The following is a 109,461-nucleotide window of genomic DNA, read 5'->3' on the forward strand; positions in this document are numbered from 1 at the left end:
AGCACGGTCGGGCGTCGAGTCCGTTGTGGTGTCGGTGTCCGCCGTCGAGGAGGGCGCCGAAAAGATGGCGACGCGGTACGTTTCGTGTTCCTGTAGCGTCCCGAGTTCGACGTCTCGTTTGGGAATCTCAATTCGATAGGTGTCGTCGGTGGCGTCGATTTGGGTGGAAAACAGACTCCGTAGTTGGTCTGGAAGCTCCATGTGAGATGTTACTTTTCGTGGTTTGAGACGGCTGGTTCTTTGTTTCACCGATTCAGCCTTCTCTCCGAGCTGTTCAGTCCCAAAACCCCACGCGTACCCCTTGATGAGATTCTTGTTCCACCATCCACGCATTTGCTCAAACATTCCGACGCTGCTCTGATTTCTAGAAATATCGGTGGACAGCGCCGCGACTATACTGCTTCATCGCTCGCAGCAGGGGCCGGGCGGACACCCGCCGAAGTGATGTGTCCATTATGATTCCGTCCAGTTCGGTTCTGCGTCATCAGCGACCGACCGGCAGTACCGTCTGAGGAACGTTTTGCGGTCGGTTCGACCGGCGTCGGCTGCGACCAGCGTCGTCTCAAGGCCATCGCGGTTCTGGTGACAGCACTCGCGGTGGCAGGGCTTACAGAGGTACTCGAACTCCTTGCCGTCGCGATTCCAGCGGTCGCCGTGTTTGTCGTACTCGCGGGCGTCCTCACGGGCAAGCGTCTCACCACAGGCGATACAAGTCACCTGCCGGTCGGCATCACCGACCCACAGTGTCGAGGAAGTCATGGTCACCGATCGACCTCCCCCATGATGGTGTCGAGACTCCCGAGGGTCGCAACGAGGTCGGCGACGAACTCCCCTTCAGCCATCGCCGGAAGCGCCGAGAGGTTCGAGAACGACGGTCCACGAATTTTGAACCGTGCGGGCGTCTCGGTTCCGTCGGCCCGGATGTAGATACCGAGTTCTCCCTTGGCGCCCTCGACGGCCCTGTAGCACTCGCCGGAGGGCTTCAGCGTCCGTGGCACGTTGGCCTGAAACGTACGCTCCTCTTCGGGCCACGCTTCGAGCAAGTCGATACACTGATCGATGATGGCTGCCGACTCCTCGATTTCCCGCAGTCGGACAAGAACGCGAGCGAGGTTGTCACAGCCGTCCTCGGTGACCACATCCCACTCAAGACGGTCGTAGTAGCCGTAGGGGTCGTCCCGCCGGATGTCGTAGTCGATACCGGAGCCGCGGGCAACCGGCCCGGTGACCCCGTATTGCTTTGCAATGTCAGGTGGCAGCTCGCCGGTGTCAACACAGCGGACTTGGAAGGCTTCGTTGCTCGTCAGCAGGTCATGATACTCGCTGAGCTTCCGCGGGAGGTCGTTGGTGAAGGCGCGCACGTTCTCAAAGAACTCCTTCCGCGGCTCAGGGATGTCCCAGGCCACCCCGCCAACCCGGAAGTAATTGAACATCAGCCGCTGGCCGGTGAGGTCCTCTAGGAGGTCTTGGACGATTTCCCGGTCCCGATACCCGTACATGAAGGCAGCGGTGAACTCCCCACTAACATCCAGCGCATACATCGCAGTGAATAGCAAATGCGAGAGGATACGTGACAGCTCGGCGCTCATCGTCCGAATCACTTGAGCGTACTCGGGGACCTCGATACCTGCCAAATCTTCGATGGTGCGGGCGTACGCCCACTCGTTGAGGAGGCCCGCCCCGCCCCAGTCCCAGCGGTCAGGGTACGGCATGATTTGGTGGCGGTAGGTTCCCTGCTGGCACATCTGCTCCTCACAGCGGTGGATGTAGCCGATGTCGGGGTCCACGTCGGCCACTTGCTCACCGTCCAAGACCACCTCTAGATGGAGCACACCATGGGTCGAAGGGTGGTGTGGGCCGATGTTGAGAAACATCGTATCACCCTGCCTCCTGTCCTCTTTGATGGGGTTTGCATGCTCACGTAGTGGCACGACCTGTGACTGGCTCGGGTCGTAATCCATCGACAGCGGATGGCCTTGCCAGGTTTCTGGTAGCAGGATGCGGCGCAGGTCGGGGTGGCTGTCGTATTCGATGCCGACGAGGTCGTAGGCTTCTCGTTCGTGCCACTCGGCCGTCCGGTAGACCGACGTGGCCGACTCACTGACCGGGTCGTCCTTCGTCGTCGGAACGATTACTGACAGTTCGCGAGTCCGGTCATCGTAGCTGGTGAGATGATACACCGTCTCGAAGCGGTCGTCGTACTCTTGGGCGGTCACACACGAGCAGTGGTCGAATCCCGCCTCCGAGCGGAGCGCCGAGAGGACCTTATGAACACAGTCCGCTCGGATTACGACTGCCAGAGCGTGCTCGTGTGATGTGCGGCCGATGATGGCGTCATCGGGGAGGGCTGTGACCGTCTCATCGACGAGCCGGTCGAGGGTCGAGCGTTGTTGCTGTTGCATCGTCCACAACAAGCCAGTTCCCGGCGTAGTACGGTAGGTACGCTGCCTCACCTGTGGTGGGATTTAAATGCGATTGGGCGTTTTAATCACGCACCCGTTGGGTTATCGTATGCGATATCTCACTGTATTGGTCAAACCGGATGGGAGGAATGGGTTCCATCCACTCGGTGAGAAACTGACAGAGGAGCCGTCTATCAAACGGAGGGCGATTCATCATATCGAGCTACTTGGTGATGACACGGTGTTGCTATTTGCTGAGGCAAGTGGCAGTCAAGAACGGTACAAGGAAATTATGGAGGACTCGCCCCACGTTGTCGATTATCTTACTGCTGGCGAAGATCGGTGGATGGCTGTGAGCCAATTTGAACCGACAGAAGACGTTCGTCGGGCCTTGGAACTGCAACGAGACTCACTTCTGATAATCGAGACACCAATCCACTTCACCCCCGAGGATTACCTGAAAATAACCTACTTAGGAACTGATGAGACGTTCAGAAAACTGTCTGGGTACGCTGAAGAGGTGGACTCTGTGACGTTCGACATTCTCGACATGGGTGACTTTGAGGCGGACGAATCATCGTTTAACAGGATAATCACCCCTCGACAAGAAGAGGTGCTTGAGGCAGCAGTTGATGTGGGGTATTATCGTGAACCTCGCCAGGCATCGCTTGAGGATATCAGCGAGGTTGTCGGAATCGCCCCAGGAACGGTAGGTGAACACCTTCGAAAAGTCGAAGAACGGGTGTTCGCCGAAATCGTTCATTGAGTTCGCCTCGAGAATCTCGTGGTTATACGCGAACTGGGCGACAGTAGCTTTCGCATTCGAGCATCCGCAGTATGCGTACGGTGAACGCCTGCGGTAGTGGTAAGGCTAAGAGAGGCAAATCGAACGGAAGGCGAACAAGCCGAAACCAGCCAAAAAGAGAGAACGTCTAAACAAAAATAGGAGAAGTCGATTGAGCGGACCGACCTCGGTATATCGCATCTCAGAGATTGAAAATCTGCGGGTTCAACCTCTGTGAAAACGGTGCCACCGTATCCAGCGAGCGATGGCCGTTGGCACCTCCTACCTGATTAGGAGACGAAGTAACCGAGGCGCTTTTCTCACCCGCCCGTCAACCCCCGCCCGTGCTGTCGGTCGAGCTCCACTCACACTCCGAGTTGTCGTACGATGGGCGGGATCCCATCGAGTTACTGTTAGAGCAGGCCGAAGCCGTGGGCCTCGACGCGCTCGCGATTACCGACCACGACGAAATCGACGCCTCGCTCGAAGCCGCAGCCAAGGCCCAGAAGTACGGCCTCGTCGGCATCCCGGGGATGGAGGTCTCCAGCGCCGCCGGGCACATCCTCGCGTTGGGTGTCGAGGAGTTGATTCCGGCAGGCAAGAGCTTCGACGAGACCCTCGACCGCATCCACGAGGCCGAGGGTATCGCCGTCGTCCCCCATCCGTTCCAGAAGTCCAGACACGGCGTCGCACCGCACGTCACCCGCGAACAGCTCGCCGAGGCCGACGCCATCGAGGTGTACAACTCTCGGCTGTTCACGGGGCGTTCGAATCGTCAGGCCGAGCAGTTCGCCCGCGAGTACGACCTGCCGATGACCGCCGGCAGCGACGCCCACATCGCCGAGATGGTCGGGCAAGCCGTCACGGAGGTCGACGCCTACCACCAGAGCGTCGACAGCATCCTCGACGCCATCGTCGAGGGGCGCACGAGCGTCGTCGGCAAGCGGACGCCGTGGTTCATCAGCATCCAGCAGTTCAGCGGCGGCGTGAAACGACGCGTCGCCTCGATGCTGCCATGGTGATGGACGGCGCGGACGCCGCCGTCGTCCAGCGCGCACTCGACGCTCGCGACCCCCTGCCGGGAACGCAGGGCTTCGCCGGCGAACTCGACGACGCGCTCGTCCGCGACGTACTCGGACGGTATCCTCTCTTTTCGGAGGCCGACGACCACACGGCGTGGTCGTTCGACCCGACCGACCTCGACGACCCCGACCCGGTCCCGGCGGGCCACCTGCGTGACGGCGACGGCGACACACAGGTGTGGACGCTGCCGAATCCCGACCGCTACGCCGACGACGAGCGGGCGGTCAAGGAGGTCCGAACCGCGGTGACGGAGTCGGTCGATGCAATCGAGTCGACGCCAGCTATCGCCTTCTCGGGCGGCGTCGACTCGGCGATACTCGCCGACCGACTCGACGGCCCACTGTACGTCGGCGGCTTCGAGGGGAGCCACGACATCGAGGCGGCGCGGTCGACCGCCGAGGTGCTCGGCCGTGACCTCACCGTCGTCGAGTTCACCCACGCAGACCTCGAACGTGCCGTCCCCGAACTCGTCGCCGCGACGGGTCGGTCGAACCCGATGGACATCGCTATCGCCTTACCGCTGTATCTCGTCGCCGAGCGCGTCGCCGCCGATGGCCACGACCGCCTCGCGGTCGGGCAAGGCGCCGACGAACTGTTCGGCGGCTACGCGAAGGTGGCGAAAGCGCCTGAGGACCCCCGCGTCGATGCGGATACCGTCCGCGGAGCAACGCGGGAGGTCATCGCCTCGCTGCCGGCACAGTTGGAGCGAGACGTGTTGACCCTCCGTGCGGCGGGCGTCGAACCCATCGCGCCGCTGTTGGACGACCGGGTCGTGGCCGCGGCACTTCGGCTGCCGGGCCATCTCCTTGTCGACGGCGAAGAACGAAAAGTCGCGCTCAGGCGGGCCGCGGACTTCCTGCCGGAGTCGGCCCGGACGCGGGAGAAGAAGGCCGTCCAGTACGGCAGCCTCGTCTCTCGGGAGTTGGACCGCCTCGCTCGACAGGCAGGCTTCAAACGCCGGATGGACGACCACGTCGGACAGTACATCGACTCGCTCGTGGAGTGAGCATAGACCGAACGTTTAGGAAAGTGGGCCATCCACGCCTGATATGCGACGACTCGGCCTACGAGAGAAGCTCGTTATCTCCGTCATCGGACTGCTGTTTCTCGTCATTTTCGGCCTCTTGATGCCATGGTGGCTGTTCGTCGCCTTCGCCGTCGTCCTCGCGCCGATGTTCTACAAACTGCTGCGGTCGTGACGTACTCACTCCTCCTCGAACGGACAGAACAACACCGGAACCTCGCTGTCGAGCATCACCGTCTGTGAGACGCTGCCGAAGACGGCCTTCCCCGCGGGCGAGCGCTTGCGACCGGCGACACAGACGAGGTCGGCGTCGCGTCGCTCGGCGAGACTGATGATTTGGTCGGCGGGGTCGCCGCTGCTCTCTTCGAGCGTCACGTCGATGCCGTTCTCTTCGAGGATGTCGCGGGCGACGCGTGCCGGCGCGAACTGGCTAATCGAGGCGCCCTCGACGTTGTCGGTGAAGACGTGAGCGACGGTCACGGTCGTACTGCCGTCAGCCCAATCGAGGTCCGCGACCGCTTCGGCCTGCAGCTGTGCGCGGCTTTCGTCGTCGTCGACAGCGAGTAGGATATCGGTCATGCAGTCGTCCTACGAAGGCCTCCATCATTATACTCCCCCTGCGAACAGCGCCGGAAAATCAGGTGGCGATGTCCTCTTCGGCTTCGAGCAGTTCGTGATACCGGTTGCGGATGGTGACCTCCGAGATGTCGGCCACTTCGCTGACCTCGTTTTGGGTGACCTTCTCGTTGGTGAGCAACGAGGCGGCGTACACCGCGGCGGCGGCGAGGCCGACCGGCGACTTCCCGGAGTGGATGCCCGCCTTCTGGGCGCTATCGAGCAGTTGGCGCGCGCGTCGTTCGGCCTCGTCGGAGAGTTCGAGGTCGCTTGCGAACCGCGGGACGTAGCTCTTCGGGTCGGCGGGTTCGATTTCGAGACCGAGTTCGCGGGCGACGTAGCGGTACGTGCGAGCGATTTCGTCCTTGCCGACGCGGGAGACGTTCGCCACCTCGTCGAGGCTGCGGGGCGTCCCGGCCTGTCGAGCGGCGGCGTACAACGACGCCGTGGCGACACCCTCGATGGACCGCCCCGGAAGAAGGTCGTCGTCGAGGGCCCGCCGGTAGATGACCGAGGCGGTTTCCCGGACGTTCTCGGGGAGTCCGAGCGCACTCGCCATGCGGTCGATTTCGCCGAGTGCCTGCTTGAGGTTGCGCTCCTTCGAATCCCGCGTGCGGAACCGCTCGTTCCACGTCCGCAGGCGTTGCATCTTCTGGCGCTGGCGACTCGACAGGGAGTTGCCGTAGGCGTCTTTGTCCTGCCAGCCGATGTTCGTCGACAGCCCCTCGTCGTGCATCATCTTCGTCGTCGGGGCGCCGACGCGGGATTTCTCGTCTTTTTCGGCCGAATCGAAGGCGCGCCACTCCGGTCCGCGGTCGATTTCGTCCTCCTCGACGACCAGTCCGCACTCGCTGCAGACTGTCTCGCCGCGTTCGGTGTCGGATTCGAGTCGCCCCCCACACTCCGGACAGACGAGTTCGTCTTCCTCCTCGTCCTCCCGTTCGTTCTCGTCTCGGGCGTTCTCCTCCTGGAAGCGTCTGACGGTGGAATCGGTCATTTTGGGTGTGAAGTCAGCAGTTGCTGAAAGAACCGGCCGTATATTTTGTTGCTGTGGCTACAACTTAAATATTTGGGCAACGGACGGTCTCTCCGGAGGGTCTGCGGTTCTCGCTCCGTTCACTCGGGACCGTCCCACGGGGAGTGTGAGGAGCGAACCATTCGAAACCCTTAGTGACATCCCACGCCCACTCGGGAACATGACTGTCGACGACGAGGAGGTCCGCCACGTCGCTTCGCTGGCCCGGGTCGACCTCGATGACGAGGAAGTCGAACTGTTCACCGAGCAGTTCGGCGACATCCTCGAGTATTTCGAGGCGCTCGACGACGTGCCCGAAGTCGAACGCGAGGCCGAGTTGGCGAACGTGATGCGACCCGACGAGGTCCGAGAGAGCCTCTCACAGGAGGAGGCACTACAGAACGCTCCCGAGACCGAGGACGGCTACTTCAAGGGGCCGAAGGTCTCATGAGCTACAACGCGTTCATCACCGAAGCGACCATCGAACCGACCGACGACGGCCCCCTCGACGGCGTCACCGTCGCCGTCAAGGACAACATTTCCACCGAGGGCGTCCGCACCACCTGTGGCTCGGCGATGCTCGACGACTACGTGCCGCCGTACGACGCCACCGTCGTCGAGCGACTGAAAGCCGCCGGTGCGACCATCGTCGGCAAGACCAACATGGACGAGTTCGGGATGGGGACGACCACCGAAACCTCGGCGTTCGGGGCGACGGAGAACCCCGCCGCCGAGGGGCGCGTCCCGGGTGGGTCCTCGGGGGGCTCTGCCGCGGCCGTCGCCGCCGGCGAGGCCGACGCCGCACTCGGCTCGGACACCGGTGGGTCCGTCCGCTGTCCCGCCGCCTTCTGTGGCGTCGTCGGCATCAAGCCGACCTACGGCCTCGTCTCCCGATACGGACTCGTCGCCTACGCCAACTCGCTCGAACAAATCGGCCCGCTGGCACCGACCGTCGAGGGCGCCGCCGCGGTGCTCGACGCCATCGCCGGTCCCGACCCCAACGACGGGACCACCCGCGAGGAAGGGGCGAACTCGAACTACGTCGACGCTGCCGACGGCGATGTCGGCGGCCTCACTGTCGGCGTTCCCACCGAACTGCTTGAAGGCGCCGACGAGAGAGTCCGTGAGACCTTCGAGGCGGCACTCGATGACCTCCGCGAGCAGGGCGCGACGACCGAGGAGGTGTCACTGCCGTCCGTCGAAACCGCCGTCCAAGCGTACTACGTCATCGCCATGTCCGAAGCGTCGTCGAACCTCGCGCGCTTCGACGGCGTCCGCTACGGGAAGTCGGGCGGCTACGAGGGCAACTGGAACGAATCCTTCGCCAACGCCCGCGAGGAGGGCTTCGGCGAGGAGGTCAAACGGCGCATCCTGCTCGGTACCTACGCCCTCTCTGCGGGGTATCACGACAAGTACTACAAGCAGGCCCAAGACGCCCGTGCGTGGGTGAAACAGGACTTCGACGAGGCCTTCGAGACCGTCGACGTGTTGGCCTCGCCGACGATGCCCGTCCCGCCGTTCGAGTTGGGCGAAAGTCTCGATGACCCCCTCCAGATGTACCTCGCCGACGCCAACACCGTCCCCGTCAACCTCGCGAACCTCCCCGCAATCTCCGTGCCCGCCGGCGAAACCAACGAGGGGCCGGTCGGCCTCCAACTCGTCGGACCAGCCTTCGAGGAGGAGACGCTCATCCGCGCCGGCTCGGCGCTGGCCTGACCACGCTATCGATTCACACGCCCGAGGAAGGCTTATTTTCCCCGCGTCGAACCGCTCGGCGGGGGCTTCGATGACGCGCTATCTGATTTCCGACCACCACTTCGACCACGACAACATCATCGGCTACTGCGACCGCCCGTTCACCTCCGTCGGCGAGATGCACGACGTGCTGCTCTCGCGGTTTCACGAAACCGTCGACCCGGACGACACCCTGTATCACCTCGGCGACGTGGCGATGGCGATGCGGGACGGCGAGAAGACCGGCGAGTGGCTCGGTCGACTGTCGGACTCCGCCGTTCTCGTCCGCGGCAACCACGACGCCGCACTTGACCCCGAATCGGTCGACTACCCGGTCGTCTCGTCCTGCGTGCTCGAAGCCGGCGAGTACCGCTTCTACTGTACCCATCGTCCCGAGGATACTCCAGAGTGGTGGAACGGGTGGGTACTCCACGGCCATCACCACAACAACCACCCCAAGGAGTACCCCTTCGTCCGAACCGACGAAAAGCGCGTCAATGTCGGCGTGGAGTTACTCGACTACCGGCCGGTGGCCCTTCCGTCCATCGTACGGCTGTTGGAGGCCTGTGAGGAACGCGGCCGACGATTCGTTCGCGACCGAGCAGCTGCCGACGAACTGCTAAGGACTGCGACGTAATCCTCACCCCGCAACGGTCGAGATGTACGCCAACGCGAACAGCGTCGCGTTGTACAATCCGTGGATAATCGCCGGGACGACGACGTTGTCGGTCATCTCGTAGGTAATCGCGAAGACGAGACCAGGGAAGAACAAAAGCGTAATCGTGAGCGCGACGCCCGAAGTGGGTCCGCTGAGCGACCCCGCGTGGGCGGCGGCGAAGATGGCCGTCGCCAAAGCGAGACCCACGGGCGCCGAGAACGTCTCTCGGAGGCGACTCTGGATGATACCGCGGAACAGCAACTCCTCGCCAGGACCGATGAGGACGAACGCGAGCACGATGAGCACGAGGAAGATACGGGGGTCCTGCTGGCCGAGTTCACCCGCCCGGTTCTGTGCGGGCGTCAACCCAAGCAGGAACACGACGACGAAAATCATCGTGATGGCGGTGACGAACGCGAGGACGTACCCCGCCCCGACGTAAATCCATCCTTCGAGGTCCGGGGTTCGGACGCCCACGTATTCGAGGTCGAACCCACGATACCGGAGGTAAAACGCCGAGAGGCCGAAGAACGTGAGGCCTTGCAACAACACCGTCGAGAGGACCGTCGACGCGACCAACGGGAGGTCGATGCCGGCGGAGCCGAGCGCCTCCGCAACGGCAAGCCCGATGAGACTTCCACCACCGAGACCCACGACAGCGAGGAGGAGGGCGGTGAGGAGGGCAAGTACGGGCGACGGAATCCGACCGGCGACCGCGTCGATTGGACCCGACGAACTATCGAGTGGAGCCATTGGAGGCCGTAGGGCCGGCGGGGTGAAAAGCCCACACGCTCCCCGTGGGGAGTTCGGAACGGCACCGGAATCAGGTGCAGTACCGATTGACCTCCATCTCGAAGTACAATATAGCTGCCATTTGAATCGCCATCAGGGCAGAAAGAGGCAACAATCGCACCAATATTTAAGTCAAATGCGTCTAAAACCTGATTGGTATGGTATCACAAGAAGTACAACTTCGAAGTACGGTCGCCGGCTTCACCGCGGAGGGACGGCTCCACACGCTCAGCGTCTGGTTCATTCTCGCACTCCGATTGATGATGGGAGTGGCGTTCCTCCAAAGCGGCGCCAGTAAGGTTCTCGCAGGGGATTTCAGCGCCGCAGGCTATCTCCAGAACGCGCCGCCGGCGAACGGCAGCCCCGTCGCGGACCTGTTCGTCGCCATGGGCAACACGCCAGCACTCGTCGAGTTCGCGAACATCGCCGTCCCGTGGGGTGAGGTACTCATCGGGTTGGGGCTCATCGTCGGCGGCCTGACGCGTCTGGCGGCGTTCTGGGGTGCGGTGTTGATGCTCATGTTCTATCTGGGTAACTGGGAAATTAGTCACGGCTACATCAACGGCGACTTCGCCTACATGCTCGTCTTCCTGTCGGTCGCCGCCTTCGGCGCCGGCCGAATTCTCGGACTCGACGCCTACATCGAGCAGTACGAAGTCGACGGCCAACCGCTCGTCGAACGCTACCCGTGGACGGCGTACATCCTCGGATAACGGCTTACCGATTTTTGACCAGCAGGTAGATACCGACAGCGACGACCGGCACCGCGAGAAACGCCGGCAGCGTCACGACACCGCTGGCATTGCCGCCGAACTGCACCAACAGCAGGAGGGCGACGAAGACGACGGCGAACGCCGCGATGACGAGACCGACGATTCGGAACGGGTCGTCGTCCATCGGACTACCGGTCGGCGTCGTGGAGGCTCTCGAGTATCTCGGGGTCGGTGCGGAACTTCAACACGTTCGTCACGACGGAGTTGCGGAGGTTGTGAACGACTTCGCCGTGTCGCTTGTAGAACTCGTGAATCCACTGGGATTGGGCATCTCTAGTCGGGAACATCATCACCGACTTCCACTGGTACTCCCCATCCGAGAGGAAGTAAAACAGCGTGTTCGGCGAATCGCGGATGAACTCCATGGCCGCGCGCCACTCCTCGGCGAAGTTCTCGGGGTTGAACTTGAACTCGAACAGCGCGAAGTGGAAGTACTCCTCGTTGGGGATGATCGCCTCACGGAAGACGCCCTCCTCGCGCATCCCCCGAATCGACTCCGAGACGGTGACGTGCGAGACGTCGATGCCGTACTTCTCGTCGAGAATGCGCGCGAGGTCCCGCGAGGACAGCTGTGGGTCCCGCGAGAGCTCCCGAAGCACCAACACGTCGCGTTCCTTGAACTCCCAATCGGGCGATGTGCGCTCCATACTCACGCCCCATCGCCCGGGCTACTGGGGTTTTCGGTCAGGAACGACCGGAGTTCCGCTCGATACGCCTCGGGAACGTCCTCTACGACCCAGTGGAACGCCTTCGGGAGCCGCGACAGCTCCCCTCCGAGGTCGTCGGCGAGCCGTTCGCCGTACTCGATTGGCTGCATCACGTCGTCTTCGGCCCACAGACACAGCAACTCGGCGTCGATGTCCCCGTAGGGGATTTCGGTCGTGTGGTTGGTGTTGGTCGCCACCGCCGCCCGCGAGATGGCGCGTTTGCCACCCTCACGGAGCCACGGTTCCTTCATCCCCTCGACGAAGGCGGGGTCGGCGTCGCCGTAGGCACCCTCCGCGAAGGCGAAATCCAGTTTCGCTTCGAACTCCTCGTCGTCCAACTCGGCCGTCGCCGGCAGGCCGAGGTTGCTGATGAACTCGACGGGCCAAGAATCATAACAGACGATGTTCGAGGCGACGAGGCGCTCCACGCGGTCGGTGTGGGCGGCGAAGCGAAGCGCCACACCACCGCCGATGTCGTGGGCGACGAGCGTCACGTCACCGAGGCCGAGGTCATCGAGCAGTTCGCCGAGCATGGCCTCCTGGGCGCGAATCGAGCGGTCGAAGCCGTCGTGGGCGTCGGAGTTGCCGTAGCCCAGCATGTCGGGGACGATGACGCGGTAGTCGTCCTCGAAGGCGGGTGCGACGTGGCGCCACAGAAACGACCACGTCGGGATGCCGTGGAGGAAGACGAGCGGGTCGCCGTCCTCGGGGCCTTCGTCACGGTAGGCGACTTCGAGGTCGTGGCCGTCGACGGTGACCGTCGTCGACTCTTGGACCTCGGTCCACTCCTCGTGTCCCGGCCCCGTCATAGAACGCGGTCGGAGATGATGTTCTTCTGGATTTCCGAGGTGCCCTCGTAGATTTTCGTGATGCGAGCGTCACGGTAGATGCGCTCGACGGGGTGGTCGGAGACGTAGCCCGCGCCGCCGTGTACCTGAATCGCCTCGTCGGCGACGTCGACGGCGTGTTCGGAGGCGAACAGTTTCGCCATCGACGCCAGTCGGACGGCGGTGTCGTCTTTGTCGCCCTCGACGTGGCTGGCGGCACGGTAGGTCAACGAGCGAGCGGCCTCCACGTCGGTCGCCATCTCGGCGACCTTGTGCTCGATGGCCTGGAACTCCTTGATCTTCTGGCCGAACTGCTCGCGGTCGTTAGCGTAGTCGACGGCAGCGTCGAGTGCGCCCTGTGCCGCACCGACCGCCTGTGAGGCGACGCTCGTCCGACCGGAGGCGAAGAAGTCCATCAGCTGGTAGAAGCCCTCGTTCTTCTCGCCGATGATGTTCTCCTCGGGAACGCGGACGTCGTCGATGACGACCTCAGCGAGGTCTGAGGCCCGAATACCGAGTTTATTGTCGATTTTCGAGGGCTTGAAGCCGGGGTCGTCGGTGGGGACGAGGAACGCGGTGATGCCGCGGTGGGCCGGGTCGGCGTCGGGGTTGGTTTTCGTCATCACGACCGCCACGTCGGCGACCGTGCCGTTGGTAATCCACATCTTGTTGCCGTTGAGGACGTAGCCGTCGCCGTCTTCCTCGGCGACCGTCTCGATGCCCGCGACGTTCGAGCCGTGGGCCGGCTCGGAGATACAGGAACAGGATGCCGACTCGCCGTTGGCGATTTTCGGCAGCCACTCCTCTTTCATCCACTCGTCGCCGTATTCGAGAATCATCGACGATCCGAAGCCCGCCGACCCCACCGCCGACCCGATGCCGGGGTCGGCCCGCCACAGTTCCTCGGTGACGATACACCGAGAGAGCATGTCCATCCCCGCGCCGTCGTACTCCATCGGAATGTGCGGCGCGACGAAGTCCAACTCCGCCGCCTTCCGGCGGAGTTCTTCGGGGTACTCCCCGTTTTCGTCGTGCTCGCGGGCGACGGGCTTGATTTCTTCCTGTCCGAATTCGCGGACGGCCTCGCGAATCGCTTCGTGCTCGGCCGAAAGTTGGAACGCCATATCCGAACTCTAGGTTCCCGTTGCAAAATAGATTTGCCAAACGGTACAACAGTGTTAAGTTCTTTACCGAGTGACAGACACTCTCTGTCGAGTCGTTACTTGCCCTCGAATTCGGGTTTGCGGCCCTCCATGAACGCGTTGGCTCCCTCGACGTGGTCGTCGGTCGCGAAGACTGCGGCCTGGGCAGCCGCCTCGTTGTCGAGGGCATCCTTCAGGCTGGCGTTGAACCCCTGTTCGATGAGTTTCTTCGAGGTCCGAAGCGCGACCGTCGGCCCGGTTGCGATGGGTTCGATGAACTCCTCGACTTGCTCCTCGAAGTCCTCCTCGTAGACGTGGTTGAACAGCCCGAGTTCGCCGGCCTCCTCGGCGTCGAGCAGTTCGCCGGTGAAGACGAGTTCCTTCGCCTTGCTGGCGCCGACCTGTCGCGGCAGGAGATACGACGTGCCGGTGTCGATTGCGAGACCGACCTGCCGGAAGCCGAAGGAAATCTGGGCGTCGGCGGAGGCGAGCGTCACGTCGGCGGCGATGGCGAGGTTCGCACCCGCGCCGTAGGCCGTGCCGTCGACCTTGGCGATGGTCGGGAGGTGGAACTCGGCGACGCGCTGGATGGCCCGACTCGTGTCGTGTTGGATGCCTTCGACGGCCTCGTGGAGTTCGGCGGTGCCGCTCATCAACTCGACCATGGAGTTCACGTCGCCGCCGGCACAGAACGTCCCCTCCTTGCCGGTGACGACGAGACAGCGGGCCTCATCGGAGTCCTCGACTTCGTCGACGGCGTCGACGATAGCGTTGGACATCTCCTCGGAAAGCGCATTGCGGTTGTCGGGTCGGTTCAGCGTTATCGTCGCGACGCCCTCGTCGATATCGAGGAGCACTGGGTCACTCATGATACGTCTCGACATGCGAGGCCACCGGCTAAAGTGTTGCCACGTGGTTGACCATCGTTTGTCAACCTTGCCCCCCGAGTTAACGGCGAAAATATAAAGTCGCTTTTCAGTTACGATTGCTCACCGAGAGGTCGGTTCCCTACTCGCTGCCGAGGTACGCCTCTTGGACGTCCGGGTTCTCCCGGATTTCCTCGGGCGTCCCCTCCGCGAGCAGTTCGCCGAAGTTGATGACGATGGCCCTGTCGATGAGTTCGAGCAACCCGCGCATGTTGTGGTCGACGACGACGAGCGTCGTTCCCTCCTCGCGGAGTTCGGTCAGCAGACTCGAAATCTGTCCGATTTCGCCCTCCGCCAGCCCCGCGAAGGGTTCGTCGATTAGCATCATGTCGGGGTCGGTCGCCATCGCACGGGCGAGTTCCAACCGGAGCATCCCCGCGTGGGGGAGTTCGTCGGGCATCCGGTGCATCTCCTCGCCCAGACCGACGCGTTCGCACAACTCGATGGCCTGCGCTCGCGTCTCCCCGCGCAGGCCGCTCGTCGAGAACAGTCGGTCGGGAACCAGCGCCGTCTGGACGTTCGCGAGGATGGTCCGGTCCTCGAAGGGCCGGAACTCCTGGAACGTCCGTGCCAGTCCCTTTCCGACCATCTCGTAGGCGGGAAGACCGGTGACGTCCTCGCCGCGGTAGTACACCGTCCCCTCCGTCGGGGGATACCGGCCGGTGATGCAGTTGAACGTCGTCGACTTCCCGGCGCCGTTCGGGCCGATGAAGCCGAGTATCTCCTGTTCTTCGACCGCAAACGAGAGGTCGTCGACCGCGGTCAGTCCACCGAAGCGCTTGGTGAGACCGTCCGCGACCAACACGCCGTCGTCGGGGTCGAAATTGCGGGCGTCGTCGGCCCCCGGCGTCTGCTCGGCGTCGCCCAATTGGGCTTCGCTGCTCATCGGCGCTCACCTCCGAACAACTCACGGAGGTCGTCGGTCCACGACTCGACGATACGTTCGCCGCGGCTCTTGCCGCCGTCTGCGACCGCTTCACCCGCCTGTGGTTCCGAGCGAGCGCGCCACTCGCCGACCACCCGGGGGACGATTCCCTCCGGCAGGTAAAACAGGAATCCGAGAGTCACGATGCCGAACAGCAGGAAGTAGACCTCGCCAACCGGGACGTTGACGACGGGAATCGTAAATTCGAGGTTCCGCAGGAACACCCGAAGTAGATAGAAGAACAGGCCACCGATGGCGGCGCCGGTGATGGTGCCGATGCCGCCGAGGATGGCGGCGACGATGACCTCGATGCTGATGATGAGCGCCAGCAGTTCGGAGACGTTGAAGCCGCCGACACTGTGACCGTACATCGCGCCCGCGAGGCCGCCGATTAGCCCCGAAAGCACGAAGGCGAACAGTTTGAACTTCGCGGGGTTCTTGCCGGTCGCCGCGACGGATATCTCGTCAGCACGGATGGCCGTGAACACCATCCCCGCATCCGAGCGGGTGATGGCGACGAAGACGACCAGTGCGAACAGGAACACGAACAGCGCGAGGTAGTACCCCGAGTAGGGGTCGAACCCGGGCGACGGTATCGGTCCGATGGCGCTGAACTTCTCGACGGTGCCGACGCTCACGAGGCCGAGTTCCCCACCGGTCAAGTCCGGGAAGAACCGGAACACCGAGATGAGGATAATCGGCGTCACGAGCGTGATAAGCGAGAAGTACGGCCCCTTGACGCGCAGCGACGGGAAGCCGATGAGCAACCCGGCGAGGCCCGCCGCGACTGCACCGAGGGGCGCCGCAATCCACGGGTCGAGACCCATATGCAGGTTCAACATCCCCGAGGTGTAGCCGCCGACCCCGAAGAACAGCCCGTGACCGAACGAGATTTCGCCAGTGTAGCCGGAGACGAAGTCCCAGCTCATCACGAACGTCGCGAAGAACAGCGCCGACGAGAGGTAAATCGCGTAAATCGCCGGGATGACGAGCGGCAGGACGAACAGCGACAGGATACCGAGCAGGCCGACCTGCTGGTGGCGCTGCATCTCGACGGGGTTGAGGATGTCGCCCCACGACTTCAAATCGGATTGGGTCTGTCCCGACATCTCACTCCTCCACGAGTTCGCGGCCGAAGAGGCCCTTGGGTCTGATGAGCAACACGAGCACCAACACGACCAGCGCCGAAACCCCAGCGAGCCGTTCGCTGAGGAACTGAATCGTCATCTGATCGAGGAAACTGATGAGGTAGGCGCCGATGACACTCCCGCGGATGCTGCCGAGACCACCCAACACGACGATGGAGAACGACAGCAGCAGCGGATTGCGACCCATCAGTGGGTTCGCCGTCTGGAACGATGCGAGGAACAGCCCCGCGAGACCGGCGAGGGCGCCGGCGAGCACCCACGTGTAGGAGTACACCTGCTCGGAGTCGATGCCGACGAGCGCGGCGCCTTTATCCGACATCGAGGTCGCGAGAATGGCCTTTCCGGTTCGCGTCCGGTTGACGAAGTAAAACAGGCCACCGATGAGCACCCACGACAGCACGAACACGAGGATGCGGTTGAGTTGGATGCTGTCGCTGAGGACGGTAATCGACCCATCGAGGAGTTGCGGCACGAGCAACTCCTCGCCGCCGAAGATGACGAGCATCAGTTGCTCGACAACGATGGCGACGACCAGCGTCAGGATGAGCACGGTGACCGGATTGTGTCGGACTTTACTGATGAGACCCTTGTACAGCGCAAGGGAGAACGCCCCGGAGATGACTGCCGCGGCGATGGCACCGAGAACGATACTTCCCGTGGCGGCGTCGACGGCGTAGGCGCTGTAGGCGCCCACGGTGATTATCGCCCCGTGGGAGAGGTTCAACACCCCGCCCACGCCGAAGATGAGCGTGAAGCCGATGGCTACCAACGAGTACAACGCCCCCAACATGAGGACGTTCGTCGCGATAGTGATGGCACTTACCATCGTGTCTTAGGCCCACGGTGGCGACTGGTACTCTGCTTCCTCCAGGTCGTCGGGCCAGAGGACGCGCTGGTGGCCCTCGCCGCTTTCGTCGGCCTGCCACTGGAAGTAGACGCCTTGTGCGTAGTCGGCGCCGTACCGGACGTCGTGGGGGAACCGGCCGTCGGGACCGAAGAATTCGATATTCCCACCGGTGCCGGTGTAGGACATCCCCTCCAGTTCGGAGACGAGGTCGTCGCTGTTGACGCTCTCGGTCGCCTCGATGGCCTCCTTTATCATGTACACCGCGTCGTACGCCGAGTAGCCGGTGTACACCGGGAGACTGTCGTATTCCTCTTGATAGGCGTCGGCGTACGGTACCGTCTTCTCGGTGACCTCGGAGTTGGCCGTCGCCGTCGTCTGTGAGAACGTCGAGATGGCTGCTCCCTGAGTCGCCTCGTAGAACGACGGCAACTGCGTCGGGACGTGGATACCACCGAAGCCGAACGGCCGCTGCTGTTGGGCCCACTGGACGAGCGCCGTCGTCCCGGTGTGTGCTAGGGCCGTGTAGGCGCCGTCGACCTCGTCGGACTCGAGTTGGTCGTACACCGGTGTGAAGTCCTCGGTGCCCTCCGCAACACGGCGGACCTCGGTTACCTCGACGCCGGCCTCCTCTTCGAGTTGGGACTGAATATCGTTAGTAATCGGCTCCGTCCACTTGTAGTCCTCCGCGAGGAAGGCGATTTTCTCCCAGCCCATCTCCTCGAAGCGGTCCGCAGCGAACTGAACCTGTGACTCACCGAGGAACACGGAGTTGATGGGACCGACACGGAACCAGTACTTGTTCCGGTCGTAGTTCTCCTCGACGAGGGCGGGGGCCTCCGGCGTCGCGGCACCCGCGGTGAGGTGGACGGTGCTCTGCTGGGCGATGTTACCCATAATCGACAGCAGGCTCTCGGAGCCGAAGATGCCGACCGTGGCGTCGACGTTCTCGCCGGTCGTCAGCTCCTGGTAGACCTCACGGGTCGTCCCGGGCTGGTCCTTCGTGTCCTTCGTCGAGACCTCCACGTCGGCGCCGGCGATGCCGCCGTCGTCGTTGATTTCGCTGACGGCGAGTTCGGCGCTTTTCAGAATCGAATCGCCCATCGGCGAGTCGGCGGGCCCGAGAGCGCCGATGGTGACGGTGTCGGGAACGCCACCGCCGCCGTTGCCGTTCCCGTTGCCGCCGCCCAGACAGCCCGCCAAAGCAGTCCCCACGGCCCCTGCACCCGTTGCTCTCAGGAACGAGCGTCGATTGACCCCGAGAGCGCTGTTTGTTCGTGAACCGTTCGACCGTCGGCTGCCATTATTATTGTTAACCATTACCGCTATCCGTCCTTATGGGACAACCATCATAAATGTGCTGCTGGTTTCCAGACGACACGATGTTAGAGAAAAAGCAATTTTCTACTACCGATGGTAATATTTGGTGAAAGCGGTCAAATTCTGTAGTTTTTCATGGGCGAAATTCCATATCCCGGAAAGCGGCATACGTGACAGCTCAGCGAGCAGTCCACCCGCCGTCGACCGCCAGCGTCTCGCCGGTTGCATACGAGGCGAGGTCGCTGGCGAGAAACACCGCCGGCCCGGCGATTTCCTCGGGGTCCGCAAAGCGGTTCAGCGGCGTCCTCGCCTCGATGGAGTCACGCAGGTCGTCGTTTTCCTGAAGGTCGGTCGTGAGGTCCGTCGCGACGTACCCCGGCGCCAGACAGTTCACCCGCACGTCCGGCGCCCAATCGAGGGCGAGACTCTTCGTCAACCCGACCAGTCCGTGTTTGGAGGCGACGTAGGGGTGTTGCCGGGGGAGACCGACGATGCCGCCGACCGACGCGACGTTCAACAGGGTGCCGCCAGCGTCCTTCAGCGACGACTCGGCAGCACGGGCACAGGCGAAGGCCCCACCCAAATTCACGTCCAGCACCGAATCGAACCCCTCCTCGGAGACGGCCTCCGGCGTTCCCAGCGCGTCGTCGGGGTTGATGCCGGCGTTGTTGACGACGATGTCGACGCCGAGGTCGCTGGCGATACGGTCAAAACAGGCCTCGACGGCCTCGGTGTCGGCCACGTCGAGGGTTTCGGTGCGACTCTCGACGCCGCGGTCACGAACCTCCTCGACGACGGCCTCGACGGCGTCTTCTGTCCGTGCCAGCGGAACGACGTTCGCGCCAGCGTCGGCGAACCCCAACGCGATTGCCCGGCCGATACCGCGGGAGCCACCAGTGACGACGGCAGTTCGTCCCGAGAGGTCGAGTTCCATACCGCCTCCGCGGCCGGCGTCTGCAAAAAGCCACCTACCGAAGGGAACGCCTTCGTAACGCTCATACGCCCGATACGTCTAAGGGTACCCAATGGAACTGCGCGTCATCGAGAACTTGGAGAACGAGTTGTCCATCGAGATTCAGGGCGAAGACCACACGTTCATGAACGTGCTGAAGGGTGCCCTGCTCGAAGTCGAGGGCGTCACCGCCGCCACATACGACATGAACCCCGAGCAGTCCGGTGGTCAGACCGACCCCGTCGTCACCATCAAGACCGACGATACGATTGCGCCTCTGGATGCGCTCGAGGAGGCCACCGGCGGTGTCAAAGAGAAGACCACCGCGTTCCGGGACGCCTTCGAATCCGCGGCCTGACGGCTTTTCTCTCCCCGAAACCGCTTTGCGTCTTCCACTCCGAGCGACGTGTATGCACCGACGGAGTTTCCTCGCCTCGACCGGGGCGGCGGCGGCCGCATTCGCCGGTTGTCTCGGCGGCGACGGCGAAAGCGACGACGGGTCGGGAAACGACGGCTACCCACCCGCCTCTGAGGACACCCCCGAACCAATGGGCGTCGACACGGACGGCTTCCAGCGCATCGACGTCGAAGGAACCGCGGTTCCGCTGGCCCCCATCGAGGTGACCTACAACTGGTACCGGCGACGGGAGGCGCGCTTTGCTGACGCCCGCGGCGAGGGCCAATACGAACGCGCCCACATCGAAGGCGCCGCCTGGAGTCCCGCACCGGAGGGCCGAACGAACGACCCCGTCAAGTCGTGGCCACGCGAGGACCGCATCGTCTGTTACTGTGGCTGTCCACACCACCTCTCGTCGCTCCGAGCGGCCACCCTCATCGAAGCCGGCTACGAGAACGTGTACGTCATCGACGAGGGGTTCTTCGAGTGGTTGGAGCGGGAGTACCCGGCGGTCGGGTCGGAGATACAGAACAACGTTGCGTCCTACACCATCGCCGGACGAACCGACCCCGCCCACGCCGAGGCCACCGTCTACGCCGCCCACGAACCCACGGACCAACGGGAGGCCGCCTTCGTCGACGACGACGGCGGCTACGAGATGACGCTGCACTTCGGCGGACTCACCGAAGACAGCGAAATCCGGCTGGAAACCCCGGCGTACGAACTCCTCGCGCCGCTGTCGGAGCTCACCGCCGGCGTAATAACGGGACCGTAATCAGATTCGCATCGGGATGCCCTGCTCGTCGAGGTATCGCTTGACCTCGTCGACGGAGTACTCCTCGAAGTGGAAGATAGAGGCCGCAAGCGCCGCGTCGGCGTTGGCTTCGGTGAACACTTCCTCCATGTGGGCGGGCGAACCACACCCCGAGGAGGCGATGACCGGCGTCGAGACGTTGTCACAGACCGCCTTCGTCAGCGGGATGTCGTAGCCGTCCTTCGTGCCGTCGGCGTCGATGGAGTTGACGAACAACTCGCCGGCACCGCGGTCGGCCGCCTCCCGCGCCCACTCCACCACGTCGATGTCGGTCCCCTCGCGGCCCCCCTTGACGGTACATTCGAACCAGCAGGACTCGCCGTCGACCTCAGCGTAGTACTCGCCGGCCTCGTCGTAGCGCCGCCGGGCGTCGACCGAGATGACGATACACTGACTGCCGAAGGCTTCGGCGCCCTCGCCGACCAACTCGGGACGCTCTAAGGCGCCGGTGTTGATGGATACCTTGTCGGCGCCGGCCCGCAGCGTCTCCTTGATGTCGTCTTTCGTCCGGATGCCGCCGCCGACGGTCAGCGGGATGAAACACTCATCGGCGACCGCCGAGACGGTTTCGAGCATCGTCTCTCGACCCTCAGCCGACGCCGTGATGTCGAGGAAGACGAACTCGTCGGCGCCGGCCTCGTTGTACTTCTTTGCGAGTTCGACGGGGTCACCGGTGTACTCGAGGTCCTCGAAGTTGACGCCGGTGTAGACGGCTGCGTTGCCGTCGTCGTCCAAATCCACGTCGATACAGGGGATAATCCGCTTCGTGAGCGTCATCTGATAGGCGTTTGTACGACGCCCGTTCCTAAAAGGAGTCGGGAACTGATGCCGCCAGTTCGACCATCGAACCCTCAGTCGGCGGCGGTGTCGGGGTCCGCGTCGCTGAACATCGTTCCGACGTCTACGTCCTCGGTTTCGGATGCGGGTGGGTCGTACAGTTCGTGGGCGGTAAATCCGAGCGGCCCGGCCAACACGACGTACGGCACCTGTCGAATCAACTGATTGTGGGCCGTCACCGACTCGTTGTACACCTCCCGTCGGTCCGCGATTTGCTCTTCGATGCGGGCGATTTCGTCCTGAAGCGACTGGAGGTTCTGGACGGCCTGCGGTTCGGGGTGGTCCTCGGCCCGGACGTTCAGCCGGCCGAGCGCCCCTCTGATGGCTTCTCCGGCCGCGGCCTCCTCCTCTGGCGTCTCGGCCCGCTGGGCCTGTTCGCGGGCTTCGACGATGTCCGACAGCAACTCCTCCTCGAAGTCCATCGCCCGCTTGGCCGTGTCGACGAGTTTTTCGAGAGCGTCCTGTCGCTGTTTGAGCAACACGTCGATGTCCGCCCACGCGTTCTTGACCCGTTCGTCTACCCGAACGAGTCGGTTGTACAGCGAGACGACGTACGCCCCGACGACGACGACGGCAAGGATGACCACCACCGCACCGACGATAGTGAGGATATTTACCATACTGTCTGGATGCAACGACCGGCGTTAAGAAACTTACCCGACTCCGGGCGGCGGTCGGCTACAGAACCGGCAGTTCGAGGCCGACCAACGGACCGAACGTGCCAAGCAGCAATCCAACCGCGACGACGATGGCGACGACGGCGGCCGGAACGCGCCACAGCGCCCACCGCCGTTCGGAGATGAGTTCCGACTGCGGTTCGTCGGCAATCATGAACAGCGGTTCCTGTGTCGCGTCCCCCTCGGGCACCTTCCGGATGACGAGGTTTTCGGCGTTCGAGGTTCCACCGTCGGCCTCGGCTCTGGGCTGGACCGTCCCGAAGACGAACACGTCCTCGCCCGGCTTGATGAGGTTCTGTCGGTACTTCCGGTCGCCCTCGGAGGCCCCACCCCCACTCGATGATTCGGAAACCCGACCGACACCGCTCGTGGTGTCGATGAACGACGCTATCGGCCCGGGTGGCGTTTCATCGGCGTCGACCCGTATCGTCGTCTCGCCGTCCGGGTCGATTTCGTAGCGGGCGTCGCCGTGCGGTTCGACCAGCACCGACCCCGTGCCGTCGTCTACGTAGAAGGGGACGCCGTCCAGTCCCGAGGCGACGTGGTTCCACGACCCGCCGTCGTCGTCATCGTCGTCGTACTCTAAGACCTCCCACGTGCAGACGATACACTCCTCGTCGGAAAACGGTGCCGTCGCCGCCTCAGAAGGGCCCGGGCGGGCGATACCTGTGACCTCGGAAGGGCCCATCGACAGCGATTCTGCCTGTTCGGTCGGCGTATCCGCCATCAGTTCCCGCTGTTTGCGCCGCCTGAACCCCTTCCTGATGAGGAAGACGCCGGAGACGAGCAACGCCAACGCGTAACCGACCGTAATGAGCCAGCCATCCGGCCAGCCGTCGTTTCGGATGTACGCCTCACTGGCGTCGTGGGGATTGTACTGGGCCTCGACCGACTGCCCGGCCTGATAGTCTCCGGCGACGGACTGGGCCCACGAGCGGGAGTCGCTCCACCGGCGGAACGACCCCGGGAAGACATTGTCGTGGGCGTACCGCTTTCCCTCGGCCGTGTAGCTGTACTCGACGACGGGCCGGTACTCGTAGTCGTCGGGGCCGTCGTCGTTCTCGATGACTCGGCGGTCGACGCCCGTCGATTCGACGGTAGCGTCGGTCGGTTGGTTCTCCTGTATCGCCAGGTTGTGCTGGAGGACGTGGGTCCCGCCCGCCGCGCCGGCGATGAGGCCGACGACCAGCAGCACGACGACGAACCCCAAATCCTTCTCTGCCCAGAGCCCGTCCGTTGACCCCCGCATACCCACCTCAGGCAGGGGAGAGGCTATAAAGCCTCGCGTCGCTCGAACCCGCCGAGCGGTGGAAAGGCACAAACCGCCCGCCCGACAAGCGCCGGCAATGACTACCGTACGGAACATCGCACAGGGGGTGCGCTCCTTTACGAGCAACGCCTTCCTCGTCGACGGCAAGCGGACCGTCCTCGTCGACGCCGGCAACGACTTCGACGCCGTCGAACGAATCGAGGCCGCCGAGACGGGCCTCGATGCCCTCGTGTTAACCCACACCCACCCTGACCACGTCGGCAACGTCGGGGCCGTCGTCGACGCCTTTGACGTCGATGTGTGGGGGTTCGACCCCGACCACGAACTCGTCGACCACGCCATCGCCGACGGAGACACCGTGGCCATCGGCGACGACGACCATCTCGCGCTTCACACGCCGGGGCACAAGGACGACCATCTCTGTCTGTATTCACGGGAGGGGGGCATTCTGTTCGCCGGCGACCTCGTCTTCGCCAACGGCGGGTTCGGACGAACCGACCTCAAGGAAGGCGACCGCGGGGCGCTCGTCGAGAGCATCGATTACCTGCTTGAGACCGTCGATGACGGCCTCGAAGCGATGTACGTCGGCCACGGGCCGGCCGTCGAAACCGACCCGCTGTACCACATCGAACTCGCCGCCCAATCCGCGCGGATGGGCTAAACCGCCGCCAGCAGTTCGTCGTAGGTATCGGCGTAAGCGTTGGCGACGATACCGGGGTCATCGCGCTCCCGTCCGGACAGCGCCGGCAGCGTCGTCGTCGACAGCGGGTCGAGCAACTCGACGACGTGTTCGACGCGCTCTTCGAGGCGCCCCTCGTGGGCGCTGCCGCTTGCAACGTCGCAGGCCTTCGCGTAGCGCTCGCCGTCGAAGATTCGACAGCGACGCGGTTCGACCACCGCGACGGCGTCGGGGACGAACTCCGAGAGTGGCCGAGCGATGTCGGCGTAGGATTCGACGATTGCAGAGTCGCGTTGGTCGATTTCCTCGCCCAGCGCTGTCAGCGCCGGGGCGTGGAGTTCGGCCATCAGGTCGTTGAGTTCCGGCAACGACTCGACGTGCGGGGCGTCTTCCAGCGGGAGGTGCCGTTTCGCCGCTGGCGGTATCTCGATGGTACCATTGACGACGTAGCGGTCCTCGTCGGATCGGGTGATGCGGTCGACGACGAACGCCCGACCCTCCCGTCCGAGCAGTCCCTTCCCGGAGCCGGGACGTGGAATCCACAGCCGATGGATGGGGTTGATTGCCTCGGGGTCGATATCGCCCGGCGAGGCTGCGGCGAGGCGTTTCGAGTCCTTGCCGTACAGTCGCCCGTCGGCGACGGCACGCCGATAGTCGTCGTGGTCGTACCAGTAGCCGTTGCCCGCTCGCGGTTTGAACCCGCGGGCGCCGGTGCGTTCGATGAGCCCCGTGGTGAACGTCGTCTTCCCAGCGTCGACCTCCGCGGCCCCGGCGACGAGCAGTTTCATTTCAAGCCGTAGTGTCCCGGTTCCTCGTCGCTCTCCGGTTCGGCGAAGACGAACGACTCGCTGTGGTCCAACATCCACGGAATCGCCCAGTTGAGCAAGATGTCCTCGGTTCCGGGGTCGAGGTCACGGTCCGGTTCGACACCCTGCAGCAGGCGGGCGATTTCGTAGACGGTGTAGAGCTGGTCGGGTTCCAGTACCTCCTCGGGGTCGTAGAACTCGAAGTCGCGGATGTCGTCGAACTCCTCGCGCGGTCGTGGCATGGGTGCCGGTAGGTCATCACCCCTTTTATGCGTTGGTTACCGGCGCCGAGGGCACCCAAAATAGGTTTGTCCGTGGCGGAACACTGCAGCATATGACCCCATCGTCGTCAGCGGAAGCCCGCCGTATCAGCGAGGAAGTGTCGTACATCCCCTTCGGGATTCGCGGGCTCGATGGGACACTTCGCGGCATTCCGACGGGAAGTTCAGTGTTACTCGCCGGCGCGCCCGACGCAGGTGGCGACCCTTTCACCTACACGAGTCTCGCGCGATTGATGGCCGCGAAACACGCCCCCGAACAGGTCCCCAGTCAACTGAGCGACCGTGCCGAACACATCCCCGAATCGGTGACGTACCTGACCCTCTCACACGACCGCGAACACGTTTACAGCGCGATGGACGCCGTTCTCTCGGACGACCAGTTCGACGTACTCGCCGACCACACCACGGTTGCGGACTTCTCACAGCGATTCATGGACCTGTTGCCGGTACCCGAGGCCCTGTTCGACGCCAGACGGCGCGACGATGCTATCGAGCAATCCGAGGGGAAACACCACGAGATGGATACGGAGTCGGAACCCCAACCGGAGACGTTTCAGGGGTTCCTCGACGATATCAGTGACCGACTCGCGGAGGCCTCCGATAGCCTCATCGTCGTCGATTCGCTCTCCGATATCGAGCGGGCCACGGAGTTCGGACTCCCAACGGGTCACGAACTCGCCTTCCTGCTGGGGTTGCGTGAGGCGGTCGTCAACTGGGGAACCGTCGCCTACGTCAAGTTAGACCGGCGAGCGGGGTCGGTCCGAGAGGACACGACCATCAACGGACTGTTGCACGGGTCTGTGTACTTCTACTCCAACGACGAGGGGTACACGACCTACCGGACGGTTCGAGTCGGCTCTTTCGGCGGCGCCCTCGACACCGAACGACAGGAGGTGTTCGACTCCATCATCGACGACGGCGGCTTCCGGGCGAAGGCGACGAAGAAGGTCGGACGGAAACACTGGTAGCTGTCGCTACGGACGGTGCCGCTCGAAAAATATCGGTGATGTGACTACGGTTCTACTGCTGGACGGCGTTTTCGTACTGCTCTGCGACGTTGTCCCAGTCGACGACGTCGAAGAAGGCGTCGATGAAGCTTCCGCGGTCCGGACCGTAGTCGTAGTAGTAGGAGTGCTCCCAGACGTCGAGCGCGAGGATGGGGTGGCTGCCCCACAGGGCACCCTGGTCGTGCTTGTCGACGACGAGGTTGCGCAGTTGGTCGGCAACCGGGTCGTAGACGAGCAGCGCCCAGCCGCCTGCGGCGCCCGCAGCAGCCTTGAACTCGCCCTTCCAGCCCTCGTAGGAGCCGAAGTCCTCCTCGATGCGGTCGGCGAGGTCGCCCGAGGGCTCCCCACCGCCGTTGGGGTCCATGTTCTCCCAGAACAGCGTGTGGAGATAGTGACCGCTACCGTTGTGGGTGACGTTGCGGATGGCGCTGCCGGACGAGCCGAAGTCGCCGGCTTCGCGGTTCTCCGCGAGCGTCTCCTCGGCCGACTCGAGACCGTTCACGTAGCCCTGATGGTGGGTGTCGTGATGCCACGTCAGGACCTGCTCGGAGATGGACGGTTCGAGTGCGTCGTAGTCGTACGGGAGCGGCGGCAGTTCGGGATTGGAATGTTCGGGCATTTATATCGACCTCCAAATGTACCAGTCGTCTGGATAGCTGTTAAAACTTCGTGGAGTGGTGGTATCACACCACACGAGAGAGACCGCTTGATAGCGCCGGGGTGGCGTTTCTCGTCAGGGGGTCGTCGCGTACCGCAAACTCGGAGGACCCATCGGAGAAAGTGATTTAACTACAGGGATTAAGTAAGACAGTTGAAAACTAGTTGTATGGCCGAGGATTCTCGAGGGGATAACCACAGCCCGGGGGACAGGGCAGGTGGAGTACCACCCAATGACGACCCCGGGACGAGCATCGATTCGACTGCGTACGAAACCATCTTCAACGCAGTCGAAGATGCCGTCTTCATTTTCGACGTTACCCACGACGATGCCGAGGTGACCTTCAGGTTCCGAGCGAACAACCAGGCCCACGAATCGATTACCGGGATGACGACCGAGGACTACCGCGGCCAAACGCCACAGGACCTTTTCGACGACGAACAGGCTGCGGACGTTCTCGACGAGTATCGCACCTGTGTCGAGCGGAAAGAGACGATAGAATACGAGGAGACACTGGAACATCCCTCCGGAACCATCGAGTGGCAAACGAAACTGACACCCATCACCGAGGACGGGACAGTCACTCGAATCGTCGGTATCGCCCGCGATATCACGGACCGAAAGGAACGGGAGCGTGAACTCGAACGGTATCGAGACGTCCTCGGCAAGGCACAAACCATCGCAAACATCGGTGCGTGGGAGGCCGACCTGCGTCGGGAGGAATCCTGGACGACCGAGCAGATAAACGAAATCTACGGGTTACCCCCCGACGAGGAAATCGGCATCGGCGAGGGTATCGACTACTTCCACCCTGACGACCGTCCAATCATCGAAGAGGCGTTCGAGCGGGCTGTTGAAACGGGAGAGCCGTACGACCTCGAACTTCGTGTCGAGGGTGAGGACGGAGAACGGCGATGGGTTCGCGCTCAGGCCGACCCCTATCTCGAGGATGGCGAGGCGGTTCGCATTCGAGGGACGTTCCAGGACATCACCGAACGAAAAGAGCGAGAGCGGGAACTGGAACGAAGCCGGAGGCGGTTGCAGGCCCTCTTCGAACAAGCCCCGGACGCGATTTTCATTCACAACGAGAGAGGAGAGATTCTGGACGTGAATACACAGGCCGTAGAGTCACTGGGATACGATTATGAGAAGTTGTGTTCGATGGAGGTCACCGATATCGAAGTTACCCACAGGGAGGAACTGGACGAAACCTGGCAGGGGATGGATACGGGCGAAATGGTGAAAAAAGAGGGAATGCAGCGGCGAAAGGACGAATCGACGTTCCCGGTGGACGTGTGGGTAACGAAGTTAGAACTCCCCGAGGGAATCCGGTATCTTGCACTTGCCAGGGACACGAGTGAGCGAAAGCAATACGAACAGCAACTCAAAGAGCAGCGGGATAACCTGCAACTGCTGAACGAGGTCGTCCGGCACGACATTCGGAACGACCTCACCGTCGTCAAGGGGTACGCGGAGTTGCTCGCCGATCACGTCGACGAGGATGCTGAAACGGAGCTTACGACCGTTCAACAGAAGGCCGAAGAAGCAATCGAGTTGACGAAAACGGCCCGGGATTTGGCGAACGTGATGCTCCAATCCGAAGCCGAAAAACAGCAGATGTCCCTCAGTCACGCGCTCGAAAATCAGGTCGAAGAGACCCGAACTGGCGATTCTGTGTCGATTGTAACTATCGATGGGTCGATTCCGGACGTTTCCGTTAGAGCGGACAACATGCTCGACGCGGTTTTTCGAAATCTGCTACAGAACGCGATTCAGCACAACGATAAAGACGTTCCGAGGGTGGCCGTGACCGCCGAAGAGACCGATACGTCGGTACGGGTTCGGATTGCGGACAACGGGCCGGGAGTCCCCGATTCACGGAAAGACGAAATCTTCGCCCGGGGCGAGAAGGGGCTCGAAAGCGCCGGGAGCGGCCTCGGCCTGTATCTCGTCAAGACGCTCGTCGACCGATACGGTGGCGACGTGTGGGTCGAAGACGCCGAACCCGAAGGCGCCGTGTTCGTCGTTGAGTTGCCGATTGCTGACTGAGGACGGTCCGTGTCGGAACGGCCGTCAGTCCGACCGTTCACTGCTCACTCCTCTTCCCCTGCTCGCGTGTCGTCGCTTCGCTCCTCCCGCTCGTCTTTTCGGATGACTCGTTCGACGTTCTCACTCCTCCTCGCCACGCTCCGGGGTTCGTCCGACGTACTCACCGCTCCGCCTCGAGGACTCCTTCGCGATGCTCAGTCGTCCTCGCCCCTCGCCCGCTCGAACATCGCAAGCGCCTGCTCGCGGCGTTCGCTGTGGTCGACTATCGGGTCCGTGTACTCGGGGGCGGCGTTGGCTCGCTGTGTCGGCGAACACTCGTGCCAGGAGTGGACGATTTCGGGGTCGGTGTCCCGCAGTTCGGGCACGTACTCGCGGATGTACTCGGCGTCGGGGTCGTAGCGTTCGCCCTGCGTCATCGGATTGAAGATACGAAAGTACGGTTGAGCGTCGGTCCCCGTCGAGGCGGCCCACTGCCAGCCGCCGTTGTCGTTTGCGGTGTCGTGGTCGACCAACCGCTCCCGGAAGTGGTCGTAGCCGTGCCGCCAGTCGCAGAGGAGGTCCTTCGTCAGGAAGGATGCCACTATCATCCGCACGCGGTTGTGCATGTACGCCTCCTCTCGCAGTTGGCGCATCCCTGCATCGACGATGGGATACCCCGTCTCACCGCGTTTCCACGCCTCGAGGAGGTCCTCGTCGTCGTCCCACTCGATGGCGTTCTCGTAGGACTTGTAGTTCTCTCTCACCACCTCGGGATTGAAGTAGAGGACGTGGGTGTAGAACTCCCGCCAGGCCAACTGCGAGCGGAACTCGGTGACCGACTCGCGCTTTTCGCCGGACATCGAGTCACGAACCTCACGGACCCGTTCGTCGACCTCCCGGATGCCGATGGTCCCGAACTTCAGGTGCGGCGAGAGCCGCGAGGTACAGCCCTCAGCCGGGTAATCGCGGCGGTCGTCGTACCGGAACACGTCGTCCGTGAGGAACTCCTCCAGCAGTTCACGGGCCGCTTCGGTGCTCGCGGGCGGAACGTCGGCGCTCGGTTCCTCGAAGCCCAACTCGGCGAGCGTCGGAATCGGCTCGTCGTCTGTCACCTCGGCGAGTTCCGGCACCGCTCGGGGGTCATCCTTCTCGCGGTCGCGCCACTTCTTCCAGAAGTAGGTGTACACCGAATAGGGGTCGCCAGCGTTGGTCGTGATGGAGCCGGGTTCGTGACAGATGGCGTCGTGGAACTTCTGTGGTGTCACGCCGTCGTCTTTGAGTTCCTCGGAGACGTGGTCGTCGCGCCGCTGTGCCAGCCCGGAGTAATCGCGGTTCCAAGAGACGACATCGACGCCGTAGTCGGCGGCCAGCGCCGGCAGTACCCCCGCCGGGTCGCCGTGGCGGACGAACAGCTCCGACCCGTTCTCGCGATAGGCCTCGCGCAACGATTCGAGGGCGTCCAGCATGAACGCCACTCGTGGGGGTGCGGCGTGGCCCAGCAGTTCGTCGTCGAAGACGAAGACGCCAGCCGCCGGTTCGGCGGGGTCGGCAAGGCCGCGGTTGTCGGCGACCCGGAGGTCCCGCCGATGCCAGTGGAGTCGCATTGTCGAGAAGTCGAACGGTCGAGGTGTAAAGGTCGGGGTCCCGGTGGTTTGCGGGAGTTCGAGGCAGGCCTACTTGTGGGCGTCCAGCAGGTCGTAACTGCGCTCCCACTCGTAGTCGTCGTCGTGGTAGCGTTCGGCCAGCGGCTCGTCGGGCATCTCGCCGACGGAGCGCTTCTCGGAGCCGTAGGAGTGGCGGTTCTCGTCGTGGTAGAACCGGCCAGTCAGCACTTTCCCCTCGTACAGCGCCGACTCGGTCTCGTACATCATCTCGGCGGCCTCCTTGCGGTCCGTGATGTCGAAGTCGTAGTCGTCGTTCTGCTGGACGTCGACGTAGGGGACGTACTGTTTGGCGTCCTTGTTCCAGGTCGGACACTGGGTGAGGAAATCGACGTGGGCGAAGCCGTCGTGTTCGATTGCCTCGGTGAGGATTTCCTGTGCCTGATTCGGATTGACGGCGGCGGTCCGGGCGACGTAGGACGCCCCCGAAGTCAGCGCCAGCGACAGCGGGCGAATCGGGTCCTTCGCCGACCCGTGGGGTTGGGTCTTCGATTTGTGACCCTTCGGGCTGGTGGGCGAGGTCTGGCCCTTCGTCAACCCGAAAATCTCGTTGTTGAACACGATGTAGGTCATGTCGTGGTTCTCCCGGGCGGTGTGCATGAAGTGGTTGCCGCCGATGCCGTAGCCGTCGCCGTCGCCGCCCGCGGCGATGACTTCGAGGTCGGGATTGGCGAGTTTGGCCGCTCGTGCGATGGGCAACGACCGGCCGTGGATGGTGTGGAAGCCGTAGCTCTCGAAGTAGCTGCTCAGTTTGCCCGAACAGCCGATGCCCGTCGCGAGCAGTATCTCGTCGGGGCTCTTCCCGAGGTCCGACATGGCGCCTTTCAGCGACTTCAGGACGGCGAAGTCACCACAGCCGGGACACCACGTCGCCTGTGGCTCGATGCCGGGCGTGAACTCCTCGCGCTCTACTTCTCGGTTCTCTCCGATTGCGTTGAAGGCACTCATGGTCAATCACCTGCCGCGGGGACGAACTCCGTCGTCGGTGCGGGTTCGTCGCCCTCGATAATCGCTTCGGACCCCTCGACGACCTCGTGTGGCTCGAAGGGGTCACCGTTGTACTTCAGCAGACTGTTCAGTTTCGGCCCGAACCGCCCCAACTCCTTCTGTATCAGTCCACGGAACTGCGCCGACCCGTTCATCTCGACGACCATCGCCTCCTCGACCGACTCGAGGAACTCGGTCATCTCGGCGTCCGGGAACGGCATCATGTCCGAGACGCCCAGCGCGCGCACGTCGTGGCCGGCGTCGTTCAGCCGGTCGACGGCTTCGAGGACGGTCCCCTGTTGGCTGCCGAAGGTGATGATGCCGTAGTCGGCGTCGTCGGGGCCGTGATACGTCTGATGACTCGATTCCTCGGCGTCGAGTTCCTCGCGGATGGATTCGAGTTTCCGCCGACGCCGGCTGAGTTGAGCCACCCGATTTTCGGGGTCTTCGCTGATGTGGCCCTCCGGAGTGTGTTCGTTGCCGGTCGCGAGGAATCGGCCGTCCTTCTGGCCCGGAATCGAGCGGGGCGAGACGCCCTTGTCGTTGTCGGGGTCGTGTTGGAACCGCTGGAACTTCCCGGAGGCGTGGTGGGCGGCCTCGGCGATTTCCTCCTCGGACAGCGTCGACCCGAGGTCGGGGTTCGGCTCGCGGTCGAAGAACGACTCGTCGACGTTCCGGAGTTCTCCGGAGAGTTTCTGGTCGTAGAGGACGATAGCCGGCAGTTGGTAGTCGTAGGCGATTCGGAAGGCCGCACGGGTCTGGTCGTAGGCTTCGGCGACGTTGCCGGGCGCGAAGACAACTCGCGAGGAGTCGCCCTGACTCGTGTAGAGGACGTGTTCGAGGTCGGCCTGTTCGGGTTTCGTCGGCATCCCCGTCGAGGGGCCGGCCCGCATCGCCTCGACCAACACGACGGGCGTCTCGGTCATTTCGGCGAGGCCGAGCGGTTCCGACATCAGGGCGAAGCCGCCGCCCGAGGAGCCGGACATGGCCTTCACGCCGGCGTGGGAGGCGCCGAGCGCCAGCGCCGCGGCGGCGATTTCGTCTTCGACCTGCTCGGAGATGCCGCCGATTTCGGGGAGGTGTTGAGTCATCAGCGTAAACACCTCGGTCCACGGCGTCATGGGGTAGCCGGCGATGAACCGACAGCCCTCGTCGATTGCGCCGTAGGCGATGGCGTTGGACCCGGAGAGCAACACCTGCTCTTCGTCGTGGCTCCCCTCCGGCATCCGGAGGTCGTGGGAGAACTCCATCTCCTCGACCTCGTCGTACACCATCTGGAGGATGTCGAGGTTCGCTTGGAGCACCTCGCCGCTCATTCGGTCTTCCATGAGCCCCTGGATGTGCTCCATGTCGTACTCCAGAAGCGCCGCGGTCGCACCGACGCCGGCGGTGTTGCGCATCACTTCCCGACCGTGTTCGCGTGCGATGGCCCGGAGGTCCATCGGGTAAACGTGCCAGCCGTTCTCCTCGACGCGTTGCTCGAAGTCGGGCACGTCGTCGATGTCGACGAGTCCTTCGTCGTAGACGATGACGCCACCTTCGCGGAGTTCGTCGAGGTTCTCGGCGAGCGGTTTCACCTCCTCGTTGCCGTAGTAAGCGTCTTCCTGTGGGTTGCGGGCGAAGGAGTCACCCAGCGCCAACAGGAAGTTGTAGCCGTCCCCGCGGGAGCGTACCGGTTCGGGACCGGCCCGGATTTCGACGTACGTGTGGCCGCCGCGGATGCGCGACGGATAGTGTCGATGGGTGAATACGTCCAGTCCCGACCGCATCAGCGCCTTCGCGAAGTTCTGGCTCGTCGAGTCGATTCCGTCGCCGGAACCTCCCGCGATTCGCCAGACGAGTTCCTGTGTCATATCTATCACCGCGCCCACGTCGGGCGCCTTACTCGGAGTTGGTCGGCCGCGGACTAAAGCGTTTGCTACGTATTAGCATGGATTAATAATGATAAAGGTGTTTAAACACCGCCTGAGTGGTTGGGTTTTGGCCGGTCCGTCGTGCTCGAGAGGAGGCCGAATGCGGGCCGGCCGTGACGACGCGACCACAGGCTTATTACTCGGAATTGCGTGGTATCCCTAGAGCGAATGTCTCTCACCGAGCTTATTACGGGGGTCGAAGATCACGAAAAGCGGCTCACGGTGTACAACGCACCCGATAACGCCGCTTCATCCCTCCGAGAGCAGTTCCGAGACCGGAACCTCTCGGTGTCAGCCGAGCGGACGCCCAGCGGCAAGCCGGCCTCGTTCGTCGTTCTCTCGGAGGACGACACGTTCGTTACGGCTACGAACCTCGAGACGGTTCTGGACCCGGACGACAGCGAAACCGACCCGGGGTTCGATGGGGAGGCGTACCGTCCCATCCTCGACCACCTCGATGAGACGATGTTCACCTCCTACGACATCGAGCAGATGGTCGCCGCCTCCCGGGAAATCGAGGACCGCGCGTGGCGCGTCGGGAAAGGGACGCTTCACTCGGGATTCCAACAGCTCTCCATCCTCGAAGACCAGATGGACATCTACGAGCAACTCGCAGAGAAGGGGAGCCTCGACGTCCACGCCTACGGCGCTCCGGACACCGACGTGCCGGAACACGACACCGACCTCACGATTCACGTCGAGCGTGCCGAGGAAATCGAGCGGTCGTGGTTCGTCGCCTACGACGGCGCCGGCGTCGATGTCAACAAGTGTGCGCTGCTCGCCGAGGAGCGGGAACCGCGTGCGTTCTATGGCTTCTGGACCTACGACCCCGACACGGTCGATTGGATTATCGACCACCTCGAATCGACGTACGGCCTCGTCGAACAGTAGACCCCCAGCGGACTCGGTGAGACGGACCGACAGACGTTCCGGAGATAGCAGCCAGTAGATGGCCATGCCCCACGAACCAGTCGAAATCTTCCCGTCTGACCCGGAGGACACCCGCCAGTCGATAATTACCTACCGAACGGTAGGTAATTCATGAGCCGAATCCGTCGTGGAGACGGCGGCGACAGAAACCGGCAGGAACCGGTGCCGAAGGGGGGAGGAAGCCCCAACGAGCATCGACATGGAGAAGCGTCCGACGCCGACGCTCGGACAGTCTTCTCCCTCGATGGACGGGTAACTAAGTGGACGGCGGGACTGTATCGACGCATGTCCCCACCGGAAGCGTCTCGCATTGCCGCCGTCGTTCTCTCGATTGCCCTTTTTGCTTCGGTTTTCGCGCCGCTTTTCGCCGCACCGGCCGCCGCCAACGTCACTGGCGAACCCAATATTTCGCTCACCGCCGGAGACAACCGCCTCTCTGCCGGTGAGACGACGCAACTGCAGGTGAGCGTCATCAACCGCGGCGAGATACAGTCGGGAAGCAACAATCCGCAGAGAGAACAGCGCGCCACGACGGCCCGTGGGCTGACCATCGAACCCCTCGATAAAGGACCGATTACGGTTCGTTCCGGAGAAGTCGCCGTCGGGGCCGTCCAAGACGGCGCTGCGGTACCAGTGGGAGTTCAACTCACCGTCGCCGAGAACGCCGACCCCGGAACGTACGAGATTCCGGTCCGTGTTCGATACAAGTACTCTGAGTTCGTCGGAGAGCGCGGACAGAACTCCCAGCGCGACGAGACGGAGAACGTTCGCCGCACCGTCAAGGTTGTCGTCGACGAGGAGGCCGACATCGAGATTCGAGACGTGAGCGCCCCCGCCCCGGGCGACACCGGGGCCGTCGAACTCGAATTGACGAACGCCGGCGAGGCGGCGGCCAACGACGCGGTCGTGGGCCTCGAATCGCTCACCGAGGACCTTCAGTTGGGCACCTCGGGGTCGAGTGAGGCCTACGTCGACCGCTGGGAGCCCGGTGAGAACCGAACCGTCACGCTGTCGGGCAGTGTCACCGACGGCGCCGGAATCCGGGCGTTGCCGGCGTCGCTGTCGATCGAGTACACCGACGACGACGACGTGCCGTTCACGAGCCGTTCGACGGTCGTCATCACGCCAGACACCGGTGGCGTACTGGCCGTCGCGGAGGTCGATTCGACAGCCGGCCCCGGCGAACAGGGCGAAATCGGTATCACGCTCGAACACACCGGTGGGGAGTCCCTCGAGGACGTGACCGTCGACCTCACCTCCCGGGAGGCCGGACTCACCTTCGGCGCCGCGAGCGGCTCGGCCAGCGCCTACCTCGGCAGCATCGCACCGGGGGAACAGCGCACCGTGACAGTCGGCGGGCAGTTCGCCGAAAACGCACGCACCCGAGGGTACGCAGTCGACATGGCCATCGGCTACGACACCGACGAGACGACCGGTGCGACCCAGCGTAACACCGTCGGTGTCGTCCCCGACGACGACCAGACGTTCACCTTCGAGAACGTCGACTCTTCGCTCCGGGTCTCACAGGACGGGACGCTCCGCGGGACGTTCACCAACGTGGGCCCCAACGCGGTCGAGAACGTCGTCGTGACCCTTGACCCGCCGAACCGGAACGTCGAAGTGCTCGAACGCGAGGTCGCGTTGGGTGACCTCGATGCAGGCGAATCCGTCGAGGTTGCCTTCGACGTGGAGGTCGCGAGCGCGGCCCGCTCGGGACCACGGCGGTTCTCGCTGCGGACGAACTACGAGACGCTCGACGACGACGAACGGCAGGCCGACCCGATTCAGTTCCGTCAGTCCATCGACCCGCGCCGCGACGTCTTCGGCGTCGAGGCCCAGAACACGAACCTCTCTGCGGGCGGAGAGAACCGAATCGTCCTCGCAGTGACGAACCAGCGGAACGAGACGGTCACCGACGTGTCGGCGAAGTTGTTCGCCTCCTCGCCGCTGTCGACGAGCGACGACGAAGCGTTCATCGCCGAACTCGAACCCGGTGAAACGGTGGAGGTGCCGTTCCGCGTGTCGGCGTCCGGGTCGGCGATGCAGAAGGACTACCCCGTCTCCGTCGACTTCCAGTACGTCGATGCCGCTGGTGAGACGCGGCTCTCGGAGAGCTATCGCGTGCCGGTCTCGGTGCAGGAGTCCAGCGGCGGGCTGTTCGGGTCGGTTGCCCCCACGAGCGCACTCGGATTCGCCCCGCTGTTGCTCGTCCCGCTCGCACCGCTGGCACTGCGGCTCCGTCGGCGGCGATAGATGGCGGTCGACTATCAGCCGTACATCGACCGGCTTGACCACTACATCACCCAGCGCCCGGGAACCGTCATCCTCGCGTTCCTGCTGGTCACGGGGCTGTTCGTGGTCGGCCTCGGTGGCGTTTCGACGAGCGCCGGCACCCAACAGTTCGCCGAGAACACGCCGGCACAGGAAGCGTTCGACGAGGTCAACCAGAAGTTCTCGCCGGCGTTCGGCGCCGACAGCGGCAGCACCCAACTGATACAGGACAGCGAAAACGTCCTCTCGCGGGACGCGATGCTCCGGATGCTGGAGGTCCAAGAGCAGATGGCCGACCGACCGGGGTTGCGCGTCTCGAGTACCTCAAGCGCCGCCGCAATCGTCGCCCAGCAACTCGACCCGCAAGCGACGACGCCCGAACAACAACAGCAGGCCATCGAGGCGGCGACCGACACCGAGATACAGCGTGCGGTGCGACGGGCAGACGAGACGAACACGCGTTTCTCCGGGCTGTTGTCGAACGACTACAATCGCCAGTCGGCGTCGGCGTCAGCGACTATCGGCGTCGTGAGCCACGACATCCCGGCGGGTCTCTCCAGCAGCGCGGGACAGGGCGGCTCCAGTCCGTTGACGCCGATTCAGCAGGAGGCTCGAACTATCGCGAATTCGGTCGGGAGCGACATCACGGTCTTCGGTGCCGGCATCACCGCCGCGGAGTTCGGTGCCGTCATCGGTGATACCCTCGCGCTCGTCATCCCGGCGGCGGTGTTGCTCATCACGCTGTTCCTGTTCGTCTCCTACCGTGACCTCGCGGACCTACTGTTGGGCGTGGTCTCGCTGCTCATCGCCTTGGTTTGGACGTTCGGGTTCATGGGGTTGGTCGGCATCCCCTTCAGCCAGATGCTCATTTCGGTTCCGCCGCTGCTGTTGGCGGTCGGTATCGACTTCGGTATCCACGCAGTGAACCGGTATCGCGAAGAGCAAGTCAAAGGATTCGGCATCGTCGAGTCGATGTCGACGACGACCGACCAGGTGTTGGTCGCCTTCTTCATCGTGACGGGGACGACCGTCATCGGGTTTGCGGCGAACCTCACGAGTAGTCTTCCGCCGATACGCGAGTTCGGGATCGTCGCCGCCGTTGGCATCGTGTTCACCTTCTTGGTGTTCGGGATATTCCTGCCGGCGGCGAAGGTAAAACTCGACCACGCTCGACAGAAGTACCCGATTCCGACGTTCGCCACCACGCCGCTCGGGTCGGAGGGGTCGATACTCGGCGGTTTCCAGACGGCCGGCGTCAAAGTCGCCCGAATCGCACCGATTGCGTTCGTCGTCGTCCTGTTGCTCGTCAGCGGCGTGGCCGCCGGCTACGCAACCGGCATCAGTACCACCTTCGAGGACGAGGACTTCCTCCCACCGGAGGACTCACCGGGGTACTACGACTACGTGCCAGAACCCCTCGCACCGGGCGAGTACACCGTGACGGCGACGATTAACTTCTTAGAGGAGAATTTCGAATCCGGGCAAAGCGACACGGTGACGGTGTACGTCGAAGGACCAATGGAACAGCCAGCGGCGCTGGAATCGATGCGCCGTGCCGGCGAGGACCCACCCGATGCCTTCATTCGAGACGGCCGGTACGCCTCAGAGACGAGCATCATCACCGTCATCGACAGCCACGCCGAGCGCGACCCCGAGTTCCGGCGCCTCGTCGACCGCAACGACATCGACGACGACGGGATTCCCGACCAAAACCTCGGTGACGTCTACGACTACCTGTATGACTCCCCCGCAAGCGGACAGGCCGCCCAGTACATGACCGAAGACCGCCGGAGTGCCCGAATCGTCTACTCGGTGGAATCCGACGCCACCCAACAGGAGATTACGGACGACGCCCGGGACATCGCCGACCGCCAGCGCTTCGATGCGACGGCGACCGGCAACACCGTCGTCTTCCAAGCCGTCTCCGACATCATTCTCCAGTCGGCCGTCGTGAGCCTCGCCGTCGCCCTCGGTGGAACCGCCGTCTTCCTCGTGTTCATCTACTGGCTGTTGCTCGGGCGGGCCTCACTGGGGTTGGCGAACATCACACCCATCGTCGTGACCGTCGCGATGGTCGCCGGGTCGATGCGACTGTTCGGCCTGTCGTTCAACGCCTTCACCGCGACCATTCTCGCTATCACGATAGGTCTCGGCATCGACTACTCGGTCCACATCGTCCACCGCTTCGCCGACGAGTACGAGGAACTCGACCGCGGCGTCTACGAGGCACTCGAAAAGACCGTCCGCGGCACCGGCGGAGCACTGACCGGAAGCATGCTCACGACGGTGTTCGGCATCGGCGTGCTGGTGTTGTCTATCTTCCCCGCCATCGGCCAGTTCGGCATCCTCACCGGGATGTCGGTGTTCTACTCGTATCTCGCCTCGCTGTTCGTGTTGCCGTCGGTGCTCGTCATCTGGGCGCGGGTGTTCGACGACGCCTCGACGTGAGGAAAACACTTTGCGTGGCGTCTCCGTAGGAGAGAACACGTGGCATCTATCTCCGAGTGGCTCGCCGGCGAAGCCAACAGCTACATCCTGTATGCGCCACCAATGGGCGGCGTGTCGGCGTTCAGCAACGCCGTCGGCGACGCCAGAGCCGGCGAGACGCTTCTCGTCTCGGCGACGCACGGCGAGAACGCGACGCCGACCGAGGCGACGGCGTCGCTGTCGTCGGTGCTCTACTGTACGCCGACGAGCGACGAGGTGAGCACGCCGGGAGACCTGACTGGGATTTCGATGCCCGTCTCGGAGTTTCTGAAGCGTTCGTCGTCTCCGGCCGTCTTCATCGACTCCGTGACGACGCTTCTGTACTACGCCGAGGACGCCTCCGTATTCCGGTTTCTCAGCGTGCTGACGGCCCACATCCGACGCAACGACGGCCTCGGCGTGTTCGCGATGACGCCCGACGCCCACCACGAACAGACCGTCCGAACGTTCGAACAGTTGTTCGACGGCCGCATCGAACTCGACGCCGACGGCGAGCGTGCCCGGGTCGACGCACCGGGCGCCCCCGAGGGCTGGCAGCCGCGCTAGAGCCCGTCGCGAATCCGCTCGAACTGCTCGGGGTCGTGGCCGTAGATGACGCGGGCATCGTAGCGCCGTTCGAGGTCCTTCAGGAACTGCCGGCTCTCCTCGTAGGCCCGCGAATCGTACAGCAGACTGGCGCCCATCGAACGGCTCTCCTCGTAGTTCGGCGCGAGGAACGCCTCGTCACCGGCGACGAGGACGTTTTCATCCCCCTCCCGTTCGAACAGCGCACCGAGCAGTCCAGGCGTGTGGCCCGGCAGGTGCAGTAACTCGACGCCGTCGAAGAGTTGGTATCGTGGCTGGTCGACGATTTGCCAGTTCAACTCGTGGTCGAAATCGGAGGCGAGGTAGGCGTCGCCGCCAGCCGTCGACTTTGCGGACAGGTAGGCGTGTTCGAGTTCCCGACGGTGGACGTAGATTGGCACGTCCGTCCCGTCGAAGTGATACAGGCCGCCGGCGTGGTCGAGATGCAGGTGTGACTGAATCACACAGTCGATGTCCTCGACGGAGTACCCGACATCGGCGAGAGCGGTTTCGAGGTCGCGGTCAGCGGCGTCGGGGTGGGCGAAGGCCTCATACAGCGGGGCGGGCCAGTAGCCGTCGGCCGCTTCGGGGTGTGAACCGGTATCCCACAGTATCGTCGCCTCGGGATGGTCGACGACGAGGTTCCAGACGGCGAACTCGGTGTACTGGAGGTCGGGGTTGCGGTCGCTGTGTACTGCGGCGACTTCGCCGTCCAAAGCGAAGTTCAAATCGGCGTGGATACGGCCACGGTCGAGGACGTGAATGTCCATGCCGGTCTTACGTCCGGACCGGCCAAGAGTGTTGTCGCGGCGGTCCGTTCCTCGGGGCGACTACCACTGGGCCTGTCCGTAGATGAGATTACGCTGAATCTCGTTTGCGCCCTCGTAGATGACGGGAATCCGAACGTCGCGGTACACTCGGGAAATGCGGTTCTCGACCAACACCGAGCGGCCGCCGTGGAGCTGCATCCCGCGTTCGGCACACATGTTCGCCGTCTCGGTGGATTTCACCTTCGCCTGTGCGGCCCACAGGCCGGCGTTGTCCTTCTCGGCAACGCGGTCGGCGGCCTGCCAGTTGAGCGTCCGGGCGGCGTTGAACTCCGTCAGCATGTCCGCGAGGATGTGTTGGACCTTCTGGAACTCGCTGACGTTGCGGTCGAAGGCTTTCCGGCCGTGGACGAAGTCGGCGGTCTCTTCGATGGCCGCCGCGGCCAAGCCGAGGCCGTGGCCACCGACGACGACGCGGCCGTAGTTGAAGAACTCCGCGAGCATATAGAAGCCCGTTCCCTCGGCGCCGATGACATTCTCCTCGGGAATGCGTGCGTCGTTGAACTCGATGTGGGCCTGTTTGGAGGCGCGGAACCCCATCTTCTCGGGGATGTGTTCGGCGTCGTAGCCGTCGGTGTCGGTGGGAACGATGAACAGCGAGAAGTTGCTGTAGGGGTCGTCCGAATCGTCGCCCGTCCGTGCGTACACCGTCACCCAGTCGGCTTCGACGCCGTTGCCGACCCAGTACTTCTCGCCGTTCAGTACCCACTCGTCGCCGTCTTTCTCGGCGGTGGTTTCCATGCCCGCGAGGTCCGACCCGGTTTCGGGTTCCGAGACGGCCAACCCCGACAGTTGGTCGTTCTCGGCGACCGGTCGGAGGTACTGCTCTTTCTGTTCGTCGGTGCCGTACTCTTCGGTGATTTTCGTCCCGAAACTCGCCAACTGTAGCGTCAGGGCGATACCGGCGTCCGCGCGGTAGAACTCCTCGGCGATGGCGAGAATCTCGTGGACGTCGAAGCCGCGACCGCCGTACTCCTCGCCGATGTCCTGTGCGACGAGGCCGGCGTCCATCCCGGCCTCCAGTACCTCCCAGGGGTACTCACCGGTCTCGTAGTAGTCGGCCGCGTTCGGCTCGATGTACTCGGCGGCGAACTCCCGGGCCTCCTGTTTGACCGCTCGGGCGTGCTCCGGAACGACCGCTTCGTCTAACAGTTCCATTCTACCTACATAGTACGGTTTCCAGCGTTAAATATAGAGCGCCGGCTATTGCCTGTCGGAAAGAAAATTGAGGAAAGAGTTTCCGGTACTAGTCGTCGTCCGGGGCGGCTTCCTCGGGGACGCTCCCCTCGACAATCGACCCATCGGTGTACTCCTCGCGGATGTCCTTCTTCGAGAACTTGCCCGTGGCGGTTTTCGGCACCTCGTCGATGTACTCGATGGCGTCCGGCAGCCACCACTTGGGGTAGTCCTCACGCAGGAGGTCCATGATTTCCTCGTCGAGGGTGTCCGTGTCGGCATCCTCGCCGGCGACGACGAAGGCGACCGGTCGCTCCTGCCACTTCTCGTGGGGGACGCCGACGACGGCGGCTTCGGCCACGTCGTCGTGGGCCATGATGGCGTTCTCCAACTCGACGGAGGAAATCCACTCCCCGCCGGATTTGATGACGTCTTTCGCGCGGTCGACGATTTGGATGTACCCCTCCTCGTCGACGGTGACCACGTCACCGGTCTTCAGCCAGCCGTCCTCGAAGTCCTCCTCGTTGGCCTCGGGCCGCTTGAAGTACTCCTTGGTGACCCACGGACCGCGGACCCACAGTTCGCCGAACTCCTCGCCGTCCCAGGCGATTTCCTCGTCGTTCTCGTCGATGACCTTGAACTCGACGCCGGGAACCGTGATACCCTGCTTCTTGCGGTGTTTCAGCTGGGTTTCGTAGTCGGCATCCTCCAGACTGCCCTTCAACTGGGAAACGGAGCCCAGCGGCGACATCTCGGTCATCCCCCAGGCATGGAGCAGTTCGACATCGCGGTCGTCGAACCACCGAATCATCGACTCAGGGGCGGCGGAGCCGCCGACGATGACCGTATCCAACTCCGAGAGGTCCACGTCGTTGTCCTCGGCGTAGTCCATCAGGCCGAGCCAGACGGTGGGAACGCCAGCCGAAATCGTGACGCCCTCCTCCTCGATGAGGTGGACGATGTCCTCGGGGTCCGGCGATGGGCCGGGATAGACGTGTTTCGAACCGGCGGCCGTCGCGGTGAAGGGCATCCCCCAGGCGTTGACGTGGAACATCGGCACGACAGGCATTACGACATCGTCGTCGGCCATCGGGATGCCCTGTGGCGTCAGCGACGCCATCGTGTGGCTCCACAGCATCTGATGGGTGTACTCGACGCCCTTGGGGTTGCCCGTCGTCCCGGAGGTGTAACACATGCCGGCGGGCTGGTCCTCGTCGAGGACCGGCCAGTCGAACTCCGTGGAGTGGCCGTCGACGAACTCCTCGTAGGGAGTCGCATCAAGGGCGTCCGTCCCCGTCGAGGACATCACGACGAAGTCGACGCCCTCGAACTCGGGGGCGTCGGCGGCCGCCTGTGCGAGTTTCGGCGCCAGCGACTCGTCGACGAAGACGAGTTCGTCGTCGGCGTTGTCGACGATGTACTGGATGTGCTCGTCGGGCAGAAGCGGATTGATAGTGTGCAGTTGTGCGCCGATGGTCGGCACCGCGAAGTACGTCTCGAAGTGCCGATGGTGGTTCCAACAGAACGTCGCTACGCGGTCTCCCTCCTCGATGCCGTGGGCCTCGAGGGCGTTTGCGAGTTGCGCCGTTCGGTCGTCATAATCGCTGTACGTGTAGCGTTCGATACCCTCGTGTGTCCGTGAGACGATTTCCGTGTCCGGGTACAGGTTCGCCGCACGCCACAAGAAGGGTCGAAGCGTCTGGTCAGTGCCTCCTGGCATGGCCGTCAGTACGAACGACCCCGACTTGGTTCTTGCCACGTCGAATCATGTCAATACCGGCAAAAACAGACGAGAGGTTGCCCCTGACCGCTCAATCGATGCGACGGGACACTGCCAGTCCCTCCCCGAGCGGCAACAGGGTTGTCTCGAAGGCGTCCTCGGAACGGACGTGTTCGAGGTAGGCCGCGACTCCGGTTGCCATATCGTTGACCGAATCGCCACCATCGACGACGAGGCGGTGTATCTCCTCGAAGGAGAAGGGACCGGCGGTCATGTTGTCGGCGACGACGCATCCACCGACCGGCACCTTCGAGCGGACAGCCTCAAAAGCCTCGACGTAGCGGTCCTTCTCGTTGTCGATGAGGACGACATCGATGGGGCCGTCGTACTCCTCGACGATGTCGATGGCATCGCCCAACTCGAAGCGGGCGATGTCCTCGAAGCCGCCCGCCGCGAGGTTCTGGCGGGCATCGTCGAGTTCGTCGGCGTCGATTTCCGTGAGGACGATTTCGCCGTCGTCGGGAAGCGCTCGTGCGAACCAATAGGCCGAGTAGCCGTATCCCGACCCGAACTCGAAGACCCGTTCGGCGCCGACGAAGCCGGCGAGTTGCTGGAGCCACCCGCCGACGGCGGGCCCGACGGTCGGAAAGCCGGTCGCTTCGGCACGTTCGTCCATCTCCCGCAGGACGCCGTCCGGTCGTGGGCCGACCGTGGCGGCGAACGTCTCGACGTCGTCAGGGACGGTCATACCCGCGTCGTCGTCGGGCGCGACGAAAAGCGTACGGGTGGCCGGCGTGTCAGCGACTCCGACTCACCGGGAACGCCACCCGGTCGGGGTTGTCGTTCATCCGCGCGAGGATTCGCTCGTACAGTTCGTTTCGGACCCGAGAGCCCTGCCTCGGGTGGACGAGATACCGCAGTCGCAACTCGACCCACGACTCCTGTTGGACGACGTTCACCGACGGGCGGTCCCGGACTTCGAGTTCGACCGGAGTCTCGGCGAGTCGCTCCCGGTAGGCTTCGATGCGCTCGGCCATTCGGTCACCGAGGTAGTCGTCGGCCTCCTCGACCATCAGTTCGCGTGCGAACTCGAGGTCCGTCTCGAAGGCCACCTGTACGGTCAGTTCGTTCCAGACGAACGGGAACCCCTCCCAGGAGTAGTTGTGGACGTGTGAGGAGAGAACGACGCTGTTCGGGAGCGTGATGATGCGCCCGGAGGGTTGGTGTGAGGAGACCAACTCGCCGTTGATTTCCCACAGCGTCGTCACGAGGAAGTCGACTTCGACGACGTCGCCTTTCGACCCCTCGATGGAGACGCGGTCGCCGACCTGATACGGCCGCTTGACCATGATGTAGAACCAGCCGATGAGCGAGAACAGCGGCTGTTGGAGCGCGAAGGTAACCGCGAAGCCGACGATGCCGAGCGAGAACAGCAATCCGACGTACTGTCGGGTGGCGACCGCCAACACGCCGACGACCGCGGCGGCGATGAACACGAACCGGAGGACGTTCCGAAGGTCGTGCAGACGGCGCTTGTTCGTCGTCCGGGCGGCGACGAAACCGAACACGAGGAGGTACCCGCCGTAGGCGGCGAATCCGACCGCCGCGACGAGCAATCCCTGTGCGATGAGTACGTCCAACGGCACCTCGAAGTACGACCCCGACAGGGGGGCAAAGACGAATCCCCGGACGGCCCCGGAAGCGGCGGTGAGGAGACCGGCGAGCAACAGCAACCCGTAACCGAGACGGCGGTTCACGCCCGAACGTCGGCGGCGGAGTTTAAAAAGATGGCAGCCGTCTCGACGGTATGTACCTCCTCACCGGCTACGAACCGTTCGGCGACCACGACACCAATCCGAGCGCGACCCTCGCGGAGACCTTCGACGGCCGCCGCGTTGCCGGCCACGAAATCGTCGGCGAGGTGCTGCCGGTCGTCTTCGCCGAGGCCGCAGACGAGATGGCCGCGTTGCTTGAGGAGTACGACCCCGACGCAGTCGTCATGAGTGGTCTCGCCGGCGGCCGCAACGGCGTCTGTCTCGAACGAGTCGCCGTCAACGTCGATGACGCGGTGACGGTCCCGGACAACGCCGACGCCGACCCCGAAAACGAACCCATCGACCCCGACGGTCCCGACGCCCGGTTCTCGACGCTTCCAGTCGCCGACTGCGTCAAGGCGCTCGTGACGGAGGACATCCCCGCGCGCCTCTCGAACACCGCGGGGACGCATCTCTGTAACCATCTCACCTACACGACGCTCGGGGCACTCGAAACACGTGACAGCGACGCCCCGACGGGATTCGTCCACCTGCCGTACACGCCGCCGATGGCAGCCGAAAAGGCAGCCGAGAACAACGCCCACCGCGGCGGTGCCGTCCCGCCGAGTCTCTCCATCGAACACCAGCGGCGAGCCGTCGAAACGGTGTTCGAAACGCTCTGATTAGACGCCCGCCAACTCGGCGAGCGCCCCGGCGAGAACGCGCGTCGCGTCAGCACAGTCGGCCTTGCTCGTCCACTCCCGGGGATTGTGCGAGACGCCCTCTCGGGACGGCGCGAACAGCATTCCGGCGTCGGTGACGCCCGCGACGTACATCGAGTCGTGGGCGGCCCCGGAGTGAAGCGACAGCGTCTCGATGCCGGCAGCCTCGCCCGTCTCGTGCAGTGCCGTCCGACACCGCTCGGCCATCGGCGTCGGTTCGAGGTCGAACGGCCGTTCGAGAGCCGTATCGACGCCGCGGTCGGCTTCGAGACGGCCCAGTTCCTCGCGGGCGACGCCGACGAGGTGTTCCATCGAGTCGTAGTCGGTGCTCCGAACGTCGAGGCCCGCCTCGATCTCGCCGGGAACGACGTTCGTCGCGTTCGGGGCCACGTCGAGACTGCCGACGGTCCCGACGGCGGCAGGGTCGGTTTCGGTCCGGGTTTCGGCGGCCCGCTCGACTTCGAGGACGAACTCGCTTGCGGCCGCCAGCGCGTCCGTTCGCTGATCCATCGGCGTCGACCCCGCGTGGTCGGCATCGCCTTCGATAGTGACCTCACAGTGAGTAATGCCGGTGATGTCCGTGACGACGCCCACGGGGACGCCGGCCGATTCGAGTTCGGTGTGCTGTTCGACGTGGAGTTCGAGCCACGCGTCCCACTCGGCGGCGTCGAGACGGCCCTCGCCGGCGAAGCCTATGTCTTCAAGCGCCGCAGCGAGGGTCGTTCCGTCGTCGGCTTCGAGTGCGAGCGCCTCGTCGACGCTACGGACGCCGGCAGCGACCGACGAACCGAGCAACCCGTCGGCGAACCGACCGCCCTCCTCCTCGGTGAAAGAAACGACCTCGATGGGGCGTTGGGGTTCGAACACCCCATCTTGCATCGCCCGAACGGCTTCGAGAGCAGCGTAGATGCCCAGTGGGCCGTCGAAGATGCCACCCTCCGGGACCGAATCGAGGTGACTTCCGGCGGCGATAGGTGCGGCGGATGGGTCGGCGCTCTCGGAGGACCACCGACCGGCGACGTTGCCAACTGCATCGACGCGGACATCGAGGTCGGCCGCCGCCATTCGTTCGAGAAGGTACTCACGCGCCTTTCGGTTGGCGTCGGTACCACAGCGGACGGTTCGACCCCAGCGCTCGGGCGGGTCGCGGACCGTCGCGCCGAAGGCGCCGTTCGCTTCGAGGTCGGCCCACAGTCGGTCGGCGTCGACGGCCGGTCGGTCTGCCACGTCAGTCACGCCACTTGATGGAGCAGCCACGAGAGGGATGGCCCTCGTCCTCGGGCACTTCGCCAGCGAGGACGCTCTCGATTGCATCGCGAATCTCGTAGCCGGGGGTCCCGGAGGGCTCCTCATCGGGGTTCGTCGCGTCGTCGAACCGACCGTGATAGACGAGTCGGAAGTCGTCGTTGTCGTTTCGGAACAGGAAGGGGTCGGGCGTACACACCGCGCCGTAGGCTTTGGCGACGTCCTGTGTGTCGTCGCGGAGGTAAGCGGTGAGGTCGATGTCGCCCGCCCCGACGTACTCCACCATCTTCTCGAAGGAGTCCTCGGGATACTCCTCGGCGTCGTTGGGGTTGATACCGACGACGGCCACGTCCTCGTAGTCGGCGGCGATGGCGTTCATCGCGTCGTATTTCGCCTTCGCGTAGGGACAGTGATTGCAGGTGAACACGACCAACAGGGCGTCGTGGTCGTCGAAATCACCGAGCGTGTACGTCTCGCCGTCGGTTCCCTCCAGTTCGAACTCCGGGGCCAAATCCCCGTGGTCCAGTACGTCCGATTCGGATTCCAGTGCGACCATACCCGTAGTTGGGCGGCCACGCTCCTAAACGCATCCCTACCCCTCGAAGGTCGTCAAAAAGACGGCGTCCGTCACTCGACGAGTCGGGCCAGCAGAACCGACAGTCCCAGCGCGACAGCGGCCGTAGCAGCGACGCCGATGAAGGCGACGCCGACCCCGGACGTTTCGATGAAGTAGCCGAAGATGGGTGGGGCGACTGCGCCACCGCCGGAGATACCGACCGTCATGAGCGCGAAGTTCTTGCCCACGTCGCCGCGCTCGGAGGCGAGGTCGGTGAGCGTCGAGCGGGCGGGCCGCGAGAGGTCGATAGTCGCGGCGAGCACCAACACGAGGCCGACCGCCGCGACGACCGGGACGGCAACCGAAGACAACACGGCAGCGAGAACGACGAGCGAGCCGTATCCGGCGTACAGAAGCGGCATCGGTCCGGTTCGGTCGGCGACGTACCCGCCGCCGAGGAGGACGACCGCGCCGACGACGAGCATGACGCTGGCGACCAGATTCGCGGGTTCCGACGGGAGACCGTAGCCCGAATCCAGAAGCGTCGCAGCGTAGGTTCGAATCCCCCACGCGGCGACGCTGTTGACGAACCACAGCGTCGTCAACAGCAGAATAATCGGGGTGTTGACGACGGTTCGGCCGTAGGCGAGCAGGCGGCCGGTGGCCGAGCGGAGTCGACCGAAAAGCGACGGCGGGCCGGCGAGCGATTCGGGGGGCGAGTCGTCCTCGGCGCGGGCACCGGCACGAGCAATCGAGGCCGGAACACGTCGAACGGCAACGGCGGCGACCCCGGTGTAGACGGCACCGAGGACGGCGATTGCGCCGAAGGCGCCCCGCCAACCGTACCCCAAGGCGACGCTCGCCGGAACGACGGCGAAGGGGACCGCGAGGCCGACGGCGCCGGTGAACCCGTGGGCACTGTAAGCACGCGAGCGGTAGGCGTCCGGAACGGCCGCCGAGAGGAGTGGGTAGTGTGCAGGGTGGTGGCCGGCGATGCCGACACCCATCACCGCGGCGGCGACGAGCAGCCACTCGTAGGTCGGGGCGACAGCAGCCATCGCACAGCCGAGGGTACCGACCGAAAGGGAACCGAGGAGGACTGCGGCGTGACTGTAGCTGTCGGAGACGTAGCCGAGCGGCAGTTGGCCGGCGGTGACGACAAGACTGACGACGCCGACGGCAACCCCGAGTTCTGCCAGCGACGCATCAAGGTCGGCACCCAAGAGCGCGAACGCGGGCGGGAAAAGCAGCAGATAGGCGTGGTTGACGACGTGAGAGCCGGAGACGAGACCGACGACGAGCGGTGCGTGGCTACGCGGCACGCCCGACCGTTGGCGGGCGGGGTATGAAGCCGGTTGGGGTTTCCGTCAGTCGGCGCGAACGGCGACGGGTTCGGGGTCGGCACAGGGCGAGACGCTGACGCCGCCGAAGCGCTCGGCGGCACGGCAGAGGCGGTCGGGGGAGATGCCGGCCTGTCGGGCCGCAGTCTCCAGGTCCAGTGTGCCGTTCTGGTACAGCGTCATCGCCGTTCGAACCGCGTGCTGACTCATACTCGTTCGGATGGTCTTAGGGATAATAATAGTATCGAGAGATAATATACCAAGACATGACCTTATATGCCAGACCACATTATCAATCGTTATATTAACAACACCCTCAGCGTGGGACGGCGTAGCGATGCCTCGCAACGTTTTAGTTCGCAGTAGCGTCGTATTCCGTATGGACCAACCCGACGAACTCCTCGAGTTGCTGTGTGAGAACGCCCGCTACTCCACAGGGGACCTCGCACGCCTGACGGGCCGTACCGAGGCCGAGGTCGAGGCGACCATCGACGAGCTGGAGGCCGAGGGGGTCATCCAGGGGTACACCGCCATCGTCGACTGGGACGAAATCGACGACCAGCGAGTGCAGGCCCACGTCGAGTTGAACGTCACGCTGGACCGGGAGACGAGCTATCGGGACGTGGCCGAACGGCTCGCCGGCTTCCCGGAAGTTCAGGGACTCCGTCTCGTCTCGGGGGATTACGACTTCGCGCTGGAAGTCGAGGGCGACAACATGCGTGAAGTGTCGCGATTCATCAGCGACAAGGTCGCGCCGCTGCCCGAAATCACCCAGACGGTCACACACTACATCATGGAGACCTACAAACAGAGCGGCCACCGCTTCGACGACGGCGGGGACGACGACCGCCTGTCGGTCACGCCATGACGCTGCGACCCTCCGACCGCGTCGCCGAGGTGCCGCCCTCCGGCATCCGTCGGTTCTTCGAACTCGCCGAGGAGATGGACGACGTCATCTCACTCGGCGTGGGCGAACCCGACTTCTCGGCGCCGTGGGGCGCCCGAGAAGCCGCCATCACCTCGCTGGAACGCGGCCAGACCTCCTACACCGCAAACCGCGGGATGCGCGAGTTGCGGGAGGAAATCGCCCGCGACGCCCACCGCTGGAACCTCGAGTACGACCCCGACGACGAAATCCTCGTCACGGCGGGGGCCAGCGAGGCGCTTGACATCGCGTTCCGTGCGCTCGTCAACACCGGCGACAGCGTCGCCGTCGCCCAACCGTGTTACGTCTCCTACAAACCGGGTGTCACCTTCGCCGGCGGGGAGGTAATCGACGTGCCGACCCGCGTCGAAGACGAGTTCAAACTCACCCCCGAGGTACTGTACGAAGCCGGCGCCGACGAGGCCGAGTTGCTCGTCTACTGCTTCCCGAACAACCCCACCGGCGCGACGATGAACCGCGAGGAGTTGGCCGAAATCGCGCAGTTCTGCCGGGAGAACGACGTGGCCGTCCTCTCCGATGAAATCTACGCCGACCTCACCTACGAAGGCGACCACGTCTCCATCGCCGAGTTCGACGGCATGCGCGAGCGAACCATCGTATTCAACGGCTTCTCGAAGGCCTACGCGATGACCGGGCTCCGACTGGGCTATGCGATGGGACCGAGCGAAGTCATCGCCGCGATGAACCGCATCCACCAGTACACGATGCTGTCGGCGCCGACGACCGCCCAGTACGCCGCCATCGAGGCGCTGCGGAACTGTCGGGAAGACGTAGAGGAGATGTGCGCTCAGTACAACCGCCGTCGGAACTTCGTCCTCTCGCGGTTCGAGGAGATGGGCATCGACTGCTTCGAGGCGACCGGCGCGTTCTACGTCTTCCCGGAGTGTCCGGGCGACGATGCCGAACAGTTCGCCGAGGACCTCCTGGAAGCCGAACAGGTCGCGATGGTTCCGGGGACCGCCTTCGGCGCGGGCGCCGACGGACACCTCCGAGCATCGTATGCGACCGGCCTCGAGGAACTGAAAGAAGCGATGGACCGACTCGAACGGTTCATCTCGTAGGGAGACCCCTACTGTCGGAAGCCCCGAGTAAGGGAACCGTACGACTCCGGCCGGTCGCTGCGCCAACGTACGCCCACACACGCGAATCAGGGATTGAGGGGGCCGGAAGCCTTTTTCAAAGGGGCAGCAAAGGGGTGTGGTAATGGCTATCGATGACGCTGACGGCGGAGAGGCCGGTACCGGGGGACCGGCCGTCGACGCCACCGACGCGGAGTCGGCGGAAGTGGAGGCGGACGCCGATTCGGCGTCCGAACCCGAGGAACGCGACCCCGCAGTCGTCGGCGAGTACGACTGGGAGGATTTCAAGGAGGAGTACTTTTACGACGAACGGGGGAACGCACCCGCTGGGGAGGAGTTCGACCCCGCGGAGTACCTCGGCTTCGACCCCGAGGACACCAGCGAAATCGCCGGCGCCGCTGGCCTCGGAGCGACCCAACTCACCGACATCGCAAACGAGCGAACCGTCCGCGTCAACCCCGACCTCGACGAGGACGCCTTCTTCACCGACGCCGACGGTAACACGACCGTCGTCAACCGCTACGACCTCGAAAAGGCCGTCCCACAGGAGAAGAAACACCACTTCCGAGAGGTCGACCGCTACTGGGTGAACGAACCGTACGCCTTCGTCATCATCTTCCACTCCGAGAAGGAAAACGAAAAGAAGTACTACCTCATCGAGCCGCATCTCACCCCCATCGAGTCCGACCTCCGTGAGTTCCTCTCCGGAAAGCTGAAAACCGCTATCAAGTACTCCAGCGACGACGTCGTCGTCGAAGGTGACGAAGACGCCCGCGCCAGCGTCATCGAACGGGAGACCCACGCCTTACTCGACCGATACGACCTCTACGACGATGGTGCGGCCCCCGACGACGAGTCACTCGTCGACAGCGTCAAGGGAGTGTTCGGTCTGGGCGAGGAGACAGCCGAACGGGAAGACGAAGCTACGGAGTTACAGGGCGCCGAGGCCCGACCGGAACCCGCCATCCTCGAAGAGGACTCGAAGACCCTCACCCAGTACCAAATCGAGAAGATACTGTACCTCCTGAAGCGGGACTTCATCGGCTTCGAGCGCATCGACGGCATCAAACACGACATCAACATCGAGGACATCTCCTGTGACGGCTACAACTCCCCCGTCTTCGTGTATCACTCCGACTACGAGCAAATCATCTCGAACATCTACCACGGCGAGGAGGAACTCGACGACTTCGTCGTGAAGATGGCCCAGCGCTCCGGAAAGGGGATTTCGAAGCGAAGTCCGCAGGTCGACGCGACGCTGCCGGACGGCTCCCGGTCACAGTTGACCCTCGGCCGGGAAGTGTCCGACCACGGGACGAACTACACCATCCGGCAGTTCAAGGACGTTCCGTTCACGCCCATCGACCTCATCAACTGGAACACCTTCTCGCTGGAGGAGATGGCCTTCCTGTGGCTCTGTATCGAGAACCACAAGTCGCTCATCTTCGCCGGAGGTACCGCATCCGGGAAGACCACCTCGCTGAACGCGGTGTCGCTTTTCATCCCCTCGAAGGCGAAAATCGTCTCCATCGAGGACACACGCGAGGTCGAACTCCCCCAGCGCAACTGGATTGCAAGCGTCACCCGACCCTCCTTCTCCGACGGCGACAAAGGCGACGTCGACGAGTTCGACCTGCTCGAGGCCGCACTCCGGCAGCGGCCCGAGTACATCGTCATGGGCGAGATTCGGGGCGAGGAAGGTCGGACGCTGTTTCAGGTCATGTCGACCGGTCACACCACGCTGACGACGTTCCACGCCGACTCCGTCGGCGAGGTCATCAAGCGCTTCACCACCGACCCCATCAACGTCTCGAAGACGATGTTCACCGCCCTGGACCTCGTCTCGATTCAGACCTCCACCCGGGTGCAGGGCAACAAGGTCCGCCGGAACAAGTCGCTGACCGAAATCAACCACTACGACCCCGAAAACGACGAAATCAACGTCCAGGACGTCTACCAGTGGCAGGCCGAAAGCGACGAGTTCCTCCAGATGGGCGAGTCGAACACGTTGGACGAAATCATGTTCGACCGCGGGTGGACCCGCGAGGAAGTCGACGAGGAGATTTTCATGCGGAAAATCGTCCTCGCGTACCTCATCGACAATGGCCTGAACACCTACACGCAGGTCGCCGCGACGCTGCAGGCGTTCATCAACGACCCCGAGAGCATCCTCACCATCATCGCCAACGAAGACCTCGAACGCTCCCTAGAGGACCTCCGGGAGATGGAGTCGGTCGAAATCGACATCGACCCCGACAAGGAGGCGATGGTGCCGCGTCCCTCCGCCGACGAGGGGATGCACGAACACTGTCAGGAGATCCTCGACGAGGCGACGGACCTCCTGGATAGCTACCGCGGCAAGGAAGTCGAGGAGGGCATCGCCGGCGTCCTCGACATCGAGGAGGCCGATGACGTCGAGCCTCCGGACGACGATGACGACGGCGAGGACTTCAGCACCGGCGGGTTCTCCTTCGACGCGGCCGGGGGAACCGAGGAGTCGACCGGCGACGGCGAGGCGGCGCCGGACGGCGGGGAAGAGGGCGGAGCAGACCGATGAGCCTGGAGTCGGCGGGCGGAGCCTCCTCGGGCGGGACGGACGTCCTCGCCGACCTGTTTTACCCGCTCTACCAGCGACTGTTCGACGACGACAGCGACTTCGTGGCGAACCTCGAGACGAAACTGGCCGAGGCACGCATCCCGGAGACCGTCGAAATATACCTCTCGAAGTCGCTCGCGCTCGGCGTCATCACCGGGGTCGCGCTGTGGATTGTCGGGACGCTGCTCGGTTACGGCCTCGTCACCTTCGTCATCACCGAACCGCCGACGTTTCTCGCGTTGCCGATGCCCGAGCCGTACCTCTCCATCGTCAACTCCCTGAAAATACCGTTCATCGTCATCGTCTCGGGGCTGTTTTTCGGCTCCATCGGCTTCGGGTCGGCCTTCGGTGGGATGGTCGCCAAGCCGTACCTCGACTCCGACGCCCGGAAACGCGAAATCAACGTTCTGCTGTCCGATTCGGTGTCGTTCATGTATGCGCTGTCGGTCGGCGGCCTCAACCAACTCGAAATCCTCCAGGCGATGGCGAAGGCCGACGACACCTACGGCGAGGTGGCAAAGGAGTTCCAGTCCATCGTCCTCGAAACGGAGTACTTCGACACCGACTACCGGACGGCCGTCAGGAATCAGGCGTTACAGACGCCCTCCGACGAGTTGAGCCAGTTTTTGACCGACATGCTCTCCATCATCAATTCGGGCGGTGACATGGAGAAGTTCCTCGAAGACCAGAAGGAAAAGCACATGCGGACCTCCAAGCAGGAACAGGAGATGGTCTTGGAGACGCTGGAACTCTTCGGAGAGATGTACATGACGCTGTCGCTTTTCCCCCTGCTTCTCATCATCATTCTCGTCATCATGTCGATGCTCGGGGAGGCCCAGGACATGTTGCTGTACGGTACCGTCTACGGGCTGATTCCGCTCATCGGCGTTGGTTTCCTCATCCTCGTCTCGACGGTCGTCCAAGACGAGGTCGGCGACGGCTACCTCTCGGTCGAGGACGGAGAAATCGTCGACGAATCCGAGAAGATGTTCGACCTCGGTATCGCCGAGAGCTACGCCGGTCGATACGGCATCTTCGACCGAATCAAATCCAGAGAGGGAACCTACGTCACGCTGAACCTGCTGAAACAGCCGCACCACTTCTTCCGTGATTACCCGCTTGCGGTGCTCGCGATTACGTTCCCGGCATCGCTCGTGCTGTTGGCGTTTACGGTGATGGCTGGCTTCGCCCCGACGAGTAGGGGCGGACTCGTGAGCGCACCCGTTCGGGGGACGTTCTTCTGGCTGTACCTGCCGCTGTACGTCAACTTCATTCCGCTGACGATATTCCACGAGTGGAACGTCCGCTCGCGGAACTCGATTACGAACAAACTCTCCGACAACCTCCGGAAACTCTCCAGTGCCAACGACACCGGGATGACGCTGTTGGAGTCGCTGAAGGTCGTCGCCGACACCTCCTCGGGTCGTCTGGCCGACGAGTTCCAGACCATGCACGCGAAGGTGAACTACGGGACGAGCCTCAAGACCGCCCTCAGAGAGTTCAACAACAAGTACCACATCCCGCGGCTGGCACGGACGGTAAAACTCATCTCGAAGGCTCAGGAGGCATCGAGTCAGATTACGCAGGTGCTGTCGACGGCCGCACAGGCCTCCGAGAACCAAGACGACATCGAGCGCAACCGCAAGTCCCGAACCCGGATGCAGATGGTCATCATCATCATGACATACGTGACGCTGTTGGGCGTGATGGCGCTACTGAAAGTGGAGTTCCTCGACACGATGGCGGGGCTGACCCAACAGGCCGCCGAAGCCGAAAGCGGCGGCGGCGGTGGCGGTGGCGGACAGTTCGGTGGCGGCCTCGACATCGACATGCTGACGATGCTGTTCTTCCACGCCGTCACGCTACAGGGAGTCATCTCCGGGTTCATCGCCGGCTACATCCGCGACGTGAGCCTCATGGCCGGGCTGAAGTACGTCGTCGTGTTGCCGACGCTCGCACTGCTCGTCTTCATGATGGTGTAATAGAATGGACTCACGAACCCGCGCACAGACGACGCTCGATTTCGCCATCGCGATGGGCATCTTCCTGCTTGCGGTGTCGTTCGTGTTCACGTTCATCCCCTCGCTCACCGCGCCGTTCGTCGACGGCGACCAGGACCAAAGCGTCGCCTCCGACCGGGTGGCGAGTCACCTCTCGGAGGGTGCGTTGGGGTCCCCGGACGAACCGTTCGTCGTCAACCAGACGTGTGCGACAGTGTTCTTCGACGAGTCCAAACAGGATTACACCGCGATTCCTGCCGGCTGTGGGTACAACGGAACGGGCCAAAACGAGCGAGTCGGCCTCAGCGACCGCCTCGATATTCAAATCGAGTTGCTGCACGTCGACCCCGAGAAGACCGGAAGCGCCCGATACCGAGTGGTGTGTGTCGATTCCAGCGGTAACGTAATCCACGAAGGTACCGGTACCTGCGAGACCACGTACCGAATCGGCGAGGAACCGCCCGACACCGAATCAGTCACCGTTGCTCGCCGCGTGATGACGGTCCCGGACTGTTCGTTTGGCGCCGGCGTACAGTCGTGTGACGTAACGCTCCGGGTGAGCGTGTGGTAACATGCGCGGGCAAGCCTACACCTTGGAGTCAGTCATCGCCGCCGTGTTGATAGTGACGAGTCTGGTGTTCGCCCTGCAGGTGACGGCTGTGACGCCGCTGTCGGCGAGTACCTCGAATCAGCACATCGAAAACCAACAGCGGGCCTCTGCGGCGGGCGTGCTCACCGCCGCGGAGGAAGCGGGCGTGCTGAAGGACGCCGTCCTGTACTGGAACGACACCGCCGGCGAGTTCGGCGAGGCCGAGCGGCGAATCTACTACACCAACGGCGAACCCCCCAACGAGTTCGGCAACATCACGGACAGGTCGTTCAGCGGCCGTGGTCTCGCGGTGAACGTCCTCCTGTATCCGGGCAACGGGAACGAGGCGGTCCCGATGGTGTACCGTGGGGAGCCGAGCGACAACGCGGTCAGCGCGAGTCGGACGGTGGTACTGTTCGACGACGACACCCTGACGGCGCCCGGCCACGAGTCGATTACCGTCGAAAACGCCGGAACCTACGGGAAGTACATCCCTGAAGACACCGGGAACAGCGGTTCGGTGTACAATGTCGTCCGCGTCGAGGTGGTCGTATGGCGGATGTGAAAGCGCGAGGACAACTCATTTTGGTCACCGGACTCCTCATCGCCGTCGTCCTCATCGGACTCGCACTCGTGGTCAACGGGGCCATCTACACCGAGAACCTCTCGACGCGGGAGTCCAGCGACGAACCGCGGGAAGCGCTCGAACAGCGTCACGTTACCGAGGGAGACGTTCAATCGCTCATCGACGCCGCGAACCGAAACGCGACGACCGACGACTACGGCATGGTGCGCGGCGACTTCGCCGACGGCTTGACGCAGTGGGCCGACTCCCAGCGCGTCCAGAAGCTCCTGACGGGTCGATTCGTGTCGACCGGACTGAACTCGACGACGGAAGGAACACAGATTCGGCAGGCGAACGCTTCGCGGAACTTCACAGCGGGCGGAAGCCTCGCCGGCGACTCCGACTGGACGCTCGTCGAGAACACCACGGATGTAGGTCCGTTCGTACTCGGTATCGACCGGGCGAGCCTGCTCAATATCACCGACTTCGATACGCTTTCCGACCCCCTCGCCGCCGTCTCCGACAACGCGTTCCACGTCTCGGTCGAAACGCCCAGCGGGACGTGGAAGGTGTACATGTTTCGGGACGGAACCGCCGGGGAAGTGTACCTCTACGTCGTCGACCCCGGCGACGATTTGGGAGCGTTGTCGGGCATCAGTTCGCTCGTCTCGAACTCCTGTGTCGCGGGGGCGACCGGGTCGAGCGCGACCGTCGATTTCCGCGAACCACAGTTCGGCACCGACGCCACCGACTGCCCCGAACTCGGCTTCTACAACACGAGCGTCGTCGGAACGGACCACGACATCCACTACCGGAACGCTCGGACGAGCGCGACCGGACTCGGACTGCTGGGGGAGGCCGACCGTGCTCGGGGAACCTACGAAGTCGTCGTCGACACGCGCGCCGACCGGACGCCGTACTACGGACCGGATGCCGACGCGAGTCCGCGCGCCCGAAGCATCATCCACGCGGTGACGGTCACCGCCGCGTTCAGAAGCGACGGCGTCGTCCACGGGAGCGACGAAATCGAGGCCGAATGGAGCGTGGTGCAATGACCGGAGATGACCGGGCGGTGTCGCCGGTGTTCAGCTACGTGTTGACGCTCGGCATCACGACGATTCTCATCGTCGGCCTGTTGGTGGCCGCGACCGGCTACGTCGACGACCAGCGACGACAGACGACGGAAAACCAACTGCAGGTAATCGGCCAACAACTGTCGGCGGACATCGCGGCCGCCGACCGACTCGCACGGACGGACGGGGCCGAAGACGTTGCCATTCGACGCGACCTTCCGGATAGAATCGTCGGGTCGTCGTACAGCATAAACGTAAAAAGCGACGGCAACGGGCCGACCGAGTACTATCTCGAACTGTCGACTGCCCGCCCCGATGTCACGGTTACGGTCGGCATCGCCTCGGTGACCGACCTCGTGACGACCGGCATCGGGGGCGGCGAGGTGGTCGTCCGCTACGACGCGGCGGCCGACGAACTGGAGGTGGCGAATGCGTAGCGACGGGCGGGCAGTCAGCGAGGTCGTCGGGTTCGTCCTCGTGTTCACGCTCGTCATCGGGACGGTTACCATCGTCTACGCCGGTGGATTCGGCGGGTTGGACGCCACACGTGACGCCGAGCGCGTCAACAACGCCGAGCGCGCCTTCGACGTGATGGCGAACAACTTCGAACAGCTCGCCAGCGGGGACGCACCGAACCGGGCGACCGAAATCAAGCTCTCGGAGGCCTCGCTGTCGACGACATCGAACCGACTGACCACGATTAACGCATCGGGAATCGACACCGCTGCGGGGGCGAATCCGGTTGCGATACGGTACGACTCGGGAGACGGCAGCCAAATCGTCTACGAGTTGGGCGCGGTGATACGAATCGACGACGGGAACGCCGTGATGATTCGTGAGCCGGATTTCCTCTTTGCCGACAATCGAACCGTCGTTCGTTACATTTCGGCGCGTGGGAGCGGTCAAGGGACCGGCGGGTCGACGACGGTTCTGGTTCGGGCCGAGAAACAGAGTACCGCGTTGTTGGCCACCCAAAGTCCCGCAGCGAACGTGACGATACGGATGCAGACTCATCCCGAGCGCGCGGCTGTCTGGGAGGCGTACTTCGAGCGGGAAATAGAGGACACTACCGGAACGTCGAACGATTACTGTGATACGACCAGCGTCGACGTGACGACCGACCGAGTCGTCTGTTATGGGTTCACCGTCGACTCATTGTCAGTCTCACGGGTTCGTGTCGACGTGGAGTTAACCTGACGAGCTCAGCCGAGTTCGACCCGAATCCGGTTGTCGGTGACGTGGAGGAACGTGACGACTTCGCCGTTGCCCTCGTACTGGATGACGCCCTGTGAATCGTCACCCATGTTGGCACTGTTCTGTTCATTGATGCTCATGTCCAAGTCGTCGGACATCGCGAAGTAGTGTTTGACCGGGAGAGCCACTGATTCTTGAGTCCGGTCGTTTGGATACGTGATACTCGCGTCGTCGTCGGAATGTTCGCTGAAGGAGATGGTGGTGTTGAAATCGCCGCTGGGGTCGCTTTGAAGATCGTACTTCCCACCGAGGGTGTCGTAATCCATGTACGTGAAGTTCACACTCGTCGTAGTGAGGTCGACGGTGAGTTCAGGCTCGTCGTTGGCATTACAAGAGATTTCGAAATCACCGTCGCCGTGGCTCTCGTCGTTGACCCACGTGTGGTAGTCCTCCCCGCCGTTTGGGCTGTAATAAAAGATTACACGTGCAGTTCTAGTCTCGCCTGCGGCACAGTCGAATTTACCGCCGCCGCTGGCGCCGACGTATATTTCGATTTCGGTACCCTTGTCGTCCTCGCCGTACATCGACCACCCGAAGTTGTTGAATTCGGAGTTCTGTTTGGTGGAGTCCTTGAATGTGAGTTCGAGTTGGTCCAACGAGTGACCGCTCTCCATGCCGCGGATGTTCAGTTCCTGTCCGTCAAGTACGTTGAACTCCCCCTGCGTCCCGAGCGTGACGAGTTGTGCGGTGACTGTTCCGTCGCTATCACACTCCGAAACCGTGCCGTCGGTCCGGTCTTGGAAGTAGTTTCGCCACCCCTCACAGTATCGACTCGTTATCTCGACGGTCATGTTCCCGTTCTGGACCGGGTTCAGGAGTTTCGTACTGCCGTCGGGGTAGGTCTCGCTTTCGTTGGCGAATATCTGCTCTGCGGTCTCGACACGAGAGATTCCGGCATTTGCGGAGCCGCTGACGCTTCCGTCGCCGGAAACGCGGACGATGGGGAACGTCAGCGTCGCGCGTCGGTAGTGGAACTCCGGCGGGGAGACGAGTTGTGCGTCGCCGTCGTCGTCGGTCCGCCAGACGCCACCGCCCTGATAGGCGAGTTCGCTGTCGTCGGATTCGTAGACGACTGCACCGAGTGAGGCGTTGTAGATTTCGTACTCGTGGTCAGTTGCGTTGCTCTCGTTCCAGTTCTTGTGAATCAGTCGGACGTTTCCGGCGTCCTCGTCGACGGAGTACTGTCCGCTGTTGGTCCCGAACTGCACCCGCTGGGAGTTGGATTCACCCAACGCGACTTGGGCGGCCTGGGAGTCGAACTGCGTCATCGACTGTTCGGCCTGTCCGACGCGGGAGTCCTGTTGGGCGTCGTCGAGTGCGGCGCCGCCGAACACCGCGAGTCCGACCGCACCCGTGAGCGTAATCCCGAGGATGAGCACGATGCCGATGGGCGACGACTGCGCTCTGTCGTCTACACGGGACGGCGGACTGTCCATACACACTTCGGGTGTTACACGACAATAAGCGACGTGGCCGTTTCAGAGCGCGTGTTCGGAGTCTCCGACGTGGGTGCTGCGAACACGCCGTACCGCCCCCACTCCGAGAGTCGACAGTTGCACACATGGTCCGGTGTTCAGACAGTTCTCAGCGATATAAGACATCATAACTGACCGTTCGTTCTAAAATGCACTACTAGACAGAAATGGCCAAAATATTAATATGATATAATGTATTAAACTGAATCCCAATCAATCGTTAAGTGTCTCGGACGTGCTACAGCATGACACGATGGCAGAGAAAGCAACCCTCAAAGAGATCGACCACACACCACCGACGGGCGAGTCGGTGTCGAACGTCTGGGACCGCGGCGTGGAAGACGACGACTGAGTTCCTCGCGTTTATCAGTTCAGTTGTGTTTTCGGAGCCGTGGCTCCCGCGAGATTGAATAGGAACCGGCCGTTTGTCCACGTATGGACATCGATACAGACGAGCTACTCGCCTCGCTGACACCACGAGAAGAGAATCCCGCAATCAAGTCCTACCAGAACACGGTCGCCGTCGCCTGCCCAGCCTGCGAGGAGCCCTTCGACGACCTCGTCGTCTGCAAGCAAAACCCCACGAGCCTCAACCTCTCGAAACAGCTCGACCTCTGTGTCGGCGTCGAGGACGGACAGGCGTTCATCTTCACGCACAAACCCTAGCTCCACGGCCCCACGTCGAAGACGTTGCCGGCCACCCACCCGACGAGAAACGGCGTGACGATGGCCAGACACGCGATTCCCATGTAGCGCGCGGGCGGCGGCTGGAGGGCGAGATAGACGAGATACAGCGTGCCGACGACCGGCAGGGACCGACTGAGAAGCGAACGCACTTTCGAGTACATACGCCCCGTTCCGGGAGCGATGGCCAAGAGCGTGCCGTCTACTGACGGGACCCGTCATGAGAGGCACAACGCTTACCAGAGCGTGACGGCGAGTGACCGGGTATGCGTCGTCGCCAGTATCTCGCCGGCTTGACAATGGCGAGCAGCGTCCTCCTCGCGGGCTGTAGCGGAAACGGTGACACGACGGCAACGCCCGACAGCGAGAACAGCGACATCAGACGGGAGGCGTTCAGGGAGGCCCTGACAGAGAGCGACATCACCGTTCGCGAACTCGCCATCGACGACGAGTCCCACGTCAACCTCGAGTACGAACCCGCCGAACCGACCGAGGAAAGCGTCAGGAACAGCATCGACGCCGCCGCGAGAGCGTTTTTCGACCGCGTGTACGGTGAAAGCGGGTGGGCCGTCGAGCGACTCGACGCTCGCGTCGTCGTCGACGGAACCCTGGTGGCGACGTGGCAGATGAAATCCGAGTGGATAGAGCAGTACCTCGAAGGACGGATTTCCCGCGAGGAGATGGCCGCGAGAGTCGAAGACAGCGTCGAGCGACACGACCAGTAGCACCAATCCGAACCGGGAAATCGCCGCCTTCGATGGCGTCATCGTCACTGACCGAGTAACCGACGACCGACCCGGAAATAAGAACTTTGTCGATTGGGCAATTCTAGCACTCAGGGCGATGGAGGGGATTGGGTGAACAACGAGCGTCCGGGTGAGCGTCTCGGTTCCGACGGCTGATCTCGTGTTGGAGCGGCTGCTCGCCGAACGTTCCATCAGCCACGTCAGAATCGACCGCATCGCTGCCTTCGATGAATCCCTCGTTCCGTATCTGTGGATGACGGAAGCGGACACAGACACCACGACGCAGGCCCTCCGTGCGGACCCCGATGTCGGGTCGTTCGAAGTCATCGATACGTTCGGGTGCGACACCCTCGTCCGCGTCGGATGGGTCCCGGACGCCACCGAGTTCGTCGAGGGACTCACCGAGTCCGATGCGGTCCTCGTCGAGGCGACCAGCGACGCCCGACCGCCGGCCCGTTTTTTAACGCTCCGCGCCCTACCGATTCGTATGACAGTTCCTGACTCCGTGGCGATGGACGACGACGAGCGAGACGCGTTCCTCGGCGACGGCGGAACGGGCGTTATCTCCTTCCCGACCGACGGCGACGAAGCGCCGCACTCGATTCCAGTTTCCTACGGGTACGACACCGCCGAGGAGACGTTCTACTTCCGACTCGCCGCCGGCGAGGGCCGCGAAAAGAGCGACCTCCTCGACCGGTCGGTCTCGTTCGTGACTTACGGCACCACCGATGGCACCTGGCAGAGCGTCGTCGCCGAGGGGCGACTCGAAGAGACGACCGACGCCTCGATTGCGACGGAGACCCTCGAAGGCCTCGAACGCGTCCGGATTCCGCTCGTCGACATCTTCGGACAGCCGCCTGCGGACGTCCCCTTCAAGTTCTACCGACTCGCTCCCGAGTCGTTGACCGCTCGAAAGGAATCCTCGACGAGCGTCTGAGTAATCGAGGACCGCTACACCATAGAACTCGCCGGGACTCCCGCGAGCGAAGCGAGCGGGAGGTCGGCGAGTCCGCTGACTGAGGGAGCGAAGCGACCGAAGGAAGTGGACTCGCCGGGATTTGAACCCGGGGCCTTCCCCGTGCCAGGGGGATGATCTACCACTGATCTACGAGCCCTCGAACGCACCCGTTTCTATCCGGACCGAATTCATAAACCCATCGAAGCGGCGGTCCCTCTGAGGATGCGACACACGTTCATCGGTCGTTCACAACTCCAGTTGGACTAGTGGAAGTGTACCGAGAGTCGCCGTTCGCTCCGTTAGAGTCAAACACCTGCCCGCAGAATCATGTGGTATGAGCACAGAGGGAGAACAGCGAACGATTAGGTGTCTGGTGGCGAAGGTCGGCCTCGACGGCCATGACCGCGGCGCTCACGTCATCGCTCGGGCGTTCCGCGACGCCGGCTTCGAAGTGATTTACTCCGGACTGCACAAATCGCCCGACGAAATCGTCCAGGCGGCGGTTCAGGAGGACGTCGATGTCCTCGGCATCTCGATTCTGTCGGGTGCCCACGACACGCTCGTCCCGAAAATCATCGACGGGCTGAAAGAGTACGACGCCTTCGAGGACACTCTCGTGTTGGTCGGTGGCATCGTCCCCGACGACGACCGAGAGGAACTGTACGAGTTGGGTGTCGCGGAGATATTCGGCCCCGGCTCTTCGATGCAGGACACCATCGATTTCGTCCGCGAGAACGCCCCGGAACGATAGATGACTGAGGAAGCGACGCTCATCGACGACCTGTTGGCGGGAAAACACCGCGCGCTCGCCCGCGTCATCACGAAAATCGAGAACCGCAGTCCGGGGTATCGGGAACTCGTCTCCAAACTGCACGAACACACTGGGAGCGCGGAAGTCGTCGGTATCACCGGCTCTCCGGGTGCCGGAAAGTCGACGCTCGTCGACAAGATGGCATCGACGTACCGCGAGCGCGGCGAGACGGTCGGCGTCATCGCCATCGACCCCTCCTCGCCGTTCACCGGCGGCGCCGTGTTGGGCGACCGCATTCGGATGGCCTCGAACGTCGGCGACATGGACGTGTTCTTCCGGTCGATGTCGGCCCGGGGGTCTCTGGGAGGCCTCTCGACGGCGACGACTGACGCCGTGAAAGCGCTCGACGCCTTCGGCAAGGACAGAATCATCGTCGAGACGGTCGGTGCCGGCCAAAACGAAATCGAAATCGTCAAAACCGCAGACACGGTCGCCGTGTTGGTGCCACCGGGTTCCGGCGACGACGTACAGATGCTGAAGGCAGGCATCCTCGAAATCGCGGACATCTTCGTCGTCAATAAAGCAGACATGGACGGCGCCGACCGCACGGTAAAGGAACTCCGGGAGATGATTCACATGCAGGACGCCGGTCCGATGGCTGGACACCACGGTGCCGACGCCATCGAATCCAGCGACGACACCGAAGACGAGGACACCGGCTGGGAGCCCCAAATCATCGAGACGGTGGCGAAAACCGGCGAAGGCGTCGAGGAGTTCCTCGAAACGCTGGAGAAACACGCCGTGTGGCTCGAAGAGACGGGCGAGTTGGAGGAACAAGCACGCCAGCGGTACGGCGCCGAGATTCGGACGCTGCTTCGGGAAGACACCGCCGACCTCATCGAAACCGAATTAGAGGAGAGAGGCGGTCTGGACGAGTACATCGACGCGGTGTTGGCTCGGGAGACCGACCCCTACACGGTCGCCGACGAGGTCCTCGCACCGCTGGCGGAGTGTGTCGAACGGCAGCGGGACCGGTAGCCGCGAAGGTGGCCGAGGGCGGTAGTTCTAAGCGACGGACGGCCCTGAATCGTCGTATGAACCTGAAGCGACTGCTGGGCGGTACCGCCGTGGGTGTCGGCGCCACCGCCGTCGGCAACCGACTGCTACGCGGGGAGCGTTCGGACCTCGACCCGCCGCTCGGTCGGCCACTGTCGACGTACCGGTGGCGGGGGTTCGACATCGCCTACACCGAGGCCGGCGACCCCGATTCACCAGACCTCGTGTTGTTTCACGGCATCAACGCCGCCGGGTCGAGCCACGAGTTCCGGTACGTGGTCGATGCCTTAGCCGAGGAGTACCACGTCATCGCCCCGGACTTACCGGGGTTCGGCCACTCCGACCGACCACCGCTTCTGTACTCGGGGGCGCTGTACGTCGCGTTCGTCAGGGATTTCCTCCGAGACTGTGCCGACGACCCGACGGTGCTGGCGTCGTCGCTTTCGGCGGCGTACACGGCCGTCGCCGCCGCCGATAGCGACCTCGCGGTCGATTCGTACCTCTTCGTCTGTCCGACCGCCTCGACGATACCGGGCCGGCGAACGTGGCTCCGGTCGCTGCTCCGCTCGCCCGTCGTCGGTGAGGGGTTGTACAACCTCCTCGTCTCGAAGCCCTCTATTCGGTACTTCCTCGTCGACCACGGGTTCGCACGGGAGTCGTCGATTACCGAGGAGTGGGTCGATTACGACTGGACGACGGCCCACCAGCCCGGCGCTCGATTCGCACCTGCCACCTTCGTGAGCGGCTTCATGGACCTCGATGTCGACCTCGGGGCGACGCTCGCGGAACTCGACGTGCCGACGACCATCGTCTGGGGTCGGGACGCCGAGTTGCCGCCGCTGTCGACCGGTCGGACGCTCGCGGAGTCGGCCGAGGCACGCCTCGTGGTCTTCGACGACGCCGACCTCCTGCCACACGCCGAACACCCTGAAGCGTTCGTCGATTTCTTCACCGACTAGGAGAGTTCCACGGACACCGGGACCGCCGACGGTGGGTCCCGCTCCAGCAGTTCTCCGATGGCGTCCAGTTCCGCACGGAGCCCGTCCTCGTCGCCGCTCTCGAGGGCCGCGTGAGCCGCTTCGAGACGGCTTCGAGCCGAGCGAACCGCCTCCTCGCGATCGCGGGCCCACTCGCTGGTGAGTTCGTGGCCGAGCCAGTCGGCGAGCAACTCGACGAACGCCCGTTCCCACCCGGTAAACTCGCCGCGACCGCTACGGCTACAGAAACACAGCGTCCCGTAGCGCTCGTCGCCGACGTAGACGGGCGCTCCGATGTAGCTGTTGAAGCCGTCTTCGGGGGGTTCAGCCGACGCCTCGGCAGTGACGGCGACGGTTCCGCTGTCGTCAAGCGTCGGGTCGCCGATGTCGTCCGCGAACGGTATCTCCCCGTCCGTCGGGAACGGAAGCGCCCCTTCGAGGCTTTCGACGACGACCTCGGTGTCGCCGTCGAAGCCCTGCAGGAACGCCCCGTATTCGAGCTCGAGCGTCTCACGACCCAGCGACAGCAATCCCTCGACGGGCGTCGAGACGCTGTCGATGACGGTTCGGGCGAGGTTTCGAAGCGCCGCTTCCCGGCGGCTGGCTTCGGCCTCGGCCCGGTACCGCGCCGCGGCGTTTTCGATGCGGTTGGCGAGGACGCGCCACTGTTCGCTCCCACGTCGCTTCCGGAAGTAGTCGGTAACGCCCTCGGAGACGGCTTCGCTGGCGATTTCCTCGCTCCCACGGGCGGTGAAGAGGATGAACGGGATGTCGGGTTCCATCTGCCGGACGTACCGGAGGAGTTCGAGACCGGTCATCTCCGGCATGTGATAGTCGCTGACCACGCAGTCGATTCCGCCGTCATCGACTGCCTCGAGTGCCTCGTTGGGGTCCGTCTCGACCCGGATGGAGAACTCCTCGCGAAGTTCGCCGAGTTGATTTGCCATCAGGTCGGCGAGGGAGGGGTCGTCGTCGACGAGGAGAACCCGGATAGAGGCAGCCATGCCAGTTAGGTCGAGATACGCAAAATTAACCTTTCGGTCCAACTCACCGTCCGTGGACCGGTGTCCTATCGTGGCCTGAACGTCACGACGCGCTCGCCCTCGGTGGTCGTCTCCTCGACATCGACGCCGACGACGAACCCCGGGCCGGGTTCTTCGTCGGTGCCGCGGACGACGCCGGTGAGACGGACGGGTCCGAAGTCGACGATAGCGGTGACGTAGGGCGCGTCGTCGGCGAACTGCGGGCCGGGGACGGACACCGTCGTCGCCGCAACGACCTCGCCTGCGTCGGGAAGCGGTTCGTCAGTGAGGTCGCGGCTGCCACACTCGGGACAGACCCGCCGCGGCGGTAGCGAACCGTGTCCCTCCGGGCAGGCGAGGTAGTAGCCTTCGCCGTCCTCGATAGCGTCGAGGAGGTTGTCGTAGCCGTTGTGGCGCATTTCGGGGCTCATGCGTCCACCTCCGTCGTCCGCTCGAGGACGTGAACGGTCGCCGTCGCGACCGTCCCACCGGCGTTGTGGGCGATGCCAACGGACGGGTCGTCGAGAGCGTCCGAGCGGGCGTGGGTACCGGACAGCAGTTTGGTGAGTTCGGCTATCTGTGCGACGCCGGTTGCGCCGACCGGATGGCCTTTCGCCTTCAGTCCGCCCGAGAGGTTCACCGGAATCGAGCCGTCGCGAGTCGTCTCGCCGGCTTTCGCCGCGGCCAGTCCTTCACCGGGTTCGAAGAAGCCCAGCGACTCCGTCGCGAGGACTTCCGCGATGGTGAAACAGTCGTGGACCTCCGCACAGTCGACATCTGCTGCGGTGATGTCCGCCTCGGCGTAGGCCGTCTCGGCGGCGGTTTCCGCGGCCGGCGTCCGATACAGCGACTCCCGGTCCTGTAAGGCGAGGTTGTCCGTCCCCTGTCCGGTTCCCGTCACGGACACCGGCGCGTCGAGGTCGTGGTCGGCCGCGAAGGATTCGCTTGTCAACACGACGGCGGCGGCGCCGTCGGAGATGGGACAGGCGTCGTAGAGTCCGAGCGGCGAGGCGACGCGGGGGGCCTCCACGGCGTCCTCGACGGTGATGGCCGACTGGAAGTGGGCCTTCTCGTTGACGACGGCGTTGTCGTGGTTCTTCACCGCGATGTGTGCGAGGTCGTCGGCGTCGGCGTCGTAAGCGTCGAGATACGCCGATGCCATCAGCGCGTAGGCGCCGGGGAACGTCATCCCGGCTTTGATTTCATAGAGGTCGTCGGCGGCGATGGAGAGGCCGTCGGTCGCCCCGGCGGTCCCCATGTCGGTCATCCGTTCGGTGCCGCCGACCAACACCGCGTCGGCTTCGCCGTTGCGGACGGCTTGCACCGCCGCGCGGACGGCGGTACCGCCGGAGGCACACGCAGCCTCGAAGCGCGTCGCAGGGGCGTCGATGCCGATGGCCTCGGCGAAGAGCGGGGCTTGGTGACCCTGATGTTCCGCTAACTCGCCCATGAAATTGCCGTAGTACAGTTCTTCGATGTCGTCGGGGTCGAGTTGGGCGTCTTCGAGTGCGTCGAGTCCGGCCTCCGCAAAGAGGTCACGACCCGTCCGACCGGCGTGTTCGCCGAACGGCGTCATTCCCGTTCCGGCTATGCGTACGTTCGCCATACCGGAAATCTCTCGGTTTCACTTAACCACCTGCCGAAGCCGGCAACATCGGCAGCGAACCGTTCACATCCCCATATCGGCCGCCGCCTCGGGTATCGGGAGGTCCGCCACGGCCACGCCGAGGAGTTCCGCGGCGTGGTCCAACGCCATATCGAACCCGTAGTAGCGTTCGAGTTCGTCGCCGTCGGCGGTCGGTCGAACCTTCAACATCGCATACCCCTCGACGTTCTGTGCGACGACCGCCGTCCGGCCGTCGGCGTCGAACTCGAGCAGGCGCTCTTCGTCGGTTTCGCGGTACTGGGCGGTAATCCCGTCGGCCTCGGCCGTCGACATATTCGGAGATAAGCGGTCGGCGTATGCGAAACTACCGGTCGAAGTCCAGCGTACTTTTATACAGATTCGGTTCGACTCGGTGAACAATGACGGATGTCGACAACGGGAAAGCGGCGACGGGAGATGCAGTTCTCGACCGAATGCTGCGGGGCGGAATCCCCCGAAATAGAACCGTTCTCGTCCGCGGCGGCCCCGGCACGGGAAAGACGACATTCGGAATGCAGTTTCTGCAGGAGGGACTGGAAAACGACGAGCGGTGTCTGTTCGTCAGCACCGAACAGACGCAGTCGGAGCTTCGTGACTCCTTTAGCGAGTTCGAGTTCGACCTCGACCACGAAGAGCTCGCGGTGACGACCCTCCATGCGGTGCCGGATGACGGCGACGAGGGGCGACGCCTCAAACTCCGGACGCTGGAGGGCAACAGCGCCATCGACGAGCGGGATATCCCGCTCACCGAAAAGAACGTGGCGCGACACTTTCAGGCGGCGGCCGGGTGTGACCGCCTCGTCTTCGACAGCGTCTCGGCGCTTCAGGTCCTCGGTGAAAACCAAGAACTGTTCCGCCGTGAACTGCTGGAACTTATCCAACTGTTCACGAAGGACCTCGGCGCGACCGCGCTTTTCACCGCCGAGGACATCGACGACAGCGTTCTCGATTTTACGACCCACGGCGTCATCGAACTCCGCCGGGAGCGCGTCAACGGCGACCCCCACAGGTTCCTCGAGATAACGAAGATGCGGGGCGTCGACCACGACACCCGCACCGTCGAGGCGGAAATCGAAAGTGGCGGCGTTCGGTGTGCCCCCTCGCGGCGGTCCCAACCGCCCGAACTGAAAACTCACAAACACACCTCCATCGGCATCGACGGCCTCGACAGCCTCTGTGGAGGCGGACTAGCCACCGGCACCGGCGTCCTCTTCGAACACGACGGTCACGCCAACATGACCGCGCTGTTCGGCGCGATGATGCACGCCGCCCTCGATAAGGGGTACAGTATCGTCCTCGTCCCGACGATTCGGATGCGCCCGGACAGCGTCAGAACGATTCTGGATGGCCACGATGAGAGCCTCGACCACCTCCTCGACGAGGACCGACTGTTCGTCATCGACATGATTGGCGCGTGGGACGAAACCGAGGACAACGTCTTCGGCGCCCGCGAATCGGCAACTGGCGTTCGGTCAGTTCTCGACGCGATAGCCGGACGGGCCGGCGACACCCCACGACTCTCGCTAATCAACGCCGACGGGATGGTCAACACCCTCGGCACCGAAGACGCCCGTGCCGTCCGATACGCACAGGAGGCCCACTGGCTCCGTTCGGACGACCTGCTCGTCCACGTCCACAACCCGAACGTCACCGGCGACCGTATCACGGGGTTCTACACGAACGCCGCCGAGCAAGTGCTGCGAACCTGGATTACAGACAACGGGCTGCAGTACGTCTCGCTGAAGAAATCCCCCTGCGGGTTCGTCGGCACCACTTCGCTGGTCGAGTACACCACCGAACACCCCTTCCTCCGTGTCCAAGACCCGCCGGAGGACCGAGAGAACCCCTACGCCGAGTAATCGAGAGGCCTTTTCGTTCCGCCCCGAAGAATCCCCCATGGAGTGGCTCACAAGCGGTCTCCGTCGTGACATCTGCGTGCTGCTGTACGGCGAGGAGCGGCGTGCCCAACAGCTGAAATCCGACCTCGAAACTCACTACGACCGACGGATTCCACCAGAGCGGTTCTACGGAGCACTGGAACAACTGGAGTCGAAGGGGTTCGTCGAAAAGCGCGTCGAGGGACTGGAGGACGTGTATTCGCTGACAGATGGCGGACGAAAGGGCGTCGAACGGCAGTTCAAGTGGATGACCGAACGAGTCGAGTGACCGAACGGGAGTTACTCAGTTCAACAGTTCGTTGGCGATGGTGTTGCGCAGGACTTCGCTGGTGCCCTCGTAAATCTCGTTGAGTTTGGCGTCGCGGTAGAACCGCTCTGCAGGGAAGTCCTTCGTGTAGCCGTAGCCGCCGTGAATCTGGATGCCCTCGTTTGCGACCTCACGGGAAACTTCGGAGGCGTGCAGTTTCGCCTGGGCGGCCTCCTTGACGAAGTTCTCGCCGCGAATCTTCTTGTCGGCCGCCGAGTGCATCAGCAATCGGGCCGCACGGGTCTGTGTGTCCATGTCGGCGAGTTTGTGCTGGATGGACTGGAAGTCGGAAATCGGCTGGTCGAACTGTTCGCGGTCCTGGCTGTATTCCAGTGCCGCATCGAGCGCCGCCTGTGCGATGCCGACAGAGCGGGCAGCGATGGTGATGCGGCCGCCGTTGAGCGTCTTCAGCGCGTGGACGAAACCGCGACCCTCCTCGCCGAGGCGGCGCGATTCGGGGATGGTGAGATTGTCGAAGCGCAACTCGGCGGTTGGACAGCCCTTGTCACCGAGTTTGTCCTCGGTGCCCTCGACGATGAAGCCGTCGTCCTCTTCCGGTCGGACGATGAACGACGAGATACCCTTGTTGCCGGCCTCGGGGTCGGTCTTGGCGAACACCGTGACCGTGTTCGCGACCGAACCGTTGGAAATCCACAGTTTGCCGCCGTTGATGACGTACTCGTCACCGGCTTTCTCGGCGGTGGTCTCCATGGCCGGCACGTCGCTTCCGGCGCCGGGTTCCGACAGCGCGAACGCGCCGATGTCTTCGCCCTCCGCCAGCGGCGTCAGGAACTCCTCCTTCTGGGATTCGTCGCCGAACTCGTAAATCATGTTGCCCGCAAGCGAGATGTGGGCGGCGACGATGGTTCCGAGACCGCCGGAGCCGCGCGAAATCTCCTCCAGAGCGGCGGGGTAGGCGTGATAATCGAGGCCCGCACCGCCGTACTCCTCGGGGAACGGCATCCCCATCAATCCGAGGTCGGCGAGTTCCTCGACGAGTTCCCACGGGAACTCGTCGTCGTGGTCGATTTCGTCGGCGACGGGGACGACTTCCTCGTCGACGAAGTCGGACACCATGTCCGTGACTTGTTTCTGTTCCGCCGTGAAACTGAAGTCCATACACACAGGTACGGCCGTCGGCACTTTATGCTTCCTCTATCGGCGTTCTCACGTGCCGATTTCGTCCGCGAGGCGCCCCGCGACCGCTCAGTCGTACTCGTAGAACCCCTTTCCAGTCTTCTTGCCGAGGTCGCCGGCGTCGACCTTCCGTTTGAGCAGGTAGGCGGGCGTATAGTGGTCGCCCAACTCCTCGTGAAGCGTTTCGGTGGCGTCGAGACAGATGTCGAGGCCGATGTGGTCGGCGAGTTCCAGCGGCCCCATCGGCACGTTCGTCCCGAGTTTCATCCCGCGGTCGATGTCCTCCTTGGTCGCGACGCCCTCGTCGAAGGCGCGAATCCCCTCGTTTATCCACGGCATGAGGATGCGGTTGGAGACGAAGCCGGGTTTGTCGTCGGACTCCCAGGTCTCCTTGCCGAGTGCCTCCGAAAAGTCGTGTGCCAACGCGACGGCATCGCCGAACTCGAGTCCATCGGCTCCCCGTCGTCTACCGGTTCGCCGTCGTCCGTCTCGTCCTGTGCCACGGCGGACCCGCCGAGCACTGCGAGAGCGCTCGCCGCACCTGCTGCCTTGATAGTGTCTTGTCGGTGACATTGCGTCCCAGAGGATGCTCCGGGATGGTGAAGCAGGGACCAATCGTTCAGCGATATTGTTAGGATTATGACTGTATTTTCGCAGAAATGGGTTCCTTTCGCAACACGGAGGCTCATTCGGAAATCGACCCTACTCGACGTTGGTTCGACTTACTGCATTTGCGTCGATTACACGGCGTATAAACGGCCAGTATGGAGTTTAGAACCAAATACGATAGTCCCCGATGCGATATTCGGTAGTGAGGTGGTACGCTATTCTACCATCTTCTGAGCGGCTATCCTGTTCTACTTCACCCGTGTTTACCAACTAACTGTTAATTCCGAATTGTTGCTTCATCCTCCATAATTCAATACATTTATTATTTTCAAATTATTTATATTTCGAATCCCACGGCTCGTTTCGCTCCGCGTTTTCGTACGGAAGTGACGCTGCGTTCGGACCACCCATACCAGAATCTTCTTTGTCCGCCTCATCGGACACTTGACCGTATGATTCCCATCGACGACACCCCGCTGTGCCGGGACGGGAAAGCGCTCATCCTCGCCTACGACCACGGACTCGAACACGGCCCCGTCGACTTCCGTGGCGTCCCCGAGAGCGCGGACCCCGAACGGACCTTCGAGGCGGCGACCCACCCCGCCGTCACGTCCGTCGCAGTCCAGAAGGGCATCGCCGAAGCCTACTACCCCTCCTACTCCAAGGACGTAGACCTGCTGATGAAGCTCAACGGCACGTCGAACCTCTGGATGGGTGAACCGGACTCAGCGGTCAACTGCACCGTCGAGTACGCCGCCGAGGTCGGCGCGTCGTCGGTCGGCTTTACGCTGTACGGCGGCTCGAACAACGAAGTCGAGATGGCCGAGGAGTTCCGCGACGCCCAGGAGGCCGCCCGCGAACACGACCTGCCGGTCGTCATGTGGTCGTACCCGCGCGGGCAAGGCCTGAAGAACGACACAAAGCCCGACACCATCTCGTATGCCGCACGGCTAGCGCTCGAGTTGGGTGCCGACATAGCGAAGGTCAAGCATCCGGGCAGCCAAGAGGCCATGGAAGACGCCGTCCGGATGGCCGGACGGACGAAGGTCGTCATGTCGGGCGGCTCGAAGACGACCGACCGAGAGTTCCTCGCCTCGGTCAAGGAGACCATCGACGCCGGCGGAAAGGGTCTCGCCGTGGGACGCAACGTCTGGCAGCGCGAGGACCCCACCCGCATCCTCGACGCCTTAGAGAAGGTCATCTTCGAGGAGACGAGCGTCGACGAGGCGCTCGCGGCGGCCGAATAGATGGCCGACGCTATCGGGTCGATACTGGATGCCGTCGCCTCGACGGCGCCGGATATACGGGACGGCCTCGTCGGGCGACGAGTGTACGAATCGGGGGCAAACCCCTCTGGCGAGCAGCAGCTCGCCGCCGACATCTACGCCGACGAACTGCTCGAAGAGCGACTGCTGGACATCGACGACGTAGGAAGTTACGCCAGCGAGGAACGGGACTCGGTCGTCGAAAGCGGAACCGGCGAAAGCGAGTACCATGTCGCCTGTGACCCACTCGACGGCTCCTCGAATCTGAAGTCCAACAACACGATGGGAACGCTGTTCGGCGTCTACGACGAGCCGTTGCCGACCTCGGGGCGGAACCTCGTCGCCTCCGGGTTCGTTCTGTACGGCCCCATCACGACAATGGTCGTCGCCCGCGACGGCATCGTCCGAGAGGAACTCATCGACGACGGCGAGCGCGAGGTCGTCACCGAGGACCTCACGCTCCCGGAGGAGCCAGTCGTCTACGGCTTCGGCGGCCGCGTCCCCCAGTGGACCGACGCCTTCGCCGGCTACGTCGATGAGGTGGAAGACGAACTCAAACTCCGCTACGGCGGTGCGATGATAGGGGACGTGAACCAAGTGCTCACCTACGGTGGAATCTTCGGCTACCCCGGACTTCGGGACCGTCCCGAGGGAAAACTCCGACTGCTGTTCGAAGGTCACCCCATCGGCCACATCATCGAATCGGCGGGCGGAGCGTCCTCGAACGGCGAGCGGTCGCTTCTGGACTGCACTCCCACCGACCTCCACGAGCGGACGCCGCTGTTCGTCGGTGACGACGACTACATCGCCCGGTTGGAATCCGCCCTCCCCGAGTGAACTGAGAACAGATTTCTCATTTTTTCGGAGGGAAAACGGTTTAGTGGCAACGCTTGACGATGCACGTATGAAAGTTCGCATCGGGGGCGACGCAAGCATCGAAGAGGCAGAGGCCATCGCACAGGCGATGGCGAACCACGCCGAAACCGACGTTGAGGTGTTCGTCGGCGACGACGACGAACCCGCGGCGACGAGCGAGGCCGACCTCTCGCCCATCGAGGACGACCTCGGGCCGACCGAACGCGAGGAACTGCTCCGCGAACAAATCGAGGACATCGAGTTGGGGGGTCCCGAAAAGTACAAAGAGCGCCTCGACGACCAAGGCAAACTGTTCGTCCGAGACCGCCTCGAGTTGTGGTTCGGGGAGGACGGCCTCGCCTTCGAGGACGGGAAGTTCGCAGCCTTCGACGCCGAGGACAGGCTTCCGGCCGACGGCCTGCTGACCGGCGCCGCGGAGTTCGAGGACCGCGACGTCCACTTCATGGCCAACGACTTCACCGTCAAGGCCGGGTCGATGGCCGCACGGGGCTGTGAGAAGTTCCTCCGCATGCAACAGCGCGCGCTGAAGACCGGCAAGCCGGTGCTGTACCTGATGGACTCCTCGGGCGGCCGCATCGACAAACAGACCGAGTTCTTCGCCAACCGCGAGGGCATCGGGAAGTACTACTACAACCACTCGCGGCTCTCGGGACGCGTCCCACAGATTTGCGTCCTGTACGGCCCCTGTATTGCAGGAGCGGCGTACACGCCCGTCTTCGCCGACTTCACCATCATGGTCGAAGGGATGAGCGCGATGGCCATCGCCAGCCCTCGAATGGTCGAGATGGTCACCGGCGAAGACATCGACATGCAGGACCTCGGCGGCGCGCGGATGCACACCACCGAATCCGGCAGCGCCGACCTCGTCGCACGCGACGAACAACACGCCCGACAACTCGTCTCCCAACTCGTCCAGTATCTCCCGGACAACGCCGACGAGAAGCCGCCGCGGGCGACGCCGAAGCCGCCCAAGCGCTCCCCGGAGGGCATCGACTCGGTCATCCCACAGGAGCCGAACAAGGGCTACGACATCCGCGACCTCATAGAGCGGGTCGTCGACCGGGATTCCTTCTTCGAACTCCAGCCGGAGTACGGCCCCGAAATCGTGACCGGCTTCGCCCACCTCGACGGTCGGTCGGTCGGCATCATCGCAAACCAGCCCGCCGAGCGCGCCGGTGCCATCTTCCCAGACTCCGCCGAGAAGGCCGCTCAGTTCGCCTGGAAGTGCGACGCATACAACGTCCCGCTTCTGTATCTGTGTGACACACCGGGGTTCATGGCCGGTTCACAGGTCGAGAAGGAAGGCATCCTCGAGAAGGGCAAGAAGATGATTTACGCCACCTCGGAGGCGACAGTGCCGAAGCAGTCGGTCGTCGTCCGGAAAGCCTACGGCGCCGGCATCTACGCGATGTCGGGGCCGGCCTACGACCCCGAATCGACCATCGCACTCCCCTCCGGCGAAATCGGCATCATGGGTCCGGAAGCGGCCATCAACGCCGTCTACGCGAACAAACTCGCGGACATCGACGACGAGGAGGAACGCAAGGAGATGGAACAACAACTCCGCGAGGAGTACCGCGAGGACATCGACGTTCGCCGGATGGCCAGCGAAGTCGTCATCGACGAAATCATCCCCCCGTCGACGCTCCGGGAGGAACTCATCAATCGCTTTAGCTTCTACGAGGACGTCGAGAAGGACCGTCCCTCGAAGAAACACGGGACGGTTCTGTAATCTCGTCCGGCCGCCGCTTCCGCAGCCAGCACACCCAAGACGACGCGGCGACCAGACTGCGTATGATACGCGAGGGACAAACGGGGCCGGATTTCGCACTGCCGGGCGTCGAAGGTGGGTCACCCGACGTGTACGAACTGTTCAAAGCCATCGAGGCGGGCGACGCCGTGTTGTTGTGGTTCTTTCCCTCGACGTTTCTGCCGACTGCGACGGCGGAGTTGTGTGCGATTCGCGACGCCGGCTGGCACGGCCACGACGGACTGCAAGTGTGGGGCGTCTCGATGGACAGCATCTACGCATCGGCGGCGTACGCCGATGACTACGACCTCCCTTTGGTCTTACTCGGCGACGGCGGCAGTGCCGCGGAGTACTACGGCGTCCGCTACGAGGAGTGGGAAGGCCACTACGGGCCGCCGAAGCGGGCGGCGTTTCTCCTCGGGAGCGACTGGACCGTCGAGTTCGCGTGGACGACCGACGACGGCTTCGCGCCGAGTGACCCCTCGCCGGTCGAGGCAGTCGCCGAGGTGCTCGGGGAGATGTTTCCGGACTGCGAGACGGACGTGGCCGCCGACTACGACGCCTACTTCAACTGACCGTCGAGTTCCCGGCGGATGGCGCGGAGTTCTTCGCGGACGCTCTGCCACTGTTCGAGCGTGCCCGGAATCTCGTCGCTGCGCCCGGCGAGGCGTTCGATGTCGGCCCGAACGTCGTCGGGATCGTAGATGTCGAACAGCCGGAGGTCGGCGCCGCCAGCGACGTCGACGACGACGCTACCGTAGCCGAACGCCGTTCCGAGGATTCCCTGCGAGGAGGTGCTGTTTTGGACGCGGTCGAGTTCGATGGTCCGAACGTCGATTCCAAGGATGCCGCTCTTGCGGTACAGCGCGCGGTTCGTGAGGACGAATCGCGTGTTGGTGACCCTGAGGTACGCGTAAATTCCGGGAACTGGCGCGACGACTAACAGCGCGAGTGCCAGCCGATCGACGACGATTGCCCCGCCAATGGCCGCGGCCACGAGTACGAGGCTGATGGCGACGGCCGGGGCCGCACGCATCAGCCGCGGGGAAGCCTCCCACTCGACGGCCTCGCCGGCTTCCAGCGACAGCCACGTTTCGGTCATTGCTCTTCGAGGGCGGTGCGGATGGCCCGGAGTTCCTCGAGGACATCGTCGAGGACCTCGTTTTTGTCGTCGCGGGCGGGCTCTTTGGACTTGACGCGCTTGTTGATGCGTTGCTGTACGTCGGCGGGGTCGGGGACCGACCGGAACCGCATCTCGACGCCGCTGCCGCCCGCAGTCGAGATGTCGACGTTGCCGTAGCCGAAGTAGCCGCCGATGGCAGATTGGCTATAAGAGGTGTTCTGGACCTTATCGAAGCCGATTTTCTGTACGTCACGGGAGAGAATACCGGTCTTCTTGTAGAGGCCGGCGTCGGTGACGACGTAGTGGGTGTTCTGGTAGGTGAGATATGCGCTGACGAGGATTGGGATACCGATGAGGACGAACGACAGCGGAATCCCGACGACGAGGGCAGGGACGAGGCTACTGCGGTGTGGGCGACTCGACCACAGGAGTTCCTCGTCGTCGTCCAGCGTCAGCCACTCGAGCGACGGTGAATCGGAGGCGCTGCCGGCGGTGGAGGCGGCGGACATACCCCGCGGTTGTTCGCCCTCCCTGATAAACGCACGCCAGCGCGGATTCCGTCACTCCGGTCGCTTCAGCGACAGCGCCGTCCGGTCGAGTTCACAGACCAGAGTGTCGTCGGGGTCGTCGATTTTGAACACTTCGAGGTGCATCTCGACGATGCCGCGCTCGCCGTCGCTGGTCTCGCGTTTGTCGGTGACCGTCGTTTGGGCGTACACCGTATCGCCGTGGAAGACGGGGTTTGGGTGTTCGACGTTGTCGTAGCCGAGGTTGGCGACGATGGTGCCGTCGGTGGTGTCGGGAACCGACAGCGCGACGGCGAGACTCATCGTGTAGAGCCCGTTGACGAGTCGCTGGCCGAACTGGGTATCGGCCGCGAAGTCGGCATCGAGATGCAGCGGCTGTTGGTTCATCGTCATATCACAGAAGCCCTGATTGTCCGATTCGCTAATCGTCCGCCGCTTGTCGTGTTCGATGGTCTGTCCCACCTCGAACTCCTCGTAGTACAGGCCGGGCATACGCCCGCTGAAGTGGGCCGCCGACTAAACGATACCGACGGGTTCGGTTCCCAGTGCCCGTGCCGTAGCTATATAGGTGCTGACGCCGGAGCGGTCGAATATGCCCCGCAGGAGCGTGCTGTTTTCACCTGCCGACCAGCCCGCACTAATGCACAAAGCGCCCGGTTCGGGCGCCGACACGGTCGTCTTCGACCTCGAAGACGCCGTCGCCCCCGGACGGAAAGCCGAGGCCCGCGAGTCGGTCAACGGCGTGTTGACCGACCCGGGGTTCGACCCCGACTGTGAGGTGTGTCTCCGGGTGAACCCGACGCCGAGCGTCGCCGACGAGGACCTCGCGGTGGCGCTGTCGGGGACTCCCCGTGTCGATTCGGTGATGGTGCCGAAAGCCGACTCGGCCGCCGGCGTTCGAGAGATGGACGAACTGCTCCGCGAACACGGCTACGACCTGCCGGTCATCGCCCTGTGTGAATCCGCCTCGGGTGTTCTCCACGCCGAGGAAATCGCCGCCACGCCGGCCGTCGACGCCGTCGCCTTCGGTGCCGAAGACCTCTCGGCCGACATCGGAGCGACCAGAACCGACGAGGGAACTGAGGTCTCTCACGCCCGCCAACACGTGGTTTTGGCGGCCAGCGCCGCCGGAATCGACGCAATCGACACCGTGTTCACCGACATCGAGGAGACGGACCGACTCGCCGAGGAGACGCGCTTTGCGGGACAACTGGGCTACGACGGGAAGATGGCCATCCACCCGGCACAGGTGTCGGTCATCAACGAGGCGTTCACGCCCGGCGACGAGGAGGTCGAGTGGGCCGAGAGGGTACTGGAGGCCCGCGAAGACGCCGAAGCCGACGGTCGTGGCGTGTTCCGCGTCGACGACGAGATGATAGACGCCCCGCTTATCGCCCGTGCCGAACGCATCATGGAGCGACACCGTGCCTCGACGGAATGAGCGGGTAGTCGGAGCGTTCACCCGACTCGTACCGTTGGACGGTTACGTTCGGTGGCACCTCCAGTAGGTGGTTCGTCACGCTTAAACGGTGACTAACCGAGACATTTGGTATGTCTGAGGATGTCAATCCGTTCGAGAGCTTCCAAGAACAGCTCGACGACGCCGCGGCTTACGTGGACGTCGACGAGGACACGCTCGAACGCCTGCGAAACCCCGAGCGAGTACTGGAGACGAACCTCTCCGTCGAGCTAGACGACGGTTCCATCGGCGTGTTTCGAGCCTACCGCTCGCAGTTCAACGGCGACCGCGGGCCGTACAAGGGCGGCATCCGCTATCATCCGGGCGTCAGCCGCGACGAGGTGAAGGCGCTGTCGGGGTGGATGGTGTACAAGTGTGCGACCGTCGACATCCCCTACGGCGGTGGGAAGGGCGGCATCGTCATCGACCCACGGGAGTACTCGACGGCCGAACTCGAACGCATCACCCGGTCGTACGCGAAGGAGCTCCGACCGCTCATCGGCGAGGACCGCGACATCCCCGCACCCGACGTAAACACCGGCCAACAGGAGATGAACTGGCTGAAAGACACCTACGAGACGCTCGAAAACACGACGGCGCCGGGCGTCGTCACGGGGAAAGCCATCGAATCAGGTGGCTCCCGTGGACGCGTCGAAGCGACCGGCCGCTCGACGATGCTCACCGCTCGTGAGGCGTTCGACTACCTCGGCAAACAGATGACCGGCGCGACCGTCGCCGTCCAAGGGTACGGCAACGCCGGCAGCGTCGCTGCGCGCCTCTTGGAAGCGGACCTCGGCGCCAACGTCGTGGCGGTGTCGGACTCTTCAGGTGCGGTGTACGACCCGACGGGACTCGACGCCGAGGCGGTCAAGGAGCACAAACTCGAAACCGGGTCGGTCACCGGCTACGGCGACGTCGAGGAGTTGACCAACGAGGAACTGTTGACGCTGGACGTGGACCTCTTGGTGCCGGCGGCACTGGAGAACGCTATCGACGCCGACCTCGCCGAGGAGGTCAGCGCGGACGTCATCGTCGAGGCCGCCAACGGTCCGCTGACGCCCGACGCCGACGACGTTCTCACCGAGCGTGGCATCCACGTGCTCCCCGACATTCTCGCCAACGCCGGCGGCGTCACCGTCTCGTACTTCGAGTGGGTCCAGAACCGACAGCGGTTCTACTGGACCGAAGAGAAGGTCAACAACGAACTCGAACGGCACATCGTCGAGGCGTTCGAGGGGCTCATCGACTGTTACGAGGAATTCGAAACCCCGAACTTCCGGACGGCAGCCTACGTCGTCGCGCTCCGTCGCGTGCTGACCGCCTACGAGGAAGGCGGCACGTGGCCGTAGCGATATAACGGCACTCCGTCCGTGTATCGACGGCGGAAACGGCCAATCAAGTTATACGTGTATGACAATAACACACACGTATGAGCATCCTCAACCCGGGTGGGGATGGGCCACAGCACGGCCCGACGCTGACGGAACTCGTCGAATTTCTGCCGGCGCTCGTCAACGACGACCCGGTCGTCGTTGCGGCGGCGCTCCGTGACCGATACGGCGACGTGGTTCGCGTCCCGCCGCTACATCCCGCGCTCGATTCCGGGGTGTACCTGCTTTCGAACCCCGAAGACGTCCAGTCGGTGCTGCAATCCGACCCTTCCGATTTCCGGGCACTCGACGTTCCCGGTTCGCGGGACTTCAGCCGCGTCGTCCGCAACAGCATCGTCAGTCTCCACGCCGACAGCGAGGAAGGGTCGTGGGTCGAACGCCTTCGACTCGTCGGCCCGGAGTTCGCCGAAGAGCAGGCACAGAGCCACGTCCCCGAGTTGGCGGAGACGACGCTTTCGACGCTCGGGGAGTTCGCCGATGGCCTCCCGGGGCAGGTGAGTTCCGGCGACCCGAGTACGGTTCCCGAGCCCGCTCGCATCTGGGCGGCCGGCACCGACGGCGTCCGCCTGCTGCCGGCGATGCGGCGACTCACGTTGCGGCTCCTCGGCGTCTCGCTTTTCGGCCCCGATATGCGCGCCCACGAGGTCGAAGTCATCGACGCCGTGGCGACCCTGCGGGCGCTGTTCAAACGCCGACAACTCCACCTCGTCACCAGTTACGCGACCCGACAACTCCCCGACCGGCTGTCGCTGCCGTCGTGGATTCATCGGCCGCTGGGATTCGACCCACACATCGAGTTGACGGGTCGCCACGAGAGACGGACCGAGGCCGCCGTCGAGACGCTGCAGTCGGCGGCAACCGACGTGGTCGCCCGCCGCCAGCGCACGCCGCTGGTGTTCGACGACGCCCTCGGCGAGTGGCTCCGCCGCCGGGACCCCGTGACCGGCGAGCACATCCCCCCGGAGGCGCTCCGACAGGAGGTGATGGGGTTGCTCATCGCCGGCCACGCGACGATGAGCGCCGGGCTGACGTGGGCGTTGTACCTGCTCGCGGCTCGTCCGGAGGCCCAGCAGCGAATCCACGAGGAGGCACGTGCGACCGCGCTGCTTTCCGGTCCCGACGCACTCGACGACCACGACCTTCCGGACGGTCCCGAAGCGGCCTGCCACCCCGTCAACGGGCCGCGGTTCCTCGAATCGGTCCCGTACACGCGACGGGTCTGGAAGGAAACCTTGCGGCTGTACCCGTCGTTGCCCATCTTCGGACGGACCGCGAAAACGGACGTGACCTTCGGCGACGCCGAGGTCGACGCCGGCAGTCACGTCCTCGTGAGTCCGTACGTCGTCCACCGGGACCCCGAACTGTGGGACGACCCCGAGACGTTCGACCCCTCGCGATTCGAGGACGACGCCGACCGCCACGAGTTCGCGTACTTCCCCTTTTCCGGCGGCCGCCACGCCTGCCTCGGGGAAGCCATCGCGACGACGGAAGCGGCGACCGTCCTCGCGACGACGCTCGCGACCCACCGCGTCGAGTTCGCCGGCCCCGGCGCCGAAAACCCCCACGAGGCACCCGACGTCGGCGTCGACTCCGCAATCAACCTCCAACCCGACCGGGACATCGTCGTCCGGTTCGTTCCGCGAGAGGTCTGACCCTCTCGATGGGGCGTCGAAACCGGCGGAGCGAAACTGCAAAGACGCGGCCCACGGAGTTCCGAACATGAAGGCGACCGCGAAGGCCCACCCGATTCAGGGACTCGTGAAGTACCACGGGATGCGCGACGAGGAGTTGCGACTCCCGTATCACGACTCCATCTCCGTCTGTACCGCGCCGAGTCACTCCAAGACCACCGCCGAGTTCGACCCCTCGCTGTCGGAAGACGTCTACGTCATCGACGGCGAGGAAGTCGACGGCCGTGGCGCCGAACGCATCGAGGCCGTCGTCGACCACGTCCGGGAGTTGGCCGGATTCGACCACCGGGTTCGCTTCGAATCGGTCAACGACTTCCCGACGAACATCGGCTTCGGGTCGTCGTCCTCGGGCTTTGCCGCCGCCGCCGTCGCGCTGTGTACCGCCGCCGACCTCGGGATGACACGGCCGGAGATGTCGACGGTCGCCCGCCGTGGCTCCTCCTCTGCGGCACGGGCGGTCACCGGCGCGTTCTCGCATCTCCGAACGGGACTGGACGACGAGGACTGCCGCTCCGAGCGCATCGAGACCGACCTCGAAGACGACCTCCGCATCATCGCCGCCGAGATTCCGGCGTTCAAACACACCGAGGAGGCCCACAAGGAGGCCGCCGACAGCCACATGTTCGAGGCGCGGATGGCCCACATCCACGGCCAAATCGCGGAGATGCGACACGCCCTCCGCGAGGGGAACTTCGATGACGCCTTCGAGTTGGCCGAACACGACTCGCTGTCGCTTGCGGCGACGACGATGACCGGCCCCGCCGGGTGGGTGTACTGGAAACCCGAGACGCTGGAGGTGTTCGAGACGGTTCGAGAACTCCGGGACGATGGCATCCCCGTCTACTTCTCGACGGACACTGGTGCGTCGGTGTACGTCAACACGACCGCAGCCTACGTCGAGGAGGTCGAAAACGCCATCGAAACGTTGGGCATCGACACCCGTCGATGGGGCGTCGGCGGCCCCGCCCAAGTGCTCGACGAGAGCGAAGCGCTGTTCTGACCTCCGACAGCAAATATTGCAGCAGTCGCTCTATAACGTCGGATTACTCGGAAAAATTTAATTGGGAGAATCGAAGATAGTCGGATATGGACCCGATAGCCACAACCGGTATCGTGATGGGAGGGGTGTTCGCAGTCGTGTTGTGGTTCCTCGTCCGGCCGCTGTTGTTCGGCCCGGCGCCGTGACCTTTTAGCCGGCCCTCCCCGGAGAGGACGTATGGCCAGCGACGGCAACGCCCTCGAACGACTCGGCGAGTACATCCTCGAAAACCGCGGCGGCATCGTCACCGACCTCGTCTTCGCCGTCGTGTGGGTGACGCTCGTGACGGTCATCTTCCGGTTCGTCGACGGCCCCGACTGGGCGTACTACCTCCTGATGGTCGCCGGCGTCGTCGCCTACTACGGCTTCTTTCTCTCGCTGGAAGTCGCCTTGGCATCGGCCGATGAGCGCTGATTCGATCGCCTGAACCCCGAACCGGGGCAGGCCTATTTGTGGGCGAGCGCCGTAGTCGGCGTATGACCCATCGACTCGTCGTTCCCTTCGAGTTGCCGGACCCCCAGCCGGTGTCGTCGGTGTTGGTCGAGGCGCTTGCGTCCCTCGACATCGTCGTGTTCGGCCACTACGGGCTGCCGGAACAGACCCCGCCAGCGGTCGCACGCGAACAGTTCGAAGCGGAGGCCAAAGAGCAACTGGCGGCGGTGGCAGAGCCCTTCGAGGCCGCGGGTGCATCGGTCACGATACGACTCGTCTTCGGGCGGGACCGCGGAAAGGCAATCGACCAAATCGCCATCGAGGAAAACTGCGACGGGGAGTTGGACCCGGCACCGACCGACCGCGTCGAGCGCATCCTCGTACCCATCCCGAATACGGGCAACGTCGACCGACTCACCTCGTTCGTGACGGTGTTCGCCGAGGGACACGACCCGTCGGTGACGCTACTGCACGTCGTCGAGGGCGAGGGAACCGACGCCGACGGCGAAGCCGTAGTCGCGGACGGCCGCGAGCTGATGGTCGACCACGGCATCGACCCCGACACCGTCGACACTCGCGTCGTCACCGATACCGACCACGACGCGGTGATTCTCGATACCGCCGCCGACTACGACGCCGTCGTCATGGGCGAAGCCACCCCGAAGACCGCGGACCGAATCTTCGGGACGCTGGCCGACAAAATCGTAAACCGGGCCGGTAAACCGGTCGTGGTCGTCCGCCGGAACCACGCCGAAGACGACGACGGGTCGGCGTGAGTGCCTGCCAGCGCGGGGGAAGGGCTGAAGTTCGTCGGCCGCGCGGGATAGCATAGACCGATGGGTGGAGATCTCGAACGTGACCTCGGCTTCGTCGCCGTGCTGACTATCAGCATGGGCGCGATGATAGGAAGTGGCGTCTTCGTCCTGCCCGCCCTCGGCTACAAAATCGCCGGCAACGCCGTCGTCGTCGCGTACGTACTGGCTGGACTCGTCGTGTTGCCGGCCGCGCTGTCGAAAGCCGAGATGGCAACCGCGATGCCCGAATCCGGCGGCACCTACATCTTCATCGACCGAGCGATGGGACCGCTCGTCGGCACCGTCGCCGGCATCGGCGCGTGGTTCTCGCTGGTGTTCAAGAGTTCGTTCGCACTGGTCGGCCTCGGCGCGTACCTGCTGCTGTTCGTCGAGATTCCGGCTACGCTCGTCAAACCCATCGCGCTTGCCCTCGGAACGGCCATCGTCGTCCTCAACGTCGTCGGAACGAAACAGAGCAGTCAACTGCAATCGGTCATCGTCACCGCCGTCGTCGCGACCCTCGTCGGATACGTGGTGAACGGTTCCTTCCTCGTCGAAGCCGCCCGGTATCGACCCTTCGACGTGACCGGCGACGGCGGCGTCGTCACGGCCGCCGCGTTCGTGTTCGTCTCCTATGCTGGCGTGACGAAAATCGCCTCTATCGCAGAGGAGGTTGAGAATCCGGGGAAGAACATTCCCCGCGGGATGCTCGCGTCGATGGGCATCATGATGATCGTGTACACGTTCGTCGTCGCGGTCGTCATCGGATTGAACGACCCGGACACACTCATCCACGGCGGGCCGGACGGCGGGCCGTCGCTGACGCCGATGGCCGACGGCGCAGCGGCGCTGTTCGGCGGCGTCGGCGTCACCGTGATTTCGCTCATGGCAGTCCTCGCATTGACCAGCATGGCGAACGCGGGTGTCCTCGCATCGTCGCGGTTCCCGCTGGCGATGGCGCGGGACTCGCTGTTGCCGCGTCGACTCGCGCACGTCGACCGCCGATTCAAGACGCCGAGTACCGCCATCGCCTTCACCGGTGGACTGCTCCTCGTACTCATCGCCTTCGTCCCCGTCGTCGACTTGGCGAAGTTGGCGAGTGCGTTTCAGATACTCGTCTTCTCGCTCGTGAACCTCGCACTCGTGGCCTTCCGCGAAAGCGACGTGCCGTTTTACGATCCGACGTTTCGGGCGCCGGGCTACCCCTACGTGCAAATCGTCGGCCTCGTTGGAGGATTGGTGTTGTTGGGGCAGATGGGAACGATACCGCTGCTCGGCGCCGCTGGCATCGCGATGGGCGGCGTCGTCCTGTATCTGGCCTACGGCCGCTCCCGGACCGAACGCCGCGGTGCGCTCGCGACGCTGTTCGGCGACGACGGTGCCGTCCAACCGACCGGCCGTGAGTGACCCGAACGAGGCTACCGAAAGCACAACGTTGAGTAATCCACGACGGCAACCTTGCGTATGAACGAGTCGGGCCTCCAATCGCTCGTCGACCACGAGACGATGGCCGAACGCGTCGACGCCGAGCGAGTTCCCGAGTGGGTACGAGCGCACTTCACCTCCTTCACCGACGGTCTCACCGGCGAGCGAAACGGGACGCCGTTTCCCTGCTTTTTCGGCACCGAAGCCGTCCGCAACGGCGATTTGCTGTACACCTGCGTGCCGTCGATGAGCGACCGGGGCGCACTCGCGGGACTCGGCGAGGCAATCCTGGAGTATCTCGACTGCTACGAGGACCACGCCGACCGCGCCTCGCTTGTCGCGTTCTTCCGCCCGCCGGAGCGGCCGCTTTCGGAAGCCGACTACCACGACACCCTCTGGCACATCCTCCAGTTCCTCCACGTCCACGATCCCGAACCGTGGCCCACCGACATCCCGACGGACCCCGACGACCCGAAGTGGGAGTTCTCCTTCGGCGGCGAACCGATGTTCCCGACGTGTCGGGCGCCGTTCTACGACACCTACAAGAGCCGCTACTGTCCCATCGGGCTGGAAATCACGTTCCAACCGCGGGCGTTGTTCGAGAACATGCACGTCACCGCCGACTACGAACAGGGCCAACACGCCCGCGAGGTGATTCAAAACCGACTGGAGTCCTACGACGGCGTCTGTCCACACGCCGATTTGGGCGACTGGGGCGTCGAAGGCGACCGCGAGTGGCGGCAGTACCTCTTCCGGGAAGACGACAGCCAAGCGCCCGATGCCTGCCCCATCAGCGTCACTCGCGACCATCCCAAAAGCGACCTGCTCGCCGGGCCCGAGGACTCCGTCGCCGCCGACTGACGTCCGAAAAGCGCACGACGTACGTCGGACATCGGCGACACACCTACGTACGGGCACGCGCAGTTGTACAACGTGAGCGACTACTACGTCGGCAGCGTCGCTCGTGACGGCGTCTGGCTGGCAGTCGCCTACACCGAAGCGGGCTACGACCACACGGCGGTCGTCGGCGGGGTTGGCGAACTCTGGACGCGCTACGAGGACGACGCCGAGCGCATCGCCATCGACGTGCCGGTCGGATTGGAGTCCACGACGGCGCCGCGAGCGAACGAACGCGCCGCCTTCGAGTACCTCGCCGGGACCGACGCCATCGTGCCCGCACCCGTCCGAGAGGCCACCCGCAAACAGCGCTACCGCACCGCCGCTCGGGTCCACGAGCGCAAAACCGACAGCGAACTGTCCCGTGCTGCCTTCGAGCGTGCCCACCTCGTCAACGCCGTCGACGACTTCCTGACGACCATCGACGAAGCCCAGCCGATATTCGTCGAGGCCCACCCCGAACTGTGCTACCGTGCCTTCGCGGGCGAAGCCATGACGGAGCAACCGGGGGTTGCCGCCGGCTACGCCGAACGGATGCGCACCCTCGCGGAGTTCGACCGCGACGCGCCGCCGACCGTCCAGTCGGTCGCCGAGGCCACCGCCGGCCACCGCGTCCCGATTCCGGCCGTCCTCGATGCCGTCGCGCTGGCGCTAACCGTCCGACCCGGCCCCGGCGAACTTCGGTCGCTTCCCGCCGACCCACCGAGGGACGCCGAAGGGCTTCCGATGCGGTACGTCTACCGGAGCGACGCGCCGCTGTCGGTCGGCGAACAGCGATGAACCGCGATTTCCTCAGAACGTGAACTCGTCGTCCGGTTCGTCCGTCATCGCTGCCGGGTCCTGTTGGTCGTCGGTCATCTGTGTGAACAGGTCTCCCTCGACATCGTCGGTGTCTTCGGTCGTCGCGTAGGCAGAGACGCCCATCGAGAGGAGTTCTTCGACCGCCTGCTCGCGGTTCAGGAACTCCCCTTGGCTGACGAGACGGTCGATTTCACTGTCGATTCGGTCCGGCAACGACACTTCCACGTCGGGCATACACGACGATTCGGGAGGTGGGCGTTAAAACCCTGTGTTCGGGTGAACCCACTCAACAGTTAGAGTTGTATTCGGAACGTCGAGAACCGTGATGGGCGCTGCAGGATTTGAACCCGCGGCAGCTTGGTCCGAAGCCAAGTACTCTGTCCAGACTGAGCTAAGCGCCCTCGAAACCACGTAGCGGCCTCGGTGTTTTAACGCTGTCCATTTTGTCGACGGGTGGGTCGGGACGACAAGCCAGTCGCTTCCGCGTCCCTTATGCCGGGGCCGCCGGAGATGGCCCCATGGGAACGGTACGCGGGTACGTCGAGTTGCTCCGGCCGGGCAATGCGATTGCCGCGGGGGTGTTGACGTTCATCGGCGCGTTCGTCGCGGGCGGGCTAGACAGCGCCGCGCCGATGGCGATTGCGATTACGGCGACAGTGCTCGCCACGGGTGCCGGCAACGCCATCAACGACTACTTCGACCGCGAAATCGACGCGATAAACCAGCCGGACCGACCGATTCCGCGCGGTGCCGTCGGCGCACGTGCTGCGCTCGGCTACAGTCTCGTACTGTTCGGAGTCGCCTCGGGAATCACGCTGTTGCTTCCGCCGCTGGCCATCGCCATCGCCGTCGCGGACCTCGCTGCGCTCATCGCGTACACGAAACTGTTCAAGGGGCTTCCGGGCGTGGGAAACCTCGTCGTCGGACTGCTGACGGGCAGTACGTTCGTTTACGGCGGGTCGGCAGTTGGTGGTGACCTCTCGACGGTCGGGGTGCTGTTCGGGTTGGCTGCGTCCGCGACCGTCGCCCGAGAAATCGTCAAGGACGTCGAAGACATCGCCGGCGACCGAGAGGAGGGGCTGAACACACTCCCCATCGCCATCGGCGAGCGGCGGGCGCTGGTCGCCGCGGCGCTGTTCGTCGTCGTCGCCGTCGTCGCCAGCCCACTTCCGTACGTGCTTCGAACCTTCGGCGTCGGATACCTAATCGCACTCGCTCCCGCGGTCGGTCTCTTGCTCGGCGGTGCGTACCGAAGTTTCGACGACCCGACTCGCGGGCAGACGCTCCTGAAAGTTGGGATGTTCGCCGCGGCCGTCGCGTTCGTGCTGGGCAGAGCGACCGTCGTATTATAAGCCGTTTGTATCCGGCGGAACGACTTTTCGGACGAAACGGTTCGAGTCACTCATGAAAGGGGATGGTGGGTTCGAGTGGGTCGAAACGGTCTCCGAAACGACCTACGACCTCGGCGAGCGACTCGACAACCGGACCGTACCGGCCGGAACGAACCTTCTCGTCGTCGGGCCGCCGATGGCGGGCACACGGCGGTTCGGCATGGAGTTACTCGCCGCAGGGGACGAGGACCGACCGATTATCGTCACGAACCGCGAGTCCGCACGGACGATTCGAAGCGACCACGCGGACTGCCTCGACGGTCCCGTGGGCGTTATCGACTGCGTGACGAAGCAGGGAGGCGAACCACGACTGGACTCTCCGTCGGTTCGGTATGCGGCCTCGCCCGACGACCTCACCGGTATCGGGATGGAGCTCACCGACGTACTCACCGAAGGTCCGGACGGTACCTCGGGTGGCAAGCGCGTCCTCTTCGATTCCGTCTCGACGCTGTTGATGTACAGCGACATCGAGCGCACGTCGCGGTTTCTCGACGTCGTGACGGCTCGAATAGAAGAGCAAGACGCAATCGGGCTGTTCGCTCTCAACTCACTCGCCCACGAGGACGCGGTCTACGAACGACTGTGTCGGCTCTTCGACGGCGTCGTTCGATTGGACGACGGTGGCGTCGTCGACGCGGAACTCCCGGAGTCGTGAACTCACACAGTGCTTTTGTCCCCGCCTGACTTTGGTCAGGTATGCCGGTCGAAACCGACGCTGAACTCCGAGAGATACTCGAATGTGACACCATCGCGGTCGTCGGCTGCTCCGGAACCGCGGGAAAAGCCGCCCACGACGTGCCGAATCTCATGCGCGAACGCGGCTACGAAATCATTCCAGTCAATCCCTACGCCGACGAGATATTCGGCGTCGAACCGTACGACTCCCTCGAAGCGGTCGAGGAAGAAATCGACATGGTCGACGTGTTTCGTCCCAGCGAGGAGGTGAGCGGCATCGTCGACGAGGTTCTCGAGCGCGAGGACGTCGACGTGGTCTGGACGCAGTTGGGTATCCGCGACCGCGAGGCCGGCGAGCGAGTCGAGGACTCCGGTCGTCAGTACGTCGAGGACCGCTGTCTCAAAGTCGAGTACCAGCGGTTGATGTAGCTACTCGCCGCTTCCGGTTTTTGTGTCGTTTTCACCGCCGTCTTCGGCGTCGGGAACCGCGGCCGTGTCGTCGCCCTCGGCCTCGGTGACGGCGGGTTCGGCCTCCTCGATTGCGACCTCTGTGAGGAGTTCGTCGACGTCGATGCCCTCCGATTCCGCAATCGCTTCGAGCAACGCCGCCTGTTGGTCGACCTTGTTCTCCAAGGCGGCCACCCGCTCGTGGGTGTCTTGAACCGTCTCGCGGACCTCGACGATTTGCTCGCGGAGTTCGTTCATCCTCGCGTACAGTTCCTCGCCCATGTCCGCGACCTTCTGGAGCTTCTTGGTCGCACCTCCGAGTCCCATAGCCCGGCCTTCGACGCCGATGGCCGTGTGCCTTGCGGTGTTCGATGCGTCCCGGCGGCGTTAAGACGCAGGCGGTCGGAACGCCGGTATGGACAGCCGCCGCGCCGCACCGACGCTCGGTATCGTCGCCTCGCTCGCCGTCGTCGCCGTCCTCACCGTGCCGTACTTCGTCATCGACGACGGGTCGGCCGTCGCCAGCTACTACGGCTCCGGTGCGCTGACGCCGTGGGCCGGCGGCCTGATGGCGCTCGTCGGCGTCATCGTCTTCGCCGCGGGACGGGAGAACCGAACCGATCCCGAGACCGCCGCCGGTGCCGCCGTCGGCCTCAGCGTCGTCGTGTTCCTCATCTCGGTGCTGTGGGCCGTCACGGTGCCCGCGGACCTCGTCCTCCAGTTGACGACCGACGAACCGCTTTTCGGCCCGCTCACGACCGCGACGGTCATCGAATCCCACCGCTGGGTGCTCGCACTCGTCGCCATCGTTCCCGCCGCTGCCGCCGGGTGGTACGCGAAGTCGCTTCGACTGCTGTAGTCGCGGTTCGAAGCGCCTCGTCGATACCCGAACCGTTATCCTCTGCAGTCCCCCGAAGCCCGATATGGACCTCTCTATCGTCGACCTCTCTCCAGTTCCCGATGGCGGTATGGCCCGTGAGGCGTACGCGAACACCGTCGAGGCCGCCCAGCAGGCCGAGCGTCTCGGCTACTCGCGGTTCTGGGTCGCCGAACATCACGGCATGGCCGACACCCTCGCGGGGACGACACCCGAGGTGCTGCTCGGCCACCTCGCCGCCGAGACCGATTCGATTCGCCTCGGCTCCGGCGCCGTGTTGCTCAACCACTACAGTCCGTTCAAGGTCGCGGAAATCTTCGGGGCGCTGGACGGACTCGCGCCGGGACGCATCGACGCCGGACTGGGCCGTGCCAACGGGTCGCCGGCCGTCGACCGCGCGCTCGGGACCGAACGGCACGCCCGCAACCCCGACGAGGACCACGCCGAAAAAATCGAGGCCGTCGTCAGTCACCTCTACGACGACTACCCGGACGATCACCCCTACGGCGACCTAGAGATTCCCCGGTCGGGCGAAGAGCCACCCGCACCGTGGGTACTCGGGTCGAGCCCATCGAGTGCGGCGCTGGCGGGCGAACTCGGCCTCCCGTACTGCTTTGCGGCGTTCATCCGCCCGCAGTTCGCCGTCCACGCCTTCGAGGAGTATCACGAACAGTTCCAGCCCTCACAGTTGGGCGGCGGTATCGACGAGCCACACGGGATGGTCGCGGTGAACGCGGTGTGTGCCGAAACCGACGAAAAGGCGGCACGACTCCGGGCGATGGCCGAGGCGTCTTACAAGCGGATGGAGCGCGGCGTCGTCGGGACGACACCCTCCGTCGAGGAGGCCATCGAGGAACTCGGGGGCGTTCCGGAGCCGACGCCCGCCACTCTCGACGACGGGGAGTGGCCGCGGGCGATTTCCGGCAGTCCGGAGACCCTCGACGGACTGTTGGAGCAGTTGGCCGACCGCGTCGGCGCCGACGAGATGATGATTCAACACGTCGTCGCCGACCACGAGGACGCGCTTCGGTCCCACGAACTGCTGGCCGACGGCGTCGGACTTACTGCTCGGTGACTGAGACCAATCGGAGAACGGAGACAGATACCAAGCATCCGCGAGGGCGGCGAAGCCGCCCGACGCGGTTCTCCGGACGCGACCGAAGGGAGCGTCCGGGCGAGGCGGGTGACCGTAGGGAACCCGCCGCTGCTTTTTCATCGAAGTTTTTCCCGAGCAGCCGTTGGCTGCTCGTGGAAAAAGTTCGGTATGAATGGTTGGACCCGGGCGTTGCCTGGCCCGTCCAATACGGGGAGTCCCGCGTGCCTCCTCCACCCCGCGACCCTACGGGCGACAGCTGTCCACGGGTCCGCTGCTCACTTCCGTGCCTGACGGATTGCCCGTGGTTAACCGCGACCGAACGTCCCTGCAGACGCCGGTCGGCGGACCGCTGCCCTCGTAGGACGAGGCTTCGACGTTGGCTTGCGGGGCCCGCACTGGTTGGGCCAGACGCACCCCGGCTTCGGTCCCCGCTAAAGACCATAGCGCGGGTTGTGAGCGGGGCCTAACCGCCCGACCTAGTCCACTTCACCGTAGTCCGCTGTGACTTAAGGGCCTTTCGGCTGCTGGTCGCAAAATCGAAGCAAAAAACGACCCGAGAGTATCGGGGTTACTCGCCGGCGACAGGACCTTCCGCCATGTCGATACCGCCGGTGAGCGTGCGGTGCGGGTAGGGGATGTCGATGCCTTCCTCGTCGAAGCGGCGCTTGACCGCGGTGACGTACTCGCCGCGGGTCTTCACGAAGTCGGCTCGGGAGGGGTTGGCAATCCAGATGCGCGACTGGAGGCCGACCGAGGAGTCACCGAGTTCGGTCAGCCGGACGGAGGGACCTGGGTCGTCCATGATGCCCTCGTGGGCTTCGGCTTCCTCCATGATGATGTCGGTGGCTTTCTCGATGTCGTCGTCGTAGCCGATGCCGAAGACGAACTTCAGGCGGAGTTTGTTCGCGTCGACGGGGTTCTTGACGACGTTGTCAGTGAGTTGGGAGTTCGGGACGGTGAGCAGTTCGTTGTCGAAGGTCCGCAGGCGCGTGACCCGAAGGCTGATGTCCTCGACGACGCCTGAGTTGCCGTCGAACTCTATCCAATCGCCGATTTTGAACGGCCTCTCGACGAAGATGAACACGCCGGCGACGAAGTTCGCGATAACGTCTTGCATCGCGAACCCGATGGCGAGCGTCGCCGCCGCGGCGACAGTCGCAAGCGAGGTGAGGATGTTCCCGCGGCCGGAGGCGGCGAAAGCCGCACCGAGGGCGACGAAGACTATTATGAAGAAGAGAACCTTGTTCAAGGGCTTTTTCGCATGACTGTCGAGACCGCGACGGTCCATCGCACGGCCGGCAAGCGGCAATACGAACGCCCGTCCGATGATGTAGACGAGGACGAACGCCACGATTCCGAGTACGGCGTAGCCGATAGGGTTGGTGTACACCGGGGCAAGTCCGAACACGTCGGTGAGAACGTCGCTTACGGGATTGGTCTGAGCCGGTATCATCGATGGAACACGGCCGTATGGCCACGTGTCTCGATTACTTCCCCGCTGACTCGCTCGGCGAGCTCCTCGGCCAGTTCCTCGGTCGTGGTGCCGCCACGTGCCGCCCGAAGGAACTTCGCCTTCACGAGGTCGCGCTCCTGCAGTTGGTCCGACAGTTCCTCGACGACGGGGTCGAGGCCACCTTTCCCGACCCAGACGGTCACCTCGACATCGTGGGCACGCTGACGCAAGTCCTTCTCCGACATGCGCCTCCGTACTCGCGCCTTCGTTTTAAAGGATTAGTTTGCCGACGTGTATCGGGGGCGTCGAGGCCGTTTCGCTACTGGTATGGGTACCGCGCCTGGGCCCCACAGTCACAGGTGACCACGACGTGGCCGTCCCGCGTTCGGACCCGGGCGTTTCGACCCGGAATCAGATACGCATCACAGGCGTCGCAGGTGAACCGCTTGAACCGCTTCGGCAGCGGCAGGCGATTGCGTTCGGCGACCCGGCGCGCACGGCGGACGTACCGCTTTGCGAGGTCGTCGTTGCCCTCGCTGGCCGCCTCGCGGGCCAACTCGTGTAACCGCTCGATTCGCTCTGCGGCGACGCTCACGGCCCTGGGTTTTCGCCCGTCGCGTTTAGGCGTTCTGTAACGAGATGGGTCGAATCCCCGAGTAGAAACCGTTTAGTGTCCGAGACGACCACGAACGAACGGGAACCGCACGACCGCAAATCTGACTCGCCGGCCGATTGGTCGGCTCGGGATTGCGGTAGTGCTGGCGGAACGCCACCAGCGCCTTCGGGCCTGACGCGATACCGCCGACTACGAGCGGTCCGTGCAGTTCCAACAGAAACATGGCACGAATGCATTCCCGCCGTCGAGGCTCGTCCGGTTCGGACCGGCCCGCGGCAGACGAACCGCCGGAGTGGAGCGACGTAGACGAAGACGCAATCGAAGAGCGCGTCGTCGAGTTGGCCGAGGAGGGGCACGACCCCAGCCAAATCGGCCTGAAACTGCGCGACGAGGGCGTCCAGGGCGTCCCGGTGCCGGACGTGAAACTCGCGACCGGCAAGAAGGTAACCGAAATCCTCGAGGCTAACGACGTGACCCCCGACTTCCCAGAGGACCTCCGGAACCTCATGGAGCGGGCCGTCCGTCTCCGCGACCACATGGAAGAACACCCCGGCGACGCCCAGAACAAGCGGGCACTCCAGAACACGGAGTCGAAGATTCGCCGGCTCGTCGACTACTACCGCGGCGACGAACTCGACGAGTCGTTCACCTACGAGTACGACGAAGCGAAGGAACTGCTGGAGTAACAGTCACATGTCCGCCGCCGGCCACGAGGAACCCGTCGCCGACCGCGTCGCTTCGAGGCTCCGCGACGCCGACTTCGTTCGGCTCGTCGCGACAGCCGATGGCGACGCGCTCGCGGCGACCGGCCTGCTCGCACGCGCGCTCCGAGAGTGTGACGTGCCGTATCAGGCCAGCCTCGCGGCCGTCCCCCGAACGCCTTCGACCGACGCCGACTGCACGGTCGCAATCGGACACGCCACCGGCGACGTGACGCTGTCCTCGACGCCGCTGTCGGTGCGGGCGGTCGACGTAGCCCGGGTACTCGCCGCGGAATCAGTCGACCCCGAACTCGCCGTCGCGGGCGTGGTGTCCGCCGGGGTCGAGCCCTCGGGGTCGCTGCTCGAAGCCGTGGCCCTCGAACGGCACCTCGGCGTCGCCATCCCGACTGACGACCGCATCGACGGTCTCGCCGGGTCGACGCTGTTTCACGCGCCGTTCTCCGGCGACGAGACAGCCGTCGAGGAGGCGTTGGAGGGCTTCGACGGCGACGACCGCGAACTCGCCTCGCTCGTGGCACTGTCGGCGGTGCAGGACGCACCGCCGCGGGCCGCCGAGGCAGTCGAGCGGGCGCTGTACCCCTACGACTGCGACCGGTTCGAGACGCTCGGCGGCTACGCCGACGTGCTCGATGCGGTCGCCCGGGAGCGACCCGGTACGGGAATCGCGCTCGCACTCGGTAACGGCGTCGAATCCGCGGCGCTGGAGTCCTGGCGAAGCCACGGCCAGCGCGCCCACGAGGCGCTTCGAACGGCCAACACCGGCCGCTACGACGGCGTCTTCGTCGCTCGCTGTGACGCGACCGATGAGGGGGATACCCCCCTCGGAACGGTCGCTCGCCTGCTGTTCGCCTACCGCTCGCCGGAGCCGGTCGCACTCGCCGTCACCGACGGCGAGGCGGCCGTCGTCGCCGAGGCCGACTCGGCGGCAGCCGACGCCCTCGGTGCCGCGGCAGCCGACCTCGACGGCCGGTCGACCGCCCGCGATGGCCACGGCGCAGCGACGTTCGACGGCACGGCGACCGACTACGTCGCGGCGTTCAGGGAGGCACTATGAAGCGAGCGACCATCCGGACGACCCACGACCACCCCGAGTTGGTGGCCGCGGCGCTCGTCCCGGACAACACAGACGAGATGTCGACCCGCGTGACCGACTCGGTGGTCGAGACGACCATCGAACGGGACTCGACGGGCGGCCTCCGAACGACGGCGGACGACTACGTGACGAACCTCACAGTAGCACAGCAGATAATCGACACGACAACCCAATCATGAGCGAACGATCCGTATCCAAGCGTAGAGAGGAGAAGCGATGGTACACCGTGATGGCCCCCGAGATGTTCGACCGGGCCGAACTCGGTGAGACCCCCGCAGACGACCCCGAGCAGGTGTACGACCGCACCATCGAGACGACGCTCGGCGAACTGAACAACGACCCAAGCGAGAACAACACGAAACTGACGTTCCAGATTTCGGACGTGGGCAGCGACGCCGCCTACACCGACTTCATCCAGCACGAACTCACCCGGGACTACCTGCGCAGTCTCACCCGCCGCGGCACCTCGAAGGTCGACGCCTTCGTTACGGTGCTGACGACGGACGACTACCGCGTGCAGGTCCAGCCCGTCGCCTACACGACGAAGTCGGCCGACCGCAGCCAGGAGAAGGCTATCCGGCGTGTGATGATTGACCTCGTCGAGGAGGCCGGCGCGGAGCGAACCTTCGAGGGGCTCGTCGAGAGCATCGTCGAAGGCCGACTCTCCTCGGCCATCTACAACGAGGCCAAGACCATCTACCCGCTTCGACGCGTCGAAATCCAGAAGACCCGCCTCGAAGCGCGACCCTCCGAAGTCGCCGCCGAGGAGGAAGCCAGCGTCGACGTCGACGAAGAGGACGTCGCCGTCGACGACGAGGAGTAATCGGACGCGAATTCGAATTTCTCGTTTCTTCGAGCGTCGAGCGGCCGCGCCGTCGAATCCTATTCTGAGACGACGATGACGCCGACCATGCCTTTCCGCTCGTGGGGGATACAGAAGTAGCCGTGTTCGCCCGCGACCTCGAAGGTGTGTTCGAAGGTGTCGCCGGGTTGGATGTTGCCGCTCCCATCGGATTCCCACGCCGTACGTGCCGCGTCGGTCGACTCGAAGCCACCCGACGCGAAGAACGCCGCGCCCTCCGGAAGCGCCGACTCGTAGGCGGTGACGGTGTGGCCGCGAGAGCCGTTGTTGCCCCAGACGACGGTGTCTCCCACCGATACCTCGTAGCGCTCGGGGACGAAGGCGTTCGACGACATGCCGATGTCGTAGTCGCCATCGGAGAGCGTCGCCTCCAGACAGCCCGCGAGCGGAACCGCCGCCGTTCCCGCCGCCGCGATGAACGACCGTCTGTCCATACATTGAGTGAGGACCGAACGGCAATAGGCGGCCCGGTTCCGGACGGAAGCGAACGTACTAAGACGGGCCTCTTCGACCGGAGATTCATGCAGCCGCGCTTCGTGGGGCGACTCGGCCTCGCCGACGCCATCACGGTCGCCAACGCGGCGCTGGGCTTCGTCGCCGCAGCCGTCGCGATGACCGACCCGGCGCTGGCCGCCCGACTCGTCTTGCTCGCGGCTATCGCGGACGGCCTCGACGGCGTCATCGCCCGCACCCGCGGCGGGACGCCGGTCGGTGACTTTCTCGATTCCCTCGCGGACGTGGCGTCGTTCGGCGTCGCCCCCGCCGTCTTCGTCTACGCCGTCGTCACCGACGGCGGGACGGCCGCCCTCGACACCCCGCTTTTCGTCGCCTCCCTCGCCGTCCCCGCCCTGTTCGTTGCGATGGCGGTCGTCCGACTCGGATTCTACATGCTCGACGACCGCCACAGCCCCGAAACCGAGGGCGTCCAGACGACGCTCGCGGCAACCATCCTCGCGGTGTCGTATCTCGCCGGCATCACGAACCCGACGGTACTCCTCGCCGCCACCGCCGTTTTCGTCTATCTGATGGTCGCCGCGATAACGTACCCCGAACTGTACGCCCGCGATGCGATAATCCTCGGTGGACTGCAGGCACTTGCAGTCCTCTTTCCGACCGCTATCGACCGGATGTTTCCCCGGGCGCTGCTGTTGTTCGCCGTTGCCTACCTCGTGTTAGCGCCGTTCATCTACTGGCGGGAGACGTGACGGGGCAGGAAGGGATAGAGTGAGAGTAGTTGGCTCGCGTGAATCGGTCAGTAGAGGTGTGTATAGCGGCTCTTTTCCCCAAAAGAGTTTATGAAATAAGCATTGAGTGGTGCACATGCCGTCCATGTCGCGCCGTGACGCTCTCAAGGGTGTGGTAGTGAGTATCGGGGGCTTAGTCACTGCTGGCTGCACGGCCTTGGATGGGAGCACAGATGGAAGTCTCGAACTTATCAACTTGTCTTCTGAACCCATCTATTTCACTGTGTCCGCCGAGTCTACAGAGAAGCCAGACAACCAGCAGACACCGATGTTCAGAACGCAGTATTACGCCACTCCAGAGAAAGGCGTCATTCTCCCAAACGCGCTCACAGGAGACGAATACCGTGTCTCTATCCTTGTTCATGAAGAGACTGCTGGTGACCCCGGCTCAACGCTTGCGAGCGGACAAACAACGTTCGCTCCAAGTACGCAAGAACCGACCCTGTACGTTCGCTATGACTTCCAGAGCAACGAATCAGTCACGTTCGATGCTGGCCAGTAACTGGTAGGGAGCGAACAACCCAATGGTTCGTCTGTACCGAGCGAAGAATTCACGAATGATTCTCCCTAAGAATTCAGATGACTAACAGCTGAGTAGCATCCGCGAGGGCGGCGAAGCCGCCCGAAGCGGTTCACGCCGCGCGAGCGGAGTGAGCGCGGCGGCAAGGCGGGTGACCGTAGGGAACCCGCCGCCGCTTTTTCATCGAAGTTTTTGCCGGGCGCCGCAGGCGCCCGTGCAAAAAGTTCGGTGTGAAGGGAAACGCTCTTGGCTTATTCTTTCGGATACCCATACATGAGCAACGGGGACGACGAGAACGCTGACGCCCCCGAGGACGCCGCCGACGAGGAGGCGCCCGCGGACGCCGAAGAACCGACGGACGCATCGGAGCCGTCCGAAGAGACTACGGAGGAACCTGCCGAGGAAGCCCCCGACGAAACCGAGGGCGTGCCGGCGACGGAGGTCACCGTCGAGACCCTCGAAGAGACACTCGACGAGGTGGCCGCCGCCGTCGAAGAAGCCGAGACGGAAGCCGACCTCGACGACGCCGAGGCGAAACTCGACGGGGCCGAATCGGACCTCGAAGCCGCTGATTTCGAGGAACCCGAGGACGAAGACGAGGAGGACCCGACCGAGGCGCTGCAGTCCCGCGTCAACGACCTCCGTGGCGACATCGAGGAAGCCCGCGGTCCCTACGCCGAGGACGTCGAGGAGACCGTCGCCGCGGCGGCGGAGACGGTCCGAGAGACGCGGTGGACCGAGGACGGGGAACCCGACGTTCATGCCGCCGTCGAGACGTTCCTCGCCGATGCAAGCGAGGAGGTCGGCGCGGACTTCAACGCTGGCGATGACCTCGACTCGCAGGCCGACGCGCTCGAACGCGCCGGCACCGCCATCGTGGACGCCGGTCTCGACGCCGACGACGACGCCGACACCATCGCGGCGCTGGTCGAAATCGCCGAAACGCTCGAAGACGACCTCGAGGATGCCGAAGAGTGGAGCGACCTGACGGTCGTCGAGCAACTGACCGCCCAGGGGTTCTACGACCGGATGAACGCCGAGAACCGCAAGGACTTCCCGCCGGAACTCACCGCGATTCGACTCGCGGAGGCCGAAAACGATCCCGAGCGCATCCTGCTCGCCATGGAGAACCTCGAATCGGACTTCATGCAGGAGAACTGTATCGACGCGCTCCGTCGGATGGGCTCGGAGGAGGCCTTCGAGGTCATGCACGAACGCGCCCAGAAGCGCAAGCGACCGGAAATCGAAGTGCTGGGCAAAATCGGCGACGAGCGTGCCGTCGACACCCTCGTCGAGTTCGTCGACGGGGGCAACCCGCCGCTGCAGAAGGTTACGCTCCGTGCGCTCGGCGAAATCGGCAGCGACGAGGCGACCCAAGCCGTCGCTAACGCTCTCGACGACGAGGAGAGCGTCGTCCGCTCACAGGCCGCCCGAGCGTTGGGTCTCATCGGCGACACCCGCGCAATCGACCCCCTCAGCGACACTCTCGGCGACGAGAGCGAGGACGATTCGGTTCGTGCCTCCGCCGCGTGGGCGCTCGTCCAAATCGGCACCGAGCGAGCGCTCGAAGCCGCCGCCGAGTACGACGACGACCGAGCCTACACCGTGCAGGCCGAAGCCGAGAAGGCCCGCGACGCGACCGCGGCCTGAGCCGTCCGACCCTTTTTGTACGAAGCCGGGACCAACCCGGCGCGTGAGGTACCGACCGCTCGCACTCGCTGTCGTACTCGTGGTGTTTCTGTGTAGCGGTGTCGCCGTGACCGCGACGACGGCAGAACCGACGACGACCGCGACAGCCGAGGGGAACGCGACGCTCGTCGGCGCGTATCCGAACCCGGTCGCAGAGGACGACCGCGGGGAGTTCGTCACCGTCCGTTTCGAGCACCCGACGAACACCACCGGGTGGGCGCTCGGAGACGGGACGACGGCCGTCCAGTTGCCGAACCGGACGTTTCGAGGGACGGTCGCCTTCACTTCGACGCCGGAGGCGGCACGAAACCACACCGACACGCACGTCGTCGAACTCGACGGCCGGCTTCGACTCGCCAATGGCGGTGAGGGACTCGTACTTCGAGCGGGCGAGGAAAGGGTCGATACGGCCCGGTACCGCGATGCTCCGGAGTCCCGAATCCGGTCGTTTCAGACGGGCACGTGGCGACCAATCGGCGCAACCGATATCGACCCGATTTCGGCACGTGAAAGCGAAGTGACCGCCTTTACACTCCCCGATTCGCCGACGCAAGTCGTCGAGACTCTCCGTGGCGCCGACGACAGACTGCTGCTCGGCGGCTACACGCTCACCTCCGAACGAGTGACCGACCTGCTGGTGGACGCTCACGAGCGAGGCGTGACGGTCCGCGTGCTGCTCGATGGGTCGCCAGTCGGCGGGATGAGCGAACGACAGGCCGAGCAGTTGACTCGGCTATCCGAGGCGGGCGTGGACGTTCGGCTGCTCGACGGCCCACACACGCGATACGCCCATCACCACCCGAAGTACGCGGTCGTCGACGACCGAGCGCTCGTTTTGACCGAGAACTTCAAGCCCGCCGGAACCGGTGGCATGTCGAGTCGGGGGTGGGGCGTCGTACTCTCGGATGCCGAACTCGCGTCGGCGTTGGCGGACCTCCACGCCGCGGACCGAACGTGGCGTGCGGCGACACCGTGGTCGACCTACCGGCGGGGCCGTGACTTCGTCGCCGCCGATCCCGCAGTCGGCGATTTCGAGACGAGACATCACCCGAAACAAGTCACGGTCGACGCTGCGACGCTCCTCGTCGCTCCGGACAACGCCGCGAGTGCGGTCGAACGACGAATCGACCGCGCCGAAACGAGAGTGCTCGTCCAGCAGGTGGAGATAGATAGCCGCGAGAACCGACTGCTACGTGCCGCCATTCGTGCCGCCGACCGCGGCGTGCGCGTCCGCATCCAACTGTCGAGTGGCTGGTACGTCGAAGAAGAGAACGCGGCGCTCGTGGAGTGGCTGAACCGTCGTGCGGATGCCGAGGGGTGGGACTTAGACGCCCGCGTCGACGACCCGGATGGGTACAGAAAGATACACACCAAGGGTGTAATCGTCGACGATACCGCGATACTCGGAAGCCTCAACTGGGGCCGGACCGCGATGAGCGAAAATCGCGAGGTTGCCGTCGCACTGGACGGAGAATCGGTCGCCGACTACTACGCTGGCGTCTTCGACGACGACTGGTCGGAGTCGAATCGCAGAAAAACACCAGCCGGACTGTTCGGCGTGGCGGCGGTCGCTATCGCCGGCGCATTATTGTTTGCCCGCCGAATCCAGTTCCGCGGTCGGGACGGTGTCGTCACCGACTGGCAGTGGTGATTACTCGCCGCCGTCCCGAAGGAGCGTACTCCGGAGTTCCTCGTCGAGTTCGGCGTTCTCCATCTTCTCGATGAGGGCGTCGATGACGGGTTCACGCATGCCGGAGACGAACTTGATGGACCCGACGACGAGGTGTCCACCGCCGGAGACGCCCGCGCCCGGGATTTCGTCCTGCAGTTCGGTCACCATGTTCGGGATGTCGAGTCGGACGCCGTCCGAGCGGAGGACGGCGAAGTCCGGCCCGTAGCCGATTGTGATGACGGGATCGCCGGTCTCGGTGACCTTCCGGTCGTGGAGTTCGCCGGTCGTCTTCCCGGGTGCGGGGTAGGTGAATCGGCGGGCGTGGTTCTCCACGTCGAGTCGGTAGAGGTGGGCGCCGTTGTCGAGTGCCTCGTGTTCGACGTGAGGTTCGGCGTCGTCGAGTTGTTCGTCGACGTCCCGCTGGGCACGCGTCGAGAGGAACTCGACGAGTTCCTCGTGGCGTTCGGGGTCGTCACAGTCGAGGTTGAGAACGTCGTTGATGAGGTTCTCCCCGGAGTTGTATCGGAGCCAGTGAGCCGCGTAATCCATCGCTTCGCCGATGGCCCGGAGGTCAGCCTCGGAGTAGCCGGCGTCGTCGGCCAACGCGAGGTAGTCGTCCATGGCGTCGGCTTTCGAGCGGTCCGACAGCCCCGCGACCGCCGGAACGTGTTCGAGTTGGTCGGTAATCGTGGGGTCAATCATCCGAGCCAACTCAACGCACATCATCCCGGTCGTGATGCGGTAGTCCTCGTCGTGGAGGTAGGGGTTGACGTGCTCTTCGAGGAGCGGACCGACCGCGTCGGGGTCGGGGTGGTGGTGGTCGACGACGAGAATCGGGATGTCGTACTGCGCCAGCGCGCGGTAGGCGGGCGTGTCCTCCTCGGTCGAGCCGTTGTCGACCATGAACAGTAGCGGAAGCCGCTGGCCGTGGCGCTCCTCGTCTTCCAGCGCGAAGTTGAGGTCCCGTGTCACGTCCTCCATCTCGTAGTACGGTGCTTTCGAGGGGAGCCGTTTGAACAGGTGCTGGGGTGCGTCGCCGTCCTCGTGAACCTCGGCGATGAAGTTCTCCAAGGCGAGTTGGACAGGGACCGAGGCACACATCCCGTCGCCGTCGGCGTGGTGGCGGAGTCGGATGGGTCTGGAGTCGAGGACGGCCAACCGGAGTTGGCGGGCGACGGCCGCGAGGTCCTCACGGAGTTTCTCGAAGGCGGGCCACTCGATGAGGGGTTCGACGTCAGCGGGTTCGGCCCGTTCTTCGAGGGCCGCGTCGACGCGTGCACGAACTTCGTTTTCGGCCGCACCGCGGAGGCGAACGAGGTTGTCGGTCTCGATTTGGACTGACCCCTCGCGCGTCTCGACGTCGCCGGTGATACGAACCGTGTCGTCGAGTTCGATGTCTGGGTAGGCGCGGACGCCCGCTTCCTCGAAGGCAGCACAGGGGACGACGCCGGTGCCGTCCCGAACCGCGAATATCGTCGGGCCGGCGGTCTGTTTGATTTGCACCACGTCGCCTTCCAGGTGGATGGTGTCGCCGACGTGTTCATCGAGGTCCTCAACGCGGGCGTCGTCGCCGTGGACGACCGCCTCAACGTCGACGGCGTCGATGTCGACATCGACTTCTTCGAAGCCGAGATCGCCGTTCTCTCGGATTTCGACGAGGTCGACAACGAGGTCGTCACCGGCGTCATAGTCGCCGACGAGATTCGATTCGTGGACGAGTCCGGAGACATGGTCGGAGATGTCGACGAACACGCCGTACTTGACGACGCCGTTGACAGTTGCGAGATACCGTGCGCCCTCTTCGATGTCCTCCTGAGTACAGTCGGCAGCTAAATCGTAGACGACCCCGTCGGCGGGGTCGGTGCCGGAATCGCCGGCAGCGGAACGAGTCATTGGCGTTTTTCGGCCCCGGGCGGGTTTAAGAGTGTTGTTGTCCGATTCGTCTCGGTTCTCACCTCGTCTCGGCGGGGCGAGTCAGCCGGTCCGGAAGCCTTAGTTGTCACGCGGTCGGATGCATCGACATGGGCCTGTTCGGGTCGATGTTGAAACCGAAACTGTTCCGGTCGAGTGAGATACTCGGCATCGCGGAGGACGCACTCCAGTTCGCCCTGCAGGCGTCCGAGGACTCCCACCCCAACGAGTACATGGGACAACTCCGCGGAACCGACGCGGGCAAACTCGGGTTGGACCGCGACGGGACCGTCATCACCGACGTACTGCTCGCTCCCGGGACGAAGACGAACCCCGTCAGCGCGGAGTTCAATCCATCCTATCTCCCCAACGACCCGAACAGCGTCGGTTCGATACACTCCCACCCCAACGGCGTGTTGCGGCCGAGCGACGCCGACCTCGCCACGTTCTCCCGCGGCAAGATACACATCATCGTCGGCGCCCCCTACGGCCGGACCGACTGGCGGGCCTTCGACCGCGACGGCGAGCCGACGACGCTGGACGTACTCGACGTCGAGTTGCCGGACGACCAGTTCTTCGACTTCACACAGGAAGACATAGACCGGGAGTTACGATGAGACGCGTCGTCGCACAGGGGACGTTCGATTTGTTGCACCCCGGCCACCTCCACTACCTCGAGGAGGCCAAATCGATGGGCGAGGAACTCCACGTCATCATCGCCCGCTCGGAGAACGTCACCCACAAGGCGAAACCCGTCGTTCCCGACCGCCAGCGCCGCGACATGGTCGCTGCGCTCGACCCCGTCGACGAGGCGCGTCTCGGCCACACCGAGGATTTCTTCGTCCCCATCCGCGACATCGACCCCGACGTCATCGTTCTCGGCCACGACCAACACCACGACGAGGCGACGCTCGCGGCGATGCTGGAAGACGAAGGCATCGACTGTGAGGTCGCCCGCGGAACGCCCCGCGAAGCCGACGACCACGAGGTGCTGTCGACCGGCAGCATCATCGAACGAGTCTGCGAGCGTCGCTGTTAACGACGGTATCGTACACGTTTTCGAGGGCGTCGATGGAACGTTCGACGCTGAGTGCGTCGCGTCTGGAGAGACACCGCTCGGAGAGTCGTTGGCGGTCCGCGAGCGCCCTCCGGATGGCCGCGGTGAGTCCGTCGACGTTCCCCGGTTCGAAGTGATAGCCAGTCTCGCCGTCGACGACGGTTTCGGAGAGTGCAGCGCCGTCGGCAGCGACGACCGGCGTACCACAGGCGATAGCCTCCAGTGCGACCAACCCCTGTGTTTCGACCGGACTCGGGAACCCGAAGGCGTCCAACGCCGTATAGAACGTCGGCAACTCCGAACGGTCGAGAAAGCCGAGGAATACCACGTCGTCTCGGGCGGCCGCCGCTCGCTCCAGTTCCGAGCGCGCGGGGCCGTCGCCGCCGACGACGAGCGTCGCCTCGATTCCACGAGTCGCCGTGAGGAGTTCCTCGAGTCGTTTCTCGTGGCCGTGGCGACCGGTGTAGCCGACGAGCGGCCCCTCGGGAATGTCGTGGCGGTCCCGAAACGCCGCGACCGCCGCCTCCGACGACGGTTGAAACAGGTCGGTGTCGACGCCGTTGGAGACGACGTGGACGGGCGTTCCGCCGTCAGGGACCTGCGCTGCGGCCGCTCGCGAGGGGACCACGACGGCATCGGCCTGTCGAAAGAACCACCGCTCGTAGCGTTCTGCGATGCGGCGGAGCGGCCCGGAGAGGTGGTCGCTGATGTATTCAGCGTACTCGCTGGCCGGCGTATGATAGGAGGCGACGAGCGGGAGGTCCGCACGCGTTGCGAGCCGACGACCCGCGAGTCCGAGTGCGAACGGCGTGTGCGTGTGGACGACATCGGGGTCGGCCTCGGAGATTGCCGAGGGAATTCGTGGCCGCCCGAGACGGAATCCCGGATAAAACGGAAACGGAAGACTCGACACCGGATGTTCGTCCGGCGCGGGTCGGTACCCGTCACTTCCCGGGTAGACGACGGGCATCCGCCCGCCGCGGGCACACCAGTAGTCACGCCACGTCTCGATGGTGTAGGTGACACCGTTGACCGTCGGGAGATACGTGTCGGTAAACACCGCGACGGTCTGCATAGTCGCGGTTCGACGAGGCGGCGTTAATCGGTTGTGGATTCCGGACGGCTGCCGACGCGATTCGCGGCGTCATAGGCGTCTCGCAATCCTTCGGCGACTCGGTCGAGTCCGTGTTCAGTCGCCGTCTCGCGGGCGTTTTCACCGAGGCGCTCCCGGAGGTCAGGGTTCTCGGCCAACCGCTGCAGCGCTGTCCGGAACTCGGGGAGCGTCTCACATTTCAGGCAGTCGATACCGTCGGAGCACAGCGGTTCGAACGTCGGGATGTCGCGGACGACGACCGGCTTGCCGCACGCCATCGCCTCCAGCGCCGCGATGCCCTGCGTTTCGTTTTTCGTCGGAAACAGGTACACGTCGCCGGCCGCGTAGGCGCCGCGAACGTCGTCTATCCAGCCGGTGAACGTCGCGTTCGCCGGCGGGTGTCGAACCCGCCGGCGAACGGTCGAGGAAGCCAACGGCCCGGTGTCGTATGGGCCGAACCAGACGAACTCGTAGTCGGTCGATTCGGCGAGTCGGCAGAACGTCGTCAACCCCTTGCGCTCGAAGACGTTGCCGACCGAGAAGACGACCAGTCCCTCGAGGTCGAACCGACGCCGGTAGGGCTCCCGGAGCGCCTCGAACCCCGACAGCGAGTCGATGTCGACGCCGTTCGTGACGACGCGAATCGGGGCATCGACACCCGCCTCCGAGAGCACTCGGCGGGTGTGTTCGCTCGGTGCGACTACGACATCGGCCTGCGAGTAGAACCATCGAAGGTAGCGACCGAACGCAGGAGCGACCGCATTCGACCCGCGAAAACTCTCCTCGAAGTTCTTCGCGGTCGTGTGCGCGTGGATGACGAGCGGAATCCCGTTGCGTCGGGCGTGGGCCGCAATCGCGAGGCTCTCGGGACCCATCAGGTTACAGTGAGCGACGTCGTAGGACTCAAACAGCCCGTCACCGACCGCGCGTTTCAGCGCCGCCGTGGACGGTCGACCGCCGTTCCACGGCGAGGTCACCACCTCGATTGACGTGTCGGCCAGCGCCTTCCGCTGGTGGCGGACGGACGTGCCGATGCCGCTTCGGTCGAGGTGGGATTCGAGTTCGAGGTGGTTCAGAACGCGCACGTACGACGGGGTATCCCCCGGTCGGCCATAAACGCCCCCGAACACCGGCAGACGGGACCGGAAAGCGAAGCGACCATTGGGACGGATGCCGAACGGACGCGTATGTCGACAGTCCGCGGACCGCAGTTCGCACGCGAGCATCCCCGCGTCCTTACGGCCGTTCTCACCGTCGTCGGCTACGTCGTCGTCGTCGGGACGCTGTACGCCGACGTGGGACTGTATCCGACGATAGCCGAGTCGACCGTTGACCTCCTTTCTCACGCCATCTCCGTCGTGAACACGCTGACGGTCGCCTGTCTGGTGGCGGGTGTCTACTGGATTCGAAACGACGAGGTAGAGAAACACCGCGCTGCGATGCTTGCGGCCTTTTCGCTCATCCTGTTGTTCCTCGTCATGTACCTCCTGAAGACGGGCGGCGGTGGCCGCAAGGAGATAATCGCCGGCGCGCCGCTTCGAAGCTTCTATCTCGGTATGTTAGGGATTCACATCGTCTTGTCGGTGCTCGCGGTGCCGTTCGTCCTCTATGCTATCACGCTCGGGCTCACCCACACGCCGGCCGAACTGCGAGAGACCGCCCACGCAAAGGTGGGTCGCCTCGCCGTCTCGACGTGGCTCATCAGCCTCGTGTTGGGCGTCATCGCCTACCTCATGTTGACGTTCTACTACGACCCGACACAAATCGAGTTCGTCCGCGGGATGGCTTGATGTCCGAGAAGGACCCGATTCGACGGCGCGTCTGGGACCGACTGGAAGCCGATGACATCGCGCGGTTTCCTTTCCCGCCGCACGGCCGAATTACGAACTTCGACGGGGCCGACGCCGCCGCCGACCGGGCGGTGTCGCTGCCGGAGTTGGCCGACGCCGACGCGGTGAAGGCCAACCCCGACGCCCCACAACTCCCGCTTCGGCGCAAACTGTTGCACAACGGAACGACGGTGTACATGGCGGTGCCGCGACTGGCCGCCGACCGCCCGTTCGTCGAGTTGGACCCCGAGGAAATCAGCGACCTCGACGCCGCGGCGACCATCTCCCAGATGAGCAACTACGGCCGGAAGGTCGGTCCCGAGGAGGTTCCCCCACTGGACGCCATCGTCGTCGGCAGCGTCGCGGTCACCGAAGACGGCGCCCGAGTCGGGAAGGGCGAGGGGTACAGCGACCTCGAATACGCGGTGTTGCGGGGACTCGAACTGGTCGACGACGATACGCCGGTCGTGACGACGGTCCACGACGTACAACTCCTCGAGGAAGAGGTCGACACCGAGCGCTACGACGTGCCGATTGACGTGGTGTGTACGCCGACCCGAACCGTTCGAACCGAGACGACGCGCCCCCGGCCGACGGGAATTTTCTGGGACGACCTCGATGCCAAGCGCCTCGAAGAGATTCCGGTGTTGGACCGACTCCGCGAGGAGGAGTCGGACGGCTAATCCGTCCGAGGTAGGGCGTACGCGCCGACGGCGAAGAATCCGACCGACAGCAGCACCAAGACGAGGAGGTTAAGATACGGGTCCGCGCCGACGAGTCCCGTCCCGCCGACGGGCGGCAACTCGCCCGTCGGACGATACGTCGCCGCCCGGATACCCCGGGCGAAGTACGTCAGCGGCGAGAGGTCCATCAGCGGAACGAACCACGACGGCAGCATCTCGACGGTGACGAACGTCTCCGAGAGGAACAGAAGCGGCAGCGCGACGCCGTTGGATGCGGCGACGACGCCGTCCTGTGAGTCGGCGACGCGGCCGAGAATCGCGCCGAACCCACAGAACAGCGCTACGGCGAAGGCGAGATACGGCACCACGAGCGGCGAGAACGCGAACGTCGCGTCGGTGACGACGAGGACGAGCGC

120 protein-coding genes, 2 tRNA genes, 1 other RNA gene and 1 pseudogene (2 of these 124 running past the window's edge) are annotated in these 109,461 nt (G+C 64.0%); 66 read left to right on the forward strand and 58 right to left on the reverse strand.

Going from position 1 to position 109,461, the window contains the following annotated elements; genetic code table 11:
- The 3 genes from NMP98_RS06950 to NMP98_RS06960 form a co-directional block, all read right to left on the reverse strand.
- Positions 1-201: the 5' portion of a TRAM domain-containing protein gene (locus tag NMP98_RS06950; RefSeq protein WP_254860803.1), read on the reverse strand. Its footprint begins 213 nt before the window's first position; 201 of the gene's 414 nt are visible here — the first part of the coding sequence; its start codon is at positions 199-201; the stop codon falls past the left edge of the window.
- Between the two features lie 252 nt (positions 202-453).
- Positions 454-759, reverse strand: a complete 306-nt coding sequence (locus tag NMP98_RS06955) for a DUF7562 family protein (RefSeq protein ID WP_254860804.1) — start codon at positions 757-759, stop codon at positions 454-456.
- A 2-nt stretch (positions 760-761) separates the two neighbouring features.
- Entirely contained in the window at positions 762-2,402 is a 1,641-nt protein-coding gene (locus NMP98_RS06960; protein WP_254860805.1) for an NADH-quinone oxidoreductase subunit D, read from the reverse strand.
- 109 nt (positions 2,403-2,511) lie between these two features.
- Here NMP98_RS06960 and NMP98_RS06965 point away from each other — a divergent pair, with 109 nt between their 5' ends.
- The 4 genes from NMP98_RS06965 (at position 2,512) to NMP98_RS06980 (ending at position 5,468) form a co-directional block, all read left to right on the forward strand.
- Positions 2,512-3,168, forward strand: coding sequence for a helix-turn-helix domain-containing protein (locus NMP98_RS06965; RefSeq protein ID WP_254860806.1), 657 nt, complete (start codon positions 2,512-2,514; stop codon positions 3,166-3,168).
- Between the two features lie 362 nt (positions 3,169-3,530).
- The gene (locus NMP98_RS06970; protein WP_254860807.1) at positions 3,531-4,208 is read left to right on the forward strand and encodes a PHP domain-containing protein; all 678 of its coding nucleotides are present in this window, start codon (positions 3,531-3,533) and stop codon (positions 4,206-4,208) included.
- Positions 4,208-5,275, forward strand: a complete 1,068-nt coding sequence (locus NMP98_RS06975) for an asparagine synthase C-terminal domain-containing protein (RefSeq protein WP_254861295.1) — start codon at positions 4,208-4,210, stop codon at positions 5,273-5,275. Before NMP98_RS06970 ends, NMP98_RS06975 begins: the two co-directional genes overlap by 1 nt.
- Positions 5,276-5,318: 43 nt before the next feature.
- Positions 5,319-5,468, forward strand: a complete 150-nt coding sequence (locus NMP98_RS06980) for a hypothetical protein (protein WP_254860808.1) — start codon at positions 5,319-5,321, stop codon at positions 5,466-5,468.
- Positions 5,469-5,473: 5 nt separating this feature from the next.
- Here NMP98_RS06980 and NMP98_RS06985 read toward each other — a convergent pair whose 3' ends face one another.
- The gene (locus NMP98_RS06985) at positions 5,474-5,872 is read right to left on the reverse strand and encodes a universal stress protein (protein ID WP_254860809.1); all 399 of its coding nucleotides are present in this window, start codon (positions 5,870-5,872) and stop codon (positions 5,474-5,476) included.
- 58 nt (positions 5,873-5,930) lie between these two features.
- Complete coding sequence (locus NMP98_RS06990; RefSeq protein WP_254860810.1) at positions 5,931-6,905, reverse strand: transcription initiation factor IIB; 975 nt, start codon at positions 6,903-6,905, stop codon at positions 5,931-5,933.
- Positions 6,906-7,104: 199 nt separating this feature from the next.
- Here NMP98_RS06990 and gatC point away from each other — a divergent pair, with 199 nt between their 5' ends.
- From gatC to NMP98_RS07005, 3 genes are all read left to right on the forward strand, one after another.
- Entirely contained in the window at positions 7,105-7,374 is a 270-nt protein-coding gene (gatC, locus tag NMP98_RS06995) for an Asp-tRNA(Asn)/Glu-tRNA(Gln) amidotransferase subunit GatC (protein WP_254860811.1), read from the forward strand.
- Positions 7,371-8,639, forward strand: a complete 1,269-nt coding sequence (gene gatA, locus NMP98_RS07000; protein WP_254860812.1) for an Asp-tRNA(Asn)/Glu-tRNA(Gln) amidotransferase subunit GatA — start codon at positions 7,371-7,373, stop codon at positions 8,637-8,639. Before gatC ends, gatA begins: the two co-directional genes overlap by 4 nt.
- A gap of 70 nt (positions 8,640-8,709) precedes the next feature.
- On the forward strand, positions 8,710-9,294 hold the full coding sequence (locus NMP98_RS07005; protein WP_254860813.1) for a metallophosphoesterase: 585 nt from the start codon (positions 8,710-8,712) through the stop codon (positions 9,292-9,294).
- Between the two features lie 3 nt (positions 9,295-9,297).
- Here the strand turns inward: NMP98_RS07005 and NMP98_RS07010 are convergent, their stop codons facing one another.
- Positions 9,298-10,068 (reverse strand): CPBP family intramembrane glutamic endopeptidase, encoded by a 771-nt coding sequence (locus NMP98_RS07010; RefSeq protein ID WP_254860814.1) that lies wholly within the window; start codon positions 10,066-10,068, stop codon positions 9,298-9,300.
- Between the two features lie 197 nt (positions 10,069-10,265).
- Between NMP98_RS07010 and NMP98_RS07015 the strand changes: the two genes are divergently transcribed.
- Positions 10,266-10,820, forward strand: a complete 555-nt coding sequence (locus NMP98_RS07015; protein WP_254860815.1) for a DoxX family protein — start codon at positions 10,266-10,268, stop codon at positions 10,818-10,820.
- Between the two features lie 4 nt (positions 10,821-10,824).
- Here NMP98_RS07015 and NMP98_RS07020 read toward each other — a convergent pair whose 3' ends face one another.
- The 10 genes from NMP98_RS07020 to NMP98_RS07065 all read right to left on the reverse strand — a co-directional run bounded on the left by NMP98_RS07020 (position 10,825) and on the right by NMP98_RS07065 (position 19,653).
- Positions 10,825-11,004, reverse strand: coding sequence for a hypothetical protein (locus NMP98_RS07020; RefSeq protein WP_254860816.1), 180 nt, complete (start codon positions 11,002-11,004; stop codon positions 10,825-10,827).
- A gap of 4 nt (positions 11,005-11,008) precedes the next feature.
- Positions 11,009-11,527: an Lrp/AsnC family transcriptional regulator gene (locus tag NMP98_RS07025; RefSeq protein WP_254860817.1), complete on the reverse strand. Its 519-nt coding sequence runs from the start codon at positions 11,525-11,527 to the stop codon at positions 11,009-11,011.
- A gap of 2 nt (positions 11,528-11,529) precedes the next feature.
- Positions 11,530-12,396 (reverse strand): alpha/beta fold hydrolase, encoded by an 867-nt coding sequence (locus NMP98_RS07030; protein WP_254860818.1) that lies wholly within the window; start codon positions 12,394-12,396, stop codon positions 11,530-11,532.
- Positions 12,393-13,538: an acyl-CoA dehydrogenase family protein gene (locus tag NMP98_RS07035; RefSeq protein WP_254860819.1), complete on the reverse strand. Its 1,146-nt coding sequence runs from the start codon at positions 13,536-13,538 to the stop codon at positions 12,393-12,395. Before NMP98_RS07035 ends, NMP98_RS07030 begins: the two co-directional genes overlap by 4 nt.
- A 95-nt stretch (positions 13,539-13,633) precedes the next feature.
- Positions 13,634-14,425, reverse strand: a complete 792-nt coding sequence (locus NMP98_RS07040; protein ID WP_254860820.1) for an enoyl-CoA hydratase/isomerase family protein — start codon at positions 14,423-14,425, stop codon at positions 13,634-13,636.
- A gap of 139 nt (positions 14,426-14,564) precedes the next feature.
- On the reverse strand, positions 14,565-15,368 hold the full coding sequence (locus NMP98_RS07045) for an ABC transporter ATP-binding protein (RefSeq protein ID WP_254860821.1): 804 nt from the start codon (positions 15,366-15,368) through the stop codon (positions 14,565-14,567).
- A complete protein-coding gene (locus NMP98_RS07050) occupies positions 15,365-16,516 on the reverse strand; it encodes a branched-chain amino acid ABC transporter permease (RefSeq protein ID WP_254860822.1) in 1,152 nt (383 codons plus the stop codon). Before NMP98_RS07050 ends, NMP98_RS07045 begins: the two co-directional genes overlap by 4 nt.
- Position 16,517: 1 nt before the next feature.
- A complete protein-coding gene (locus NMP98_RS07055; protein WP_254860823.1) occupies positions 16,518-17,381 on the reverse strand; it encodes a branched-chain amino acid ABC transporter permease in 864 nt (287 codons plus the stop codon).
- A 6-nt stretch (positions 17,382-17,387) separates the two neighbouring features.
- Complete coding sequence (locus NMP98_RS07060; RefSeq protein WP_326494481.1) at positions 17,388-18,614, reverse strand: ABC transporter substrate-binding protein; 1,227 nt, start codon at positions 18,612-18,614, stop codon at positions 17,388-17,390.
- A gap of 283 nt (positions 18,615-18,897) precedes the next feature.
- A complete protein-coding gene (locus NMP98_RS07065; protein WP_254860825.1) occupies positions 18,898-19,653 on the reverse strand; it encodes an SDR family NAD(P)-dependent oxidoreductase in 756 nt (251 codons plus the stop codon).
- A gap of 91 nt (positions 19,654-19,744) precedes the next feature.
- Between NMP98_RS07065 and NMP98_RS07070 the strand changes: the two genes are divergently transcribed.
- Both NMP98_RS07070 and NMP98_RS07075 read left to right on the forward strand, forming a co-directional pair.
- Complete coding sequence (locus tag NMP98_RS07070) at positions 19,745-20,029, forward strand: DNA-directed RNA polymerase subunit L (protein WP_254860826.1); 285 nt, start codon at positions 19,745-19,747, stop codon at positions 20,027-20,029.
- Positions 20,030-20,081: 52 nt separating this feature from the next.
- Positions 20,082-20,843, forward strand: a complete 762-nt coding sequence (locus NMP98_RS07075) for a rhodanese-like domain-containing protein (protein ID WP_254860827.1) — start codon at positions 20,082-20,084, stop codon at positions 20,841-20,843.
- On the opposite strand, the gene hisF is transcribed toward NMP98_RS07075, so the two are convergent.
- From hisF to NMP98_RS07090, 3 genes are all read right to left on the reverse strand, one after another.
- Positions 20,844-21,659 (reverse strand): imidazole glycerol phosphate synthase subunit HisF, encoded by an 816-nt coding sequence (gene hisF, locus NMP98_RS07080; RefSeq protein WP_254860828.1) that lies wholly within the window; start codon positions 21,657-21,659, stop codon positions 20,844-20,846. It lies immediately after the preceding gene.
- Between the two features lie 74 nt (positions 21,660-21,733).
- The gene (locus tag NMP98_RS07085) at positions 21,734-22,339 is read right to left on the reverse strand and encodes a LemA family protein (RefSeq protein ID WP_254860829.1); all 606 of its coding nucleotides are present in this window, start codon (positions 22,337-22,339) and stop codon (positions 21,734-21,736) included.
- A 58-nt stretch (positions 22,340-22,397) separates the two neighbouring features.
- Positions 22,398-23,645 (reverse strand): DUF3592 domain-containing protein, encoded by a 1,248-nt coding sequence (locus tag NMP98_RS07090; protein ID WP_254860830.1) that lies wholly within the window; start codon positions 23,643-23,645, stop codon positions 22,398-22,400.
- A gap of 97 nt (positions 23,646-23,742) precedes the next feature.
- On the opposite strand from NMP98_RS07090, the gene NMP98_RS07095 reads away from it, so the two are divergent.
- Positions 23,743-24,327, forward strand: a complete 585-nt coding sequence (locus tag NMP98_RS07095) for an MBL fold metallo-hydrolase (protein ID WP_254860831.1) — start codon at positions 23,743-23,745, stop codon at positions 24,325-24,327.
- Here NMP98_RS07095 and NMP98_RS07100 read toward each other — a convergent pair.
- The gene (locus NMP98_RS07100) at positions 24,324-25,133 is read right to left on the reverse strand and encodes an ATPase (RefSeq protein WP_254860832.1); all 810 of its coding nucleotides are present in this window, start codon (positions 25,131-25,133) and stop codon (positions 24,324-24,326) included. The two genes, NMP98_RS07095 and NMP98_RS07100, sit on opposite strands and share 4 nt — an antisense overlap.
- Complete coding sequence (locus NMP98_RS07105) at positions 25,130-25,393, reverse strand: DUF5827 family protein (RefSeq protein WP_156708229.1); 264 nt, start codon at positions 25,391-25,393, stop codon at positions 25,130-25,132. The genes NMP98_RS07100 and NMP98_RS07105 overlap by 4 nt, the downstream gene beginning before the upstream one ends.
- A gap of 92 nt (positions 25,394-25,485) precedes the next feature.
- Here NMP98_RS07105 and NMP98_RS07110 point away from each other — a divergent pair, with 92 nt between their 5' ends.
- Positions 25,486-26,400: an RAD55 family ATPase gene (locus tag NMP98_RS07110; protein WP_254860833.1), complete on the forward strand. Its 915-nt coding sequence runs from the start codon at positions 25,486-25,488 to the stop codon at positions 26,398-26,400.
- 52 nt (positions 26,401-26,452) lie between these two features.
- Here the strand turns inward: NMP98_RS07110 and sod are convergent, their stop codons facing one another.
- Positions 26,453-27,058, reverse strand: coding sequence for a superoxide dismutase [Mn] (sod, locus tag NMP98_RS07115; protein WP_156708227.1), 606 nt, complete (start codon positions 27,056-27,058; stop codon positions 26,453-26,455).
- Between the two features lie 207 nt (positions 27,059-27,265).
- On the opposite strand from sod, the gene NMP98_RS07120 reads away from it, so the two are divergent.
- Positions 27,266-29,146: a PAS domain-containing sensor histidine kinase gene (locus tag NMP98_RS07120; RefSeq protein ID WP_254860834.1), complete on the forward strand. Its 1,881-nt coding sequence runs from the start codon at positions 27,266-27,268 to the stop codon at positions 29,144-29,146.
- A 194-nt stretch (positions 29,147-29,340) separates the two neighbouring features.
- On the opposite strand, the gene NMP98_RS07125 is transcribed toward NMP98_RS07120, so the two are convergent.
- The 3 genes from NMP98_RS07125 to NMP98_RS07135 form a co-directional block, all read right to left on the reverse strand.
- Positions 29,341-30,729, reverse strand: coding sequence for a cryptochrome/photolyase family protein (locus tag NMP98_RS07125; protein WP_254860835.1), 1,389 nt, complete (start codon positions 30,727-30,729; stop codon positions 29,341-29,343).
- A 69-nt stretch (positions 30,730-30,798) separates the two neighbouring features.
- Positions 30,799-31,734, reverse strand: a complete 936-nt coding sequence (locus NMP98_RS07130) for a thiamine pyrophosphate-dependent enzyme (RefSeq protein WP_254860836.1) — start codon at positions 31,732-31,734, stop codon at positions 30,799-30,801.
- Between the two features lie 2 nt (positions 31,735-31,736).
- Positions 31,737-33,626 carry a 2-oxoacid:acceptor oxidoreductase subunit alpha gene (locus NMP98_RS07135; RefSeq protein ID WP_254860837.1) on the reverse strand — a complete coding sequence of 630 codons (1,890 nt, stop codon included), beginning with the start codon at positions 33,624-33,626 and terminating at the stop codon, positions 31,737-31,739.
- 228 nt (positions 33,627-33,854) lie between these two features.
- On the opposite strand from NMP98_RS07135, the gene NMP98_RS07140 reads away from it, so the two are divergent.
- The 4 genes from NMP98_RS07140 (at position 33,855) to NMP98_RS07155 (ending at position 39,920) form a co-directional block, all read left to right on the forward strand.
- Entirely contained in the window at positions 33,855-34,577 is a 723-nt protein-coding gene (locus NMP98_RS07140) for a DICT sensory domain-containing protein (RefSeq protein WP_254860838.1), read from the forward strand.
- Positions 34,578-34,727: 150 nt separating this feature from the next.
- Positions 34,728-36,869, forward strand: a complete 2,142-nt coding sequence (locus NMP98_RS07145; protein ID WP_254860839.1) for a COG1361 S-layer family protein — start codon at positions 34,728-34,730, stop codon at positions 36,867-36,869.
- Positions 36,870-39,335 carry an efflux RND transporter permease subunit gene (locus NMP98_RS07150; protein WP_254860840.1) on the forward strand — a complete coding sequence of 822 codons (2,466 nt, stop codon included), beginning with the start codon at positions 36,870-36,872 and terminating at the stop codon, positions 39,333-39,335. It abuts the gene before it with no gap.
- 39 nt (positions 39,336-39,374) lie between these two features.
- Entirely contained in the window at positions 39,375-39,920 is a 546-nt protein-coding gene (locus tag NMP98_RS07155) for a DUF7504 family protein (protein ID WP_254860841.1), read from the forward strand.
- Here the strand turns inward: NMP98_RS07155 and NMP98_RS07160 are convergent.
- The 5 genes from NMP98_RS07160 to NMP98_RS07180 form a co-directional block, all read right to left on the reverse strand.
- On the reverse strand, positions 39,917-40,708 hold the full coding sequence (locus NMP98_RS07160) for an N-acyl homoserine lactonase family protein (RefSeq protein ID WP_254860842.1): 792 nt from the start codon (positions 40,706-40,708) through the stop codon (positions 39,917-39,919). The two genes, NMP98_RS07155 and NMP98_RS07160, sit on opposite strands and share 4 nt — an antisense overlap.
- A gap of 60 nt (positions 40,709-40,768) precedes the next feature.
- Positions 40,769-41,923 carry an acyl-CoA dehydrogenase family protein gene (locus tag NMP98_RS07165; RefSeq protein WP_254860843.1) on the reverse strand — a complete coding sequence of 385 codons (1,155 nt, stop codon included), beginning with the start codon at positions 41,921-41,923 and terminating at the stop codon, positions 40,769-40,771.
- An 88-nt stretch (positions 41,924-42,011) separates the two neighbouring features.
- Entirely contained in the window at positions 42,012-43,661 is a 1,650-nt protein-coding gene (locus NMP98_RS07170) for a long-chain fatty acid--CoA ligase (RefSeq protein ID WP_254860844.1), read from the reverse strand.
- Positions 43,662-43,752: 91 nt separating this feature from the next.
- Complete coding sequence (locus NMP98_RS07175) at positions 43,753-44,409, reverse strand: O-methyltransferase (protein ID WP_254860845.1); 657 nt, start codon at positions 44,407-44,409, stop codon at positions 43,753-43,755.
- Positions 44,410-44,458: 49 nt separating this feature from the next.
- Positions 44,459-45,418: a mechanosensitive ion channel family protein gene (locus NMP98_RS07180; protein WP_254860846.1), complete on the reverse strand. Its 960-nt coding sequence runs from the start codon at positions 45,416-45,418 to the stop codon at positions 44,459-44,461.
- 50 nt (positions 45,419-45,468) lie between these two features.
- On the opposite strand from NMP98_RS07180, the gene NMP98_RS07185 reads away from it, so the two are divergent.
- The gene (locus NMP98_RS07185) at positions 45,469-46,098 is read left to right on the forward strand and encodes a pyroglutamyl-peptidase I (protein ID WP_254860847.1); all 630 of its coding nucleotides are present in this window, start codon (positions 45,469-45,471) and stop codon (positions 46,096-46,098) included.
- Here the strand turns inward: NMP98_RS07185 and NMP98_RS07190 are convergent, their stop codons facing one another.
- The 4 genes from NMP98_RS07190 to NMP98_RS07205 form a co-directional block, all read right to left on the reverse strand.
- Positions 46,099-47,364: a Zn-dependent hydrolase gene (locus tag NMP98_RS07190; protein ID WP_254860848.1), complete on the reverse strand. Its 1,266-nt coding sequence runs from the start codon at positions 47,362-47,364 to the stop codon at positions 46,099-46,101. It abuts the gene before it with no gap.
- Between the two features lies 1 nt (position 47,365).
- Entirely contained in the window at positions 47,366-47,938 is a 573-nt protein-coding gene (locus NMP98_RS07195; RefSeq protein WP_254860849.1) for a thioredoxin family protein, read from the reverse strand.
- A 71-nt stretch (positions 47,939-48,009) separates the two neighbouring features.
- A complete protein-coding gene (locus NMP98_RS07200) occupies positions 48,010-49,260 on the reverse strand; it encodes an MFS transporter (protein WP_254860850.1) in 1,251 nt (416 codons plus the stop codon).
- A 45-nt stretch (positions 49,261-49,305) separates the two neighbouring features.
- On the reverse strand, positions 49,306-49,488 hold the full coding sequence (locus NMP98_RS07205; RefSeq protein ID WP_254860851.1) for a DUF7317 family protein: 183 nt from the start codon (positions 49,486-49,488) through the stop codon (positions 49,306-49,308).
- Between the two features lie 169 nt (positions 49,489-49,657).
- Between NMP98_RS07205 and NMP98_RS07210 the strand changes: the two genes are divergently transcribed.
- The 9 genes from NMP98_RS07210 to NMP98_RS07250 all read left to right on the forward strand — a co-directional run bounded on the left by NMP98_RS07210 (position 49,658) and on the right by NMP98_RS07250 (position 59,323).
- Positions 49,658-50,146: an Lrp/AsnC family transcriptional regulator gene (locus NMP98_RS07210; protein ID WP_156709335.1), complete on the forward strand. Its 489-nt coding sequence runs from the start codon at positions 49,658-49,660 to the stop codon at positions 50,144-50,146.
- On the forward strand, positions 50,143-51,285 hold the full coding sequence (locus NMP98_RS07215) for a pyridoxal phosphate-dependent aminotransferase (RefSeq protein ID WP_254860852.1): 1,143 nt from the start codon (positions 50,143-50,145) through the stop codon (positions 51,283-51,285). The genes NMP98_RS07210 and NMP98_RS07215 overlap by 4 nt, the downstream gene beginning before the upstream one ends.
- 142 nt (positions 51,286-51,427) lie before the next feature.
- Positions 51,428-53,860: a type II/IV secretion system ATPase subunit gene (locus NMP98_RS07220; protein ID WP_254860853.1), complete on the forward strand. Its 2,433-nt coding sequence runs from the start codon at positions 51,428-51,430 to the stop codon at positions 53,858-53,860.
- Positions 53,857-55,881 carry a type II secretion system F family protein gene (locus tag NMP98_RS07225; RefSeq protein ID WP_254860854.1) on the forward strand — a complete coding sequence of 675 codons (2,025 nt, stop codon included), beginning with the start codon at positions 53,857-53,859 and terminating at the stop codon, positions 55,879-55,881. The genes NMP98_RS07220 and NMP98_RS07225 overlap by 4 nt, the downstream gene beginning before the upstream one ends.
- A 4-nt stretch (positions 55,882-55,885) precedes the next feature.
- Positions 55,886-56,470, forward strand: coding sequence for a DUF7287 family protein (locus NMP98_RS07230; RefSeq protein ID WP_254860855.1), 585 nt, complete (start codon positions 55,886-55,888; stop codon positions 56,468-56,470).
- A gap of 1 nt (position 56,471) precedes the next feature.
- Complete coding sequence (locus tag NMP98_RS07235; protein ID WP_254860856.1) at positions 56,472-57,053, forward strand: DUF7288 family protein; 582 nt, start codon at positions 56,472-56,474, stop codon at positions 57,051-57,053.
- Positions 57,041-58,108, forward strand: a complete 1,068-nt coding sequence (locus NMP98_RS07240; protein ID WP_254860857.1) for a DUF7261 family protein — start codon at positions 57,041-57,043, stop codon at positions 58,106-58,108. Before NMP98_RS07235 ends, NMP98_RS07240 begins: the two co-directional genes overlap by 13 nt.
- A complete protein-coding gene (locus tag NMP98_RS07245; protein ID WP_254860858.1) occupies positions 58,105-58,563 on the forward strand; it encodes a DUF7266 family protein in 459 nt (152 codons plus the stop codon). Before NMP98_RS07240 ends, NMP98_RS07245 begins: the two co-directional genes overlap by 4 nt.
- Positions 58,556-59,323, forward strand: a complete 768-nt coding sequence (locus tag NMP98_RS07250) for a DUF7289 family protein (RefSeq protein WP_254860859.1) — start codon at positions 58,556-58,558, stop codon at positions 59,321-59,323. Before NMP98_RS07245 ends, NMP98_RS07250 begins: the two co-directional genes overlap by 8 nt.
- Before the next feature lie 5 nt (positions 59,324-59,328).
- On the opposite strand, the gene NMP98_RS07255 is transcribed toward NMP98_RS07250, so the two are convergent.
- The gene (locus NMP98_RS07255; protein ID WP_254860860.1) at positions 59,329-60,816 is read right to left on the reverse strand and encodes a DUF7289 family protein; all 1,488 of its coding nucleotides are present in this window, start codon (positions 60,814-60,816) and stop codon (positions 59,329-59,331) included.
- A gap of 292 nt (positions 60,817-61,108) precedes the next feature.
- Here NMP98_RS07255 and NMP98_RS19655 point away from each other — a divergent pair, with 292 nt between their 5' ends.
- Together NMP98_RS19655 and NMP98_RS07260 are read left to right on the forward strand one after the other, a co-directional pair.
- A complete protein-coding gene (locus NMP98_RS19655) occupies positions 61,109-61,207 on the forward strand; it encodes a DUF7989 family protein (RefSeq protein WP_497007562.1) in 99 nt (32 codons plus the stop codon).
- A gap of 83 nt (positions 61,208-61,290) precedes the next feature.
- Positions 61,291-61,521 (forward strand): DUF7385 family protein, encoded by a 231-nt coding sequence (locus tag NMP98_RS07260; RefSeq protein ID WP_156709345.1) that lies wholly within the window; start codon positions 61,291-61,293, stop codon positions 61,519-61,521.
- On the opposite strand, the gene NMP98_RS07265 is transcribed toward NMP98_RS07260, so the two are convergent.
- Positions 61,518-61,703 (reverse strand): hypothetical protein, encoded by a 186-nt coding sequence (locus NMP98_RS07265; protein WP_254860861.1) that lies wholly within the window; start codon positions 61,701-61,703, stop codon positions 61,518-61,520. The genes NMP98_RS07260 and NMP98_RS07265 overlap by 4 nt on opposite strands.
- Positions 61,704-61,805: 102 nt before the next feature.
- On the opposite strand from NMP98_RS07265, the gene NMP98_RS07270 reads away from it, so the two are divergent.
- Together NMP98_RS07270 and NMP98_RS07275 are read left to right on the forward strand one after the other, a co-directional pair.
- Complete coding sequence (locus NMP98_RS07270) at positions 61,806-62,264, forward strand: DUF8159 domain-containing protein (RefSeq protein ID WP_254860862.1); 459 nt, start codon at positions 61,806-61,808, stop codon at positions 62,262-62,264.
- A 508-nt stretch (positions 62,265-62,772) separates the two neighbouring features.
- A complete protein-coding gene (locus NMP98_RS07275; RefSeq protein WP_254861296.1) occupies positions 62,773-63,222 on the forward strand; it encodes a pyridoxamine 5'-phosphate oxidase family protein in 450 nt (149 codons plus the stop codon).
- A gap of 106 nt (positions 63,223-63,328) precedes the next feature.
- Here the strand turns inward: NMP98_RS07275 and NMP98_RS07280 are convergent.
- Positions 63,329-63,400 (reverse strand) — tRNA-Ala (locus NMP98_RS07280).
- A 177-nt stretch (positions 63,401-63,577) separates the two neighbouring features.
- Between NMP98_RS07280 and NMP98_RS07285 the strand changes: the two genes are divergently transcribed.
- The 3 genes from NMP98_RS07285 to NMP98_RS07295 are packed head-to-tail and all read left to right on the forward strand — an operon-like array spanning position 63,578 to position 66,009.
- A complete protein-coding gene (locus NMP98_RS07285; protein ID WP_156709351.1) occupies positions 63,578-63,994 on the forward strand; it encodes a cobalamin B12-binding domain-containing protein in 417 nt (138 codons plus the stop codon).
- Entirely contained in the window at positions 63,995-65,032 is a 1,038-nt protein-coding gene (meaB, locus tag NMP98_RS07290; RefSeq protein ID WP_254860863.1) for a methylmalonyl Co-A mutase-associated GTPase MeaB, read from the forward strand.
- 56 nt (positions 65,033-65,088) lie between these two features.
- Positions 65,089-66,009 (forward strand): alpha/beta fold hydrolase, encoded by a 921-nt coding sequence (locus NMP98_RS07295; RefSeq protein WP_254860864.1) that lies wholly within the window; start codon positions 65,089-65,091, stop codon positions 66,007-66,009.
- Here NMP98_RS07295 and NMP98_RS07300 read toward each other — a convergent pair.
- The 4 genes from NMP98_RS07300 to NMP98_RS07315 form a co-directional block, all read right to left on the reverse strand.
- Positions 66,006-67,031 carry a response regulator gene (locus tag NMP98_RS07300; RefSeq protein WP_254860865.1) on the reverse strand — a complete coding sequence of 342 codons (1,026 nt, stop codon included), beginning with the start codon at positions 67,029-67,031 and terminating at the stop codon, positions 66,006-66,008. The two genes, NMP98_RS07295 and NMP98_RS07300, sit on opposite strands and share 4 nt — an antisense overlap.
- 65 nt (positions 67,032-67,096) lie before the next feature.
- Complete coding sequence (locus tag NMP98_RS07305) at positions 67,097-67,468, reverse strand: Zn-ribbon domain-containing OB-fold protein (protein WP_367997265.1); 372 nt, start codon at positions 67,466-67,468, stop codon at positions 67,097-67,099.
- A gap of 8 nt (positions 67,469-67,476) precedes the next feature.
- Positions 67,477-68,655: a thiolase domain-containing protein gene (locus NMP98_RS07310; protein WP_254860867.1), complete on the reverse strand. Its 1,179-nt coding sequence runs from the start codon at positions 68,653-68,655 to the stop codon at positions 67,477-67,479.
- Between the two features lie 63 nt (positions 68,656-68,718).
- Positions 68,719-68,988: a DUF7111 family protein gene (locus NMP98_RS07315; protein ID WP_254860868.1), complete on the reverse strand. Its 270-nt coding sequence runs from the start codon at positions 68,986-68,988 to the stop codon at positions 68,719-68,721.
- 86 nt (positions 68,989-69,074) lie between these two features.
- Between NMP98_RS07315 and NMP98_RS07320 the strand changes: the two genes are divergently transcribed.
- Complete coding sequence (locus NMP98_RS07320) at positions 69,075-70,553, forward strand: ATPase domain-containing protein (protein ID WP_254860869.1); 1,479 nt, start codon at positions 69,075-69,077, stop codon at positions 70,551-70,553.
- Between the two features lie 37 nt (positions 70,554-70,590).
- A complete protein-coding gene (locus NMP98_RS07325) occupies positions 70,591-70,860 on the forward strand; it encodes a PadR family transcriptional regulator (RefSeq protein ID WP_254860870.1) in 270 nt (89 codons plus the stop codon).
- Between the two features lie 15 nt (positions 70,861-70,875).
- Here the strand turns inward: NMP98_RS07325 and NMP98_RS07330 are convergent, their stop codons facing one another.
- Together NMP98_RS07330 and NMP98_RS07335 are read right to left on the reverse strand one after the other, a co-directional pair.
- On the reverse strand, positions 70,876-72,018 hold the full coding sequence (locus NMP98_RS07330; protein WP_254860871.1) for an acyl-CoA dehydrogenase: 1,143 nt from the start codon (positions 72,016-72,018) through the stop codon (positions 70,876-70,878).
- Positions 72,019-72,105: 87 nt separating this feature from the next.
- Positions 72,106-72,471: pseudogene (locus NMP98_RS07335) on the reverse strand (3-hydroxyacyl-CoA dehydrogenase family protein); the annotation flags it as partial.
- Positions 72,472-73,097: 626 nt separating this feature from the next.
- Between NMP98_RS07335 and NMP98_RS07340 the strand changes: the two are divergent.
- The 4 genes from NMP98_RS07340 (at position 73,098) to NMP98_RS07355 (ending at position 77,111) form a co-directional block, all read left to right on the forward strand.
- A complete protein-coding gene (locus NMP98_RS07340) occupies positions 73,098-73,892 on the forward strand; it encodes a class I fructose-bisphosphate aldolase (protein ID WP_254860872.1) in 795 nt (264 codons plus the stop codon).
- A complete protein-coding gene (locus NMP98_RS07345; protein WP_254860873.1) occupies positions 73,893-74,747 on the forward strand; it encodes a class 1 fructose-bisphosphatase in 855 nt (284 codons plus the stop codon).
- A gap of 67 nt (positions 74,748-74,814) precedes the next feature.
- Positions 74,815-76,518 carry an acyl-CoA carboxylase subunit beta gene (locus NMP98_RS07350; RefSeq protein WP_254860874.1) on the forward strand — a complete coding sequence of 568 codons (1,704 nt, stop codon included), beginning with the start codon at positions 74,815-74,817 and terminating at the stop codon, positions 76,516-76,518.
- A 62-nt stretch (positions 76,519-76,580) separates the two neighbouring features.
- Positions 76,581-77,111, forward strand: coding sequence for a redoxin domain-containing protein (locus NMP98_RS07355; protein ID WP_254860875.1), 531 nt, complete (start codon positions 76,581-76,583; stop codon positions 77,109-77,111).
- Here NMP98_RS07355 and NMP98_RS07360 read toward each other — a convergent pair.
- Genes NMP98_RS07360 through NMP98_RS07370 form a run of 3 tightly spaced genes read right to left on the reverse strand, consistent with a single transcriptional unit; the run spans position 77,099 to position 78,678 of the window.
- Positions 77,099-77,638: a PH domain-containing protein gene (locus tag NMP98_RS07360; protein WP_254860876.1), complete on the reverse strand. Its 540-nt coding sequence runs from the start codon at positions 77,636-77,638 to the stop codon at positions 77,099-77,101. The two genes, NMP98_RS07355 and NMP98_RS07360, sit on opposite strands and share 13 nt — an antisense overlap.
- The gene (locus tag NMP98_RS07365; RefSeq protein ID WP_254860877.1) at positions 77,635-78,168 is read right to left on the reverse strand and encodes a PH domain-containing protein; all 534 of its coding nucleotides are present in this window, start codon (positions 78,166-78,168) and stop codon (positions 77,635-77,637) included. The genes NMP98_RS07360 and NMP98_RS07365 overlap by 4 nt, the downstream gene beginning before the upstream one ends.
- A 51-nt stretch (positions 78,169-78,219) precedes the next feature.
- Positions 78,220-78,678, reverse strand: coding sequence for a MaoC family dehydratase (locus NMP98_RS07370; RefSeq protein WP_254860878.1), 459 nt, complete (start codon positions 78,676-78,678; stop codon positions 78,220-78,222).
- A 100-nt stretch (positions 78,679-78,778) separates the two neighbouring features.
- Between NMP98_RS07370 and NMP98_RS07375 the strand changes: the two genes are divergently transcribed.
- The 9 genes from NMP98_RS07375 to NMP98_RS07415 all read left to right on the forward strand — a co-directional run bounded on the left by NMP98_RS07375 (position 78,779) and on the right by NMP98_RS07415 (position 88,094).
- The gene (locus NMP98_RS07375; protein ID WP_254860879.1) at positions 78,779-79,627 is read left to right on the forward strand and encodes an HpcH/HpaI aldolase/citrate lyase family protein; all 849 of its coding nucleotides are present in this window, start codon (positions 78,779-78,781) and stop codon (positions 79,625-79,627) included.
- Between the two features lie 110 nt (positions 79,628-79,737).
- The gene (locus NMP98_RS07380; protein ID WP_254860880.1) at positions 79,738-80,994 is read left to right on the forward strand and encodes a Glu/Leu/Phe/Val family dehydrogenase; all 1,257 of its coding nucleotides are present in this window, start codon (positions 79,738-79,740) and stop codon (positions 80,992-80,994) included.
- Between the two features lie 80 nt (positions 80,995-81,074).
- Entirely contained in the window at positions 81,075-82,688 is a 1,614-nt protein-coding gene (locus tag NMP98_RS07385) for a cytochrome P450 (RefSeq protein ID WP_254860881.1), read from the forward strand.
- Between the two features lie 67 nt (positions 82,689-82,755).
- Positions 82,756-83,727 carry a phosphomevalonate decarboxylase MvaD gene (gene mvaD / locus NMP98_RS07390; protein WP_254860882.1) on the forward strand — a complete coding sequence of 324 codons (972 nt, stop codon included), beginning with the start codon at positions 82,756-82,758 and terminating at the stop codon, positions 83,725-83,727.
- A gap of 216 nt (positions 83,728-83,943) precedes the next feature.
- Positions 83,944-84,180, forward strand: coding sequence for a DUF8119 family protein (locus NMP98_RS07395; protein WP_254860883.1), 237 nt, complete (start codon positions 83,944-83,946; stop codon positions 84,178-84,180).
- Between the two features lie 62 nt (positions 84,181-84,242).
- Positions 84,243-84,974, forward strand: a complete 732-nt coding sequence (locus NMP98_RS07400; RefSeq protein WP_254860884.1) for a universal stress protein — start codon at positions 84,243-84,245, stop codon at positions 84,972-84,974.
- A gap of 60 nt (positions 84,975-85,034) precedes the next feature.
- Positions 85,035-86,399 (forward strand): APC family permease, encoded by a 1,365-nt coding sequence (locus NMP98_RS07405; RefSeq protein WP_254860885.1) that lies wholly within the window; start codon positions 85,035-85,037, stop codon positions 86,397-86,399.
- Positions 86,400-86,456: 57 nt separating this feature from the next.
- Positions 86,457-87,278, forward strand: a complete 822-nt coding sequence (locus NMP98_RS07410) for a YqcI/YcgG family protein (protein ID WP_254860886.1) — start codon at positions 86,457-86,459, stop codon at positions 87,276-87,278.
- 72 nt (positions 87,279-87,350) lie between these two features.
- Positions 87,351-88,094 (forward strand): DUF429 domain-containing protein, encoded by a 744-nt coding sequence (locus NMP98_RS07415; protein ID WP_254860887.1) that lies wholly within the window; start codon positions 87,351-87,353, stop codon positions 88,092-88,094.
- A gap of 12 nt (positions 88,095-88,106) precedes the next feature.
- Here NMP98_RS07415 and NMP98_RS07420 read toward each other — a convergent pair whose 3' ends face one another.
- On the reverse strand, positions 88,107-88,349 hold the full coding sequence (locus NMP98_RS07420; RefSeq protein WP_156710178.1) for a ribbon-helix-helix domain-containing protein: 243 nt from the start codon (positions 88,347-88,349) through the stop codon (positions 88,107-88,109).
- A gap of 92 nt (positions 88,350-88,441) precedes the next feature.
- Positions 88,442-88,516: transfer RNA gene (locus NMP98_RS07425), tRNA-Arg, on the reverse strand.
- A gap of 117 nt (positions 88,517-88,633) precedes the next feature.
- On the opposite strand from NMP98_RS07425, the gene NMP98_RS07430 reads away from it, so the two are divergent.
- Genes NMP98_RS07430 through NMP98_RS07440 form a run of 3 tightly spaced genes read left to right on the forward strand, consistent with a single transcriptional unit; the run spans position 88,634 to position 90,610 of the window.
- Entirely contained in the window at positions 88,634-89,467 is an 834-nt protein-coding gene (locus NMP98_RS07430; protein WP_254860888.1) for a geranylgeranylglycerol-phosphate geranylgeranyltransferase, read from the forward strand.
- Positions 89,468-89,519: 52 nt separating this feature from the next.
- Positions 89,520-90,161: an RAD55 family ATPase gene (locus NMP98_RS07435; protein ID WP_254860889.1), complete on the forward strand. Its 642-nt coding sequence runs from the start codon at positions 89,520-89,522 to the stop codon at positions 90,159-90,161.
- A 41-nt stretch (positions 90,162-90,202) separates the two neighbouring features.
- On the forward strand, positions 90,203-90,610 hold the full coding sequence (locus tag NMP98_RS07440; protein WP_254860890.1) for a CoA-binding protein: 408 nt from the start codon (positions 90,203-90,205) through the stop codon (positions 90,608-90,610).
- On the opposite strand, the gene NMP98_RS07445 is transcribed toward NMP98_RS07440, so the two are convergent.
- The gene (locus NMP98_RS07445; RefSeq protein ID WP_254860891.1) at positions 90,611-90,955 is read right to left on the reverse strand and encodes a DUF5798 family protein; all 345 of its coding nucleotides are present in this window, start codon (positions 90,953-90,955) and stop codon (positions 90,611-90,613) included. It lies immediately after the preceding gene.
- Positions 90,956-91,043: 88 nt separating this feature from the next.
- Here NMP98_RS07445 and NMP98_RS07450 point away from each other — a divergent pair, with 88 nt between their 5' ends.
- Both NMP98_RS07450 and NMP98_RS07455 read left to right on the forward strand, forming a co-directional pair.
- A complete protein-coding gene (locus NMP98_RS07450) occupies positions 91,044-91,487 on the forward strand; it encodes a DUF7548 family protein (protein WP_254860892.1) in 444 nt (147 codons plus the stop codon).
- A gap of 64 nt (positions 91,488-91,551) precedes the next feature.
- Complete coding sequence (locus NMP98_RS07455; protein WP_254860893.1) at positions 91,552-92,580, forward strand: LLM class flavin-dependent oxidoreductase; 1,029 nt, start codon at positions 91,552-91,554, stop codon at positions 92,578-92,580.
- A gap of 191 nt (positions 92,581-92,771) precedes the next feature.
- Here the strand turns inward: NMP98_RS07455 and ffs are convergent.
- From ffs to NMP98_RS07475, 4 genes are all read right to left on the reverse strand, one after another.
- An RNA gene (ffs, locus tag NMP98_RS07460) (signal recognition particle sRNA) lies at positions 92,772-93,088 on the reverse strand.
- An 81-nt stretch (positions 93,089-93,169) separates the two neighbouring features.
- Entirely contained in the window at positions 93,170-94,054 is an 885-nt protein-coding gene (locus NMP98_RS07465) for a mechanosensitive ion channel family protein (RefSeq protein ID WP_254860894.1), read from the reverse strand.
- Positions 94,051-94,299, reverse strand: a complete 249-nt coding sequence (locus NMP98_RS07470; RefSeq protein WP_254860895.1) for a YhbY family RNA-binding protein — start codon at positions 94,297-94,299, stop codon at positions 94,051-94,053. The genes NMP98_RS07465 and NMP98_RS07470 overlap by 4 nt, the downstream gene beginning before the upstream one ends.
- Positions 94,300-94,373: 74 nt before the next feature.
- Positions 94,374-94,649, reverse strand: coding sequence for a ribonuclease P protein component 4 (locus NMP98_RS07475; RefSeq protein ID WP_254860896.1), 276 nt, complete (start codon positions 94,647-94,649; stop codon positions 94,374-94,376).
- A 242-nt stretch (positions 94,650-94,891) separates the two neighbouring features.
- Here NMP98_RS07475 and NMP98_RS07480 point away from each other — a divergent pair, with 242 nt between their 5' ends.
- Genes NMP98_RS07480 through NMP98_RS07495 form a run of 4 tightly spaced genes read left to right on the forward strand, consistent with a single transcriptional unit; the run spans position 94,892 to position 97,308 of the window.
- Positions 94,892-95,356 (forward strand): 30S ribosomal protein S15, encoded by a 465-nt coding sequence (locus tag NMP98_RS07480; protein ID WP_254860897.1) that lies wholly within the window; start codon positions 94,892-94,894, stop codon positions 95,354-95,356.
- 7 nt (positions 95,357-95,363) lie between these two features.
- Complete coding sequence (locus NMP98_RS07485; protein WP_254860898.1) at positions 95,364-96,446, forward strand: hypothetical protein; 1,083 nt, start codon at positions 95,364-95,366, stop codon at positions 96,444-96,446.
- A complete protein-coding gene (locus NMP98_RS07490) occupies positions 96,443-96,664 on the forward strand; it encodes a KEOPS complex subunit Pcc1 (RefSeq protein ID WP_254860899.1) in 222 nt (73 codons plus the stop codon). Before NMP98_RS07485 ends, NMP98_RS07490 begins: the two co-directional genes overlap by 4 nt.
- Positions 96,661-97,308 (forward strand): 30S ribosomal protein S3ae, encoded by a 648-nt coding sequence (locus NMP98_RS07495; RefSeq protein WP_254860900.1) that lies wholly within the window; start codon positions 96,661-96,663, stop codon positions 97,306-97,308. The genes NMP98_RS07490 and NMP98_RS07495 overlap by 4 nt, the downstream gene beginning before the upstream one ends.
- A gap of 59 nt (positions 97,309-97,367) precedes the next feature.
- Here NMP98_RS07495 and NMP98_RS07500 read toward each other — a convergent pair whose 3' ends face one another.
- Positions 97,368-97,781: a cupredoxin domain-containing protein gene (locus NMP98_RS07500; RefSeq protein ID WP_254860901.1), complete on the reverse strand. Its 414-nt coding sequence runs from the start codon at positions 97,779-97,781 to the stop codon at positions 97,368-97,370.
- 87 nt (positions 97,782-97,868) lie between these two features.
- Here NMP98_RS07500 and NMP98_RS07505 point away from each other — a divergent pair, with 87 nt between their 5' ends.
- From NMP98_RS07505 to NMP98_RS07520, 4 genes are all read left to right on the forward strand, one after another.
- Entirely contained in the window at positions 97,869-98,552 is a 684-nt protein-coding gene (locus NMP98_RS07505) for a protein sorting system archaetidylserine synthase (protein ID WP_254860902.1), read from the forward strand.
- Positions 98,553-98,676: 124 nt separating this feature from the next.
- Complete coding sequence (locus tag NMP98_RS07510; protein WP_254860903.1) at positions 98,677-99,093, forward strand: hypothetical protein; 417 nt, start codon at positions 98,677-98,679, stop codon at positions 99,091-99,093.
- A 291-nt stretch (positions 99,094-99,384) separates the two neighbouring features.
- Positions 99,385-100,761, forward strand: a complete 1,377-nt coding sequence (locus NMP98_RS07515; protein ID WP_254860904.1) for a HEAT repeat domain-containing protein — start codon at positions 99,385-99,387, stop codon at positions 100,759-100,761.
- A gap of 43 nt (positions 100,762-100,804) precedes the next feature.
- Entirely contained in the window at positions 100,805-102,451 is a 1,647-nt protein-coding gene (locus NMP98_RS07520; protein ID WP_254860905.1) for a phospholipase D-like domain-containing protein, read from the forward strand.
- Here the strand turns inward: NMP98_RS07520 and han are convergent, their stop codons facing one another.
- The gene (han, locus tag NMP98_RS07525; protein ID WP_254860906.1) at positions 102,452-104,365 is read right to left on the reverse strand and encodes a Hef-associated nuclease; all 1,914 of its coding nucleotides are present in this window, start codon (positions 104,363-104,365) and stop codon (positions 102,452-102,454) included. It lies immediately after the preceding gene.
- Between the two features lie 128 nt (positions 104,366-104,493).
- On the opposite strand from han, the gene NMP98_RS07530 reads away from it, so the two are divergent.
- Together NMP98_RS07530 and NMP98_RS07535 are read left to right on the forward strand one after the other, a co-directional pair.
- Positions 104,494-105,000 carry a JAB/MPN domain protein-containing protein gene (locus NMP98_RS07530; RefSeq protein WP_254860907.1) on the forward strand — a complete coding sequence of 169 codons (507 nt, stop codon included), beginning with the start codon at positions 104,494-104,496 and terminating at the stop codon, positions 104,998-105,000.
- The gene (locus tag NMP98_RS07535; protein ID WP_178916652.1) at positions 104,997-105,422 is read left to right on the forward strand and encodes an FAD synthase family protein; all 426 of its coding nucleotides are present in this window, start codon (positions 104,997-104,999) and stop codon (positions 105,420-105,422) included. Before NMP98_RS07530 ends, NMP98_RS07535 begins: the two co-directional genes overlap by 4 nt.
- Here NMP98_RS07535 and NMP98_RS07540 read toward each other — a convergent pair.
- On the reverse strand, positions 105,391-106,515 hold the full coding sequence (locus NMP98_RS07540) for a glycosyltransferase (protein WP_254860908.1): 1,125 nt from the start codon (positions 106,513-106,515) through the stop codon (positions 105,391-105,393). The two genes, NMP98_RS07535 and NMP98_RS07540, sit on opposite strands and share 32 nt — an antisense overlap.
- 23 nt (positions 106,516-106,538) lie before the next feature.
- Positions 106,539-107,618, reverse strand: coding sequence for a glycosyltransferase family 4 protein (locus tag NMP98_RS07545; protein ID WP_254860909.1), 1,080 nt, complete (start codon positions 107,616-107,618; stop codon positions 106,539-106,541).
- Between the two features lie 102 nt (positions 107,619-107,720).
- Here NMP98_RS07545 and NMP98_RS07550 point away from each other — a divergent pair, with 102 nt between their 5' ends.
- Both NMP98_RS07550 and NMP98_RS07555 read left to right on the forward strand, forming a co-directional pair.
- Positions 107,721-108,323, forward strand: coding sequence for a DUF420 domain-containing protein (locus tag NMP98_RS07550; protein ID WP_254860910.1), 603 nt, complete (start codon positions 107,721-107,723; stop codon positions 108,321-108,323).
- Complete coding sequence (locus tag NMP98_RS07555; RefSeq protein ID WP_254860911.1) at positions 108,323-109,045, forward strand: 5-formyltetrahydrofolate cyclo-ligase; 723 nt, start codon at positions 108,323-108,325, stop codon at positions 109,043-109,045. The genes NMP98_RS07550 and NMP98_RS07555 overlap by 1 nt, the downstream gene beginning before the upstream one ends.
- On the opposite strand, the gene NMP98_RS07560 is transcribed toward NMP98_RS07555, so the two are convergent.
- Positions 109,042-109,461, reverse strand: partial view of an ABC transporter permease gene (locus NMP98_RS07560; RefSeq protein ID WP_254860912.1) — the 3' portion only. 369 nt of this gene lie beyond the right edge of the window; 420 of the gene's 789 nt are visible here — the last part of the coding sequence; its start codon lies off the right edge, out of view; the stop codon is at positions 109,042-109,044. The genes NMP98_RS07555 and NMP98_RS07560 overlap by 4 nt on opposite strands.

Source organism: Natronomonas gomsonensis (assembly GCF_024300825.1).
GTDB lineage: Archaea > Halobacteriota > Halobacteria > Halobacteriales > Haloarculaceae > Natronomonas > Natronomonas gomsonensis.

Excerpts from the sequence above, each read along its gene's own strand:
- NMP98_RS06975 (WP_254861295.1), top strand. The coding sequence starts at position 4,208 with ATGGACGGCGCGGACGCCGCCGTCGTCCAGCGCGCACTCGACGCTCGC.
- NMP98_RS07175 (WP_254860845.1), bottom strand. The coding sequence starts at position 44,409 with ATGACCGTCCCTGACGACGTCGAGACGTTCGCCGCCACGGTCGGCCCA.
- NMP98_RS07320 (WP_254860869.1), top strand. The coding sequence starts at position 69,075 with ATGACGGATGTCGACAACGGGAAAGCGGCGACGGGAGATGCAGTTCTC.
- NMP98_RS07225 (WP_254860854.1), top strand. The coding sequence starts at position 53,857 with ATGAGCCTGGAGTCGGCGGGCGGAGCCTCCTCGGGCGGGACGGACGTC.
- NMP98_RS07275 (WP_254861296.1), top strand. The coding sequence starts at position 62,773 with ATGACAGTTCCTGACTCCGTGGCGATGGACGACGACGAGCGAGACGCG.
- NMP98_RS07350 (WP_254860874.1), top strand. The coding sequence starts at position 74,815 with ATGAAAGTTCGCATCGGGGGCGACGCAAGCATCGAAGAGGCAGAGGCC.
- sod (WP_156708227.1), bottom strand. The coding sequence starts at position 27,058 with ATGCCCGAACATTCCAATCCCGAACTGCCGCCGCTCCCGTACGACTAC.
- NMP98_RS07035 (WP_254860819.1), bottom strand. The coding sequence starts at position 13,538 with ATGGCGTTCCAACTTTCGGCCGAGCACGAAGCGATTCGCGAGGCCGTC.
- gatA (WP_254860812.1), top strand. The coding sequence starts at position 7,371 with ATGAGCTACAACGCGTTCATCACCGAAGCGACCATCGAACCGACCGAC.
- NMP98_RS07405 (WP_254860885.1), top strand. The coding sequence starts at position 85,035 with ATGGGTGGAGATCTCGAACGTGACCTCGGCTTCGTCGCCGTGCTGACT.
- NMP98_RS07435 (WP_254860889.1), top strand. The coding sequence starts at position 89,520 with ATGAAAGGGGATGGTGGGTTCGAGTGGGTCGAAACGGTCTCCGAAACG.
- NMP98_RS07145 (WP_254860839.1), top strand. The coding sequence starts at position 34,728 with ATGAGCCGAATCCGTCGTGGAGACGGCGGCGACAGAAACCGGCAGGAA.
- NMP98_RS07550 (WP_254860910.1), top strand. The coding sequence starts at position 107,721 with ATGTCGACAGTCCGCGGACCGCAGTTCGCACGCGAGCATCCCCGCGTC.
- NMP98_RS07445 (WP_254860891.1), bottom strand. The coding sequence starts at position 90,955 with ATGGGACTCGGAGGTGCGACCAAGAAGCTCCAGAAGGTCGCGGACATG.
- NMP98_RS07020 (WP_254860816.1), bottom strand. The coding sequence starts at position 11,004 with ATGGACGACGACCCGTTCCGAATCGTCGGTCTCGTCATCGCGGCGTTC.
- NMP98_RS07065 (WP_254860825.1), bottom strand. The coding sequence starts at position 19,653 with ATGGAACTCGACCTCTCGGGACGAACTGCCGTCGTCACTGGTGGCTCC.
- NMP98_RS07375 (WP_254860879.1), top strand. The coding sequence starts at position 78,779 with ATGCCCCGCAGGAGCGTGCTGTTTTCACCTGCCGACCAGCCCGCACTA.
- NMP98_RS07005 (WP_254860813.1), top strand. The coding sequence starts at position 8,710 with ATGACGCGCTATCTGATTTCCGACCACCACTTCGACCACGACAACATC.
- NMP98_RS07070 (WP_254860826.1), top strand. The coding sequence starts at position 19,745 with ATGGAACTGCGCGTCATCGAGAACTTGGAGAACGAGTTGTCCATCGAG.
- han (WP_254860906.1), bottom strand. The coding sequence starts at position 104,365 with ATGACTCGTTCCGCTGCCGGCGATTCCGGCACCGACCCCGCCGACGGG.
- NMP98_RS07515 (WP_254860904.1), top strand. The coding sequence starts at position 99,385 with ATGAGCAACGGGGACGACGAGAACGCTGACGCCCCCGAGGACGCCGCC.
- NMP98_RS07105 (WP_156708229.1), bottom strand. The coding sequence starts at position 25,393 with ATGCCACGACCGCGCGAGGAGTTCGACGACATCCGCGACTTCGAGTTC.
- NMP98_RS07555 (WP_254860911.1), top strand. The coding sequence starts at position 108,323 with ATGTCCGAGAAGGACCCGATTCGACGGCGCGTCTGGGACCGACTGGAA.
- NMP98_RS07195 (WP_254860849.1), bottom strand. The coding sequence starts at position 47,938 with ATGGTCGCACTGGAATCCGAATCGGACGTACTGGACCACGGGGATTTG.
- NMP98_RS07535 (WP_178916652.1), top strand. The coding sequence starts at position 104,997 with ATGAGACGCGTCGTCGCACAGGGGACGTTCGATTTGTTGCACCCCGGC.
- NMP98_RS07355 (WP_254860875.1), top strand. The coding sequence starts at position 76,581 with ATGATACGCGAGGGACAAACGGGGCCGGATTTCGCACTGCCGGGCGTC.
- NMP98_RS06960 (WP_254860805.1), bottom strand. The coding sequence starts at position 2,402 with ATGCAACAGCAACAACGCTCGACCCTCGACCGGCTCGTCGATGAGACG.
- NMP98_RS07015 (WP_254860815.1), top strand. The coding sequence starts at position 10,266 with ATGGTATCACAAGAAGTACAACTTCGAAGTACGGTCGCCGGCTTCACC.
- NMP98_RS07345 (WP_254860873.1), top strand. The coding sequence starts at position 73,893 with ATGGCCGACGCTATCGGGTCGATACTGGATGCCGTCGCCTCGACGGCG.
- NMP98_RS07495 (WP_254860900.1), top strand. The coding sequence starts at position 96,661 with ATGAGCGAACGATCCGTATCCAAGCGTAGAGAGGAGAAGCGATGGTAC.
- NMP98_RS07230 (WP_254860855.1), top strand. The coding sequence starts at position 55,886 with ATGGACTCACGAACCCGCGCACAGACGACGCTCGATTTCGCCATCGCG.
- NMP98_RS07485 (WP_254860898.1), top strand. The coding sequence starts at position 95,364 with ATGTCCGCCGCCGGCCACGAGGAACCCGTCGCCGACCGCGTCGCTTCG.
- NMP98_RS07130 (WP_254860836.1), bottom strand. The coding sequence starts at position 31,734 with ATGAGTGCCTTCAACGCAATCGGAGAGAACCGAGAAGTAGAGCGCGAG.
- NMP98_RS07045 (WP_254860821.1), bottom strand. The coding sequence starts at position 15,368 with ATGAGCAGCGAAGCCCAATTGGGCGACGCCGAGCAGACGCCGGGGGCC.
- NMP98_RS07360 (WP_254860876.1), bottom strand. The coding sequence starts at position 77,638 with ATGACCGAAACGTGGCTGTCGCTGGAAGCCGGCGAGGCCGTCGAGTGG.
- NMP98_RS07270 (WP_254860862.1), top strand. The coding sequence starts at position 61,806 with ATGCGTCGTCGCCAGTATCTCGCCGGCTTGACAATGGCGAGCAGCGTC.
- gatC (WP_254860811.1), top strand. The coding sequence starts at position 7,105 with ATGACTGTCGACGACGAGGAGGTCCGCCACGTCGCTTCGCTGGCCCGG.
- NMP98_RS06980 (WP_254860808.1), top strand. The coding sequence starts at position 5,319 with ATGCGACGACTCGGCCTACGAGAGAAGCTCGTTATCTCCGTCATCGGA.
- NMP98_RS07260 (WP_156709345.1), top strand. The coding sequence starts at position 61,291 with ATGGACATCGATACAGACGAGCTACTCGCCTCGCTGACACCACGAGAA.
- NMP98_RS07480 (WP_254860897.1), top strand. The coding sequence starts at position 94,892 with ATGGCACGAATGCATTCCCGCCGTCGAGGCTCGTCCGGTTCGGACCGG.
- meaB (WP_254860863.1), top strand. The coding sequence starts at position 63,995 with ATGACTGAGGAAGCGACGCTCATCGACGACCTGTTGGCGGGAAAACAC.
- NMP98_RS07075 (WP_254860827.1), top strand. The coding sequence starts at position 20,082 with ATGCACCGACGGAGTTTCCTCGCCTCGACCGGGGCGGCGGCGGCCGCA.
- NMP98_RS07205 (WP_254860851.1), bottom strand. The coding sequence starts at position 49,488 with ATGAGTCAGCACGCGGTTCGAACGGCGATGACGCTGTACCAGAACGGC.
- NMP98_RS07395 (WP_254860883.1), top strand. The coding sequence starts at position 83,944 with ATGGCCAGCGACGGCAACGCCCTCGAACGACTCGGCGAGTACATCCTC.
- NMP98_RS07490 (WP_254860899.1), top strand. The coding sequence starts at position 96,443 with ATGAAGCGAGCGACCATCCGGACGACCCACGACCACCCCGAGTTGGTG.
- NMP98_RS07325 (WP_254860870.1), top strand. The coding sequence starts at position 70,591 with ATGGAGTGGCTCACAAGCGGTCTCCGTCGTGACATCTGCGTGCTGCTG.
- NMP98_RS07470 (WP_254860895.1), bottom strand. The coding sequence starts at position 94,299 with ATGTCGGAGAAGGACTTGCGTCAGCGTGCCCACGATGTCGAGGTGACC.
- NMP98_RS07330 (WP_254860871.1), bottom strand. The coding sequence starts at position 72,018 with ATGGACTTCAGTTTCACGGCGGAACAGAAACAAGTCACGGACATGGTG.
- NMP98_RS07025 (WP_254860817.1), bottom strand. The coding sequence starts at position 11,527 with ATGGAGCGCACATCGCCCGATTGGGAGTTCAAGGAACGCGACGTGTTG.
- NMP98_RS07505 (WP_254860902.1), top strand. The coding sequence starts at position 97,869 with ATGCAGCCGCGCTTCGTGGGGCGACTCGGCCTCGCCGACGCCATCACG.
- NMP98_RS06965 (WP_254860806.1), top strand. The coding sequence starts at position 2,512 with ATGCGATATCTCACTGTATTGGTCAAACCGGATGGGAGGAATGGGTTC.
- NMP98_RS07085 (WP_254860829.1), bottom strand. The coding sequence starts at position 22,339 with ATGGTAAATATCCTCACTATCGTCGGTGCGGTGGTGGTCATCCTTGCC.
- NMP98_RS07215 (WP_254860852.1), top strand. The coding sequence starts at position 50,143 with ATGACGCTGCGACCCTCCGACCGCGTCGCCGAGGTGCCGCCCTCCGGC.
- NMP98_RS07285 (WP_156709351.1), top strand. The coding sequence starts at position 63,578 with ATGAGCACAGAGGGAGAACAGCGAACGATTAGGTGTCTGGTGGCGAAG.
- NMP98_RS07245 (WP_254860858.1), top strand. The coding sequence starts at position 58,105 with ATGACCGGAGATGACCGGGCGGTGTCGCCGGTGTTCAGCTACGTGTTG.
- NMP98_RS07150 (WP_254860840.1), top strand. The coding sequence starts at position 36,870 with ATGGCGGTCGACTATCAGCCGTACATCGACCGGCTTGACCACTACATC.
- NMP98_RS07030 (WP_254860818.1), bottom strand. The coding sequence starts at position 12,396 with ATGACGGGGCCGGGACACGAGGAGTGGACCGAGGTCCAAGAGTCGACG.
- NMP98_RS07310 (WP_254860867.1), bottom strand. The coding sequence starts at position 68,655 with ATGGCGAACGTACGCATAGCCGGAACGGGAATGACGCCGTTCGGCGAA.
- mvaD (WP_254860882.1), top strand. The coding sequence starts at position 82,756 with ATGAAGGCGACCGCGAAGGCCCACCCGATTCAGGGACTCGTGAAGTAC.
- NMP98_RS07305 (WP_367997265.1), bottom strand. The coding sequence starts at position 67,468 with ATGCGCCACAACGGCTACGACAACCTCCTCGACGCTATCGAGGACGGC.
- hisF (WP_254860828.1), bottom strand. The coding sequence starts at position 21,659 with ATGACGCTCACGAAGCGGATTATCCCCTGTATCGACGTGGATTTGGAC.
- NMP98_RS07165 (WP_254860843.1), bottom strand. The coding sequence starts at position 41,923 with ATGGAACTGTTAGACGAAGCGGTCGTTCCGGAGCACGCCCGAGCGGTC.
- NMP98_RS07185 (WP_254860847.1), top strand. The coding sequence starts at position 45,469 with ATGTACCTCCTCACCGGCTACGAACCGTTCGGCGACCACGACACCAAT.
- NMP98_RS07455 (WP_254860893.1), top strand. The coding sequence starts at position 91,552 with ATGGACCTCTCTATCGTCGACCTCTCTCCAGTTCCCGATGGCGGTATG.
- NMP98_RS07540 (WP_254860908.1), bottom strand. The coding sequence starts at position 106,515 with ATGCAGACCGTCGCGGTGTTTACCGACACGTATCTCCCGACGGTCAAC.
- NMP98_RS07420 (WP_156710178.1), bottom strand. The coding sequence starts at position 88,349 with ATGCCCGACGTGGAAGTGTCGTTGCCGGACCGAATCGACAGTGAAATC.
- NMP98_RS07465 (WP_254860894.1), bottom strand. The coding sequence starts at position 94,054 with ATGATACCGGCTCAGACCAATCCCGTAAGCGACGTTCTCACCGACGTG.
- NMP98_RS07210 (WP_156709335.1), top strand. The coding sequence starts at position 49,658 with ATGGACCAACCCGACGAACTCCTCGAGTTGCTGTGTGAGAACGCCCGC.
- NMP98_RS07510 (WP_254860903.1), top strand. The coding sequence starts at position 98,677 with ATGTCGCGCCGTGACGCTCTCAAGGGTGTGGTAGTGAGTATCGGGGGC.
- NMP98_RS07135 (WP_254860837.1), bottom strand. The coding sequence starts at position 33,626 with ATGACACAGGAACTCGTCTGGCGAATCGCGGGAGGTTCCGGCGACGGA.
- NMP98_RS07365 (WP_254860877.1), bottom strand. The coding sequence starts at position 78,168 with ATGTCCGCCGCCTCCACCGCCGGCAGCGCCTCCGATTCACCGTCGCTC.
- NMP98_RS19655 (WP_497007562.1), top strand. The coding sequence starts at position 61,109 with ATGGCAGAGAAAGCAACCCTCAAAGAGATCGACCACACACCACCGACG.
- NMP98_RS07120 (WP_254860834.1), top strand. The coding sequence starts at position 27,266 with ATGGCCGAGGATTCTCGAGGGGATAACCACAGCCCGGGGGACAGGGCA.
- NMP98_RS07140 (WP_254860838.1), top strand. The coding sequence starts at position 33,855 with ATGTCTCTCACCGAGCTTATTACGGGGGTCGAAGATCACGAAAAGCGG.
- NMP98_RS07100 (WP_254860832.1), bottom strand. The coding sequence starts at position 25,133 with ATGAAACTGCTCGTCGCCGGGGCCGCGGAGGTCGACGCTGGGAAGACG.
- NMP98_RS07295 (WP_254860864.1), top strand. The coding sequence starts at position 65,089 with ATGAACCTGAAGCGACTGCTGGGCGGTACCGCCGTGGGTGTCGGCGCC.
- NMP98_RS07010 (WP_254860814.1), bottom strand. The coding sequence starts at position 10,068 with ATGGCTCCACTCGATAGTTCGTCGGGTCCAATCGACGCGGTCGCCGGT.
- NMP98_RS07450 (WP_254860892.1), top strand. The coding sequence starts at position 91,044 with ATGGACAGCCGCCGCGCCGCACCGACGCTCGGTATCGTCGCCTCGCTC.
- NMP98_RS07370 (WP_254860878.1), bottom strand. The coding sequence starts at position 78,678 with ATGCCCGGCCTGTACTACGAGGAGTTCGAGGTGGGACAGACCATCGAA.
- NMP98_RS06955 (WP_254860804.1), bottom strand. The coding sequence starts at position 759 with ATGACTTCCTCGACACTGTGGGTCGGTGATGCCGACCGGCAGGTGACT.
- NMP98_RS07255 (WP_254860860.1), bottom strand. The coding sequence starts at position 60,816 with ATGGACAGTCCGCCGTCCCGTGTAGACGACAGAGCGCAGTCGTCGCCC.
- NMP98_RS07500 (WP_254860901.1), bottom strand. The coding sequence starts at position 97,781 with ATGGACAGACGGTCGTTCATCGCGGCGGCGGGAACGGCGGCGGTTCCG.
- NMP98_RS07410 (WP_254860886.1), top strand. The coding sequence starts at position 86,457 with ATGAACGAGTCGGGCCTCCAATCGCTCGTCGACCACGAGACGATGGCC.
- NMP98_RS07530 (WP_254860907.1), top strand. The coding sequence starts at position 104,494 with ATGGGCCTGTTCGGGTCGATGTTGAAACCGAAACTGTTCCGGTCGAGT.
- NMP98_RS07055 (WP_254860823.1), bottom strand. The coding sequence starts at position 17,381 with ATGGTAAGTGCCATCACTATCGCGACGAACGTCCTCATGTTGGGGGCG.
- NMP98_RS07340 (WP_254860872.1), top strand. The coding sequence starts at position 73,098 with ATGATTCCCATCGACGACACCCCGCTGTGCCGGGACGGGAAAGCGCTC.
- NMP98_RS07110 (WP_254860833.1), top strand. The coding sequence starts at position 25,486 with ATGACCCCATCGTCGTCAGCGGAAGCCCGCCGTATCAGCGAGGAAGTG.
- NMP98_RS07265 (WP_254860861.1), bottom strand. The coding sequence starts at position 61,703 with ATGTACTCGAAAGTGCGTTCGCTTCTCAGTCGGTCCCTGCCGGTCGTC.
- NMP98_RS06990 (WP_254860810.1), bottom strand. The coding sequence starts at position 6,905 with ATGACCGATTCCACCGTCAGACGCTTCCAGGAGGAGAACGCCCGAGAC.
- NMP98_RS07220 (WP_254860853.1), top strand. The coding sequence starts at position 51,428 with ATGGCTATCGATGACGCTGACGGCGGAGAGGCCGGTACCGGGGGACCG.
- NMP98_RS07050 (WP_254860822.1), bottom strand. The coding sequence starts at position 16,516 with ATGTCGGGACAGACCCAATCCGATTTGAAGTCGTGGGGCGACATCCTC.
- NMP98_RS07160 (WP_254860842.1), bottom strand. The coding sequence starts at position 40,708 with ATGGACATTCACGTCCTCGACCGTGGCCGTATCCACGCCGATTTGAAC.
- NMP98_RS07250 (WP_254860859.1), top strand. The coding sequence starts at position 58,556 with ATGCGTAGCGACGGGCGGGCAGTCAGCGAGGTCGTCGGGTTCGTCCTC.
- NMP98_RS07385 (WP_254860881.1), top strand. The coding sequence starts at position 81,075 with ATGAGCATCCTCAACCCGGGTGGGGATGGGCCACAGCACGGCCCGACG.
- NMP98_RS07400 (WP_254860884.1), top strand. The coding sequence starts at position 84,243 with ATGACCCATCGACTCGTCGTTCCCTTCGAGTTGCCGGACCCCCAGCCG.
- NMP98_RS07095 (WP_254860831.1), top strand. The coding sequence starts at position 23,743 with ATGACTACCGTACGGAACATCGCACAGGGGGTGCGCTCCTTTACGAGC.
- NMP98_RS07170 (WP_254860844.1), bottom strand. The coding sequence starts at position 43,661 with ATGCCAGGAGGCACTGACCAGACGCTTCGACCCTTCTTGTGGCGTGCG.
- NMP98_RS06985 (WP_254860809.1), bottom strand. The coding sequence starts at position 5,872 with ATGACCGATATCCTACTCGCTGTCGACGACGACGAAAGCCGCGCACAG.
- NMP98_RS07125 (WP_254860835.1), bottom strand. The coding sequence starts at position 30,729 with ATGCGACTCCACTGGCATCGGCGGGACCTCCGGGTCGCCGACAACCGC.
- NMP98_RS07300 (WP_254860865.1), bottom strand. The coding sequence starts at position 67,031 with ATGGCTGCCTCTATCCGGGTTCTCCTCGTCGACGACGACCCCTCCCTC.
- NMP98_RS07040 (WP_254860820.1), bottom strand. The coding sequence starts at position 14,425 with ATGAGTGACCCAGTGCTCCTCGATATCGACGAGGGCGTCGCGACGATA.
- NMP98_RS07380 (WP_254860880.1), top strand. The coding sequence starts at position 79,738 with ATGTCTGAGGATGTCAATCCGTTCGAGAGCTTCCAAGAACAGCTCGAC.
- NMP98_RS07430 (WP_254860888.1), top strand. The coding sequence starts at position 88,634 with ATGGGAACGGTACGCGGGTACGTCGAGTTGCTCCGGCCGGGCAATGCG.
- NMP98_RS07440 (WP_254860890.1), top strand. The coding sequence starts at position 90,203 with ATGCCGGTCGAAACCGACGCTGAACTCCGAGAGATACTCGAATGTGAC.
- NMP98_RS07235 (WP_254860856.1), top strand. The coding sequence starts at position 56,472 with ATGCGCGGGCAAGCCTACACCTTGGAGTCAGTCATCGCCGCCGTGTTG.
- NMP98_RS07240 (WP_254860857.1), top strand. The coding sequence starts at position 57,041 with ATGGCGGATGTGAAAGCGCGAGGACAACTCATTTTGGTCACCGGACTC.
- NMP98_RS07315 (WP_254860868.1), bottom strand. The coding sequence starts at position 68,988 with ATGTCGACGGCCGAGGCCGACGGGATTACCGCCCAGTACCGCGAAACC.
- NMP98_RS07090 (WP_254860830.1), bottom strand. The coding sequence starts at position 23,645 with ATGCGGGGGTCAACGGACGGGCTCTGGGCAGAGAAGGATTTGGGGTTC.